107 protein-coding genes, 2 tRNA genes and 2 pseudogenes (2 of these 111 running past the window's edge) are annotated in these 115,343 nt (G+C 32.9%); 35 read left to right on the forward strand and 76 right to left on the reverse strand.

What is annotated here, in order from left to right; all coding sequences use genetic code 11:
• From H8R22_RS10020 to H8R22_RS10030, 3 genes are all read right to left on the reverse strand, one after another.
• Positions 1 to 434 carry the 5' portion of a PRTRC system protein E gene (locus H8R22_RS10020; RefSeq protein ID WP_099715393.1) on the reverse strand. The gene continues 103 nt to the left of window position 1, outside the view, so the window shows 434 of its 537 coding nt (coding positions 1-434); the start codon lies at positions 432 to 434; its stop codon lies beyond the left edge, outside the window.
• A 93-nt stretch (positions 435 to 527) separates the two neighbouring features.
• Positions 528 to 1,601 (reverse strand): DUF932 domain-containing protein, encoded by a 1,074-nt coding sequence (locus H8R22_RS10025; RefSeq protein ID WP_187010256.1) that lies wholly within the window; start codon positions 1,599 to 1,601, stop codon positions 528 to 530.
• Between the two features lie 45 nt (positions 1,602 to 1,646).
• Entirely contained in the window at positions 1,647 to 2,024 is a 378-nt protein-coding gene (locus tag H8R22_RS10030) for a single-stranded DNA-binding protein (protein ID WP_099715395.1), read from the reverse strand.
• Between the two features lie 835 nt (positions 2,025 to 2,859).
• Here H8R22_RS10030 and H8R22_RS10035 point away from each other — a divergent pair.
• The 7 genes from H8R22_RS10035 (at position 2,860) to H8R22_RS10065 (ending at position 12,359) form a co-directional block, all read left to right on the forward strand.
• On the forward strand, positions 2,860 to 4,452 hold the full coding sequence (locus H8R22_RS10035; protein WP_182651734.1) for a type I restriction-modification system subunit M: 1,593 nt from the start codon (positions 2,860 to 2,862) through the stop codon (positions 4,450 to 4,452).
• A gap of 1 nt (position 4,453) precedes the next feature.
• Positions 4,454 to 5,614 carry a restriction endonuclease subunit S gene (locus H8R22_RS10040; RefSeq protein ID WP_187010257.1) on the forward strand — a complete coding sequence of 387 codons (1,161 nt, stop codon included), beginning with the start codon at positions 4,454 to 4,456 and terminating at the stop codon, positions 5,612 to 5,614.
• Between the two features lie 11 nt (positions 5,615 to 5,625).
• A complete protein-coding gene (locus H8R22_RS10045) occupies positions 5,626 to 5,817 on the forward strand; it encodes a hypothetical protein (protein WP_099715398.1) in 192 nt (63 codons plus the stop codon).
• 158 nt (positions 5,818 to 5,975) lie between these two features.
• Entirely contained in the window at positions 5,976 to 7,280 is a 1,305-nt protein-coding gene (locus H8R22_RS10050) for a Fic family protein (RefSeq protein ID WP_099715399.1), read from the forward strand.
• A gap of 40 nt (positions 7,281 to 7,320) precedes the next feature.
• A complete protein-coding gene (locus tag H8R22_RS10055) occupies positions 7,321 to 10,158 on the forward strand; it encodes a type I restriction endonuclease subunit R (RefSeq protein ID WP_187010258.1) in 2,838 nt (945 codons plus the stop codon).
• A gap of 31 nt (positions 10,159 to 10,189) precedes the next feature.
• On the forward strand, positions 10,190 to 11,182 hold the full coding sequence (locus H8R22_RS10060) for a nucleoid-associated protein (protein ID WP_099715401.1): 993 nt from the start codon (positions 10,190 to 10,192) through the stop codon (positions 11,180 to 11,182).
• Positions 11,163 to 12,359, forward strand: a complete 1,197-nt coding sequence (locus H8R22_RS10065) for a hypothetical protein (protein WP_131910829.1) — start codon at positions 11,163 to 11,165, stop codon at positions 12,357 to 12,359. The genes H8R22_RS10060 and H8R22_RS10065 overlap by 20 nt, the downstream gene beginning before the upstream one ends.
• Positions 12,360 to 12,818: 459 nt before the next feature.
• On the opposite strand, the gene H8R22_RS10070 is transcribed toward H8R22_RS10065, so the two are convergent.
• Both H8R22_RS10070 and H8R22_RS10075 read right to left on the reverse strand, forming a co-directional pair.
• The gene (locus tag H8R22_RS10070; RefSeq protein WP_099715403.1) at positions 12,819 to 13,961 is read right to left on the reverse strand and encodes a site-specific integrase; all 1,143 of its coding nucleotides are present in this window, start codon (positions 13,959 to 13,961) and stop codon (positions 12,819 to 12,821) included.
• Positions 13,958 to 14,521 (reverse strand): helix-turn-helix domain-containing protein, encoded by a 564-nt coding sequence (locus H8R22_RS10075; protein ID WP_225872934.1) that lies wholly within the window; start codon positions 14,519 to 14,521, stop codon positions 13,958 to 13,960. The genes H8R22_RS10070 and H8R22_RS10075 overlap by 4 nt, the downstream gene beginning before the upstream one ends.
• A 563-nt stretch (positions 14,522 to 15,084) precedes the next feature.
• On the opposite strand from H8R22_RS10075, the gene H8R22_RS10080 reads away from it, so the two are divergent.
• The gene (locus tag H8R22_RS10080) at positions 15,085 to 15,363 is read left to right on the forward strand and encodes a MerR family transcriptional regulator (protein ID WP_113637347.1); all 279 of its coding nucleotides are present in this window, start codon (positions 15,085 to 15,087) and stop codon (positions 15,361 to 15,363) included.
• 348 nt (positions 15,364 to 15,711) lie between these two features.
• Here the strand turns inward: H8R22_RS10080 and H8R22_RS10085 are convergent, their stop codons facing one another.
• The 6 genes and pseudogenes from H8R22_RS10085 to H8R22_RS10110 all read right to left on the reverse strand — a co-directional run bounded on the left by H8R22_RS10085 (position 15,712) and on the right by H8R22_RS10110 (position 20,128).
• Positions 15,712 to 16,989: a site-specific integrase gene (locus H8R22_RS10085; protein WP_225876015.1), complete on the reverse strand. Its 1,278-nt coding sequence runs from the start codon at positions 16,987 to 16,989 to the stop codon at positions 15,712 to 15,714.
• 322 nt (positions 16,990 to 17,311) lie between these two features.
• Positions 17,312 to 17,396: transfer RNA gene (locus H8R22_RS10090), tRNA-Tyr, on the reverse strand.
• Between the two features lie 170 nt (positions 17,397 to 17,566).
• Positions 17,567 to 17,956 (reverse strand): annotated as a pseudogene (locus tag H8R22_RS10095) (TlpA family protein disulfide reductase); the annotation flags it as partial.
• Between the two features lie 18 nt (positions 17,957 to 17,974).
• Positions 17,975 to 18,736, reverse strand: coding sequence for a DUF4369 domain-containing protein (locus H8R22_RS10100; protein ID WP_187010259.1), 762 nt, complete (start codon positions 18,734 to 18,736; stop codon positions 17,975 to 17,977).
• Positions 18,737 to 19,277: 541 nt separating this feature from the next.
• Entirely contained in the window at positions 19,278 to 19,718 is a 441-nt protein-coding gene (locus tag H8R22_RS10105; protein WP_187010260.1) for a KTSC domain-containing protein, read from the reverse strand.
• 161 nt (positions 19,719 to 19,879) lie between these two features.
• The gene (locus H8R22_RS10110) at positions 19,880 to 20,128 is read right to left on the reverse strand and encodes a hypothetical protein (RefSeq protein WP_187010261.1); all 249 of its coding nucleotides are present in this window, start codon (positions 20,126 to 20,128) and stop codon (positions 19,880 to 19,882) included.
• 87 nt (positions 20,129 to 20,215) lie between these two features.
• On the opposite strand from H8R22_RS10110, the gene H8R22_RS10115 reads away from it, so the two are divergent.
• Positions 20,216 to 20,761 (forward strand): hypothetical protein, encoded by a 546-nt coding sequence (locus H8R22_RS10115; protein WP_187010262.1) that lies wholly within the window; start codon positions 20,216 to 20,218, stop codon positions 20,759 to 20,761.
• Positions 20,762 to 20,766: 5 nt separating this feature from the next.
• On the opposite strand, the gene H8R22_RS10120 is transcribed toward H8R22_RS10115, so the two are convergent.
• Both H8R22_RS10120 and H8R22_RS10125 read right to left on the reverse strand, forming a co-directional pair.
• Complete coding sequence (locus tag H8R22_RS10120) at positions 20,767 to 21,162, reverse strand: response regulator (protein WP_187010263.1); 396 nt, start codon at positions 21,160 to 21,162, stop codon at positions 20,767 to 20,769.
• Positions 21,159 to 23,516 (reverse strand): sensor histidine kinase, encoded by a 2,358-nt coding sequence (locus H8R22_RS10125; protein WP_187010264.1) that lies wholly within the window; start codon positions 23,514 to 23,516, stop codon positions 21,159 to 21,161. The genes H8R22_RS10120 and H8R22_RS10125 overlap by 4 nt, the downstream gene beginning before the upstream one ends.
• 327 nt (positions 23,517 to 23,843) lie before the next feature.
• Between H8R22_RS10125 and H8R22_RS10130 the strand changes: the two genes are divergently transcribed.
• The 6 genes from H8R22_RS10130 (at position 23,844) to H8R22_RS10155 (ending at position 28,296) form a co-directional block, all read left to right on the forward strand.
• A complete protein-coding gene (locus tag H8R22_RS10130; RefSeq protein WP_187010265.1) occupies positions 23,844 to 23,996 on the forward strand; it encodes a hypothetical protein in 153 nt (50 codons plus the stop codon).
• A 16-nt stretch (positions 23,997 to 24,012) separates the two neighbouring features.
• The gene (locus H8R22_RS10135) at positions 24,013 to 24,246 is read left to right on the forward strand and encodes a hypothetical protein (RefSeq protein WP_187010266.1); all 234 of its coding nucleotides are present in this window, start codon (positions 24,013 to 24,015) and stop codon (positions 24,244 to 24,246) included.
• 1 nt (position 24,247) lies between these two features.
• On the forward strand, positions 24,248 to 24,625 hold the full coding sequence (locus H8R22_RS10140) for a YchJ family protein (protein WP_187010267.1): 378 nt from the start codon (positions 24,248 to 24,250) through the stop codon (positions 24,623 to 24,625).
• Positions 24,626 to 24,881: 256 nt separating this feature from the next.
• Entirely contained in the window at positions 24,882 to 26,000 is a 1,119-nt protein-coding gene (locus tag H8R22_RS10145) for a vWA domain-containing protein (protein ID WP_187010268.1), read from the forward strand.
• Positions 26,001 to 26,078: 78 nt separating this feature from the next.
• Complete coding sequence (locus tag H8R22_RS10150; protein WP_187010269.1) at positions 26,079 to 27,542, forward strand: AAA family ATPase; 1,464 nt, start codon at positions 26,079 to 26,081, stop codon at positions 27,540 to 27,542.
• A 160-nt stretch (positions 27,543 to 27,702) separates the two neighbouring features.
• Positions 27,703 to 28,296, forward strand: a complete 594-nt coding sequence (locus H8R22_RS10155; RefSeq protein ID WP_187010270.1) for a 2OG-Fe(II) oxygenase — start codon at positions 27,703 to 27,705, stop codon at positions 28,294 to 28,296.
• Between the two features lie 21 nt (positions 28,297 to 28,317).
• Here the strand turns inward: H8R22_RS10155 and H8R22_RS10160 are convergent, their stop codons facing one another.
• From H8R22_RS10160 to mnmE, 41 genes and pseudogenes are all read right to left on the reverse strand, one after another.
• Positions 28,318 to 29,025 (reverse strand): DUF4339 domain-containing protein, encoded by a 708-nt coding sequence (locus H8R22_RS10160; RefSeq protein ID WP_187010271.1) that lies wholly within the window; start codon positions 29,023 to 29,025, stop codon positions 28,318 to 28,320.
• Between the two features lie 80 nt (positions 29,026 to 29,105).
• Positions 29,106 to 30,251 (reverse strand): saccharopine dehydrogenase family protein, encoded by a 1,146-nt coding sequence (locus H8R22_RS10165; protein ID WP_187010272.1) that lies wholly within the window; start codon positions 30,249 to 30,251, stop codon positions 29,106 to 29,108.
• 144 nt (positions 30,252 to 30,395) lie between these two features.
• Positions 30,396 to 30,956, reverse strand: a complete 561-nt coding sequence (locus tag H8R22_RS10170) for a DUF6642 family protein (RefSeq protein WP_187010273.1) — start codon at positions 30,954 to 30,956, stop codon at positions 30,396 to 30,398.
• A gap of 1,186 nt (positions 30,957 to 32,142) precedes the next feature.
• On the reverse strand, positions 32,143 to 33,477 hold the full coding sequence (locus tag H8R22_RS10175; RefSeq protein ID WP_187010274.1) for an OprD family outer membrane porin: 1,335 nt from the start codon (positions 33,475 to 33,477) through the stop codon (positions 32,143 to 32,145).
• A gap of 200 nt (positions 33,478 to 33,677) precedes the next feature.
• Complete coding sequence (locus H8R22_RS10180; protein WP_187010275.1) at positions 33,678 to 35,378, reverse strand: bifunctional metallophosphatase/5'-nucleotidase; 1,701 nt, start codon at positions 35,376 to 35,378, stop codon at positions 33,678 to 33,680.
• Between the two features lie 209 nt (positions 35,379 to 35,587).
• Positions 35,588 to 36,013 (reverse strand): DsrE family protein, encoded by a 426-nt coding sequence (locus H8R22_RS10185; protein ID WP_187010276.1) that lies wholly within the window; start codon positions 36,011 to 36,013, stop codon positions 35,588 to 35,590.
• A gap of 15 nt (positions 36,014 to 36,028) precedes the next feature.
• The gene (locus tag H8R22_RS10190) at positions 36,029 to 37,102 is read right to left on the reverse strand and encodes a c-type cytochrome (protein WP_187010277.1); all 1,074 of its coding nucleotides are present in this window, start codon (positions 37,100 to 37,102) and stop codon (positions 36,029 to 36,031) included.
• A gap of 6 nt (positions 37,103 to 37,108) precedes the next feature.
• Complete coding sequence (locus H8R22_RS10195) at positions 37,109 to 37,606, reverse strand: YeeE/YedE family protein (protein WP_187010278.1); 498 nt, start codon at positions 37,604 to 37,606, stop codon at positions 37,109 to 37,111.
• Positions 37,607 to 37,618: 12 nt separating this feature from the next.
• On the reverse strand, positions 37,619 to 38,188 hold the full coding sequence (locus H8R22_RS10200) for a YeeE/YedE family protein (protein WP_222616916.1): 570 nt from the start codon (positions 38,186 to 38,188) through the stop codon (positions 37,619 to 37,621).
• Between the two features lie 236 nt (positions 38,189 to 38,424).
• Positions 38,425 to 38,640, reverse strand: coding sequence for a hypothetical protein (locus tag H8R22_RS10205; protein ID WP_187010279.1), 216 nt, complete (start codon positions 38,638 to 38,640; stop codon positions 38,425 to 38,427).
• Between the two features lie 48 nt (positions 38,641 to 38,688).
• Positions 38,689 to 38,943, reverse strand: a complete 255-nt coding sequence (locus H8R22_RS10210) for a hypothetical protein (protein WP_187010280.1) — start codon at positions 38,941 to 38,943, stop codon at positions 38,689 to 38,691.
• Positions 38,944 to 39,119: 176 nt separating this feature from the next.
• Positions 39,120 to 39,728, reverse strand: coding sequence for a DUF2202 domain-containing protein (locus H8R22_RS10215; RefSeq protein ID WP_187010281.1), 609 nt, complete (start codon positions 39,726 to 39,728; stop codon positions 39,120 to 39,122).
• A 195-nt stretch (positions 39,729 to 39,923) separates the two neighbouring features.
• Positions 39,924 to 41,525, reverse strand: coding sequence for a hypothetical protein (locus tag H8R22_RS10220; RefSeq protein ID WP_187010282.1), 1,602 nt, complete (start codon positions 41,523 to 41,525; stop codon positions 39,924 to 39,926).
• Between the two features lies 1 nt (position 41,526).
• Positions 41,527 to 41,874 carry a hypothetical protein gene (locus H8R22_RS10225; protein WP_187010283.1) on the reverse strand — a complete coding sequence of 116 codons (348 nt, stop codon included), beginning with the start codon at positions 41,872 to 41,874 and terminating at the stop codon, positions 41,527 to 41,529.
• 670 nt (positions 41,875 to 42,544) lie between these two features.
• Positions 42,545 to 42,853 (reverse strand): DUF202 domain-containing protein, encoded by a 309-nt coding sequence (locus H8R22_RS10230; protein WP_187010284.1) that lies wholly within the window; start codon positions 42,851 to 42,853, stop codon positions 42,545 to 42,547.
• On the reverse strand, positions 42,850 to 43,050 hold the full coding sequence (locus H8R22_RS10235; RefSeq protein ID WP_187010285.1) for a YgaP family membrane protein: 201 nt from the start codon (positions 43,048 to 43,050) through the stop codon (positions 42,850 to 42,852). Before H8R22_RS10235 ends, H8R22_RS10230 begins: the two co-directional genes overlap by 4 nt.
• Positions 43,051 to 43,426: 376 nt before the next feature.
• Positions 43,427 to 44,401, reverse strand: a complete 975-nt coding sequence (locus H8R22_RS10240; protein ID WP_187010286.1) for a YeiH family protein — start codon at positions 44,399 to 44,401, stop codon at positions 43,427 to 43,429.
• 216 nt (positions 44,402 to 44,617) lie between these two features.
• Positions 44,618 to 44,949 (reverse strand): annotated as a pseudogene (locus tag H8R22_RS10245) (thioredoxin family protein).
• Positions 44,909 to 45,115, reverse strand: coding sequence for a hypothetical protein (locus tag H8R22_RS10250; protein ID WP_187010287.1), 207 nt, complete (start codon positions 45,113 to 45,115; stop codon positions 44,909 to 44,911). Before H8R22_RS10250 ends, H8R22_RS10245 begins: the two are co-directional and overlap by 41 nt.
• Positions 45,116 to 45,134: 19 nt before the next feature.
• Complete coding sequence (locus tag H8R22_RS10255; protein WP_187010288.1) at positions 45,135 to 45,590, reverse strand: DinB family protein; 456 nt, start codon at positions 45,588 to 45,590, stop codon at positions 45,135 to 45,137.
• Between the two features lie 86 nt (positions 45,591 to 45,676).
• On the reverse strand, positions 45,677 to 46,057 hold the full coding sequence (locus H8R22_RS10260) for a rhodanese-like domain-containing protein (RefSeq protein ID WP_187010289.1): 381 nt from the start codon (positions 46,055 to 46,057) through the stop codon (positions 45,677 to 45,679).
• Positions 46,054 to 46,374 (reverse strand): rhodanese-like domain-containing protein, encoded by a 321-nt coding sequence (locus H8R22_RS10265; protein ID WP_187010290.1) that lies wholly within the window; start codon positions 46,372 to 46,374, stop codon positions 46,054 to 46,056. Before H8R22_RS10265 ends, H8R22_RS10260 begins: the two co-directional genes overlap by 4 nt.
• 1,161 nt (positions 46,375 to 47,535) lie before the next feature.
• On the reverse strand, positions 47,536 to 48,927 hold the full coding sequence (locus H8R22_RS10270; RefSeq protein WP_187010291.1) for an MBL fold metallo-hydrolase: 1,392 nt from the start codon (positions 48,925 to 48,927) through the stop codon (positions 47,536 to 47,538).
• A gap of 287 nt (positions 48,928 to 49,214) precedes the next feature.
• Positions 49,215 to 50,630 carry an MBL fold metallo-hydrolase gene (locus tag H8R22_RS10275; RefSeq protein WP_187010292.1) on the reverse strand — a complete coding sequence of 472 codons (1,416 nt, stop codon included), beginning with the start codon at positions 50,628 to 50,630 and terminating at the stop codon, positions 49,215 to 49,217.
• A 249-nt stretch (positions 50,631 to 50,879) separates the two neighbouring features.
• Entirely contained in the window at positions 50,880 to 51,017 is a 138-nt protein-coding gene (locus tag H8R22_RS10280) for a hypothetical protein (RefSeq protein WP_222616917.1), read from the reverse strand.
• 238 nt (positions 51,018 to 51,255) lie between these two features.
• Positions 51,256 to 52,530 (reverse strand): NAD(P)/FAD-dependent oxidoreductase, encoded by a 1,275-nt coding sequence (locus H8R22_RS10285; RefSeq protein WP_187010293.1) that lies wholly within the window; start codon positions 52,528 to 52,530, stop codon positions 51,256 to 51,258.
• Positions 52,531 to 52,614: 84 nt separating this feature from the next.
• Complete coding sequence (locus tag H8R22_RS10290) at positions 52,615 to 53,412, reverse strand: sulfite exporter TauE/SafE family protein (protein ID WP_187010294.1); 798 nt, start codon at positions 53,410 to 53,412, stop codon at positions 52,615 to 52,617.
• 743 nt (positions 53,413 to 54,155) lie between these two features.
• Complete coding sequence (locus tag H8R22_RS10295; RefSeq protein WP_262891050.1) at positions 54,156 to 54,743, reverse strand: nucleotidyl transferase AbiEii/AbiGii toxin family protein; 588 nt, start codon at positions 54,741 to 54,743, stop codon at positions 54,156 to 54,158.
• 53 nt (positions 54,744 to 54,796) lie between these two features.
• Positions 54,797 to 55,294, reverse strand: a complete 498-nt coding sequence (locus H8R22_RS10300; RefSeq protein WP_187010296.1) for a helix-turn-helix transcriptional regulator — start codon at positions 55,292 to 55,294, stop codon at positions 54,797 to 54,799.
• 192 nt (positions 55,295 to 55,486) lie between these two features.
• Positions 55,487 to 55,843: a helix-turn-helix domain-containing protein gene (locus H8R22_RS10305; RefSeq protein ID WP_187010297.1), complete on the reverse strand. Its 357-nt coding sequence runs from the start codon at positions 55,841 to 55,843 to the stop codon at positions 55,487 to 55,489.
• A 48-nt stretch (positions 55,844 to 55,891) separates the two neighbouring features.
• The gene (locus H8R22_RS10310; protein WP_187010298.1) at positions 55,892 to 56,335 is read right to left on the reverse strand and encodes a hypothetical protein; all 444 of its coding nucleotides are present in this window, start codon (positions 56,333 to 56,335) and stop codon (positions 55,892 to 55,894) included.
• Positions 56,336 to 56,338: 3 nt separating this feature from the next.
• Entirely contained in the window at positions 56,339 to 56,731 is a 393-nt protein-coding gene (locus H8R22_RS10315; protein ID WP_187010299.1) for a helix-turn-helix domain-containing protein, read from the reverse strand.
• A gap of 6 nt (positions 56,732 to 56,737) precedes the next feature.
• Positions 56,738 to 57,262: a hypothetical protein gene (locus H8R22_RS10320; RefSeq protein WP_187010300.1), complete on the reverse strand. Its 525-nt coding sequence runs from the start codon at positions 57,260 to 57,262 to the stop codon at positions 56,738 to 56,740.
• A 139-nt stretch (positions 57,263 to 57,401) separates the two neighbouring features.
• Entirely contained in the window at positions 57,402 to 58,667 is a 1,266-nt protein-coding gene (locus tag H8R22_RS10325; protein WP_187010301.1) for a DUF6161 domain-containing protein, read from the reverse strand.
• A gap of 14 nt (positions 58,668 to 58,681) precedes the next feature.
• On the reverse strand, positions 58,682 to 60,022 hold the full coding sequence (locus H8R22_RS10330; protein ID WP_187010302.1) for a restriction endonuclease subunit S: 1,341 nt from the start codon (positions 60,020 to 60,022) through the stop codon (positions 58,682 to 58,684).
• Positions 60,019 to 61,455 (reverse strand): class I SAM-dependent DNA methyltransferase, encoded by a 1,437-nt coding sequence (locus H8R22_RS10335; protein ID WP_187010303.1) that lies wholly within the window; start codon positions 61,453 to 61,455, stop codon positions 60,019 to 60,021. The genes H8R22_RS10330 and H8R22_RS10335 overlap by 4 nt, the downstream gene beginning before the upstream one ends.
• Positions 61,456 to 61,464: 9 nt before the next feature.
• Positions 61,465 to 62,496, reverse strand: coding sequence for a PD-(D/E)XK nuclease family protein (locus tag H8R22_RS10340; RefSeq protein WP_187010304.1), 1,032 nt, complete (start codon positions 62,494 to 62,496; stop codon positions 61,465 to 61,467).
• 13 nt (positions 62,497 to 62,509) lie between these two features.
• A complete protein-coding gene (locus H8R22_RS10345) occupies positions 62,510 to 63,064 on the reverse strand; it encodes a hypothetical protein (RefSeq protein ID WP_187010305.1) in 555 nt (184 codons plus the stop codon).
• Between the two features lie 2 nt (positions 63,065 to 63,066).
• Positions 63,067 to 63,492, reverse strand: a complete 426-nt coding sequence (locus H8R22_RS10350) for a hypothetical protein (RefSeq protein WP_187010306.1) — start codon at positions 63,490 to 63,492, stop codon at positions 63,067 to 63,069.
• 2 nt (positions 63,493 to 63,494) lie between these two features.
• Complete coding sequence (gene hsdR / locus H8R22_RS10355; protein WP_394368137.1) at positions 63,495 to 65,945, reverse strand: EcoAI/FtnUII family type I restriction enzme subunit R; 2,451 nt, start codon at positions 65,943 to 65,945, stop codon at positions 63,495 to 63,497.
• A gap of 322 nt (positions 65,946 to 66,267) precedes the next feature.
• Complete coding sequence (gene mnmE, locus H8R22_RS10360) at positions 66,268 to 67,668, reverse strand: tRNA uridine-5-carboxymethylaminomethyl(34) synthesis GTPase MnmE (protein WP_187010308.1); 1,401 nt, start codon at positions 67,666 to 67,668, stop codon at positions 66,268 to 66,270.
• A gap of 288 nt (positions 67,669 to 67,956) precedes the next feature.
• Here mnmE and H8R22_RS10365 point away from each other — a divergent pair, with 288 nt between their 5' ends.
• A complete protein-coding gene (locus H8R22_RS10365; RefSeq protein WP_187010309.1) occupies positions 67,957 to 68,790 on the forward strand; it encodes a universal stress protein in 834 nt (277 codons plus the stop codon).
• Between the two features lie 105 nt (positions 68,791 to 68,895).
• Positions 68,896 to 70,668, forward strand: coding sequence for a MutS-related protein (locus H8R22_RS10370; RefSeq protein WP_187010310.1), 1,773 nt, complete (start codon positions 68,896 to 68,898; stop codon positions 70,666 to 70,668).
• A 244-nt stretch (positions 70,669 to 70,912) separates the two neighbouring features.
• Here H8R22_RS10370 and dnaN read toward each other — a convergent pair whose 3' ends face one another.
• The 5 genes from dnaN to H8R22_RS10395 form a co-directional block, all read right to left on the reverse strand.
• Positions 70,913 to 72,031 (reverse strand): DNA polymerase III subunit beta, encoded by a 1,119-nt coding sequence (gene dnaN, locus H8R22_RS10375; protein WP_187010311.1) that lies wholly within the window; start codon positions 72,029 to 72,031, stop codon positions 70,913 to 70,915.
• A gap of 110 nt (positions 72,032 to 72,141) precedes the next feature.
• A complete protein-coding gene (gene gldG, locus H8R22_RS10380; RefSeq protein WP_187010312.1) occupies positions 72,142 to 73,827 on the reverse strand; it encodes a gliding motility-associated ABC transporter substrate-binding protein GldG in 1,686 nt (561 codons plus the stop codon).
• Complete coding sequence (gene gldF, locus H8R22_RS10385) at positions 73,827 to 74,552, reverse strand: gliding motility-associated ABC transporter permease subunit GldF (RefSeq protein ID WP_187010313.1); 726 nt, start codon at positions 74,550 to 74,552, stop codon at positions 73,827 to 73,829. The genes gldG and gldF overlap by 1 nt, the downstream gene beginning before the upstream one ends.
• Before the next feature lie 19 nt (positions 74,553 to 74,571).
• The gene (locus H8R22_RS10390; protein WP_187010314.1) at positions 74,572 to 74,868 is read right to left on the reverse strand and encodes a putative quinol monooxygenase; all 297 of its coding nucleotides are present in this window, start codon (positions 74,866 to 74,868) and stop codon (positions 74,572 to 74,574) included.
• Positions 74,869 to 74,922: 54 nt separating this feature from the next.
• On the reverse strand, positions 74,923 to 75,759 hold the full coding sequence (locus tag H8R22_RS10395) for an SAM hydrolase/SAM-dependent halogenase family protein (protein WP_187010315.1): 837 nt from the start codon (positions 75,757 to 75,759) through the stop codon (positions 74,923 to 74,925).
• Positions 75,760 to 75,954: 195 nt separating this feature from the next.
• Here H8R22_RS10395 and H8R22_RS10400 point away from each other — a divergent pair, with 195 nt between their 5' ends.
• The 5 genes from H8R22_RS10400 to H8R22_RS10420 all read left to right on the forward strand — a co-directional run bounded on the left by H8R22_RS10400 (position 75,955) and on the right by H8R22_RS10420 (position 82,161).
• Positions 75,955 to 76,905: a PhoH family protein gene (locus tag H8R22_RS10400; RefSeq protein WP_187010316.1), complete on the forward strand. Its 951-nt coding sequence runs from the start codon at positions 75,955 to 75,957 to the stop codon at positions 76,903 to 76,905.
• A gap of 100 nt (positions 76,906 to 77,005) precedes the next feature.
• Positions 77,006 to 77,821, forward strand: coding sequence for an SDR family NAD(P)-dependent oxidoreductase (locus H8R22_RS10405; RefSeq protein WP_187010317.1), 816 nt, complete (start codon positions 77,006 to 77,008; stop codon positions 77,819 to 77,821).
• Between the two features lie 96 nt (positions 77,822 to 77,917).
• On the forward strand, positions 77,918 to 78,754 hold the full coding sequence (locus tag H8R22_RS10410; RefSeq protein WP_187010318.1) for a Cof-type HAD-IIB family hydrolase: 837 nt from the start codon (positions 77,918 to 77,920) through the stop codon (positions 78,752 to 78,754).
• A 23-nt stretch (positions 78,755 to 78,777) separates the two neighbouring features.
• On the forward strand, positions 78,778 to 81,126 hold the full coding sequence (locus H8R22_RS10415) for a S9 family peptidase (protein WP_187010319.1): 2,349 nt from the start codon (positions 78,778 to 78,780) through the stop codon (positions 81,124 to 81,126).
• Between the two features lie 84 nt (positions 81,127 to 81,210).
• Complete coding sequence (locus H8R22_RS10420) at positions 81,211 to 82,161, forward strand: phosphoribosylaminoimidazolesuccinocarboxamide synthase (RefSeq protein WP_187010320.1); 951 nt, start codon at positions 81,211 to 81,213, stop codon at positions 82,159 to 82,161.
• 78 nt (positions 82,162 to 82,239) lie between these two features.
• Here H8R22_RS10420 and H8R22_RS10425 read toward each other — a convergent pair whose 3' ends face one another.
• Positions 82,240 to 82,908: a spermidine synthase gene (locus tag H8R22_RS10425; protein WP_187010321.1), complete on the reverse strand. Its 669-nt coding sequence runs from the start codon at positions 82,906 to 82,908 to the stop codon at positions 82,240 to 82,242.
• 61 nt (positions 82,909 to 82,969) lie between these two features.
• Here H8R22_RS10425 and H8R22_RS10430 point away from each other — a divergent pair, with 61 nt between their 5' ends.
• Positions 82,970 to 83,527 carry a 1-acyl-sn-glycerol-3-phosphate acyltransferase gene (locus H8R22_RS10430; RefSeq protein ID WP_187010322.1) on the forward strand — a complete coding sequence of 186 codons (558 nt, stop codon included), beginning with the start codon at positions 82,970 to 82,972 and terminating at the stop codon, positions 83,525 to 83,527.
• A 110-nt stretch (positions 83,528 to 83,637) separates the two neighbouring features.
• Here the strand turns inward: H8R22_RS10430 and H8R22_RS10435 are convergent, their stop codons facing one another.
• Positions 83,638 to 84,093 (reverse strand): helix-turn-helix domain-containing protein, encoded by a 456-nt coding sequence (locus tag H8R22_RS10435; protein ID WP_187010323.1) that lies wholly within the window; start codon positions 84,091 to 84,093, stop codon positions 83,638 to 83,640.
• 310 nt (positions 84,094 to 84,403) lie between these two features.
• On the opposite strand from H8R22_RS10435, the gene H8R22_RS10440 reads away from it, so the two are divergent.
• From H8R22_RS10440 to H8R22_RS10455, 4 genes are all read left to right on the forward strand, one after another.
• Entirely contained in the window at positions 84,404 to 85,558 is a 1,155-nt protein-coding gene (locus H8R22_RS10440; RefSeq protein ID WP_187010324.1) for a M14 family metallopeptidase, read from the forward strand.
• A gap of 77 nt (positions 85,559 to 85,635) precedes the next feature.
• Complete coding sequence (locus H8R22_RS10445; protein ID WP_132109674.1) at positions 85,636 to 86,115, forward strand: Lrp/AsnC family transcriptional regulator; 480 nt, start codon at positions 85,636 to 85,638, stop codon at positions 86,113 to 86,115.
• A gap of 100 nt (positions 86,116 to 86,215) precedes the next feature.
• Positions 86,216 to 88,801: a phosphoenolpyruvate carboxylase gene (locus tag H8R22_RS10450; protein WP_187010325.1), complete on the forward strand. Its 2,586-nt coding sequence runs from the start codon at positions 86,216 to 86,218 to the stop codon at positions 88,799 to 88,801.
• Positions 88,802 to 88,810: 9 nt separating this feature from the next.
• On the forward strand, positions 88,811 to 89,326 hold the full coding sequence (locus H8R22_RS10455) for a DinB family protein (protein ID WP_187010326.1): 516 nt from the start codon (positions 88,811 to 88,813) through the stop codon (positions 89,324 to 89,326).
• 1 nt (position 89,327) lies between these two features.
• Here H8R22_RS10455 and H8R22_RS10460 read toward each other — a convergent pair whose 3' ends face one another.
• From H8R22_RS10460 to aroB, 6 genes are all read right to left on the reverse strand, one after another.
• Positions 89,328 to 89,804: a DNA-deoxyinosine glycosylase gene (locus H8R22_RS10460; RefSeq protein ID WP_187010327.1), complete on the reverse strand. Its 477-nt coding sequence runs from the start codon at positions 89,802 to 89,804 to the stop codon at positions 89,328 to 89,330.
• Positions 89,805 to 91,922: a DNA helicase RecQ gene (gene recQ, locus H8R22_RS10465; protein WP_187010328.1), complete on the reverse strand. Its 2,118-nt coding sequence runs from the start codon at positions 91,920 to 91,922 to the stop codon at positions 89,805 to 89,807. It abuts the gene before it with no gap.
• An 83-nt stretch (positions 91,923 to 92,005) separates the two neighbouring features.
• Entirely contained in the window at positions 92,006 to 92,398 is a 393-nt protein-coding gene (locus tag H8R22_RS10470) for a DNA primase (protein ID WP_187010329.1), read from the reverse strand.
• Between the two features lie 10 nt (positions 92,399 to 92,408).
• Positions 92,409 to 93,380, reverse strand: a complete 972-nt coding sequence (locus H8R22_RS10475) for a deoxyhypusine synthase family protein (protein ID WP_187010330.1) — start codon at positions 93,378 to 93,380, stop codon at positions 92,409 to 92,411.
• A gap of 96 nt (positions 93,381 to 93,476) precedes the next feature.
• Entirely contained in the window at positions 93,477 to 94,871 is a 1,395-nt protein-coding gene (locus tag H8R22_RS10480) for a type III PLP-dependent enzyme domain-containing protein (protein ID WP_187010331.1), read from the reverse strand.
• Positions 94,872 to 95,165: 294 nt separating this feature from the next.
• A complete protein-coding gene (gene aroB / locus H8R22_RS10485) occupies positions 95,166 to 96,245 on the reverse strand; it encodes a 3-dehydroquinate synthase (protein WP_187010332.1) in 1,080 nt (359 codons plus the stop codon).
• Between the two features lie 508 nt (positions 96,246 to 96,753).
• On the opposite strand from aroB, the gene H8R22_RS10490 reads away from it, so the two are divergent.
• Entirely contained in the window at positions 96,754 to 97,932 is a 1,179-nt protein-coding gene (locus H8R22_RS10490; RefSeq protein ID WP_187010333.1) for a proline dehydrogenase family protein, read from the forward strand.
• A gap of 113 nt (positions 97,933 to 98,045) precedes the next feature.
• Here the strand turns inward: H8R22_RS10490 and H8R22_RS10495 are convergent, their stop codons facing one another.
• Entirely contained in the window at positions 98,046 to 99,830 is a 1,785-nt protein-coding gene (locus tag H8R22_RS10495) for an ABC transporter ATP-binding protein (RefSeq protein ID WP_187010334.1), read from the reverse strand.
• A 187-nt stretch (positions 99,831 to 100,017) separates the two neighbouring features.
• On the opposite strand from H8R22_RS10495, the gene H8R22_RS10500 reads away from it, so the two are divergent.
• The 3 genes from H8R22_RS10500 (at position 100,018) to H8R22_RS10510 (ending at position 101,518) form a co-directional block, all read left to right on the forward strand.
• A tRNA-Val gene (locus H8R22_RS10500) sits at positions 100,018 to 100,092 on the forward strand.
• Between the two features lie 187 nt (positions 100,093 to 100,279).
• Positions 100,280 to 100,942: a 3,4-dihydroxy-2-butanone-4-phosphate synthase gene (gene ribB / locus H8R22_RS10505; protein WP_187010505.1), complete on the forward strand. Its 663-nt coding sequence runs from the start codon at positions 100,280 to 100,282 to the stop codon at positions 100,940 to 100,942.
• Positions 100,943 to 101,518 carry a Crp/Fnr family transcriptional regulator gene (locus H8R22_RS10510; protein WP_187010335.1) on the forward strand — a complete coding sequence of 192 codons (576 nt, stop codon included), beginning with the start codon at positions 100,943 to 100,945 and terminating at the stop codon, positions 101,516 to 101,518.
• A 269-nt stretch (positions 101,519 to 101,787) separates the two neighbouring features.
• Here the strand turns inward: H8R22_RS10510 and H8R22_RS10515 are convergent, their stop codons facing one another.
• Positions 101,788 to 103,956, reverse strand: a complete 2,169-nt coding sequence (locus H8R22_RS10515; protein WP_187010336.1) for a TonB-dependent receptor — start codon at positions 103,954 to 103,956, stop codon at positions 101,788 to 101,790.
• 78 nt (positions 103,957 to 104,034) lie between these two features.
• Positions 104,035 to 104,352 carry a DUF6660 family protein gene (locus H8R22_RS10520; RefSeq protein ID WP_222616918.1) on the reverse strand — a complete coding sequence of 106 codons (318 nt, stop codon included), beginning with the start codon at positions 104,350 to 104,352 and terminating at the stop codon, positions 104,035 to 104,037.
• A gap of 137 nt (positions 104,353 to 104,489) precedes the next feature.
• Between H8R22_RS10520 and H8R22_RS10525 the strand changes: the two genes are divergently transcribed.
• A complete protein-coding gene (locus H8R22_RS10525; RefSeq protein WP_187010337.1) occupies positions 104,490 to 105,494 on the forward strand; it encodes an LLM class flavin-dependent oxidoreductase in 1,005 nt (334 codons plus the stop codon).
• Here H8R22_RS10525 and H8R22_RS10530 read toward each other — a convergent pair.
• The 3 genes from H8R22_RS10530 to H8R22_RS10540 form a co-directional block, all read right to left on the reverse strand.
• Entirely contained in the window at positions 105,491 to 106,423 is a 933-nt protein-coding gene (locus H8R22_RS10530; protein ID WP_187010338.1) for a transglutaminase, read from the reverse strand. The genes H8R22_RS10525 and H8R22_RS10530 overlap by 4 nt on opposite strands.
• Before the next feature lie 22 nt (positions 106,424 to 106,445).
• Positions 106,446 to 107,297, reverse strand: a complete 852-nt coding sequence (locus H8R22_RS10535) for a substrate-binding domain-containing protein (protein WP_187010339.1) — start codon at positions 107,295 to 107,297, stop codon at positions 106,446 to 106,448.
• Between the two features lie 114 nt (positions 107,298 to 107,411).
• On the reverse strand, positions 107,412 to 108,929 hold the full coding sequence (locus tag H8R22_RS10540; protein WP_187010340.1) for a succinate CoA transferase: 1,518 nt from the start codon (positions 108,927 to 108,929) through the stop codon (positions 107,412 to 107,414).
• A 170-nt stretch (positions 108,930 to 109,099) separates the two neighbouring features.
• Here H8R22_RS10540 and H8R22_RS10545 point away from each other — a divergent pair, with 170 nt between their 5' ends.
• Positions 109,100 to 109,906 (forward strand): AraC family transcriptional regulator, encoded by an 807-nt coding sequence (locus tag H8R22_RS10545; RefSeq protein ID WP_187010341.1) that lies wholly within the window; start codon positions 109,100 to 109,102, stop codon positions 109,904 to 109,906.
• Positions 109,907 to 109,949: 43 nt separating this feature from the next.
• Here the strand turns inward: H8R22_RS10545 and H8R22_RS10550 are convergent, their stop codons facing one another.
• The 3 genes from H8R22_RS10550 to H8R22_RS10560 all read right to left on the reverse strand — a co-directional run bounded on the left by H8R22_RS10550 (position 109,950) and on the right by H8R22_RS10560 (position 112,301).
• Positions 109,950 to 110,816, reverse strand: a complete 867-nt coding sequence (locus H8R22_RS10550; protein WP_187010342.1) for a nucleoside phosphorylase — start codon at positions 110,814 to 110,816, stop codon at positions 109,950 to 109,952.
• Positions 110,817 to 110,868: 52 nt separating this feature from the next.
• Positions 110,869 to 111,198, reverse strand: coding sequence for a translation initiation factor (locus tag H8R22_RS10555; RefSeq protein WP_187010343.1), 330 nt, complete (start codon positions 111,196 to 111,198; stop codon positions 110,869 to 110,871).
• Between the two features lie 152 nt (positions 111,199 to 111,350).
• Positions 111,351 to 112,301, reverse strand: a complete 951-nt coding sequence (locus H8R22_RS10560) for an isopenicillin N synthase family dioxygenase (RefSeq protein ID WP_187010344.1) — start codon at positions 112,299 to 112,301, stop codon at positions 111,351 to 111,353.
• Positions 112,302 to 112,474: 173 nt separating this feature from the next.
• Between H8R22_RS10560 and H8R22_RS10565 the strand changes: the two genes are divergently transcribed.
• Both H8R22_RS10565 and H8R22_RS10570 read left to right on the forward strand, forming a co-directional pair.
• Positions 112,475 to 114,451: an alpha-ketoacid dehydrogenase subunit alpha/beta gene (locus H8R22_RS10565; protein ID WP_187010345.1), complete on the forward strand. Its 1,977-nt coding sequence runs from the start codon at positions 112,475 to 112,477 to the stop codon at positions 114,449 to 114,451.
• A 127-nt stretch (positions 114,452 to 114,578) separates the two neighbouring features.
• On the forward strand, positions 114,579 to 115,343 hold the start of the coding sequence (locus tag H8R22_RS10570) for a DUF885 domain-containing protein (RefSeq protein WP_187010346.1). It continues 990 nt past the right edge of the window; only the first 765 of its 1,755 coding nucleotides appear in the window; the start codon lies at positions 114,579 to 114,581; its stop codon lies beyond the right edge, outside the window.

The raw sequence follows: 115,343 nt of genomic DNA on the forward strand, positions 1-115,343 counted from the left end.
GTAATTTCGGGTACTTTCATCCACGCATCACGGAATTTGCCTTCTTTTTCCAATTCATCCGCTTTTGCCATTCCCTCTTTAAATTTCTTGTCTTTGGCTTCCTGTTCCTTTTTCTCTTTTTCGCCTTTTTCCTTTTCCATTGCCGATTGCTTTTTAGCTTCTTCCAACTGTTTCATAAAGGCTTCCATATTTACCATTAAACCCGAAGCGGTTTGTAAAGGTGTTGCTATCTGCTGAAAAAATCCCTCATCCAATTCATCTGCTGTTCCCCTTAAATTAAGCGGAGGTATCAGTTGTTTTGCAGTATCTCCGCATTGTTCGTTTTGGAGAATAACCGATACAATAAGGTTGTTTTCTGCTCCCTTTGCTATGGTTAGGTGCAAATCTCCTTGTATGTCCATTTGTGCTATCTGATTGAAAAAATTTGTGTTCATCGTTCTAAAATTTAATTGTCCATTTTTTTAATGTCTTCACATTATAAAGTTTTTTAAAGGCTACCACCATTTAAGACGGTAGCCTAAGGGTATTTAATTAAGGTTTAAGATTTCCGCTCCTTCTGTTGCAAAAGAGGTACACAGTTCAAAAGCCTTTTGGGTTTTTAGCTGTGCCGTACCACCCATTACAATACTCTGTAGCTTGGCTTCATTATCTTTGTAATTGCGTACATTCTGATAGTATCCTGTCACGGCGTTATACGCTCCAAACAAAGTACCTTTGGTTGTTTCCATCTGCTGTGTATCACTAAGCATAGCGTAGGTAAAAGCATCTTCTACTGTGTTTTTGAACAAGGTGGAAACTTCATCTTCCGCACCTTTTTTCAATAAATCAAATGTTTCCTTATTTGGACAAAGCGATAATTGGATTAGCTTTTTTACCTCTTGGTCAGTTACCTTTACTTTAGCCCATTGGTTGAATATGCCCTCTAATTGGTTGCTCAGTGTATTTGCCAATCCCATAACCTTGTGAGCATCATCCAAACGCTGTTTTGCTCCCGAAGTATGTTTGATGCGTACCACGTTACTCATCGAACGAAGCGAAGCATTAAGGGTGTTTTGGCATACGATTCGGATAGGTGTAAATGCTGCGGTAATGCTTCCGCTGCCATCGTGCGAAGTAGTCAAAAAAATGTACTTTTCGATAACATCGTCTCCATTGCCTACTCGGATGTAGTCGGGCAGTTTTGCGGTGATAAAAATGCGCTCCCCGTTGCCCAATGCTCCTGCGGTTTCATATAATATGCCTTCGTCACCGCCTACAATGGCATCGAAGAAATTGAACGCTTCAGGGTTTTGTACAATGTGGTAATCCTTGCCGACTACTCCCAATACCGCATTGTTATCGGTGCGTATGTTGGCGAAATAGTTAGGTACTTCCAATTCGCTGTTGCCTATCTCTATGCCGTTAGCCGTTTCGATAATGCCGGAACCTTTTGTAAATAGGGGGCTTTTAGCTACTTCATAGTCTAATCCTGCATGTTTTATCGCTTCTCCGCTTGTTGGGTATTGCTCCACAATCTGCCCCAATCCGTGCCATGCTTTTTCTTTTACGCTAAAGAATGAATAACGTCCTGTTTCGCTGTTAAAATTGATATTATGTGCCATGATTTTAAAATTTTAAATTGTTAAAAATTATTTAGATGCTCGTTGTTAAAACGGGAGATCGTCCTTTGTATCGTCATTGTTGTTTCCTGTAGAAGCCTGTTCCGCTTCGGTTTTCTTACCGCCCCCGTGAAGCTTGATTTGCGAGGTGTTGAAGTTCAGTCCTGCGTGTGGTTGTCCGTCACTGCCTGTCCACGCTCTTGCACTCACTTTGCCTGTCAGTTCTACCACCGTGCCTTTTGTGAGTATCTGCGCTACTTTTGGACTAAGCCAATAGGCGCAGTCGAAATACGTTGTCTGCTCTATGCGCTCACCCGCTTTGTTTTTGTAGCTGTCGTTGATGGCTACCGAAAAGTTTACTACTGTTTTGCTGTTGGACACGTTGCGTACCTGCGCATCCGCTGTCACTCTTCCTGTGATGTTCATAATTTCTACGATTTTTAGTGATTAATTTTTTTTGAAATTTTATTCGGCAATGTGAGGAGGTGCTGTTTTGTTTCATCAAATCCATTTGTAATATTTTATTTCTCATTGCTGACATTTTTTTTATTCGTCTAAAGAGCCGGAGTATGCTATGTTTTGTTTCATGAGCATAAAAAGGTGAGTGTTTAGCAATAGCAAGGCTTTGATAAAAAATACAACCTGGATGGGTGGAGATTTTTTGGCAAATCTGAAGGACCAGGCCTTGCTATTGCGTAAAGAACACGGAGTTACCTTTGCTCTTGAAATAAGACAAAAGCATACTGGTTTTTGAATATAAAAATGAAGGGGAAGTAATGATGATTTGTATTACTCAAATGCAAATGAGATTAAAATTTGACAAAGGATTAAATATCCTAACTCAATTACAGACCCATCCATTGGATTCAGTATATTCAATCTATAAGCCGCATTAATTATTTTACCATTATGGCTGAGCTTTGAAATAATAAGGTATTCATAAAATGATCTAAGGTGACGTGGGAAAAGATTGTAATTGATTTGGAATAGGAGCGGTAGCGCAACGAGGACATGGAAGATTTAATATGAGGGATTGAAAGAGTGTTTATCAAGCCCTATTTTTATGAATTTTCCATCGTTACCTGTCTAAAAATAAGTTTGATTCTTGGGTAGAAAACCGGTTAAATTGACCAGCATTTTTTGGCATAAAATCGTATGAAATTGTATGCAGGATTTTATAAGAAAATTGAAAAATAAGTTTTTACCGTATATAAGTTTATAACTACTTTAGCCAATATTCAAAAAAAGTCAAAAAAACACAATGTCAGACGAACAAAAGAAACTCTTAGAAACCCAATTATGGGCGATTGCCAATATCCTAAGAGGTAAAATATCAGCCAATCAATTTCAAGACTACATATTAGGTTTTATTTTCTACAAATACCTTTCGGAAAAATTAGAAAAAAAAGCCAATGAGTTCCTAAAGCCAGATGGAATCGTGTTTAATACTATTGACGAAAATAGTAGTGATGGTAAAGCTGTTTTAGAAGCGTTAAAAGAAGCCATTGTTGAAGCACTAGGATATTTTCTAAAACCATCCGAACTGTTTACAAATCTTGCAAAAAAAGGAAATGCAAAGGTTATTAATCAAGACGATGAAGAGCAAATTCAAAGCACTTTTATTCTCGAAGATTTAGCCAACGTTTTGAACTCTATCGAAAAAAGTACCATGGGTTCTGATAGTCAAGACGATTTTGACAACCTATTCTATGATATCGATTTAAACTCTACTAAAATAGGTCGTACCACCAAAGACCGTAACGATGTCATTGTAAAAATACTTACAGCATTGGACGAAATTGATTTCGATTTAGACAATACCGAAGGTGATGTTTTGGGTGATGCTTATGAGTATTTGATTGCACAATTTGCAGCAGGTGCCGGACAAAAAGCAGGAGAATTTTACACACCGCAACAAGTATCGAGTATCTTGGCCAAAATTGTGACTACTCGCAAAAGCAAGTTAAAATCAGTTTATGACCCAACATGTGGATCCGGTTCGCTTTTACTTCGTGTGGCACGAGAGGTAGAAGAAGTAGGACATTTTTACGGTCAAGAACAAAACCGTACCACCTACAACTTAGCGCGAATGAACATGATTTTGCACGATGTGAATTATCATAAGTTCGATATTAAAAACGAAGACACGCTCGAAAAACCGCAACACTTGGATTTTAAGTTTGATGCCATTGTAGCCAATCCACCATTCTCAGCAAAGTGGTCTGCAAATCCTATTTTTACAAATGACGAGCGATTTTCGCAATACGGCAGACTGGCACCTGGAACCAAAGCTGATTTTGCTTTTATCCAACACATGGTGCATCAGTTAGACGATAGCGGTATTATGGCCTGTATTGCGCCGCATGGCGTATTGTTTCGAGGTGCTGCCGAAGGACATATTAGGAAGTATTTAATTGAAGATTGCAACTACATTGATGCCATTATTGGTTTACCGTCTAACTTGTTTTATGGCACGAGTATTCCAACCTGTATTTTGGTCTTGAAGAAATGCAAAGAAACGCCAGAAAACATTTTATTCATTGATGCCAGTAATGATTTTGAAAAAGTAAAAAATCAAAACGTACTACGTGAATTTGACATTGATAAAATTATTGAAACCTACCAAAACAGGACCGTAATAGACAAATATTCTAACGTAGCAACTCTCGAAGAAGTAAAAGCCAACGATTACAACCTGAACATTCCTCGATATGTAAATACTTTTGAAGAAGCCATCTCAATTGATGTAAATGCAGTGGCGGATCAATTGCAAAGCATTGATTTAAAAATGAATGAAGTGGATAAAACCATTGTTTCGTTTTGTAGTGAATTAAATATCAAAACTCCTTTTTAATATGGAAACACTTCAACCAAAATTAAGGTTTCCAGAGTTTGAGGGTACTTGGGAGTTTAAAAATTTAAGAGAAATTACCTCACTAATAACTAAAGGTACTACACCAAAGACTTTTTCTGAAAACGGTGTAAATTTTATAAAAATAGAATGTTTGAATGGTCATAATATAGACACCAGTAAATGTTTGTTTATTGATGAAAAAACACATAACAAAGAGTTAAAAAGATCTATACTACAGGAAAATGATTTACTATTTGCTATAGCCGGTGCAACAATAGGTAAATGTACAACTGTAAAAAAAGAAGCTTTACCAGCAAATACAAATCAAGCTCTTGCCATTATTAGACTAAAAGAAAAAGAAAATAAAGATTATATTTTTCAAATTCTTACATCTGAATGTATGAGTAAATATATTAAAGATAATATTTCTGTTGGTGCCCAACCAAATTTAAATTTAGAGCAAATTAATTCTTTTTCATTCAGTTATCCATCCCACGAAGAACAAACCCGCATAGCCAATTTCCTCTCATTAGTAGATGAAAAACTAAATCTTTTAAAAGAAAAAAAATCCCTTTTAGAAGAGTACAAAAAAGGCATCATGCAAAAAATTTTCAACCAAGAAATCAGGTTTAAAGATGATAAAGGTAATGATTTTGAGGAGTGGGAAAATTTCAAATTAGGAGTATTTGCGAAAATAACTACAGGTTCTTCAAATAGAGAAGATAGTAATTTAGATGGGGAATATACTTTTTTTGATAGATCGCAAGATATCAGGTCAAGTGACAGATTTTTGTTTGATGCTGAGGCGATAATTGTTCCAGGTGAAGGTCAAGAGTTTATTCCTAAATATTTTAAAGGTAAATTTGATTTACACCAACGTACTTATGCAATTATGAATTTTGGAAATAATGATGGTGTGTTTTTGTTTTACTCAATAACTCATAATAAAAACCATTTGAATTCTCACGCAGTTGGCTCTACTGTGAAATCATTAAGACTTCCAATGTTTGAAAGTATGCCAATTAATTTACCTTCATTACGGGAACAAACCAAAATCGCTAATTTCCTTTCGGCAATTGATGAAAAAATAGCATTAGTTTCCAATCAAATACAAGATACCCAAGAATATAAAAAAGGATTGTTACAGCAAATGTTTGTGTAAATAAAAACACTATGGAAAATAAAAAAATTATCGATTACATTATTTTAGAAATGGAATCAAAAGAGTTTCTAGTAATTGAGGTTTTAAACAAGATTAAAGAGGGATATCTTCCATTAGGAGGAATTTCATTGGCTGTAGATTCTGGAAAATTGACAGTATTTAAATATTTTGCTCAGGCTATGGTTAAATACGATGATAAATAAATGATATCCTAATCCGAAATACTATTAGAATAAAATCTAATTGAAAAATTGGATGATAAAAATGTATTGTTGCAGCAAATGTTTGTGTAAATACTTCGAGATTTATCAATAATCTCGAAGTATTTACTATATTTGAACTCTTTAATAATACTGTTAAGATGGAAGATGCACCGAAAATGATTTTTAATCAAAAAATATTTGCACTGGCAAATAAACCAGATGTGGTTGTTAAGATAAAAGAAATTAATAACGAGTATTTATATTGGGATAAAGTAAAATATAAAAAAATATTAGATTTAGATCCTATACAACTTTGGTCTGCCGTAAAAATGGCAAGAGCGGTAAATTACAAAAATATCTCTTTTGGTAGTTATCAATTTAATTATGTGACTACTGATTATATTCAAAAAATACTTCACTATTTTGATATGAATATCGGTGGTTATATGGGAGCAAATAATGTTGTTCCAGATGCTGATAAAACTAGATATTTGGTAAGTGCTATTATGGAAGAAGCTATCTCTAGTAGCCAGATAGAAGGAGCCAATACTACCCGTAAAAAAGCTAAAGAAATGCTTCGTAAAGAAGTAAAACCAAAGACCAAGTCAGAACAAATGATTGTAAATAATTATGTTACAATCAAACACATCACACAAAATCGCAATGACGATTTAACCCCTGAAAAATTGTTATACGTTCACGGACTAATTGCTTGTGATACATTAGACGATAAAAAAGAGGAAGGCGCATTTAGAATATCTGATGATGTACAAGTTGTCAATCATATTGATGGCGAAGTCGTGCATACACCTCCTAGCCATAAAGAACTGGAAATATTAATTAAAGACTTATGTGACTTTTTTAATGCTGATAGTAAAGAAACTTTTATGCACCCTATCCTTAAAGCAACTACTATTCATTTTATGATTGGTTACATTCACCCTTTTACAGATGGAAATGGTAGAACGGCGCGTGCCTTGTTTTACTGGTATTTATTAAAAAAAGGATATTGGCTTACAGAGTATTTATCTATTTCAAAGATTATTCAGGATACTAAAAATCAGTACGAGAAAGCCTATTTATATACCGAAGCAGATGCCAATGATTTGACTTACTTTATGACCTATCATTTAAAGGTGATGGACAAATCGTTCGAAGCATTAAAAGAATATATTCAACTGAAACAAAAAGAAAATTTACAAATTGCAAGTTTTGTTAGAATTCCAAATGTTAATGAACGTCAAGCGCAATTATTAAAAATACTATACGATGAACCAGAAAGTATTTTTACTGTAAAAGAAGTAGAGAATAGATTTTTAATATCAAATTTTACAGCACGAACTGATTTGTTAGGTCTCGTAAATCTTGACTTTTTAGATATAATTCAAGTCAATAAAGTGAAACAAAACTTTGTGCGTTCTGAAAAATTCTTAGTATTATTAACCAAATATAAAATTAAATAAACTTCGAGATTTGTAAAGAATCTCGAACTATTAATATAACATGACATCACAATCCGAATTAATTTTAGAGCAAAATCTAGTAAACCAATTAGCTTCAAATGGATACGATAAAGTAACTATTAAAGATGAAAATAATTTACTAGTCAATCTTAAAAAGCAATTAGAAAAACACAACAACAAAGTGTTTTCTAATTCGGATTTTAAGCAAATACTAAACCACTTAACCAAGTCTAACAATGTTTTTGAAAAGGCGTTATTGCTACGCGATAAGTTTGCTTTCAAAAATGACAATAACGAATTGGTTTATGTGGAGTTCTTAAATATGGATTTCTGGTGTCAAAATCAATATCAAGTAACCAATCAAATCACGGTTGAAGGGACGTATAAAAACCGTTATGACGTAACCATTTTAATTAACGGTTTGCCCTTAGTGCAAATAGAATTAAAGAAGACGGGCTTAGAATTAAAAGAAGCCTACAATCAAATCAACCGCTACCAAAAACACTCTTTCTCAGCCAATACTCGGTTGTTTAATTATGTGCAATTATTTGTAATTAGTACCGGCGTAAATACTAAATACTTCAGCAATTTCGGAAACAAAAAACCCGATTTCAAACAAACCTTCTTTTGGACAGACGAAAACAACAAACGTATTTCTAAATTAGAGGATTTTGCCAATACCTTTTTAGAGAAATGTCATTTATCTAAAATGATTACGAAATACACCGTATTGCATGATTCTGATAAAATGTTGATGGTATTGCGTCCGTATCAATTTAATGCCGTAGAACGTATTATTGACAAGGTAAAAAACAGCAACCACAACGGTTATATATGGCACACTACAGGTTCAGGTAAAACATTAACTTCGTTCAAAGCCAGTCAAATTTTGTCACAATTACCAAAGGTGGATAAAGTAGTTTTTTGTGTAGACAGACAAGATTTAGATTACCAAACGGCTAAAGAATTCAATGCCTTCAAACCAGATTGTATTGACCCAACTAATAATACTGCCAACTTAGTACGACAGTTCAAAGACAGCAATAGCAAGCTTATTGTAACAACGATTCAAAAATTGTACAATGCTATTACGAGAGAACACCATCTTAAAACAATGGACGATCTAAAAGACAAAAAAATTGTCTTTATTTTTGATGAATGCCACCGCTCTCAATTTGGAGATACGCATAAAAAGATAACCCAATATTTTGAAAACTATCAAATGTTTGGGTTTACCGGTACACCTATTTTTGCAGAAAATGCCTCGTCTAAAAACAAGCAAAACCAAACCACGGCAAGCTTATTTGGTGAGCAATTGCATAGTTACGTTATTACCGATGCGATAAAAGATGACAATGTATTGCGTTTCTCTGTGGAGTATGTAGGGAAGTATAAAGAGCGTGAGAATTCGCAAAATGAAATTGACATTGAAGTAGAAGCAATTGATACCCAAGAATTATTACAAAGCAAAGACCGCATTGAAAAGATTACCAATTATATCATTCAGCAACATCCCATTAAAACGCAAAACAAAACGTTTACGGCTATGTTTTGCGTGAGTAGCGTAGACATGCTGATTAAATATTATGATCTATTCCTTAAATTAAAAGAAGAGGGTAAACATGATTTAAAGATGGCTACAATTTTTAGTTTCGGTGCCAATGACGAAATGATTAGCGATACAGACGATTATGATAGTAAAGATTTTAATGAGGTAGCAGAAAAGGAAGAAGTTTATAATGCCTATCATAAAAGAGATAAGCTAGAAAGTTATATAGAAAATTACAACAAAACCTTTAAAACCAATTGGACTACAAAAGACAGTCAATCCTTTTACAATTATTACAAAGACATAGCACAACGAGTACGTTCTAAACAAGTAGATATTTTATTTGTGGTTAATATGTTCCTAACAGGATTTGATAGTAAATCATTGAATACCCTATTTGTAGATAAAAATTTAAAATACCACGGTTTAATTCAAGCCTATTCCAGAACCAATAGAATTCTTGGTGATAAAAAATCACAAGGAAATATTGTCGTATTTAGGAATCTTAAAAAAGCCACTGATGATGCCATTGCCTTATTTTCAGATAAAAAGGCTAAAGAAATTATCATCTTAAAACCATACGAAACCTACGTTAAAGAAATTAATGAAGCTTACGATAATTTAACAGCAATTACTCCAACTTTTGAATCAGTTGATGATTTATATACCGAAGACGAAGAGCTAGAATTTGTAAAAGCGTTTCGTGAAATTATCCGGTTAAAAAACATAATTGCATCATTTGTAGATTTTACTTTTGACGATATTGTTTTAGGAGAACAAGAATTTGATAACTATAAATCGAAATACTTGGAGTTATCTGATAAAGGTAAAAAAGAAAAAACCTCCATACTTAACGAAGTCGATTTTGAACTAGAATTGATTCATCGTGATGATATTACAGTAACCTATATTTTAGGATTATTAGCCAAGTTAAAAGCAACAAACCCAGAGGAAAAAGAACGCAGACAAAAAGAAATACTAGATATCGTTGCAGGAGATGTCAAACTGCGCAGCAAACGCGAATTGATAGAACGTTTCATTGAAGAAAACTTGCCATTACTTGAAGATGCTTCAATAGAGGAAGGTTATGCAGCATTTATGATCGAAGAACAGCAAAAAGCCTTCAATCAATTTGTACAAGATGAAAAGATAAATGCGGACAAGCTAAAAAAACTAACAGAAGATTATTTATTCACCCAAAGAATCCCCACCAAACAAGAAGTAGTGGAAGTATTAGAACATCAACCCTCTATTTTACAAAGATCAAAAGTAGGTGATACTATTCTAAATAAATTTCTTACTTTTATCGACACGTTTTTTAATGATTAATATTTAATTTGATTGTGTAAAATAAAAATTTATGACAGTAGTAAATATAGTATTTCACCATATAATAAAAGAACTAAAAGGAAAAGCATCTTTAAAATGCTCTGATAAGTTGTTACCCATTAATGCAACTGTCAATGAATTTGTAACAAAATTAATTAAAAACTACAGTTCAAAAAATCCAACTCAAGGAACTTTTCAAGACGATCCTGATAATTATCCATTTCAAAAAAAGGTTGAATCTTATCTAAATGATGGAGATTTCTTGGCTTTTACTCAAGAATCAATGAAAATTCTGGAAAGAGCGATAGATATACCAACAACAACAGGAGGATATGTCGTTTTTGTGCATTATACTGAGAAAAATGTTGATTTTTTGATTACAGCAATGCTTGATAAAGCTGCACAATTCACAGTGGATGACGAAAATTTAGATATTGAAAAATTGATGACTCTTGATGTTGAAAAATTAGCCAGAGCTAATAGATTAAATATTAAAAGATGGCAAGATAAAGATATTTTATACCTATCGTTTATTAAAGGAACAAGAGCAGTTTCCAATTACTTTATTAAATTTATTGGCTCTACTGACATTACTTCTTCAAAAGAAAATTTTGATAAGCTAAAGGATGCTACAAATAGATATTTTATTGAAAAAAATATAAAAGCATTAGAAAAAGATAAAATTAAAGACAAATTTAAAGCCTATTTCGATGTTTGTTTTGATCAAAAAAAAGATGCTGAATTAGAGTCTATTTCCTCTCTTATTAATGACCAAGAACCAAAGGCTTTTTTAGATTTCATAAAAGAAAAAGAACTAGAAGTTAGTGGTAAAATTGCTATTCATAGAAAAACTGATTTTGATTCTTTTGTTAGAACTAAAATTGTTGAAAAAGGATATACGTTGTTTTTTGATAAATCATTGATTAAAACAAATAAAATAACACACATAGGTAATCAAATTATTATCAACGATGTTCCAGATGAATTGATAAAATTAGCTTTTGATGATGAAAAAACTTCTTGATAGTGTAGTTCAGGTTAGAAGACTTATAGATTTACAAAGTGCTGATTCAATTTCTACAATAGGTTTCCTTGTTATTACTGAAACAAATATTGAATATTTTGATTCATTGCTTGATAGTGAAATAATCGATATACTAAGCGTTGGTGAACCAAATGAAATGAAGAGTATAATGAAGGAGGACATTCCTAATTTTATCAACCAACAAGTTTATTTGGACATAAGAACAGGGAATATTAATTGCTATTTTGAAACGGTAAATGATTTTCTAAATGGTAATAAGTTTAAATTAAAAAGTGAGTTATTCTACATTGCTGAAAATGATTATTATTCAGAAGAATCAGCAGTTGTAAATGAAATAGTTAATAACTACAATAAAAACATCGAACTTATTGATTTTTTAAATTCATTATCTCATACTCATCATCTAATAGGAAATCAGCTGAAATATTATTTTTACAGGATTTCAAATAGTATTGTTGAAATTGATATAAAATATTCAATTCAAGATTTAGATTTTTTTTCTGAATTAGAAGGATTTCAGGAATTAAAAAAGGAATTTTTAGACCCGATAAGTCATAAAGACAAAAAGGAATTATTTGTAAATGAATTGGTGAATTTTATAGAGTGCAATTCAAGTGATTATTTGACAATTGTTAAAAATTGGAAAACTATTCTAAATTCTTATAATAAAAGCTATAAATTATATCTGGCTGGTTTTTCATTTGAGAAAATTAAAACATCTTCAAATGAACATTTTCAGAAATTATTAGATCGTATCTATGATTCAATAAGTAAAGTATCAGGATATATTTTTGGAATCCCAATAGGCTTTATTTTATTATTGAATTACTTTGACTATAGCGGTTTGTTAATATTCAAAAACGTCATAATTCTAATATTATCAATTCTTTTTTTTGTTTTGATATGGTACATTTTACTAAAAAATATTAAAGAATCAATAGATGCAATTGAAGAAGATATTGACGAATTTATTAATCTGATTAGTACAGTTATTGTGCTTAAGCCTATTAAAGAAAAATTAGAAAGTCTTAAAAAGGTTTCTATAAAAAAACAACGAAATAAATTACTGATAGTGAAAGGAGTTACAATATCAATATTTGCCCTAACAGTTATTGTGTTTTCTTATATATTCTTAGATATAAGTATTTATTTGTAAAAGGTTTTTATTAGATACAAAGTGCTAATGACTATAGCACTCATATTTTGCTTCGTTGAATGGTATTATAGTTTCTATCATAATTTAATTTTTTAAATTATAAATATATAATTATGACGTTCTTCAGTTAAGTCGTTGGTCTAGTTTATATATTTTAAATCAGTGGTTTAATTTATTTTGTAAGAAAATTTAGATATTTTTTTGTTTAAATGGTAAAATGCTACGATACTGCCATTTAAATTTTGAGCACTTTTAAAAATTTTGATAGTTGCGGGAAAAATAAAAAAGCCTGCAAGAAAAAAAATGTAGTCTTTAAATCCTCGCTCGCAGCATTTTGTCCGTTTTTATAAAAAATCTGCAATATAAACCATTTGCCTTCGACTTTAAAGTGGCTTTCAAAGCCACTTTAAAGTAAAAGCTAAGAATTCATTTTCTTTTTTTAACCAGTTTTAAAAAAAATTATTTAAATGAAATTTTATTAGTTGTTTCTCTTTTTTTCTCATCGATGATTTTTGTATATATCTGCGTTGTCTTTATGTTTTTGTGCCCCAGCATTTTCGATACCGTAAAAATGTCGGTACCTGCTGCCATCTGCAATGTTGCATACGTATGACGAAAGCAATGAAATGTAATATGTTTCTCAATTGATGCGTCGTTAACCCATATAGGCAGCAACCGGTCAACATCCCATTTTTTTAAATCATAAAAGACTCTCTTATATTGATCCACTTTTTCACCTAAAAACTCGAATGCTTCGGGGGATATAGGAAGGGTTACTGGTCGATCAGTTTTTTGCTGCTTAAATCTTATGTAATATCCTTCACTTTTACTGTATTGTACTTCTTCCCATGTAAGTTTTGATATATCGGAATAGCGCATGCCTGTGAGCAGAGAAAAAAGACTGACACGTTTTACAATTTCCTTTTTACAAGGGGTTTTAAATAGCCTTACAGCTTCTTCCATGGTTAGAAAATTCCTTTGAGACTCTTGTTCCTTTATGCTTTCAACCGCAGCATTAACATCCGTTTGAAGTAATCCTTTTTTGTAAGCTTTTCGAAGAGTAGCTTTGATCTTATTGAAATAAGTTAAAGCTGTATTCTGAGCTAAAAACTTACCCTTTTTCCTGATACATTTTGCCTTTAAGAGATACTCCCTAAAATCTTCTATAACAGTCACATCGATATCCTGTATCAGTAAATCCTCATTTTTAAGAAAATTTTCAAAGTGGATAATGGCATAAGTCCAGATATCACCGTTATTACCCGTTTTATGCTCTGCAACAAGCTTGAGATACTGCAGAAATGATTTTTCGCCAATCTCTTTAAGACGAAGTTGCTCTAACTCAAAAGGATTGTAGATCTGTGACTTATTTACTTCATTAAACCTATTTGCACAGATAATTTCAGCTTTATAGAGATTCTCAGAATTCATAGTCTTGTCAACATTATTTTTTGGTTTAGGAACGAGGTATAAACTTAAATACTCCCTACGGTAAAGTTTATGAGTCTTAGGATTGTAAACCGGAGGGAAAAAATCAAGATATAGTGTAATCTTACCACTTGGCAGCATCCTTTTTCTTAGCGTAACATTTATATTTTTCATCTTCCCGCAGCATTAAAAATTATATCAATATCCTGTTTGGATACACAGGTGAATTTTCCAACGGAATATTTTACTATACCCTGCCGTTGAATCAATAGATAGAGCGCTCCTGAAGAAATATTATACTTCTGTTGAATTTCCGTTATAGTATAGCAATTGTCAAAACCAGGAAATTGCTGTCCAGTTTTCAAGGTCACATCCTGTATAGGAATTGCAAAAAAAGCTTCAAGATCGCATCTGCGGATAACAGTTCGTTTGCCAAACTTTGCAATGTCCAGCTGTCCATTGTTAACTAACCTGTAAAGCGTACTTCTGCTGATTCCAAAAAGAAGGGTTGCCTGAGTAATTTTTAAAAACTCAAGAGGCTTTATTTTTTCCAAATCTGTGTTTAAAAGCTGAACGATCTCGTTATTGCTTTTTTCTACTTTTCCTTTGCGTACCAGTGATTTATAACCACGGCTGTTGCAAATGTGCGAACAATACCGTGTGCGCGTTGTTCTGGCTGTGAACTGTTTTTTGCAGTGCTCACAAATTCTGATAACCTCAATGTTAGAACTCATAATGTGACTAATTTTGTGTCCCATTGTGTCTATGTGTCTCTCTGTGTGTCATAATTTCGCCAAAAAAAAATCCAACAAGGAAAATTATTTTCGTGGTACAATAATGGTACAAAAAGGAACAAACTATCTGCAAATAAAGCTAAATAAACAGAAAGAAGAATCCCAGTTAAAATGCCGTTTTATGACATTTTAACTGGGATTCTTTGTTTTATTTTGTGATGTTTTGTGAAACCTATTTTCCGATACAGAAAATTGCAAAAAAACTCTCGGCAAAAATTACAAAATACTATCGCTGAAGGTTTTCTTCAACCCGAGGATGATTCGTTTGCTTAAGGCTCGTTTTTGAAAGTATTTTTGAAGTAGCCTTTACTATAGATTAATTGCCAAGAGTTGATGAACAGACAATCATAGCCAAGAATCTCCTTTTAAAGCCGAAGATTGATTATTTCTGTATCATTCTAATAATTTAGTAGTTGTACCGATTAAAAAAAAGAAATCAAAAAAGCAGAATTTATTTTTTGGTAAATGAAAATATGCAACAGTCAAATTTTTAAAAAAATGTTATGGAAGAAATTATAACAAAAGAAGATTTAAGGCAGTTTGGTCTGCAATTATTAGATAAAATGCGCATTATAGTTCAAGAGACCACTCCTACGCAAACGGAATTAGTACAGCCAGAATGGCTCAAAAGTAAGGCTGTCAAAAAGCTGCTGGATATCTCTGCAGGTTCAGTGCAGAATCTCAGAGTGACACAGAAAGTCCGATTTAAAAAAGTTCTGGGCTCGTATTATTACAATAAAGAAGATCTTCAGAAACTTTTTAATGATGAATCAGACAAATAAACCAAGTGAAGACCAAATCATGAACTATTTATCCATTTGTATGGACGATCCAAGGCTTAATGTTTGGCATCTGGCCATTTTAGCGGCAATTCTAAATTTAGGTTACAGGCAGAGACAATGGCAGAGAATCAAAGTTAGTCGTAGTAAAATAATGGCATTGTCGCACATAAATACACTGCCAACATACCATAAATACTTTAAACAGCTTCAAGATTTTGGATATTTCAAGTACAGCCCCTCATACCATCCAGACTATAGGAGTGAAGTTGAATTACATGAAAAAAGGTTATCTCATAACTAGTGAGATAACCTCTTTGTTTTACTATTTATTTTTTTTCCAAATATGAATTAAGATGAGGGTATATTGTATTTTTCCTTAATTGTTTTTATATCTTTTTCTAATCTTGAAAGTACAGCCAGATCTACTTTGGACATCTTAAAGGACGTTTTAGACAGTCTTTTATTGAGCAGTGACATTTCGCGTCCAATGGTTGCCTGTTCTGTAATGGCATAGGCTTCCGTCTGTTTAACAGACGCATGGCCTAGCATTTCTTTAACTACATTAATGGGGACATTATTGTTTAATGTAACTGTACTTCCAAAGGTTCGACGTGCCATATGTGTATTTAATGTGAAGGGAAAACCGCATAGAGTCGCAATCTCTTTAAGATACTCGTTCATTTTCTGGTTGGAAGAAACTGGTAAAACTGTGCCACGCTGTAAGCACAGAGGGTGTTCTTTATATTTTTTAATTATTTTGAGTGCTTGAGGCAATAGTGGGACATTGGTAGGAGAACCCGTTTTTTGTCTTTCAGACATTATCCAAGAATTCCCGTCAATACCATCTTTGATATCGGTTTTTTTTAATTGATATGCGTCGATATAAGCCAATCCCGTGTAACATTGGAATACAAATACATCTCTGACAACATTAAGTCTTTCTGTGGTAAAATAATGCCGTTCCAATTCATACAGTTCTTGTGTGGAAAGAGGTTTCTTAACTATTTTGGTTTTTCGGCTTTTAAAGTTTTTAAAAGGGTCTTTTAGGATGACTTCCTTATCGATTGCACGAATGACAATTTTTTTGAAATTAGCAATGTATTTAAGCGTGGTATTGTTGCTGCAATTTCGAACTGTTCTCAGGTAAAACTCAAAGTCCTTAATAAATTCAAGATTTAGATCTGTAAATTCAATATCATCAGCATTAAATTTAAATCTAATAAATGACCTTAAATGATTTATCGTAATAGTAAAACGATCAAGAGTTCCTTTAGCATATCCTTTTCCCAGTAAGGCAGTCATTTCATCATTATGTTTTTGAAATTCTTCCAGTACTTTAACCCTTGGAGTAACGTTTCCTAATATGTAATCCATGATCTTTTGGGAAGTTATTGGTTTTCCGCTGTACATGATGTCGGTCTTGTATTCATTGATTTTTAAAATCAGTGAATCCAGAAAAAAGTTAAGGGATCTCGCATCTTCTTTGGTGCCGATAGCCCTTTCGGTTTTCTGGTCCCAGCGGGCGCTGTCCCATTTTCGTTTGGTGGATGTTTCCTTAGGGATTCCATCTACAGTTATTCTAAGATAAACTGTTCTAATTTTACTTTCATTGCGGGGGATTTTCAAAAAGAAAACCAACCCAAAGCTGCTCTCTAACATAATTCAACTTTTTAGATTAATAAATGTAGAATTATAGCATCAAAAAAACAAGTCGTTAACCTCGTTAACCTCTGTATTTACTAGTGTTTAAGTGGTATTCTGTGGCACATTTTGTGAACACGGTAATGTGCCACGATTTTGCCATAGAAACTTTGAGCGTTTTTATAAATATTGAAAAGTGCTTTAAAATAAAAAAACCTGCGAATCCTTGGATTTGCAGGTTTTACCACGTTTTTTGCGGGTTTTTGAAAAGATTGAAAAAGTTGCCTTTTTGCTTCTTTTACCCTTTTGGTGGGGAGAGTAGGATTCGAACCTACGAAGACGTAGTCAGCAGATTTACAGTCTGCCCTCGTTGGCCGCTTGAGTATCTCCCCTTGGCCTTTGTTAACAACGTTTGTTGTTGTTAGCGGTGGCAAATATAGGAACAGTTTTCGTTTCTGCAAACAAATTTTGCACTTAATTTTATATTATTTTTTAATGTATTGGTATTGAATAAAATAAAAAAATCTCCACTAGGGAGATTTTTTTATTTGTTATCAAACAACTATTTTTTTGCAAGTAATTCAAGAACTTTAGCTTTTAATTCAGCCCCTCTTAAGTCTCGTGCTACTACCTTTCCTGATGCATCTAAAATAAAAGTAGCAGGTATAGCTTCAACCTTGTATTGTGCAGCAATTGGCTCGTCCCAGAATTTTAAGTTGGAAACTTGATTCCACGTTAAATTATCTTTTGCAATCGCCTCTTTCCATTTGGCTTTGTCCTTATCTAAGGATACACCTATTATGTTAAGACCTTTTGAATGTAGTTCTTTGTAAAGCGCAACCACATTTGGGTTTTCTTGTCTACAAGGAGCGCACCAAGATGCCCAAAAATCTACGATTGTAACTTTTCCTAAGCTTTCCTTTAAGGAAATAACTTTTCCATCAGGATTAGGAGCAGAGAATTCTGTAGTTCAGTTGGCGTCACCGGCAGCAGGAGCAGTGGCTCCAACTGTAGGTGCTTTGATTTCGGCAAGTTTAGTCTTTACGGCTTTACCAGGTTTTGTATTTTTTATTGATTCATCTAAACCATTATAGATCGATTCCATTTTCTTTAAATCAGTAGAAGGATCCATTAATAATCCTTGAACAATTAAAGCTGTGATAAAAGATTTTGGATGGCTTTCAGCATAAGATAAGTATTTTGCTTTTGAAGCTGTTCCTACTTCTTCTTGAATAGAAGTATACTCTTTCATTAATTTATTAATAACTACTGTGTCATTAGTTTGCTGAGCAGTATTCATTGCTTGCATGTTATTTTTTTGAAATGTCATTAGTTTCTTTTGAACTACTTTAATTTCATCATTAAATTTAACATACTCATCATTATTATATGTACCTGAAACTTTTGTGTTTTGAATGCTATCTTTATCTAATACAATTGCGATTTCACCTGTTTCAAGAATGAATGGTACTTTTGAAGCTGCAGCTTCTAATTGGATAGTATAAAAAGCAGGTTCTGTAACCTTACCTTTAATTTCAAATTTACCGTTTTCTACTTTTACAGTGTCAACCGCGACAAAACCCATACCAGATTCATCTTGTTTCTCTAGAATTATTGTTTTACCGTTTTCAACACCTTTTGCTGTTCCAGAAATGATGTATTCATCTTTCCCAACTTTGCTGCAAGAAATTAGAACAACAGCCGCAGAAAGTAATAAAATTATTTTTTTCATTATAAATGAGTTAATTGAGTTAAGTCGCAAAAGTATTTAAAATATTATTGCTTTAATAATTTTAAGACCTAAATTTTTGTTATTATTTGCTTTTTTTTTTGGATTTTTTTATCGAAAACCATGTGCATTTTAGAGATAGATATTGAATACTCTTTAATGGCGTTAATTTAGTACTAATATCTTTGTTTCTATCATAACCATTAATTTCTAGGATGGTCAAAATGGTAGATAAACAGTGGTATAGCAGTTGGTGTGGTAGCAGTCTTAATATCAGCAAGTTGCTTATTTTACTCTCGTTAATACAAAAAACTTTAGCTATAATAAAGCACAATAATTATCCTTTTATTTACAATTTTGTTTTGTATGATTTGAATAATGATGTGTTAGCTCTTTCTAAATTAGATTGATGTTTGGCTTATGAGAACAATGAAACTGTTCAGTTGTAATTATAAATAAACTCCCAAAAGTAAGTAGTAATTCGCTAAATAAATAATGGGTATAAAAAAAGCACTCTGTTAGGAGTGCTTTTGTATTTTTGAATCTAGTCTTGGTTTATTGTTTTTCTCCAAGTAAAAGAATTTAATATGTGTCTTTTAGCAAAACGACCTGGTGAATCAGCATTGACCATTTTGACGTAAGTAGCTTTAGGTACACTAATGTACTCGTATACGCTTCCATTAGAAAAATTTATAATTAATCTACCTTCAACAAATTTATAATCAGTAATTGTTGCAGAGCTAATTGTCTCTGTATATTCAGGTAAATTTTGTTTGATAGTTTCAGGATTGATACTAACTAAAAAGTGGTATGCCTCAATAATTTTCTTACTGTTTTCTTCAGCTGCTTTTAAACCAGCTTCATCGCCTTGAAATTTATCAGGATGTGATTCTTTCATCGCATTTCTGTAAATGGTTTTTAAGTCTTTCAATTCTGCAGTTTTGTCTACGTTCAGCAGTTTGCGGTATTCAACTATTTTTTTCATAAATATGGTAACTACTTGTCTTTTAATATAAACTTAATGTGATTTAAATTTAGAATCGACAATTTTTTGCAAAGGTACACTTTTTTTTAATTTAATACTTTACGACAAATAAAAAATAAGAGAAAAGTATATTTTTTGCTCTAATTATAATCGTAAAAGTATTATTGTTCAGGCTTTAAATTTGCTTTATCGAAATTTTTAGACTTTTTAGGATATTTGTTATGGCTAATATCACTTGGATTTTCAATAATTGATTTGATTGTAATCATGTCACCTACTTTGTGTTTAGTCTGAACCATTTTATAATCTAAAAGGTAGATACCACAAAAAAAGTTATTGTTTTCATCTTTTTCAATGATGCCAGTAAAAATTCCTTTTTGTAACATTCTTTCTTCTGCCGCTTTACTCATACTTGTTTTTGTTATTATAATAAAGTGCAAATATAATCAATTATTTACTCCTTACGGCATTACTATCTTTCTCATTATATTTGCAGCATGGGAAAACAATTTAAGCCACATCCTAATGCATTTAAAAATACTTTTTGCGTTTTTGAGGAGCGACCACTAGTAGCTATCGAAGGGCTAAGAGTTCAGTTCGAAAGTAAGGCAGGTAGTAGTTATTTTTACACTACTGAAGGAATGTTTCGGTTGTCTAATCATTGGGGAAGGTTAGCAAATAGTAAATGGAGATTAATTGCTTCAGAAATCGAAACGGATTCAAAGTTTAAGTTGGGTTTTGCTCCTTGGGATACTTTTTATCCTGACAATACTATTGATAAACTATATTATTTGTCGGCAAATTATGAAAAGCAAACTATAACGTATGAGCATAAAAATAATCCCACTTATGATGGTACTGCTATAGTAAGAACTAGTTTAGAGACTAAAAAGAGAATTAAACAAGCTCGAAATATCCTTGAATTATCGTCTTGGGCAAATTATTTTGAATATACTGACTTAGAGTTACTTCGCAAAAAAATTATAGATGCTCTTATTTTTACCGATCATTCTTTAGAAGATATCAAAAGAGCAAATAGATAATTGAATCATTCCTTGTTTGCAATTAATAGTAAGTCCTCAACGCTAATGGGTTTGGACATATAACCTAGGATGTCGGGGTTGTTTTTGGCTTTTGTTTTATCTTCTATAGCTATGGAGGAGCTCGAAATGTAAATTTGAATGTTGGCAGGTAATTGTTGCTTTAAGATAAGCCATTCACTCATGAAACCCCAGCCGTCTAGAATGGGCATCTCGATATCTAACAAAATTAAATCTGGAAAGGCTAAGTTTTCATTGATGCTATTTACTAATGACGATATAGCATCTTTCCCGTTTTGGAAAGAAGTTACATCTGAAGTTAATCCCGATTTATTGATTACTTTCTTCATTATTATGTGATAAATAGGATCATCATCGATGAGCCATATAATTTTGTTTGTCATATTATAATTATTTTAAAAGTAGTACCTTGGTTTAACTCGCTTTCGATCATAACGGTACCTCCCATGGCTTCAATTTGATTTTTAGTTATGAATAAGCCAATACCTTTGGAATCCTTGTGGTTTGTAAACGTTTTATACATTCCAAATATTTTATTTCCATTTTGTTCTAGATCAATTCCTATACCATTGTCAGTGATTTGTAAAATTTTATTTTCCCCATCTTGTAATAAACTAATGGAAAACATTGGTTTTCGCTCAGGACTGCTATATCGTATTGCATTGGAAAACAAGTTATATAAGATGCTTTCTAAATACGCCGGGTTGTAATTGATTATCGTATTTGCATCGATATTATTTTGTACTATTATTTCTTTTTCTTTGATCTGCTGAGATAGCACTTGCAAAGTGTTTTTGATAATTTCATTTAGATTTAATTTTTCCTGAATAAGACCAACGTTGGTTTGAATATTTACAACTTCATTTAAGTTTAGCATTGTTTCGTTCAAAGAAGTAGACACCGTTTTTAACAACTGAATCATGTGATCTACTTCTTCTTTAGAGTCTGATGTTTCAATTAAATTGATTAGGGAAGTTATATTACTCGTGTGAGAACGTAAATTATGAGAGACGATATAAGAAAAATTAAGCAAGCGCTTATTTTGTTCTGTTACTAAAGAAAGTGATTTATTAAGCTCATATTCAATTTCCTTTGGTTTAGTGATATCAATCATGATTCCTCTCATATTGATAAGTTTACCATTAAAATCCATTCCGAGGTTTACAATATCTCTAAGCCAAATAACATCTCCGTTTTTTGCAATCATTCGATATTCGAAATCATGATCCAATTTTGCTGCAGTTTGAGTTGAGCAGTACTTTAAAACAAATTCACTGTCGTCTGGATGAATGTGTTTTAACCAAAAGTCCTTTGACGAAATCCATTCATCACTAGTATATCCTAAAATAGATTCTACTTTCTTAGATATAAAAGTAAAGTTTACTTCAGCATCTGTTTCCCAAACAATTCCATCGATTGTATTTATTAAAGATTCGATTCTTTTTTGAGAACTAGCAATAAGTGCTTCGTTAGATTTACGAGCCGTGATGTTTTGTGCGAAAGCAATATTACTAATGTGTTTTTTTTCTTCATTCCACAAAGGAGAAACGGTTAAGGCCACCCATACAATCTCACCTTTTTTAGTTAGATACCTTTTCTCTAAACTGTAGCTATCGATAATACCACTATTAACTTTTTTTAGCTGTTTTAAGTCATTTTGTAAATCATCCTGAAAGGTTACTTCTTTAAAAGTCATTCCTTTAAGCTCGTTTTCAGTATAGCCTAAGATAGCACAAAAATGGTTGTTGATCTCGAGAAAGCGTCCTGTTTCAATTTCGACTACAGCTATACCTATTTCTGCTTGTTCAAAAATTGTTTTAAATTGTAGTTCACTCTTGAATAATTTAGTTGCTTGTTGTTTAATGAAAATTTCTAGTTCGGCTGGCTTTTTTACTAAAATATAGGTTAGATACGCAAACCAAAGAGACAGTAATAAACCGAGAAGCCATGGGATAACTAGGGGAGGGAATAGGCTATTTGGATGCTTATCTATAAGATACAATTTCCAATCACCATCAGTAATAATAGTGCTAACAAAATCATTATCAATTAATTCTTTTCTTTGTTTTAAGAAGAAGACTTCTTCATTGGTAAGCGGATCAATTTTAGAAAGTTGAAAATAGTATGCACTACCATTACGTGAATTAATGATTGAGTTTTCTAATAATGTATCTAGTTTCAATATTACAGCTGAGAATCCCCAAAATCGATTGTTATTGTAAACGGGAAGTCGACCTACAATACCTTGTCCACCTTGTATCAATTCTATCGGTCCAGCAAAATACATTTTTCTTTTAAGGATAGAGGCGAGAGCTTCATCTCTTAGTAATTCTGATTTTAAAATATCAAGACCTATTGCTTTTTCATTTCCTTTCAGAGGATAGGTATACTTTATAATACCGTCAGGAACTAATTGAACTGCTACTATATCATTGTTAGAGGCTAATAATTGTGCTCCGATAGTTTCAAAGTCACGAGGAACACCGTTATCATCAATAGTTAATGCAAGTGAAAGTGTAGTAGTGTAACAGTTCTTTAGCGTTTGTTCAATGTTTTCTTGAATCGCATTAAGATCAGTATTCATTATATTTCGCTTGGTTTCCTTAGCGAATTCATATCGCTGTACAAGGATGTACAAAGTAATAATTTGTAATACAACAAAAACGATGTAAGCAGTCGTTTTGGGTTTCACCGAAAGCCATCTACTAAGTTTTTTCCAACTAATTTGAGTTCTCATTTACTTACAATTCATTTTTACACTCTAGTGGCAACATTGATTTAATAAAGTATGATGTATACTATTATAAGTAAACCTTTTATATTTATTGATTCTTGGTAATAATTTTAATATCAGCTAATATTTGATAACGAAAATAAACTTTTAATTACTATTTAACAAGTTTTTACTATGTTTTTATTGTTTGGTTTGATGTAATAAATTTAAAATTTTGGACAATATCAAATGGACGATGTTACCATTAAATAATAAATGCCGAACTTTGCTTTTTTAAAATTTATCGGCATCACTATGCTTACATTAAGATAAAAACAAATACTACGTTTCATGGGAAGAAATAACGACAGAAATATCAAGATTCACAACGACAAATTACACAAAGCACAGGATAAAGCAAAGCAGGCTGAAAGAATCCGTAAGGAAAAATTGAAACAGATTGTGAAGCAATTTAATGAGAATACTAATTCTGAAGAGAAATAACAGCAAAACACTAATCATGAAAGACGATAACTATTTGTTACTTAAAAATAACGTTCAAGAAATTATTGATTTAATCGCCGCTAAAAATGCCACGGAAGCTACTAATAGATTAGTTGAAGTTAGTGATAAATTAGATGAAATACTTGACCATTCTGATGACGATGACGATCTAAGAGAACTTAGTAAATACCAAGTTTTGTTAAATCAATTGCATCAAAAAATAATTGCTTTGAACGGGCAAGCACAATAATATGACTACAAATTGCTTTTGTGGGGCATCTACTCCCTTCGATTTATGTTGCGAACCTTTTATTAGTGGTAAGAATAATGCCCCCACTGCCGAAAAGTTGATGCGTTCGCGTTATAGCGCTTTTGCTACACATCATGCAGCTTATTTAGTTGCTACTACCCACAAATCAGAGCGAACTTCTACTCTAAAGGAAGAGGTGTTACAATGGGCGATTGCTAACCAATGGCAAAAATTAGAAATAGTACAAGCAACTGCAACCACTGTTACTTTCAAGGCCTATTATATGGATTTTAATAGACAGCCACAAATTCACCACGAGTTATCTACTTTTGTTCAAGAAGATGGATTGTGGTATTATGTAGATGGTTCTTTTTTCTGATTTTATTGTTTCTAAATTCTTAGTTTGAATTTCCATAATTATGTTGCGTGAGTGATAGTAGCGGAAATCCCGTGCTTTTTTTTAGCACGGATTGAGAGTGTATAGCACGACCTCGTTTAGCATTAATTTCGTTCTGGAATAAAAATGATGTAAAACGAGGGCACGCCCAAATTATAGATTTTAAAGTAACTTGTTTTAACTAAAAATTAATAATCGTTTTTTGAGAACCGTTTTAAAAAGGTGTAATTTTATCTGTATGAAAAATGATATTAAAAAAGGATTCTATTTTAAGCAATATGAGGCTCCCTTTCAGTCTCCTTTTGATCGACTCTTTGGAATATTCAAGGAGCTAATTACCCATACTTCAGGGGATTTTGACGAAGCAATTGATTGGTTACGTGAACTAGACAAGGAATATAAATTGACCGATTCCAGCTATACTATCGAAGACTTTATCGAAGATTTAAAGAAAAAAGGATATATCAAGGATGAAGTAAGAGAGGACGGAAGTGGCGGTCTAGGAATAACTGCCAAAACAGAAAGAGCGATACGCCAAACTGCCTTAGATCAAATTTTTGGAAATTTAAAACGATCAGGAACTGGTAGCCACAAAACGAAACATGCGGGTAACGGAGATGAGCATACAGGAGAATTTAGGGAATTTCATTTTGGTGATGGACTAGAACGTATTTCCTTGACGGAGAGTTTACGAAACGCACAAATCAATAATGGAGTATCTGATTTTATGTTGACCGAGAATGATTTGGTTGTCGAAGATACGCAATACAAGGCACAAATGAGCACCGTGTTAATGATTGACATTAGCCACAGTATGATTTTGTATGGAGAAGACCGCATCACTCCTGCTAAGAAAGTGGCAATGGCGCTTGCAGAACTCATCACGACTCGCTACCCCAAAGATACGCTTGATATCTTAGTTTTTGGAAATGATGCATGGCCCATTGCCATCAAAGATTTACCCTATTTAAAAGTAGGGCCTTTTCATACTAATACTGTAGCAGGACTACAACTGGCCATGGATTTGTTACGAAGAAAGCGAAATACGAATAAGCAAATTTTCATGATAACCGATGGGAAGCCAAGTTGTGTTAAGGAAAAAGACGGTTCGTACTACATGAACAGTAATGGACTAGACGACTATATTGTGGATAAATGCTACACCCAAGCGCAGCAGGCTAGAAAATTACATATTCCTATCACTACATTTATGATTGCGAATGATCCCTATTTGCAAAAATTTGTCAATAAATTCACCGAGGCCAATCAAGGCAAAGCCTTCTACACTGGATTAAAAGGCTTAGGCGAAATGATTTTTGAAGATTATGAAACCAATCGTAAAAAAAGAATCAAGTAATAAAGTGCAACTCTTAAATATTAAAGTTAGCGAGCAACAGTCAATACTGATTTAGCTCGAAACTACTAAAACAAAAAGATGAAAATAGAAAACATAAAAACATTAGGCGAATTAAAAGCGGCAGGTTACCAATCTAAAAGTATTAAAGAAGAATTACGTTCAAATTTACGCGATAAAATTAAATCAGGTAAACCCACATTTGAAGGGGTACATGGTTTTGAAAACACAGTAATTCCAGAACTGGAACGTGCAATATTATCACGTCATAATATTAACCTATTGGGATTACGTGGTCAAGCCAAAACGAGACTAGCGCGTAAAATGGTCGATTTACTGGACGAATACATACCTTTTGTAACAGGATCAGAAATTAATGACGATCCTTTTAATCCGATCTCTCGATTTGCAAAAGACACGATTGAAAGCCAAGGTGATGTAACTCCTATATCTTGGTTGCATCGTTCGGATCGCTTTTTTGAAAAGTTAGCGACTCCAGATGTAACCGTAGCCGATTTGATAGGAGATATTGATCCTATTAAAGCGGCAAACTTAAAGTTATCCTACGCTGACGACCGTGTTATTCACTTTGGGATGATACCGCGAGCCAATCGCTCGATCTTTGTAATCAATGAACTTCCTGATTTACAAGCAAGAATTCAAGTAGCCTTGTTTAATATTTTGCAAGAAGGTGATATCCAAATTCGTGGATTTAAATTACGCATGCCTTTAGACATGCAATTTGTATTTACGGCAAATCCTGAGGATTATACCAATCGTGGTAGTATTGTGACTCCATTGAAGGATCGAATTGGATCTCAAATTCTGACGCATTATCCAGAGACGATAGCTGTTGCTAGAACCATTACCTCGCAAGAAGCAAAATTAGATCCTGACCAAAGTGATACAGTTTATGTGCCATCACTTGCCAAAGATTTAGTAGAGCAAATAAGTTTTGAGGCACGTGATAGCGAGTATATTGATAATAAAAGTGGTGTGAGTGCTCGTATGAGTATTACCGCTTATGAAAATTTATTGAGTACTGCAGAACGTCGTGCTTTAAAAGCAGGAGTAGACAAAACAACGGTTCGCTTATCTGACTTTATGGGAATTATACCTGCAATTACAGGTAAAGTGGAGTTGGTTTACGAAGGAGAGCAGGAGGGAGCTGCATTTGTGGCGCAAAATCTAATTGGATCTGCAATTCATACGTTTTTTCCAGGTTATTTTCCAAAAATTGAAAAATTAGAAAAGCCAAATGAAAAAACAGCTTACTCAGATTTAATCGAATGGTTTTTTGCAGAAAGTGGTTTTGAATTATTAGATGATAGCTCTGATGAAGAATACGAGCGCATTATAGGAGCCATTGTTCCTCTCGAAATTTTAATCAAAAAATACCAACCTGAATTGCCTAAAGAAGATAAGTTCTTTATGAAAGAATTTATTTTATGGGCATTAGTAGAGTACAATAAACTAAGTAAAGACAGAATAGCCGAAGGATACCAATTTAAGGATATTTACGGTAGTTATATAAGTAAATTGTAACCGTTTAAAATTTCTTTTTTAAAAGGATTCAGATTCATTTCTGAATCCTTTTTTTATTAAAATCAAGTAGCACGTATAAGTTTAGTTCTTAAATTGTTATTTCTATTTTTTTTTAATTTACCTTGCCTTGTTGGCATCACTTTAGGTCAACGTAATTCCCATGGAAAACAGCTTTGAAGCTTTGATTGCCTCTTATATAGAGAATAGAGTAGGTGTTTGTGAACATTTTTTAAGCGACAAGTTAGCTAATAATTTAAAGAAAAATTTAATAGCCCTTAAAAAGCAAGATTTATTAGTAGAAGCCGGAACAGGTAACTCTAATGTTATTGCTTACGATAGCGCAGTGAGAAGCGATTCAATTTATTGGTTAGATAAAAAACACAATAATGAGTTCGAAAATGAATTTTTTATTCAAATTGAAGCTTTTATTGCTTATCTAAACGAGAGTTGTTATACCGGAATCACAGGCTATGAATTTCATTATTCGTTGTATGAAGAAGGTGATTTTTACCTACAGCATTTAGATCAATTTCAAAGTAATTCGAGCAGAAAATATTCGATGATTAGTTATTTAAATGAGAATTGGAAACCGGAACATGGTGGAGAGTTACTTATTCATCAAATAGATAATAACCAGCTGATTACACCTATACAGGGGAAAACCGTTTTTTTTAAAAGTGATGAATTGCTACACGAAGTATTAGTAACTCAAGCTACTAGAATGAGTATCACCGGCTGGTTAAAATCGGACTAATATTTTATAAAACTCTTATTATTAGTTAATAGTTTCTAATTGCAAGTACAGTCTATTCAATTCATTTTCTAAGATATCAATCTCTTTTTTCAAAGTCCTTATAGCATTTTGAGAGGAATTAATTTGCTCAGATTTATCCTCCTCAGATCGTAATATTTTGAACTTTTTGGTAGCAATCAAATCAGCATCCGCTTCATCGAGTAGATTCTTTTTATCAATTAGCAAGGCTTTGACTTCAACTAATCGATTGTTAATCGAATCTTTTCGGTATTTGTTGGTGTTTTCTGATGCAATTCTTTTTGCTATTTCTTCTTGTATGAGTTCCTCAGAAGAAATTTTTCGTTCTAGTTTAGCTCTCTCGTTGTTTAATTCTGTTGTTCTGTTTCTTTCATCTAATTCTGCTTTCTTTGTACTTCGAAGCACATTAAGAACAATAACAAAAATTAAACCAACCACCAATAACAAAATCAACAAGAAATGACTTTTTTTTAATCCTAAAATGGTAGTGGGTTTTTTAGCTGTTGGTTTGCTAATTCGTTGACTAGCTTGTATTGGAGGTGGTACTACTTTAAAAAGGAATGCCAGCTCCTCAATTTCACCAGCATATTTCCATTCATCCATTCCATTGTACCATACTAAAGTAGCAGTGCTAATGTCCTGAAGTTTCAATTCTTCAATTGTAAACGGACCGCCATTTTCGTTTCCGTTATTAATATAGTAGGTTTTCATTCGCTTTGCTGTTACACTAAAATTTTATAGTGTAAAATTACAACAAAAATATATTTTTTAACAGCTTACATGATTTCGTTTTAGATAGTTTTACCGTAAACTCTCGTTATGAAATTTCCATTCAAAAATAGAGAGGTATCGATTTGGCTCTGTAAAATGACTCCATTTAAATTGCCCTCTAATAACAGTTGTGCTGCTTGCGCTAAAGGAGCTGCTGTTGTTACTTGAATAGCTCGCAAGGTATGGCTGCCCACTTTTTGTGGTAAAATTGTTTTAGCAATTTCATTTCGCCTTAAAACTCCTGTGTGGTCTTTGCCTTCAACAGCAGCGTAAAGTACAATTTGGTCCTCTTCCATCTGTGGAATGCATTCTTGCATTTTTTGCTGCAATTCCTTACTATTTGCCGTTTTGCCAGATGTATTTTGTATTTGTTGATCTATCCAATCATAATGTCCAGGAAAACGTAATGTTTTATAATCTAAGTGTTTTACTTTTCCGGCCAAGGCATAAGGCAAATCGGCAGCGCCACCAGAAGTTAGATCTTCTTCATACGTCAAACCATCAATTATTATAGTTGCTCTTTCTGATAAGGAGGGAAGTATAGTTGTAATGAAATCCCGAATGACAATAGTTTCCTCTACATACTCAGTTGCAACACCAATAGGGCTCCAAGTAAAACCATAAAAATGAGGTGCTACTGCATTTTTAGTTAAGGCACCTACTTTAAATTCTAAAGTTTGAACTTCCTTAACTCTATAATTTAAGCAAAACTTTTGAAAGAGTTCGTGGGCTACTAAATTGATATAACCGGGAGCTAATCCGGTTTGTAATAGAAAACCTGTAGTTGCATTTTTAGCTATAGTAATGATTTCGTTTGTTTCAGCTACATATTCAGTTAGGTTAACGTAATGTAGATTGTATTTTTTTGCAAAATATGCAATTCTTGGGGCAGCATTTCCAGGTAAACAATCTAAGATGATAGCACCTTTTTCAAAAACAGCAATCATTTCATCTGTTTCAATAGTTTCATTAATTTTAAAATCAATGACGGTACATGGTTTACTGCAGCCTTCTTTTACCCACTTAGCTACTTTATTCGCTTTTAGGGGATTTCTATCCCCAATAAAAAGGGTAGGTGTGACCGTACTCCATTCCCCTAGAATTAAGGCAACTGCTTCAGCAATTCCGCCAGCTCCGGCAATTATGATATTGAAATGTTTTTCCATTTACTAAAGTTAATCATTTTTAGGTAAACAGCTGATTTGTATGTCTTTATTTTTAAAGTAAGTAATTATAATTGCCAATTGATTTACTCAAGTTTCGTGAAGTATTTAGAGTAGACAAATAACTATTGATTGAGTTTAGAAATTTTAATAATACAATCTAAAATCGAGTAACTTGCATAAAGCATAATGCTTTTGATGTAATTCTTCGACAATCGCTACAAGGTCATCATCCTCTTCGCATAAACTAAAAAATGCCTTGTCCAAATGTATACTACTCAAAGTTTGCAAGGATTCGCCATAACCAGAGATCGCTTTGGCATTAGTCACATCAATAAAATATTGTGCTTCCTCTTGGCTTAAATCCAATACTTTTTTGTTCGAAAAATGAACAATTTTACCTCTTAGTTTGCCTTCAAATAATTCGGCTATTTCTTCTAAACTATAGTAATAATCATGTAGGCAAATGTTATTTTCTTGACCAGGCATAACTAAATAAATAATGACATAATCTTTAAAACTATGATCATCATATAGCAAGGCACCCAGACCTTCCTCGAGCCCCTCGATTGTGTCACAATTTTTATAAATACTTGCAATATTGTGTTCTATGGCAAGCTTCTCTAAATTTTTAACAGTTTCGGTTGCAGTGGTAACCTCTATATCAGGAACTCCTTCTAGACAGAAAATAAAATTTTCTTCTTCCATTCAATTGTATTTTTCTCTTTGGTTTAGATAAACAAAAATAAAATATTTTGGTGAGAACGGACCTTTAACGAACTAAAGAAGTATGTTAAATTATTGAACCAAATAATTAGAGGCTTGAAGTTGTATTAATTAAAGTAACGGATGATCTTTACTTTTAAAAGTTAATTGAAAAAGTCATTTAAAGTTCTGTTAGATGAAACTATTCTTGGTTCAACTTAAGAGTTTTGTTTTCTGTTTCCATAACAGTTCTGCTATTACTGGTGGTCCTAATCTAAATATGGTTCGAACTAACAATCAACAATATAGTAATGTATTCTTCGCAGGCATGGAAATGGCCGTAACGACAAAGGCACTCTTCCCAGAGTGCCTTATCGTCTATGATTTCTATTAACCATTCAATTCTTAAAAAACTTATATGAAATAAAACTGACAAATGGTTTTGCACAATCTATTTTGAAACAAAAGATAATAGTACCAGCTTCAAAACCTGCATTTCATTAGTTAATTGAAATCAATACTTAAATGTACAAATAAATTACGAATAAAACAATTTAACACTACTATTAGTCTATTTATTATGCAAAATTTAACACTTATAGCATGTTAATCATAAAATAGGTAAAATTTTCATCCTTTGATTACTTTTAGTAGCTGTGATTCAACAATTACCATTGCTATCCGATTCACCTAATGGCTGCCGGTACAACTGATCGATTTACATCTAATTTACTTTAGGACTATAATCACTCTCAAGACACAATATTAAGAATTATCAATTCGGTGTTTGATTATTTGTTAAAGCCTATTTATTTTCAACGTTTTTTAAAATCTATCTAGTACTTTTTTTAGCTTACGCTAATGAAAAACTCAAGATAATGAACCCAAGTTTTTCAGTCAAAATTGAAGGATACCTATATGATTTCAATGTAAATGATATTCATTTTGCAAAAAGTTGTGGAAATTACCTCAAAATTTTTTATTCAAAAAAGTATTTCTTTCCTCAGTAACTTCTAATGAACTGTAAGAAAGTCTTTTTTTTGAACTTTTCATGGCGGTTCATCAATCTTGCATAGAAGCAAGTGATAGAATTAAGAATACGGTTATTATCACAATCGAAAAAAATTAGATGGGCATTACTTACATAAGGGCATTGACAGAGTTATTAAACTTAAAATTGCATTAACAATCAAAAATTGAAATTGAGTATAAAGTTGATATTACTCATGTTGGTTTTATTGAAAACATAATTTTTACTCCCGTAGGTCTCCCCTAAATTGAACTTGTGCACGTACAATATTTGTGCGTCAAAACCTTTTAAAATTCCTTGAAATTGGTAGCGAACATCTGCATTAGTCTGTATATAAGCAGGTAATGCGTATTTATTTAATGTAGCGTTTTTTACATCAGGTAAATCAAAATAACCCACTGCCAGATGCGATTTGAATATCTTTTTTGGATTCGTATATTCTATTTTGGTCATTACCGCATGTACATCTCCAAGACCTTCATTTCGTTCTCTGGCCATAAAGGTGTAAAACGGGTCTCGACCCCATTCTCGAGGCATTAAATACCTTCCTTTGGCTGTTATTCGGTTGTAATTTAAAGTTATTTCTATTTTTTTATTTTGCCAACCTAATCTTCCTCCAAAAGTTTGAGAATTTCCATTTTTTTCAAAATAGGTTTTGCTAGGATCTTCATTCCCGCCAAAATTCAAGGCGTTTTGATAAATCGTCTGAAAACCAAAAAGTAGCTTTGAGTTTGAATTTAAGTCGTATTTATAGTCCATTTGGAACAATGCCGAATTGAATATATTCTCAGCATATTGGTTCCATAAAAGTGTTTTTAAATTCTTTATGGATTCATTTTGCACACCTACAATATAAATTCCGTCACTGTCTAAATTCCCTGCATAACCGGATTTTGTTCCGTCAGGATTCACGCCAGTAGGATAGATACCTATTGATTCTCCAACCCTAAAATATTTCATGGTACTTCGTGGCGAAATTCCGTATAGGTAACCCACATTAATTTTAGTTTTTTTGAGTTCATTAAAATCGATCCAAATTCCATCCACTTCTGTGGGGCGCATTCTGCCGTCTTGTAAGTTTATAAACGAGGTGTTCAATAGCTGCTTTCCTATTGTTATGTCTGAATTTTTGAAGTTGTATTTGATATATAATTCTTCTAAGCGACTTAAATTGTTCTTGTTTGTTGGGTTTTGGAGATCAAAAAGCCCCACTTCATACCTATTGGAAGAATTTGTTATTGGATCCTTTTCTGATAAATCCGATGATCCAACATTATGAATGTAATATCCACTGACACCAAATTGAAAATTATGAAATTTAGCTGTTTCAAATTTCACGCCACCGCCCAGTGCATTAGCATAATAATCAGATAGACCACTTTCATTATCGGTAGCCATGAAGAAGTAGCGGAAATGGCCGCTAAAGTTTCCGTTCTTAAAAACACTCAAAATCGATGTGGAATCAATTTTTTCATCACTTTTTTCTTTCCACATCTTTGGCTTTTCTGAGATTTCCTGATGTTGGGCCACCGAATGTATACCTAAGAGGAGAAAAAAGGTTAAAATTATTTTAGATAAAAAATAGTTCATTTACAAGTCTTTAATTCTTGACAAAAATAAGCCCAACAGTACTAAAATTAAGTAACATTTATCACAGTTGGGCAAATAATATCATAAATTAAATAGGCAGAATACTATCTAAAAGTATAATCAACTCCACTGACTTGGGTTAGTAGTGTTTCTGGAGCATCTAGAATTATAGCGTTTTTTTGCGGTGTAGGGGTAACGGGAGAATTTTTCTTTAAGTATTCTTTCAACACAGAATGCAAAGTTGATGTCGTGTTTTTAGGATCTATAACTCCTTTCATTCTACAAAGCATGTCCTCAGGATCGCCGTCACGTTCACAGGCCATTATCGAATACATTTTTTCAGGATCTATCGGCACATTTTTTACGGTAATACTTTGTACTCTTGTTCCCATTTCTGCAAAAGCGTTGAATTGCACTTCCATTCCTTTGAACTTTACGACCCAGCCCCCAAAACGTTTTGAGGCGTCTGTAGCAAAAACATTGTTTAATTCTTTCTCTAACCAGTTTATCAATTGTTTCCCGCTAACTTTAGCGGTTCGTACGGTACTGTCTACAGGTAGCATATCAAAAACGAATCCGTTCGTGATTGGTATATTTCCAGTTTCGTCTGGGGTGGTTTTCGGTGGGCAAAAGCGGAATCCGTTTGAAAGGTTGATGTCAATTTCTGGAAATTTCCAGTGTAGGGCACTCAATATCATCGTATCAATGGGGTTTTCCACCACAAAATAACGGTACAAAGGAATCGTGCTATACCCAACAACGGTATTAATTTGCTCTTGATAAACACTTTCTTTTTCCTTCAGTAAATTTGCAATTTTAGGATCGGGTTTTATTTTTGGCGAAGCCACTTCTATTAATTCATAGCTATCGCTTATCACTTTCCCATCAAGAATGGTCAAATCAAGTTTTCCTATAAAAGAACCAAATGCACCTGGCTCTACCACTTTTGAATACTTACAAACAATAGGTTTACGTACTCTTTCATGCGTATCACCGCCTAAGATATAATTTACACCTTCACATTCGGGTTTATTTGCCAAAGCTATCTGCTGCGACAAACCGAGATGCGCAATTATAATGACATAGCTGCACTGCTCTTGATTTCTAAGCACATCGACGTAATGGGGCAGATTGTCTTCAGGTGGGGTATAAATGATTCCTTTACTGTAATTTGGACTTTGTCTTATGGGAACCAGAGGATCCGTGTATCCTAAAAAACCGATTTTTGCGCCTGCTACATGCCAAATATCATAGGGTTGAAAAATAAGTTCCCCACGTTTCCCTTCGCCTAAATCGTGGTACATATTGGTACAGATTTTTGGTGCATCAAGTGAACCTAATAGTGTTTGCATTCTTTTTTTTCCGTAAATCACTTCCCAATTTCCAGGTAAGTACAAGTCATAACTTAATGCATTTAAAATGGGTACAAAAGCGGCCCCAGTGGTTTCCACGCTCAATTCGCTTCCTTGAAACATATCACCGGTATCGATGGTATAGGTATTTGGGTTTTTCTTTTTCAACTCTTTCAGCAGGGTTGCTATATAGGCATAACCCCCGGTTTTTCGAAACACCGCTTTTTCATTTTCCCAAAACAACTCGTCATGGGGATGGATTTGGCAATGAACGTCAGTGGTCTGAAGTATCGAAATGGTTTGAGGTTTGCTAGTGTCAATATCTTTTGCTAGATCAGATTCTCCAGTTAGTTTTGTATTTGGAAGAGCAGAAAGGGGTGAAATAATCGCCGCTCCCAGACTCAGTGTTCCCACTGATTTCAAGAAATTTCTTCGATTGTTATTTGATTCCATTTTATTTATTTAAAAGGATTAATATTAAATCTATATTTTGTACGAAATACCTAGTATTTACGTATAATCTCTTCAAATGGGAAAACTTCACTTACTAGTACAAAATACTATACTAATTTGCAACAAAATAGAAGCGTCCCTTTTGATTACGCTGATATTAGTTACAATACCAAAGATCATTGAGTAAGTAAATCTCTAATGAGAACTATCTAAAAGCCTCCTTTTATATAACTCCAGCCTTGTTCTTGTTTCTCAACAACTTCGGCAATGCCGGCGGGAACAAATTCCACCTCAGACATAAGTTGCTCCTTGGTTATTTTTCGACTTTTCATTGTGTTTTCACAAACTACAAAACGAACCCCCTTTGCATGAAGCGCTTTAATAGCTGCGATATGTTTTGATTTTGTAAGCATCAAATACTCTAATCCCATATTGTAAACCACAACTTCGTATTTTGCTTTTGGCCAGTGAGCAGTCAAATTATTCAGCTGGTTAGTAAATGCTTTCTGTTGTATTGTATCATTGGCATTGGTAAACTGAAACACTAATTTGTGTTTATCCTGTCTTTTTTGGGCAAATGTGCCAATAGAAAAGAGGCTAAACATCAGAACAAATAAAATCGTTATATTTTTCATAATTGATGATTTAAATTACTTTTTCTCGTCCTTCTTTTTTTGCTCTTTTATTGGTTTAAAAGGACCAAATTTGTGCTGTGTTTCAGTAAAATCATCTGAGAACGGACCAAAAGGATGATCTACCGCTTTTTTAGAAATATTTGGCCAATCCTTACTCAAATCTTTTGATGGACGAGGCAGGTTATCAACATAAGCCGCAAGATCCCAAGACTCTTCATCGGATAACTGCGGATTTTCGTATGTAGCGCCAAGAGGCATATTGTATTTTACATATCCTGCAAAACGACTTATTCTGTATAGTCCTGCGCCACTATTATAAGAATTGGTTCCCCAAAGTGGTGGATAGGTATATTCTTTTTTGTCCTCTGCTAAAATTCCCTGACCGTCCACTTGGTGACAGCTTGCACATTTAGCATCGTATATTAATTTTCCTTTTACAGGATCAGCAGCCCTATCTAAAAACTCTAAATCATAAATTCCAGAACCTTTGGCATCTTCACCCTTAGGGACATCTTTACCAATGTATTCAATATAAGCAATCATGGCCTTCATTTCTTTATCCTCTTCATTTAGATGCTCGCCATTTAAGCTTCGTTCTAGACAATCATTGATTCGTTTGTAAATCCCTTCAATTTGTCCACTTCGACCTCTCATTTTTGGATATGTAGAAAACACTGACCCATAATTATTACCCCAGGGCTTTGTTCCAGCATCAAGGTGGCAATTGCTACAACTCATCCCGTTAGTTATTTTTTTGACACTACCATTTGGACCTAAGTATTTAGCGGTATGGGAAATCAAATCTTTTCCATATTCCAACTGTTCTTTTAAAACATCATCGGTAACCAGGCTAATATCAGGAGCTTTCCAGAAGCCAGCGATTTCGTTTTGCAAAATCACTTTTTTCTTTGCATCGACATATAGTGAATCCATTTCTTTACTGTCATTTTCAAACCAAGAGCTGATAGAGGAGTGAAAAAACAGGAATGAAAACAAGAATATTACCAAGAAGATAGCAGTCGTAAAGAGCATAGTCAGCCTCTTTGCAAGGAATATGAAACGTTTAGTATTATTTGTGTCCTTATCCATAAGTTTTTAATGAACTAATTTTTCTCTGAAATATCCATATACCCAAGTTCCTGCTATCGCTGCTAAAAGAGCAACAATCATTACCGTCGCACCCGTCCCGATTTGTGCGAATAAAGGACCAGGGCAAGCTCCAGTCATTGCCCAGCCAAAACCAAATATCAGTCCACCAAAAATTTGACCTTTATTAAAGGTTTTGTCATGAAATTCAATCTTTTCGCCATAAATGGTCTTAACATTTAATTTTTTAATTAGAAAAACAGATATAGCCCCAACCACAACTGCACTTCCTATAAGTCCATACATATGAAAAGACTGGAAATGGAACATTTCTTGTATACGGTACCAACTGATAACTTCGGCTTTAATAAAAAGAATACCAAATAAGACACCCACGATTAAGTACTTTATATTATGATACCATTTGTGATCCAATGCACTCTCGTTTACACATATAGTGTCGAGAGAACGAGTTTCGAAATCTGTATTTTGATCTTTAATTTGCATATCGAATAATTTTTAAAGTGAAAGAATATAAGGTAAAATAAAATTTGCCATAATCAATCCGCCAATGAAGAAACAACAAGTCGCAACAAGCGACGGCCATTGTAAATTAGACAAACCTGAAATGGAGTGACCACTGGTACAACCTCCAGCATAACGAGAGCCAAAACCAACTAAGAAACCACCTATAACGATCATAATGAATCCCTTGAGAGTCAATAGATTTTCCCAAGAGAAAATTTGTTCAGGTAACATACCGTTGATGTTTGTAATTCCGTAAGTTGCTAAATCTGTTCTCAGGCCAGCGTCAATAATAATTGGATCGGGGTTTGACAGAAAACTAAATGCAACAATACCACCAATTAAAATTCCCATCACGAAAAACATATTCCAAATTTCTTTTTTCCAATCATAAGTGAAAAATGGAATACTTGCTGGCATACACATCGCACATGTGTGTCGTAAAGTTCCACTTATTCCAAAGGATTTGTTTCCTAGGATTAATAGTGCTGGGACAGTAAGTCCAACTAATGGTCCGGCTATATACCAAGGCCAAGGTTGTCTAATAAGTTCTAAAATTTCCATATTTTTTTTTTAGTCTTGTAAAATTCACTTTTAAAAAAGAAAATTTGTGTAACTTATGTCACACAAGAAAAAAAAATATGTAATAAATGACATATGGAAGAGAAATTATCCTATATAATTGTTAATTAATTAGTTATTAATCTTGATGCATAATAAAAATTAGTGTTTGATGAAATGCTGCTAAATAAAAAAGTGCTTGATTTCTCAAACACTTTTTAACAAATTAAAACTAGAATTTATGATTTTTTTTCTACTTTTTTAGATGAACAGCATGCGTCTTTCTTGCCTTTACCTTGCTCTTTTGTATCACTACCACAAGACTTCTTTTCTTGAGTAGAACATGATTTTTCAGTTCTTACTTTTTTCTTTTGTTTAGGTTCTTGTTCTTGAGCATTTATGTTTATTGAGAACAAGACTGCCACTAATACTAATGATGAAACTATTTTTTTCATTTTATTATGTTTTTATTTATTGAATATGTAAAATTTTATTTTATGCAATTAAGAGTTGGTCTCTGGAGGCTGCCAAATAGTATTATAGTAATTCGAAATCAGTTCTTTTTCGAAAAATAATTTTTGTTCACTTATGGACTCAAAATTATGGTCTTTTTTAAATACAAATTCTATTTGGTTGATTATAAATTGCCCTATATTAAAATTTAAAATACATTTCTCTTTTTGACAGCCATATGGCATACTGTTATGAACAGCAATATTCTTTTGACAAGCCGATTCAGATTTTAGAGCATAATGCATTTTTACAATTCTAACCGTGGGCAACACTGTTAGCATTATAATATAAACGCATAATGTAGTTATCAAAAATTTCATCGTTATATAAATGTATAAAATATTCTTTTGTATTATTTTTTGAATTGATTTAAAAATTTATATCGGCTTATCTTCGGATTAAAGCAGCTTTTCTATTCTAATTAATTATTTCCGCAGCCCCCGCTTGGAGCACTTATAATACTATTATATTCTTCTAAAGAAATAAATTGTGGTTCATAGCTTACCTCATTATTGATCAGTTCAGTTGTAAAAGAACGAATGTGATTTTTTGAGCCACAGGCTAGATTACTATAAACAGTTAATAAATCTGATTTTGAAGTATTTATTATAAAGTCATCAATATCATTTATATCTAAATCTTCAATAGTCGCACCAACTTTTAATGCTTCAACCAATGAAATATTAGATTGTATAATTAAATTATTATACAACACTTGCAGGTCCTGATTTACAAAAATCCCCACTTGAACAGAGGCAGGATCTAGAATTCTGTATTTATTTAATAATGATAAAACGCTATTCATATGTGTTTGCTCACTTTGAGAAATGCTATTAAAAATAGCCAATTTGTATTTATTATAGGAATAAATATAAACATCATGAGCTAGTTTTTCTTCCTCTCTTAAAAATTTAAGATCGTTTATTTCATTTTGTGTCAATGGAACTACAGTATCGGTGTTAACATTTTCATTCGTACAGTTGCTAAACAGTAATCCTGTTAAAAAAGCAACAAATATTTTTATTTTCATAATTATATTTTTTGAATTAATATGAAGTAAATTTAGTAAAAGAACTCTTTTTTAGATGTAACATTAGTCACTTATAGAATTTAAAAAAGAGTCTTAAGCAAATATTAATTTTAATTAGAATCAAACCTATGGTAAAAATAAGTAGGAGAGTAGGAGAGCTTTCTTTTCCTTTTTGTTTTTTTTATTATTGAGAAATTACTTGACATATACTTTTTGTGATACATAAAATTTGTGATCGAAAATAAATGTAAGTATTATCATTTCCGTATTGGCATTTTCTAAACTAAAGTTCATGGTATTATTCCCAATATTCAATCCTTCAATTTCTCCATCATTCACTATTTTACCGTCTATCGATGAAATGAAATAATCTAAAGTTGATACGTAAGGTAAATTAAATTGAATTTTAATGATTTTATTAGCAATAGGAATTGGTGAAACAGTAAAAGTAAATGGGTTTTTCCCATCAATTGATGCCACGCTTAAGTTATTGTTTTTAATTAGTTTAACTTCATAAACAGTAGGGTCGGCAGAAGTAGCAGTATTTTTGTTGTCTGTAAAACTGCTAATAGTTGGACTTTGAATTCCCCCATAGATATGACCAATTATGAATTCATTTTCCAATATTTGACTAAGCTTAATTACATCATTGTCATAATGTGGCAGATTAGTGTTTGGAATAAATTCTGCACCAGCACCTTTGAGATTAGGCATTTCTACAGGTAGATTGTATTCTTTTAGAGTACCATCTGCCAGTCGTGTTACTCTACTTATTGTTTTTACAAATGGGACATTATTATCTTGAATTAAAGTTGTTCCATTATAATAATACTGGCTAATTCCTCCAAAAAAAACAGTATGCATTTGGTTTTCTGTTTGGTCGTATAAACCAACTTTCCCGGAGTGATAGTTACTTAAATATTGGTTAAATTGTGTTTGTGGAAAATAACCGCTGCTTTTAATGTCTACAGGATAAAGAAAAGGTAAATCTTCATTGATTTGAAAAACACCTGAAGAAATAGTATAGCCTTCTTCTCCGTTTGGAAAGACCTGAGGAACTAAATTATAATCTCTTCGATGTAAGTTAATAGCATCGGTAACTGTTGAATAGTTACCATAACTTAATTGCATTCCAGAATTATCAATGGTAAATTTTTGAATTTGACTTGTATAGGATTGTACAAAAGAACCTCCGTTATTTGGATTATACCTACCTGTAAAAACTTGCCCACCAATTAAGTAAAAATCAGTGCCAATTTTACCTAATTGCCCGCCAGTATTCTGAAAAATAGCATCAGAAATTTGTTTAAAATAGGTTGTAATTGGCGTTCCTGCAATTACTGCTGTAATTAGGTTAGGAACATCGACCGAAGTTAGTTTGTCAAATGTAATATGATTATTTGCAGTTGCTGAAAAAGCATAACCACCTATAATATACAATGTATTTTCATCTTGGTAAAAATTCATATTAGTAGACTGTAATTGTTCTGCAATTCCAGATGAAAGTAAATTTAAAGAAGCAGACCACAATTGTTTCGTATTTATATCAATCACATATATATCTGTATTGTTTTGTGCTTGAGGAAATGCATTGAAAGGTTGTCTGGCATGGATGCCATCTTTTCGTCCTCCAATTACGAGCCATTTACCATTATGTTGTGCAAAAACATAAGAATGTAATCCAGGTAGGTTAGCTATAGCAATGGGTGTAAGTTGCACATCGTAAGAAAACGAATCTTGTGCTACTGCTGTTTTGAAGGAAAGTATCAGTATGATTATAAAAATGTATTTTTTCATTTTACCTACGTTTTAAATTATTAGTACTTTCAACATCGGTCGAAATAGTATTCTCTTTGTTGACTTTTTTAGTTTTAGATTTTAAGACTTTAAATGATTTTTCTTTAAAATTTATAGAATCATCTTGTTCAATAATTCTGATACTATCTTGAATAATCGGATTGTCGTTTTGGCAATCGTGACACTTTGCACAACTCACCATTGCTTGTGAAAAATGAGATTTAGGCTTTTTTAAATCACTTTCATTGATTTTCATGACACTCATATACTTTTGACTGATATCTGTAACTTTAAAGCTTGAAAAAGCAAATAAGGCTATCATACTTGTAATTATTATTTTAATTTTCATTTAGGTACATGGTATAGTATTGCCTCATAACTAGGAAAATGTTACGGGCTTAATTCTTTTTTATTTTGAGGATTATTAAACTAAAGGAATAAACTTTGGCGGTTGCCAAATGGAGCTGATATATTGAGAAATAAAAATCTTTTCGTAATTGGATTTCTCTTTTTTAATCGGTTCAAATAATGGTATAACTAAAATAAATGGTATGAATTGCGCATTAATACATTGAGAGGGACTAAAGTTTAAATTCATTATAACATTTCCTCTTTCACAACTTGATTGGGAGTCATTATTTGTTTTACATGATGATTGATTTTTTTCAAAAAATTCCATCTTCATCACTCTAACAGATGGGAGTGCAGTTAGAATAGTTAAATAAAAACATAATAGATACGCAAAAAATTTCATGGTATAAATTTATTGTTTTAAACAATTAAATCATTTTTTTTAATTAGCTAGAAATCAAAAAGAGCGCCATTAAAATCAGAACTAGATCTTCAATACTAGTTACGATTCTCATAGGTGAAATTAAAATGTAACGCTATTAAGCACATTTTACGTCACGTTTATAATAGTATTTTTTATACCTCCCATTCTAGGCCAAAAGAATATTGCCTATAATCATCTAGTTCCCAGATTGTGTATTTATCAAAATAAAAGGAAACGGTATCTGTTACAGTTTGTAATATTCTAATTGGTAGTCGCCTATGTGTTTTTTATTTTCTTCAATGGATTTTTTATGTTTAATATAGTTCACTGTTCCAAAAACAAAAATGATAAATGAAGTGAAGAAAAGTGCGATTTCAATCAGTAAACTATTTTCAATTTTCAGTAGATTTCTCAAACTCAAGCCTGCAATCAAAAAATACATGGAGGTTCTTAAAAAGGCAAAAAAAGTAGATTGATTTGCCAATGTTGTTCGTTGCAATGCTAACTTCTCTCTTAAAATTAAGTCTTTATTACGTGCGTTATCTGTTTTCATTTTTTTCGTGTGTTTATTCCAAATGGCAAATACAAAGGGCAAAAACTGGCAAACGATGTTAGAATGAAAATACTCGCAAAAGCACTTAGTACAATTGCTAATATGCCATTGATTAAGTTGGTATAGTACAGTATTCCAACAAGAACAGCGAATGCAAAACGAATGATTTTATCAACAGTACCCATATTTTTTTTCATAGGAATCTATTTTACATCTACGAAAGTAGTTCGTAAAAATGGAAATCTATGTAACAAAAGTCACATCGTTTCAAATTATACTATTTTGGTTGTTACATTATGAAGAGATCTTCAATAATATTAGATAAAGGTATAGCCTTTTGAGTTTTTTTGATAATCTGTATTTATCCTTTATAAATTGTTAATAGTCAGCGATTAGTATTCCCTCAATATAATTATGGACTTCTAGGTGTAGAAAAATAATTTTAAATCAGCGTCTTAATTACCTCTCGTCATAAACCAATTTGTATTTTATGTATTAGTTATATTCCTTAGGTATTGTTTTTACATTCAGATTTGAATTTCAAAAACAACTAGTTGTTGATTAATACCTAACTTAAATAAATTGTAACCCAACTAAAACCAATACAATTTGTGCTAAAAATATAATTAATCCAAAAAACAATCCTTTTTTACCGGATTGAATTAGTGACGTAATACTAACATTAAGGCCAATTGCAGTCATAGCTATTGTTAAGACAATCTTTACCATCGTATTCATAATCTCAAGTAAAAATTTATCAAAGTCTATTAACGAAACTAAAATGGTAATTACTAAAAAGCTCCATAAATACCACGGCAATTGTAAGTGTTGCTTCCAATTTTTTGTTGTTTTTTGTTCTGATATATAATTGAAAAGTATCAATGCAGGCGATAATAATGCAATTCTTGCTAATTTTATGGTTATTGCATCTTCACCAATTAGTTGTGACATTGAGAAACCAGCACCAGCTACGTTACCCACAGAATGAAGGGATCCACCGATAAGGATGCTACTATCAAATGAGGATATTTTTAAGGTTGTTAAAACAAATGGTAAAAGTAACATGCCTATCGTTCCATATAAATTAACTACAGCCAAGGCAATACCTACATCTTCTTTATTTTTTTGTAGGGAGGGCGATAATGCAGCAATTGCACTTGATCCACAAATGGCAGTTCCAAAACCTACTAACAAACCTGCTGAACTAGGGCATTTTATTTTTTTTGAGAGATATACGGTAAGTAATAATACAAGCAAAACCACAACAGTTATTAATATAAAACTTTGCAAACCTAACTTTGCAATATGTGTATAATTGATGCCAAATGCTAAAAAAATTACTGAATATTCCAACATTTTTGAACTTGTAAAGTTTATTCCTGAATGAAATTCTGATGGAATTTTAACAAGATTACCAATTATCAGCCCAACTAATAAACCCAACAGAATACTATTGAAAAAAGTAAAAAAATTAGAAACTACTAATACAAATAGTCCTAAAACTATTGCGAAAATTATTCCTTTGTGATTTTTTTTTATTGTATCCATCATTTTTGTTTGCCTAAACTATTTAAAGTTTTTCAAATTTTTAAAGTCCTATCTAACAATAGGTGTTCTACTAATTCAGTATTTAAATTTAAATTTGTAACTTATTCTTAATGAATAAGTTACAGTAATTCAATCTATATCTTGCAAGAATAAATATTTGAATTAATTTTGATTATCATTTCAATTTCTCTTATTATGACTGCTATTTATATTCATTTAATTACTCTTTTCTAAAATAATATTTATTATTTCGTCTGCTGACAAGACACCGGATTGTTTCCACAATTGTTTCCCATTTTGAAATAATAGTAATGAAGGAACTCCAAGAGCTTGATAGCTTTGTGCTAATTTTTGTTCTTTGTCTACATCTATTTAATAATAGTAATACGGTCTTGAAGACTGTCCTTTACTTGATTTAGAACTGGTAAAAGCATTTGGCAAGGTCCACACGAAGTGGTAAAGAAATCTACCAAAACTGGTTTTTCAGAATTTATAATGTCATTGAAATTACTCATTTTCTTCTTTTTTTGAAGGAATAGCACAAGCATTATTGCCGCAACAACCTACGCTAAACAATGCCATTACAGTAAAAACAACACCTAGAATTATCATTAAATATTGCTGTGTTTGAAAAGATTGAATTATAATATAAACTCCCAGAATTAATCGAATGGCTCGCATAAAGTTCCAGTTGGTAAAAAGTATTTTTAACATTGTTTTGTAATTATAGTTATTATACAAATTTTCTAATATTGATCATAAAACCAAGATGAATTCCTTCGTGATAATTATTGAAATTTATGGCTTCTTCAAATGTTGCTAAATGAAAACCGATATGGGTTTCGTACGGCATAAACGAAACAAACTTTCCTGTATCGTAGTCATCTTTGGTTTGTTGGATCAATGAAATCAACAATTCTTTTATTTCGTCAACTTCTTCTTGTGTTGTAGTTTGGGTTGGTACCGAACCGTATTTGTATTTGTTATGAAATTCTTTGGAGATTGCAACTGGTAAACCCGATAGTCTGTAAACTAAACCTTGTTGAGTAGTAATGATATGACCAATGTTCCAAATCAAATTGTTTTTAAATCCTTCAGGTATTTTGTTGAGTTGCTCTAAAGTAAGTTGTTCTAAAAACGCTAAATGTAATTTTCGGTTAGTTTCCCAAATTTTGAATGTTGATTGCATCTTTTATAATTTTTATAAAAATAGTCCAATTCAAAACAGGCATCAAGCTGTTTCAAACTGAACTATTATTGCGTGATTTATGAATTTTATTTTTTCAGTTTTGCGTTAACATCTTCCCAACGGCCACCATTGATAACATTTGTAATGTGATTTTGTTCTAAAATAGCTTTGGCTTGGCTGCTTCTACTACCGCTTTGACAAAAAACAACAATGCTTTTTTTACCTTTGAATCTTATCAATTGCTTCTCAACTTGGTCTAAAGGTATATTTACTGCTCCTTTTACACTTCCTTGAGCAAACTCTGCTGCTGTTCTAACATCTACATATAATGTCTCCTTTTTTATAATTGGTCTTGCCTTTTGACTTGTCGGGTTTTTTATTGTTGCTTTTGTGTTTTGCGCACTGATTGTGTTGCTCGAAAAAGATGTGATTAACAATAGTAAACCAATTTTTATTAAATTCCTCATGCTTTATTTAGTGCTGCATTTACATCTTGCCAAGTTCCGCCGTTAGTAACATTAGTAAATCCATTTTGTTCTAAAATTGATTTTGCTTGTCCGCTGCGGTTACCGCTTCTACAAAAAACTACAATATTTTCTTTGTCTTTAAATTTTTCCAATTGATTTTGTACTTGATCTAACGGAATATTTACAGAACCTTTGACATTGCCTTCAGCGAATTCTCCAGGAGAACGAACGTCTACTAAAAATGCTCCCTTATTAATTACTATTTCTAAATTCTCATCGTTGCTACTGCCACCAAATATATTTCCAAAAATTCCCATAATTATTTTTATTTAACGGTTGATTTATTATTCTTTTACTACTGTGTTCTGACGCATAAGATTGGATTTAAGAGCAGTTATTTTTGCAATTGCGTTGCAACCAACTCTATCTTCGCTAAAGTTCCTATACCCTATATGTGTAACTATTTCTATATCAAATCCTGTTTCAGTAACTAAGACAATCGGTTCTTTTACGTCGACAATTAAAGCACCTACCTAAAGAGCTCGATCACCATTAATACCAATTTTTATTGATTGAGGGATATATCCTTTTGCAAAATCACTATTGTCTCTTGTCTTTAAAATTTAAGTTCCGTTTTATTAACCTACATTTTCAAATGCTACAGCATTACTATCTTTAATGCCATTATTGAATACTTTCTTCCAAACTTCTATTTCCGTCTTATCCATAGCTACTTTCATATTAAAGGAGGCAAGGGGAGGGCAAAAACTTTCGCCAACTTATTGAACAAGTTCTGTTTACGTACTATTGCCGCGTGGAGCACAATTGGCAGCTTTATGTTGACCAATTTTCAGAATAGTTTTTTTACTCCTGTTTTTTCAACACGGAGAAACTACACCGCGAGCATGGTGTACAAGTACAATATCATCTAACTTCATTACCTTGTCTCTTACCTAATGAAATGATACTGCAACCAACTCTTCTTACTTCATTATTCCACTTTTTGAGCTAAATCAGGACAGCGTATATTACCAATACATGAAGTATGCTGCGAGAAAATAATATGCTCTTTTCCGTATTTATCAATCAGTAAGTAAGTAGAGCGTAGTCTCCATAGCGTGACCGGGCCTATGCATTACTTATATTTTGATAGTGTGATTTGTAAAACCCTGATTGTCTTTGGCCGAAATGAATTCAACTTCTGACTTTGCATTGGGGCCATTCACAATTTTTGCATCTATTTTTTTAATCCAATCAAAATGTCAAGAAACAAAATCCGCATGAAAATGGGTTGCAAAAATATACTTTAATTCTACTCCTTCTTGTATTAACCTTTCCATATCAAGTTCTGTTTCCAGTAGCAAATCTAGAATCGCTAGTTCGCTATTTTAGGTCACGTATGATGCTCCTTGTATTAGTCACTCCGTATATATTTGCTCTATTTTATTTTATTACGAATTTGAATGTATTGCTATCAATTAAGCTATTACGGGATTGCCTTCACTAACCCATTCATTCATTCCTGGGGAATAGTTTACAACATTGGTATACCCATTTTTTATTAATAGAGAATAACCAATTGAAGCTCTATCACCGCCTTGACAATGGATTACAACTTTTTTATCTTTGCTTATCTTATCTAAATTATTTACCATAGTCCCTACAAATACATTGTCAGCTCCTTCTATATGACCAGCATTAAATTCAGCAGCGCCACGAAGATCTACGATCTGAACATTTGGTTCTCCTTTTAAAGCTTTTAGTTCTTCAAGAGAAATGAAGTGGGATTGATCCAAATTTCCTGCGAACGTTTCAGTTGAAGGAATGTAACCATAAATGTTGTCAAGACCAATTCGCATTAGTTTTCTGGTGAGATCATCTAACTGGGAATCCGGAGCAAGTACCATAAAAGGTTCCTCGTAAGTTAAAAACCATCCTGCCCAAGTGGCAAAAGAGTTATTGCCTTGAATGTTAATACTTCCAGGTATAAATCCTTTTGAAAACTCTGATTTGTCTCTGGCGTCAATCAATTTGATTCCTTTTGCTAAAGCTTCTGTTAATTCTATTTGATTTAACTTTTTTAATTTAGGAACCGCTGTTAAAAGTGGACGATCAACTTTATTTAAGTGCTTCATCATCGCAAAATATTTTGGTGGTTCGGGCTGATCCGTCAATAAATATTTTACAAAACCTTTTTCATCATGCTTGTATTGAAATGCCCAATTTCTCAATTTCTCGTATCCTACTGTTGTGCTTGGAACTGATCCTAACGATTTGCCACAAGCTGATCCCGCACCGTGTCCAGGCCATACTTGAATGAAATCTGGAAGATTATTGAATTTTTGAACAGATTGGTACATTTGTAAAGCACCAGCATCAGCTGTGCCAACAACACCAGCTGCTTTCTCTAGCAAATCGGGTCTTCCAACATCACCCACAAATACAAAATCCCCAGTGAACAGCATTACTGGCTCATCGCTGGCAGGAGTATCTGTAAGAAGGAAACTGATACTTTCAGGAGTATGTCCTGGTGTATGTATAACTTCTAATATAAGATTTCCAAGTTTTATTTTTTGACCATCTTTTAATCCAATATGTGGGAATTCATATTCCCAACCTTCACCACCTTCATCTGAAAGATACATATCAGCACCAGTTAAAGCGGCTAATTCTCTTGATCCAGCGAGAAAATCTGCATGAATGTGCGTTTCAAGAATATGAGTAATTTTCATATTATTTTGCTTTGCAATTTCGAGGTAAGTATCTACATCTCTTTTTGCATCAATTACAGCTGCTACTCCCGCTTTTTGGCAGCCAATAAAATAACTGGCTTGCGCTAAACTTTTATCGTAAATGTGTTGAAAAAACATACCTTTTATTTTTAGGTTACTTTACTAAATAGAAATCGAAATTACGGATTACATTTATTAAGAACTGTGACATAAGTTACACAAGCTTTTTTTATCACTATAAGTGCTATTTTATTAGTGGGATTATCATAAGCGAGAGCTACATTTTTTTGATACTTCTCTTTTGCAATTGGATTTTTTTTGATGAAATTTATTGAATGGGTAATGGTAGCATTTATTGAGACCTAGCAAAAAAAAAAGATTGCATTTTTTAGACAATCTTTTTAAAATAGAAAACAATATATTATTTACAATAGTGTTGTTGGACAAACATAATCTGACTTTAAAAGTTTGGTGTTTTTGATTTCGGCAAAGCCTCCAATAACATCAACAAAATTATCCCAACCCCTTTGTTTTAAAATTGATGCAGCAATCATGCTGCGATATCCACCGGCGCAATGCAAAATGAATTTTTTCTCTTTTGGAAATTCTGCTAAGTGATTATTGATTTCGTTTAGCGGAACATTAATTGCCCCAATTAGATGTTCGGATAAAAATTCGCTTTTCTTTCTAACATCAAAAATAAGTGTTTCATCAAAGTCAACAGCGTCTTCTAATTGTTTTGCTGTAATTCTGTTTATGGTATCCAATTCAAAACCTACTTTTTTCCAGGCATTTATTCCTCCATTCAAATAACCAATAGTGTGATCATATCCAATACGGGAGAGACGTATCATACTTTCTTCTTCCTTGCCAGTTGCAGTGACTAATAAGATTTCTTGTTTAATATCCGCAATCATTTCGCCCACCCACATTGCAAAACTTCCATCTAAACCAATGTTAACACTATTAGGTATAAAACCTTCTGCAAATTCAGATGCGTCACGAGTGTCAAGTATTAAAGCTCTAGTTTCGTTTGCTACTACTTCAAATTCGGTTGGATTTAAAGGTGTTTTAGCTTTTTTTAGTATCGCATCTAAACTGTCATAGCCATTAATATTCAGTAATACGTTGGCTGGAAAATAGGCGGGAGGATTTGTTAAACCGGTTAATACAGCGGTAACGAATTCATCTTCGGTCATTTTTGGATTCAGGGCATAATTTGTTTTCTTTTGGTTGCCCAAAGTATCTGTAGTTTCTTTACTCATCATTTTCCCGCATGCCGAACCCGCACCATGATTTGGATATACAATTAAATCGTCTGACAACGGCATAATTTTAGTTCGCAAAGAATTATACAAATGACGCGCTAATTTGTCTTGAGTTAAATCAGCAACGACATGTTGAGCTAAATCTGGACGGCCAACATCACCAATAAAAAGGGTGTCTCCGGTAATAATTCCGTGCTCTTTTCCGTTTTCATCAATTAATAAAAAAGTAGTACTTTCCATGGTGTGTCCAGGAGTATGAATCACTTTTACTTTGTAGTTGCCAATTTCAAAAATTTGTCCGTCTTGGGCAGAAATAATTTCGTAAGCTGGTTTTGCAGTCGGTCCATATACTATTTTCGCATTAGTTTTTTTGGCTAAATCCAAATGTCCTGAAACGAAATCAGCGTGAAAATGAGTAAGAAAAACATATTTTATTTTGGCATTGTCTTTAAGCGCTCTATCAATATAGGGCTGCACTTCTCTTAAAGGATCAAAAATTGCGGCTTCACCATTATTTTCAATATAATAAGCTGCGTGAGCAATACAACCTGTGTAAATTTGTTCTATTTTCATAATTGAATTTTTTTGAATTAATGCTGTTTTAGATTTATAAGATTAGAGCAAATGTATAAGACACTTTTAAAATCCAAAGTGATAATTATCATGAAAAAATAACTATAATATCAGTAAATATAGTATGTGACAAAAGTCACAGAGAAAAATCAAGCCGTGCGTTTTTATTTACTATGTACAAAAAAGACCATCACAAGGATGGCCTTAATTTAAAATTTACTAGAATTTTTTATATGATTTTTGTGCCAATTACCAGACAATCATTTCTAAATTACTTTTCTTTCTTTCGGCTGATCCTTCAACAGTTTTAAGAGCAGGAACAATTGCTTTATCTCCCGGCTGCCAGTCCACAGGCATTGCTGCTTTATACTCGTCAGAAGTATGCAAGGCTAGAGGAGAACGTTTAATCTCAGCCCTATTTCTACCGAGATTTAAAGGGTATGCACTTCTTTCGCTGAAACTTCCATTTTATATTAATTTTAAAATACGTAAGTGAGTGTTTAGGCTGCAAATAGGAGGGAGTTAACTGGTTTTAATGGTAATATATATCACGTAAGGAAAAAAAATCCCTTTCAATTTTACTCAAAAGGGATAACAAACAAATAAAATATATCGGTACTAAGTATTACGCAGTTCCTTTTAGAATTTTATTCCAATATAACCAAGGTAAAACTTTTGTTTTTAGGATCCACATGGCCCAATTAGGTTTTGCCTGATTTATTGGAAAAGTCATTTTTGGTGTATTTGTATAATCAAACTCGGCTAACATTAATTTTCCGTATTGAGTAGGAATCGGGCAGGCGCTGTACCCATCATATTGTGCTGTGCCTTTCTCATTATCCATAAATGCCAGAAGATTGGTAACAACCACCGGAGCTTGTTTGCGTATAGCGGCTCCAGTTTTACTGCACGGTGCATTGGTGCAATCTCCTAGAGCAAACACATTTGCAAAACGAGTATGCTGCATGGTGTTTTTATCAATTTCCACATATCCAAATGGATTTGCAGAGTCACTTAATGGACTGCTTTTTATAAAATCAGGAGCTGATTGTGGTGGAACTGTATGGCATAAATCGAAATTCAATAGTACTTTTTTAAATTCCTTATCAGGGCTGTTTTCTACTATACCGTAGCAGCCAGCATTTTCAGAAGATAATTTCTGATTTAGGTTTTCATCAATTTCTTTAGTTTCAAATTCAACTGTTTTCTTTTCGCCATCTATCGCTGTAACATTAGCACCATAGTGGACGTGAATATTATATTTAGCTACAACTTTTTTTAGTGTTTCAGCATATTCTTTAACACCAAATATTACGCTTGCTCCAGAAATATAATGGATATCGCACTTGTCCAAAATTCCTTTTTTACGCCAATAATCGCAAGCCAAATACATGATTTTGTGAGGTGCTCCTCCACATTTAATAGGTGTTGTTGGGTTTGTGAAAATTGCCGTACCACCTTTAAAATTTTCAATCATTTCCCATGTGTAGGGTGCGTGTTGAAAAGAGTAGTTACTGCTGACACTATTTTTGCCTAATGTATCTTTTAATCCTTTAATTTTATTCCAATCCAGTTGGATACCAGGGCAAACAATCAAGTAATTATAGGTGAATTCTTTACCCGAAGAACATCTTATTTTATTTTCGTTTGGCATAAATTCGTTTACCGCTTCTTTGATCCAAGTAGTATTATTTGGAATTACATCTTTTTCATTTCGAACGGTCTTTTTGATGTCAAATATACCAGCACCAACAAGTGTCCATGCGGGCTGATAATAATGTTTTTCAGATGGATCAATTATTCCAATGTTTAGATTACTTCTTTTAATAAGTAACTGTGAAGCGACAGAAAGTCCTGCATTTCCACCTCCTATAATTAATATTTGATAATGATTGGCCATTTTTTTTCGATTTGATTTTAAAATAACAATATAAATTTATATAATTTACACCTGTATTCTTGTGACTTATGTCACATAAGGATATTATTTTAGGAATAACTCTTTCGTAATAATATAAATACCCATTACCAAAACGAACCAACCAAAAGCAGGTTTTAATTTTGCACCGTCAATCTTTTTCGATAGTGCAGTACCAATGAAAATTCCAACAATTGCAAAACCAGAAATGGTAAATAGAAACTGCCAATCAATTATACTTTCTCCACCTTCTCCAAAAAAGCCTATTAATGATTTGGCGGCAATGATTACAAGCGATGTTCCCACCGCTTCTTTCATGGGTAATTTACTCAGAATAACTAACGCTGGAATTATTAAAAATCCTCCACCGGCACCAACTAAACCTGTAATAATTCCAACAATTGCACCTTCAATAAGTATTAAAGGATAATTAAATTTTTGTTCTCCGGCTTCTTCTATGGTGATTTTTTTGTCTTTTTTAATCATAGTGTAAGATGCTATAACCATGATTAAAGCAAAAAATAACATTAAAAAAAGATCTTTTGTGAGTGTGAAACTTCCTGTTGAAAAGATTTCTTTAGGTATCGCAGGAACAATATAAGCTCTTGTGCTAAAAACGGCAATTATGGATGGAATACCAAAAACAATGGCTGTTTTTATGTTTACCAACCCTTTTTTAAAATAACCAACAGTTCCTACTGCGCTGGTTAAACCAACAATAAACAAAGAATAAGCTGTTGCTAATACCGGTTCAACTGCAAATAAATAAACTAAAACAGGTACAGTAAGAATAGAACCACCGCCACCTATCAGCCCTAGAGCAACGCCTATTAGAATTGACGCAAAATAACCTATATATTCCATAATTATAAATTTTATACTGCAAATATTGTTTGTTAAAACTTTATAATCTGTAACATTTATCACATAAGGAAATTTATTTTAAAAGTTTGCTAGTACTACGATGCATTTTTAGTATCCTTTGTTGCTCTAGTTTTTTGAATAATCTTGAAATAACTTCAATAGAAGTTTGTAGGTCATTTGTAAATTCTTTATACCACAATTTAAATTATCACAATAACAAGCAACTCTCGGCCCTTTTAAGTAAACATCTAAGCATTCCTCCATTTCTTTAACAGCTATACTGTCAATTACATCACGTACTTCCTTAAATCTACATTGATACATATCAATTACAAATTCATATCCATTATGATGTTGCAACATCTATTTATCCATCAATCGCAATGGCACCATAATTAATTCTTCACTCTCAGCTACCTTTGCTATAATTTGGCTTTTTAAATTTTTTGTTGCACGTACCATTGAAATAGCATAGGTTTGACTTGGCTGTAAATACTACTAATGGAAATAACTATCTGCAAATAAAGCTAAATAAACAGAAAGAAGAATCCCAGTTGAAATGCTGTTTTATGACATTTTAACTGGGATTCTTTGTTTTATTTTATGATGTTTTGTGAAATCTATTTCCCGATACAATATCTAATTTATCAGTATTTGTAAGGCTTTAGTAGGGTAGAGGTGTACAAAAAGAGTACTTAATATAGTAGAATACTCATTTGTAAAGACAGTAAAAGAAATAATAGCTATTTAAATTGGAGAATAATTTCTTCAAAATCCTCCTTTATAAACTCCCAATATTTCCCTTTGCAACAAATAGGATTAAAATCTTCATCAGCTTGTTCAAAGGATGTAAAGTTTTTAATTATTAAATCTTTGTCATGTGAATAAGGATATCTTTGCTTGTGCAAATCTAACATTTGACTAATATCGTAAGACTCAAGTAAATCATGTAAATCCCAAAAGTCTTTTTTTCTTCCCCCTCGTTGTACAACATCTATTTTCATAGCAATAATTTCCTCAATAGTTGCCATTCTAATACCGTCAACTTCAACGTAGTGTTGAATATAAGTGTCTGTGTAATATATATCTAGCTTTACTGTGTTTTCTTTATTTTCTCCAATAAAATAAGATTTTCCCATTGCTGGAATTGTATTCAAAAAGTCTACATATTGAAAGTTTTCTTGTAGATAGTTTTCAATCGAATTAAAATCTAATGCTCCATATTCTGAATCACTGAATAAATCAATGTCAATGGATTCTCTGTGGCCTATTTGTAAACTCAATGCTGTACCGCCTACGAGTCTAAAATTATTAAATACATCGGATTTCATTAATTTTAGTAAGCTATTTTTCAATAAATCGTTTACAGTACTATAATGTAGCATTATGTAGTTTCTTTATTTTTGTAAATAGTGTATGGCTTTCGGATTGTTTGTGCAAGTGCATCTTTAATTCTAACACTTTTATAGAAACGATTAATTTCTTTTTTTTCTATATCATTACCACGTTCAAATATCCGTTTAATAACTGCTACACTTTGTTTTTGCCAGTCAATTTTAGAAATATCGGTATCCCAAAATAAAGATTTTCTTAAAAGAGTTAAGTCTGGAGTATTTTGTTTTGCTTTACTTTTTTCTTCCTTAATATCAAAATAGGTTTGTAGAAGGGCAAGAGATCCTTCTTCTAAACTTAGTTTTTCTTCAATTTTTAAAGCTAGAGCTATATTGAGTTTCCTTCTGCCTTTAGTAATTGCATTTATTGTTTGTGGATGCTCACCAATTGAAAGGGCAAAAGGACGCTGTGAAATCGCTTTTTTGTCAAGTAAGCGTTCCAATATTATCCCAGGGTGTATGCCTTTATATTTTTCGACCAATGTTTTCATACTACAAATGTAAACAATTTTGTTTACACTATTGTAAAGACTATACTAAAATTAGTATTTTGGCAAAATTGATTTAGAAAAAATATTTAAATAGGTATAAAATAAAAAACAACCTATTCTCCGCAAAAATGCGGTGAATAAGTTGTTTATTTGCCGCATTATTAGAGCGTATCTTTATTAATTTCAATTTTTTTACGCACTATGTAAAAAGACTTCTGCTGGAATACCAAAAAAGTTTTTAAGCTTTTGAGCCATCTTTAGGGTGATTTCACGCTTGCCAGATAGTATTGCTGATACGTGTCCTTTACTCCCAATAATAGGTTCTAAATCTTTATTTTTTATACCCATTTCTTCCATTTTTATTTTGATAACTTCTAAGGCATCGAGTTGGGGCATAGGATAGTTTTTATCTTCAAAATCTTTTATCAAAATAAGTAAAACACCTAGTTCGTCATCTTCTGGCGTGTCGGGTTCTGCGTGAAATATTTCCATTGCACGCTTTACGGCTATTTTATGTTCGGCTTCGGTTTTTATTACTTTCCAATTCATAGTATAAAAATTAATTGTTTACCGTTTTTAAAATCTGTAAAGTATGTGTTATCGTTTACTTTTTAATAATTCAGCAGCATTAATAACTGGCAAGATAACTGATTGTAAGTAAGTGTTTTTCCATTGTGAGAACATCATTCCTCTCAATGTAGAAAAGGAAATAGCTAAAAGCGTGGTCACAAAAACACCTTCAAACAAAGGTTTTTCATTGTGAATTTGGTAATGGCTGTTTAGATCTTCTATTTTAAAGAAAAAATCAAATTCATAGTTGCCACCTTGATTTATAGATTTACCATCTATAACCGCAACAACATCAAGGAAAAGTCTAATTTTAACCAATTCTTTTTCTAGATTGTGCATCATGTTATGTGCTACTTTTATGTCATAAGTAGGTTTTACATTTAATTTTTCATCCAGTAGAGAAGTATCTTCTTTTACTGTTTTGATCTTTGTTAAATGAATTTTGGATGGTATTATTTGCGTATTGTCCATTACTTAAGATACTTTTTTATCCAAACTGCTTTCAGTTACAAATACTTCTGAGTTTTCAAAAGCGGTTTCTTCTAAATCATCTTCTTGGTTTACATAGACTTTTAAGTACACAAATTCTTTTTGTGGTTCAATGTGAATAATATCATCGCCCAGAACGGTTTCTATTTTAGTAATTGTTTTTGTGGTAAAAGTATGGGTACCCGTGAGCCATTTACTAATTTCAGATGGTTTTTTGTCTAACATGCGTGCTAGATCCGCAGGTTTTAAACCACGCTCTTTTAGCATTTCATGAATTTTATGGGCTATGACAAGATTTTTTTCTACTAATCGTGCTATTTCAGGACTTCCATTATCGGTGAGCCAAGTGTTAATTATATTGTTTTCTGGGAATTTCATAATTTCTTAGAATTGTAGCATAAAATCATCCTCACAAGTAGTGGTCGTTAAATCATCGTTCCAAAGGATTTCTTTATTTGCAAAAGCACTGTCAATGGCTTTTGTAAGTTGATTAGCTAGTTTAAAATGTTTCTTTACATTCGGGCAATCTTGCGCTTTTTTGGCAGTTTTGATATCTCCGTTGAATAAAAATACTACTGATTCATTTGCTCGTAAACAATACAGCCGAATGTTATTTGCTTTTTTTATACCTAATTCTGCATATTGAGGTTTTCTTTCTACTACTTTGGGAGGCAGTGCAGATGCGTCTGCAGTTTCTCCTTCGGGTCTAAACAAATGGGTTTGTGCACCGTATTTATTTCCAATAATTTTGATCCACTCTAAAACATGATTTAATTTTTCTTTGTTTGCTACAGTGTGATATCCCATAAACTCCTCAAATAGCGAAATTGGATTATCCCCTATACAAATAGAATAATAAGAAACCTTATCGTATTGTGCTATCGGTTTTATATGTGCAAAAGTATTCACTTATAAGTAGTTTTCCAAATTATTATTCACTTTTAAGTTAATATTAATATTAACTTATTTCACTATTAATTTTCTGTTACTGTAACACCTCTCTCAAAACCTGTTGTAACTCTTTTTTGGTAGTTTTAATTAGATTGCTTTATCGTCCTCCCGCAAACTTCTCAATTATACTTGTGGGCATCGTGGGTGATGAATCATCTTTTAATAATCCTGTATCAGCACGACTAAAAAGAGATTGCAAAATCAACTGTCGTTCTTCGGGCTCTATTGTTGTGTCTTTTTTTAATGCTAAATAAAAATGAGTTAATTGTTCTCTTTCTTCTGCATCTCTTGATAAATGAAAAGAACTAAAAGTCATTTTAGATAATATTTTTATGGTGAAAGCTAAAAGTGAAACAATTGTAATCAAAATAATTGACCATTTGATTCCTTTTATTCTGTCATTAAAAGCAGTTTCGTAGAAATCAGTACCTAATGTCATCAATAGAATAAATAATAGAATTGCTGCAATAACTGACGTTTTAATTAGCCAATTTAAATATTTATCGCCTTCCGATTTTAATAATATAGCACGATCTTTCCAGTATTTAGCAGGCGCTTCTAAACGAAGTTTTTCTCTATATAAGTCTTCGTTGTTCTTTATTGAATCACTTGAATTTTTAAAAAAGCTATCAAAACCTACTTGAACAGTGGTAAACCAATCATCAAAATTTTTGTTTTTTTCTTGTTTCAGGGCATCAACTGTTTCAAAATGACTAGTTAAGTTTTCTTTTGCATCAGAGAGATTTCCGTTCAATTGTTTCTCTGCTTCAACAATATAGTTGTTGTACTTTTCTCTTATCTGACGTAAACTTATCTTTTCATTATTTCTTCTCTGTAAGATTTCAGATTCATTTTGGTTTTTAAATTCATAAGCAAATAATACACCTGTAAAGTATCCTATTCCTTTATTAAAGTTAATAGTAACACCAGTAATAAAATCTATAGCTCCTTGTGTATGATTTATATTTTTGGTGTTTACTTTCAACAGAAAATCAGTTTCTGGAGAATCAATTAAAAAAACATAATATTCATTTTGAAATCTTGGATTTTGAATCACACTTATTAATTGACTCCATTGATAATCAAATTGACTTACGTTGTTTTCTTTGAAATACTCTATTAAACCAGTTATTCTTGATTTAAGAGTTTCAAAGTGTCTTTTTGAATGTGCTAAATACTCCGGAATGTTTTCAATATGATTCCAACCAATAACTTGATCGTAAATAAACTTATAAATGGATTGAATTCCGTCTAATTCAAGTTTCGATTCTAAATGTGGATAATTTAAAACGATCTTTAAATTATTCAATTTATCCTTAATCGGACTATCGTTTATTAATTTTCTAAAATTCGTAATATCCATATTTAGTACTTTTATTATTTCTTCTTTTCTCCCTGCAACGCCTCTCTCAAAACCTGTTGCAACAACATTTCATTATATCCTTGACTTTCCTTAATGCTTTGCTCTAAACCATCACAAAAAGCCATTAATTCTTCTAGCTTGGATACGATTTGTTCTTGTTCGTGGAGTGGTGGGAGTGGGATAATAAATTGTTCTAAATTATATTTTGGCAACCCTTCCCTTCCTGCACCAGTCGTTGAACTAAATATTAACTTTTGAAAATAAGGAGACAATACAAGTTTGTGTAAAAATATATTATCTGACAATAAAGGTCTTATTATACAAACGTGTTGACTAACGTTTCCTTCTTCAAAATCAGTAGGCACTAAAGCACATCTACCCATCGAACCACCAGTTATATTCAATAAAATATCATCAGCTAACACAATTGTTCCATTCATTTGTTTTTGAACTTCATCAGAAACAAATTTTATATCATTATAGACTAAACCGTTGTCATGGATATTTTGTGATCGAAAAAAAGGTTTTCCTTTTTCTGCATAGTTACTTCCTTTTGGAGTACTTCCAGAACCTACTTTAGTACAAATTTCCCCCAATTTACACCAAGCCCAATGTTCTGGAATTTCAAAAGGAATTTCTTCTGCGGAAATAGCTGGTAACGGTTTTTCTTTTTTGAGTTTTTTCTCGGCAATGAGTTGTGCTTTTTCGGCTTTTATTTTTGCTAGAAGTTGTTGCCCTGTTTGTTGCGTTTCGACTCCGCTTGACCTGACAGCCGTAGCTAACTTTCCTTGCATCGCTTCACGCAAAAAGGATTGACGTAATTGTTTGATTAGATCTAGTTGATGGGTGAGTTCTGATGTTAACACGCCAGAAGAAATCTTTTGAAGTTTTATCTTTTCAATTTGAATCAATTGCTCTTCAACTGTAGGTAGCATTATTTCATAATTCAAAAAGAAAGATTCGTTCAAGTATTTTCTATGAGTTATACCTGCACTAGCTCTTTCACATAAATCATAAAAATCTGGGGAATTGGTAAATTGATTAAACCATTCAATATTCAGTTTGCTGAAATCTACGTTATAAGCCCAAAAATTCCCTGTAATTATTGCATTATCAACTTCATTTGGAGCAATACCAAATGCCCCATACCGAGCATCAATTTTGGAAACAATAAACTGTCCAGCTTTAAGAATAAATTGTTTTTTTGTACCAATTTTCAAACCAATTGCAGTGTCTCTTAACGAAACACCATTGTGATTAATTCTAATTGTTACACGATTATATTCTTCATTATCTATAATGTCTACGGGAAATTTACTTCTTTTTAAAAAATCACCAATTTTAGTTAACTTCATTTTATCGCTTTTTTTAATTGGTTCAATAAAGTATTGCTTTTATCAAAGGAGTTATGCAATAAATCCATCAGTTCACTGCTGTTGTATTCGTGGGCTTCCTCTGCTTTGGTTGGGTTTTTTATATCAAGGTCGTAGTTGCGGTCTATGATGGTTTGTATATCTACTTTCCAAGCAATATCAGATTCCTTGCGGTCTTTCCACCATGTTTTTATAGGGTCAAATTCCTTGGCTTGAATGGGTCTGGTTTTGTTGTAGGCTTTTTGTCCTTCTGGTAATTTGTGTTCGTAATACCACACTTCTTTAGTAGGCGTGCCTTTGGTAAAAAATAATAAATTGGTCGCTACCGTGGCATACGGCTGGAACACGGAGTTAGGCAAGCGTATAATGGTGTGCAGGTTGCAATCTTCTAAGAGTTTTTGACGCACGCGTTGTTTTACACCATCGCCCGTGAGCGAACCGTCAGGCAATACAATACCAGCACGACCTTTGTCTTTTAATAAATGGATCATTAAAATCAAGAACAAGTCGGCACTTTCTTTGGTTCTAAAGTTTTGCGGGAAGTTGGTTTCGTTACCATTAGCCACAATTCCGCCAAAAGGCGGGTTGGCCAAAATAGCATGTACACGATCTTTTTCGGTATAACTGCTTAAGGGTTGGTCTAATGAATCGCGATAGGTAATATTAGGCACTTCAATATCATGTAGAATCAAATTGGTAGTAGCCAATAAATAGGGCAACGGTTTGTATTCCCAACCAATTATATTTTTGGCAATGCTTTGGCGTTCTTCAATGCTGTTGGCTTGTTGTTTTAAATGTTCGATAGCAGTAGTCAAGTAACCACCCGTTCCACAAGAAGGATCTAATATTTTTTCGCCCAGTTGTGGGTTGATCATATTAGTAATAAACGATGTAATGGCACGAGGGGTATAGAACTCTCCACTATTTCCTGCACTTTGCAAGCCTTTCAGGATGCTTTCGTACAATTCACCAAAAGCCTGACGGTCTTTGGCAATGTTAAAGTCCATTTCGTTCAGCTTGTTCAACACCTTACGAATGTTGATACCGCTTTTCATGTAATTGTTGTTTCCTTCAAAAACCTCACGTACGATAAGCGCGCGACGGTTGCCTGTGCTCACATCAATGTTACGCAAGGCAGGAAACAATTGGCGATCTACAAACTCCAGTAGTTCATCGCCTGTCATTCCTTCATCATCACCCGCCCAATTGTCTTTTTGGTTTACCCAATGAAACAAATCAGGAATAGGAGATACATAATTATCGTCGAGTAATTCTAGTTCTTTGTCTTTATCGGAGAATATTTTAAGGAAAAGCATCCAACCAAGTTGTTCTATTCGTTGTGCATCACCGTTTAGACCATTGTCTTGACGCATGATGTTTTGTATGCTTTTGAGTATGCTTGATATGTTTGACATTATGTTTGTTTATTTTTTTATTTGAATTAAAAGATTGTAGATTTCTCTCGATAATTCTTCTTGATTTATTTCGTAAAAATTGATGTTTCTATTTAATAATTCGTAACCTCTTATCGATTTAGGGAATTTATTATTTTTAATCAAATCCAGTTGATTTAAATTATCATAAGTATCAATATTTTTTCTCACGAAAAGGTCCACGTTTACTGATTGATACTGTATCGTTACATCAACCGAAATAGTAATAACGTCAAAACTGAAATCAAAAACAATGGTGTTTTTTTCATATATCCACTTTTCAACATTTGGTAGTTCAAGGTTGATGCTATCGCTTATCTGACCCACCAATATTTTTAATTGAGTATCTAAAATATTTTTTTGTTGATTGATTGCAACAATAGCATCGTCATTACTGATGATAAAATCAAACATTTCTTTATTAGTATCTTCCATTTTATAGTGGTTTTCGATTGTTTTAATGAAGTCTAAGAGGTAAGTAACATATTGATTATTTGCATTGACGGCATAACTTCCTAAATTTTGTTTTAATCTCTTAAAAAATGCTTCATAAGTAATACTTACAAAGGATCCCGTAGTGACTTCTTTTTTGATAGATAATACTATGAAAATCTTATTGTTACATTGTGAGAAATTGCTAACTATAGTTTGTTCATAGATTCCTAAGTCATTGTTTAACCAATGAAAGATTTTGTTTTCTATGGCAACAACTACATCTTCTCCTTCAATTACCAAATCTATTCTTTTATTATCTAGAGTGCAATATTCCCTATGACAATTTTTGGTAACAATCGGTGGGTAATTCTCGAATTGAAAAGAGGTACACTCTAATAATGATTTTAAAACTAAATCGTTTAATTTATGTGATTGTGTAGTATCAAAATAGAAGTTTAAAATGTTGCTGCACACATTCTCAAAATGCGGATATCTTGAAATCTCCATAAATGTGGGTAATCTTTCCTCTATCTTATGAATTCTATTGAAATCAGAAATTAATTTTACAAACGGGGTAGTATCGCTCATTATTTTATTTTTGTTAATGTCCACTTCGACCTAAAAATGGTTGGTGTTCTAGGTGTAAGGCCGTTTCTAAAAGTTCTAATAAATCATTTGTATTGTGATTCTTTGCAGTGTTAAAGTCAACTTGCGTGTAATATAAATCAATTTTCATTGTTTTTAGTTTATCGGTCCAACTCGAAAATTGTAAAGAATAAGTTGAATGAGAATAACCTCCCAAATGCTGCTTAAGTCTTGTTTTGAAATTACCAGTTGACTTACCCAAGTATAATATGTTTTTTCCCTGAGGTGTATTTACCTTGGGTAATTTAGGGTTGCTTTTATCTGCCTTTAGTATTGATATCGCAGAACATAATTCGGCTCCATTTTTAACATCTCCCCAATCCCTTATAACAAATAAATAAAGAACATTTTTTAATTCGAATACAGATAAATCAGTAGTATTAATTTCTTTAAGATTAATTTCTTGTTTTTTAAACTCTAAGTTTTGCTCGCCTAAAAGTGTAATTATATCTAGCTGCTCTATAGTTTTTTTTCTATAATTAACTATGTTGTTTTTTAAATCGATTGTCATAGTTAATTATTGTTTTTACTATTTCTTTTTAAAGCATTTTTTATTTTACCGCACTGTTCTTCATCAAAACGATTCATTAGATCAAATGGATCAGTTTCTACTGATGTCCATTTCCCCTTGTAATATTTAAAAGAATAGGTGAAAGCGTCGTAAAAATTGGGTCTGTTATTAATAACAATTTCTAATTGGTCTTTTGGTTTAAATTCAATTGGCATATCAAATGCATCCGGTTCATTTAATCGTTTTAGTAAAACGGCTTGATTCTCAACAAAATTCAAATCCGACATAGATGTTGGCATCATTGGTAAACCCATACAAATCTCCCTTTTTTCATTTGCGTAGCGATGCAATATCCAATAATGTTTTAGCTTTTCAACAGTGTCATTTGCACAACTACAAAATTGTATTTTATTTGATATTATGCACATAATTAAGCCTGTTTGTATAATTCGTTTTCTAATTCTTTGATTGCTTCTAGGTACTTTGTTCTATTCCCAAATATACCATTCACAATTTCAGAAATAGAACCAAAAGTATCAAAAGGTTTTACCCTCAACACATCCATACTTTCAATGTTTTCTATCCCTTCATCGGCATATTTATCTAACAATGTTTCCAGCACTTTTCTGGCTTGGTCGCCGTATTTGGTAAAATAATTACGTTTCTTCACATTTTCTGCTCTGTCTTTTCGAGATAATGGCGGTTGATCATACGCCACATGACAAATCAAATCAAACAAATCTACAGGCTTGTCTACGGCTGCATAAAGTGCTTCGACCATAACGCCTTGTTCTTCTAATTCTTTGATAATCGCTTCTTTTTTATCGGCTTTATTCCAAGTGATTAAGAAATCATCCAGTGAAGCGTACTTGCCATTTATAATTCCTTTTGTATGGTCTTGCAGGCTAATTGTGATTGGTTTTCCGTTTGAATCAAAAAACAATTCTCTGCTTATTAATACCGAAACATCTACACCGTTGATGTACTGCTTAGGTCTCTTTTTGTATTCGGGATTAGGTTCGTTTACAGGTGTTCTAATTTCAGGTTTTTCAATTACAATTTCTTCTCCTGTTACAACGTCAATTATTGGAGTTTCCTCTTTATATTCTTCATCGATTATCGTTGTTAAATCGGTTTCTTCGGTTATTGGTTTCACACGTAAAGGATCACCATCAAACGCTGGGTCGGCAAAATTATCAGTTGCGTTTCTAAAATCCAAAATGGTAAAATAGAGTTTGTCAAACTCTTCATTTATTCTCGTTCCTCGTCCTACAATTTGCTTGAACTTGGTCATGGAATTTATATTAGCGTCTAATACAATTAATTTGCAAGTCTGTGCATCAACTCCAGTAGTCATTAACTCAGAAGTAGTAGCAATAACGGGGTATTTTTCTTCGGGATTGATAAAGTTGTCTAATTCCCGTTTTCCTTCGTCATTATCACCTGTAATTTGCATTACGTATTTGTGATTTTCAGAAACCAAGTCGGCATTGTGTTTAGCAATTGCATTTCGCATTCTTTCAGCATGATCAATATCCACACAAAAAATGATGGTTTTGGCATAGCGATCTAGTCCTTTGAGGTATTCGGTTACTTTTTGAGCAATAATATCTGTACGCTCGTCGATAACTAATTTTTTATCAAAATCTTTACGATTGTAGATGCGATCTTCAATTTCGTTTCCTTCCTTATCGGTTTTGCCTTGTTGCGGTCTGTAGCCTTCTGTATCTACGTTTAGCGCCACACGAATTACTTTGTATGGTGCCAAAAATCCATCATCTATTCCTTGTTTTAAAGAATAGGTATAAACAGGCTCTCCAAAATATTCGGTATTGCTAGTTTCCTTAGTCTCTCTTGGTGTTGCCGTCAAACCAATATGAGTTGCTTGATTGAAATAGGTTAAGATTTCTCTCCAAGCACTATCCTCATTGGCGCTTCCACGGTGGCACTCGTCAATGATAATTAGGTCAAAAAAGTCAGGAGAAAAATCTTTGTAGGCGTCTTCAATCCCTGGTTCGTTATTGGTTAAGCCTTGATATAATCCTAGGAATACTTCATATGCCTTGTCAGCAGTATCAATTCCTCTTTTTTTAGTACTTACCAGTTCGTCTTTTCCTTGTCCATTAGTAGTGACCTTCTTTTTTATAATGGTCATTTTATCTCTAAAATGCTTGAAATCTCCTTTACGAGTTTGATCCACAAGTGCTGTTCTATCTGCTAGAAAAAGAATCCTTTTTTTAGTTCTCGATTTCCACAAACGATAAATGATTTGAAAAGCCGTATATGTTTTACCTGTACCCGTTGCCATCACAAGAATGATTCTGTTTTGTCCATTAGAAATGGCTTCAACGGTTCTGTTTACAGCAATTTGCTGATAGTAACGAGGTTTTCGACCTGAACCATCAGAAAAGTATTTTTGTAGAGCTACTTTTTCGCCAGTAGGCGTAGCAATATTTTTATATTTTTTATATTTCTCCCATAAAGCTTCAGGGGACGGAAATTCATCTAGGGCAAGTTCTGTTTCAATAGTAGCATCATTTACGGTTCTATCGTGAAATAAAAAACCGTCTCCATTGCTACTAAAAACGCAAGGAATATCTAATGTTGTTGCATAACCTAATGCTTGTTGAATACCAGATCGAATAGAATGTTTATTGTCTTTGGCTTCAATTACTGCAACAGGATTGTCTTGATAATAAAGAATATAATCAGCTCGTTTACGATCTCCTCTAGCAGTAAGTTTCCCTCTTACATAGATTTTACCATCGGTAAAGAAGACCTCCTCTAGGACTTGCTTGTCAATATCCCAACCTGCATTTTTTAAAGCAGGGGTAATAAATTTGGTACAGATGTCTCGTTCAGAGAGTGATTTTTTATTGATCATAGCTGTAAAACTAAGCGTTATTTTTTGCTAAGATAAATAAAAAGGAAAGTAAAATAGTACGGAAAACCGTAACAGATCTAAAAAAAAACTTTAGGTCTAAAGATAATTATAACCTAAATAGACTCCCTGTCAAGGATAGCAACGAAAAGCCCGCAAGGGAGGAAGCCCATTATAAAACAAAACCCGAAACAGCGACCAGAGGGAGCTCGTTTCAGGTTTATAGTTTTATGGGCTGCATACCGCGGACTTGTAGTGGATAGCCTGCCCGGACAGCCAACTTATTTTATTAAAAATTTTACTTATTTAACGAACTATTGTTTTACTTCCCGATACAGAAATTAGCAAAAATATTACCTAGCAATTCATCGTTAGTAACCTGCCCAGTAATCATCCCGAAATGGTATAAGGCCTCGCGAATGTCTAGTGCCATAAGGTCGCTAGAGAGGTTGGTTTCTAGTCCGTATTTGACTTTGGTAACCTCATCTAATGCTTTTAATAAAGAGTCATAATGCCTTGTATTAGTTACAATTGTTTCATTGTTACGTAATGCACCTGTGTTTACAAATGAAAGTAATTGGTTCTTAAGTTCGTCAACACCAATCTTTTGTTTTGCGCTCAGAAAAATTAGTTTAATATTTAGGCTTGCCAGCTCTTGTCGAATGTTTGTAATTTCATTTTCTGAAAGTAAATCTAATTTATTGATAACAACAACTAGCGGTTTCAAAGGAAATTGATTTTTGATTTTTTCTATTTCGAGAATGTATTCTGAACTTTGAACTTTAAACTTTAAACTATCAAACAGATATAAAACGACTTGTGCTTGTTCGATTTTTTCGAATGTTTTTTTGATTCCGATGCTTTCTACAACATCCACGGTTTCACGAATACCAGCCGTATCGATGAAACGGAAACCGATTCCGCCAATAACTAATTCATCTTCGATGGTGTCACGAGTAGTTCCAGCGATTTCAGAAACGATAGCGCGTTCCTCGTTTAGTAAAGCGTTCAAAAGTGTTGATTTACCCACATTTGGTTCTCCTACAATGGCTACAGGGATTCCATTTTTGATAACGTTTCCTACAGCGAAAGAGTCGATTAAGCGTTTCAAGACAAATTCGATTCGGTTTAAGAGTTCGTGAAACTGCGTTCTATCGGCAAATTCTACATCTTCCTCGGCAAAATCTAATTCGAGTTCGATTAGCGAAGCGAAATTCAATAGCTCTTCACGCAATTTGGCAATTTCATTAGAGAAACCACCACGCATTTGCTGCATTGCTATTTGGTGACTAGCTTCATTATCTGACGAAATTAAATCGGCAACGGCTTCGGCTTGCGAAAGGTCTAGTTTTCCGTTTAGAAAAGCGCGCAACGTGAATTCTCCAGGATCAGCCATACGGCAACCTTTGCGAAGTAGCAATTGAATAATTTGTTGCTGAATGTATGTAGAACCGTGACAAGAGATTTCGATGGTGTTTTCACCGGTGTAGGAGTTAGGTCCTTTGAAAATGGAAACCAGTACTTCATCTAAAGTTTTACTGCCATCAACAATATGACCTAAGTGTAAGGTGTGTGTTTTTTGTTGGAGTAAATCTTTGTCTTTGATGGATTTGAAAACCGAATTTCCAATAGTAATAGCTTCTTGTCCTGAGATTCTTATGATGGCGATAGCTCCAGCTCCTGATGGAGTTGCTAGTGCTACTATGGCGTCGTTGTTTAGCATTATTTAGTGTATTGACTGCAAAGGTACTAAAACAATAGAAGCGATGAAAAGGATTTAAGTTGATTGTTTATTGGGTTAGATTAGGGAGTAGAGCGTTATGCCAAGGTAGATGATTATTAGCTAATAGCAGCTAGAAGAAAGAGTTGCTAGCAGCAAAGAGCGGAACTCTTTTTTTGAGGTAGGTAGAGCCATTAAATTCTTAAAAATAATGTAAGTTACTGATCTTTATCATAATATTAATGTAACTTTAGTGTTACTTTTGATTTACTAACCACTAAAACTGATAAGATGAAACGTATTCTTTTTCCAACTGATTTTTCTGAAACAGCTACTAATGCTTTTTTGCATGCCTTAGAATTTGCAAAAGTGGTAAACGGAGAGCTGATTTTATTGCATACCTTTGAACTTCCTATTTTAGATACGCAGTTTTTTCCGCAGAATTATATGGAAATTTATGAGTCTTTGGAACTTTCAAAATTTGAGATGTTTAAAGAGGAAATACCTAAATTACGTGGCATTGCGCTTGAACATAATTTACATCATATAAAAATGACGCACCGCCTTATGGATGGCGAATTATTATATAATATAGATAAGGCTGTTAAGGATGATAAAATAGATTATGTGGTAATGGGAACAGAAGGAGCTTCGAGCTGGTCTGCTTTTTTTATTGGGACTAATGCAGGAAGTGTTTTAGTTGATATAGAAGTACCTACTTATTGCATTCCTAACGGAGCTAAATTCAAAAAAATTAAAACAATAGGTTTTACTACTCGTTTTAGAGACAAAGATAAAAAAGCACTTAAAAATGTATTGAAACTAGCTAATAAAGCCAACGCTCAGGTGCAATGCTTGTACGTTAAAACCGCTGATTCTGATGTGTCTAAAGAAACGATCAAGGAATGGGAAAATGAATTTGAAGAAGAAGGAGTTGTATTTTGGGTAATGCTAAGTGATGATGTTAAAGAATCTATTGCCGACTTTATCTTGAATAGAGATATCGATGTTTTGACGATGCTTACCTACAAAAGAAGTTTTTTTGAAGGAATATTCAATCCTAGTTTTACTAAAAAATTAGCTCAAAATCTTAGTATTCCTATTCTAGCTATGCCTATTCGATAAAATATTTAATTAGATACTTTATATTGGTATTAGCGAGAGATTAGGGGTACTTTAAGTAGTTAATTCAGTAGCTACACTTATATTTGTATCTCATTTATACTAGCTATGAAAATATACTCCGATAAGATTGCTCAGTTTACCGTTGCCTTAAGTGCGATAAATAAAAAATACAATACCATAAGTGTCATTAGGCTTATTGTAATAGTGTTATTGTTTATCTCGATCTATTTTTACATCGAGAAACAAACACCAGCTATTTTAGTAATGGCTATTGCCTTTTTTGTGGTTTTCCTTTTTTTAATGCGACTTCATTCTAAATTAGTATTTGACAAAAGCATAACTAAAGCACTTATAGCTATCAACGAGGACGAGCGTTTATTTATTGAAAATAAAGGTTTACCATTTGAAAACGGACAAGAGTTTAACGACTTTCACCATCCGTATGCTTATGATCTAGATATTTTTGGATCACATTCCCTTTTCCAAAATATAAATAGAACAGCGACTTATATTGGCAAAAAGACCTTGGCTAAAAGAGTACTAACGTTAGCTCCAAATGATGAAATAATTCAAAATCAAGAAGGGATAAAAGAGCTTACTACTAAAATAGACTGGCGTCAAGATTTTATGGCTTTCGCCAAAGTAAGCCAGGATAGCAAAGCAAGTTACGAATCATTACTACGATGGAGTACTTTTGAAAGTACGGGCCTATCTCCCTTAATTATTGTTTGCTCTTATTTATTTCCAGCGCTTTTCATAGGAAGTGCAGCAGGGTATTTTATAAGTTCCAATTCTATTTTCGTTTCTTTCATGTCTTATTTGTTTATTATCAATTTGGCGATATTAGGAAAGTATTTTAAACGTATTCAAATAGAAATTGCAAGTTCAGATAATATTGATAAAATACTGAAACAATACAGTAAATTACTAGAAAAGGTAGAAGAGGAGCATTTCATAGCACCAAAATTAATAGCCTTACAACAAAAACTAAAGTTTAAAGAACAAAATGCAAGTGTTCACCTTAAAACAATTGCTGAATTGTTTTCTAAAATGGACAGCATTAATAATTTAATTACTGCTTCGCTCTTTAACGGGTCTGTTTTGTATAACCTTCACGCTTTAAAAGATTTATTAAAGTGGAAAAAGGAGCATGCAAGTGCATTAGAAGATTGGCTAACTGTTATAGGCGAATTTGAAATGTTGAATAGTTTAGCTAATTTATCCTATAATAATCCTGAATTTGTATTTCCAGTTTTGAATACAGATTTCAAAATAAGTTTTGACAATCTGAGTCATCCTTTACTTAATGCTACTACAAGGGTAGGGAACGAGGTACAATTTTATCCTGAGTCTTTTATGATTCTTACAGGCTCAAATATGTCAGGTAAAAGTACTTTTTTACGTAGTTTGGGCATCAATATGGTTTTGTCAGGAACTGGCTCTGTCGTTTGTGCTAGTGCAGCTAACGTTCATCCGTTGCCTGTTTTAGTGTCTATGCGATTATCAGATTCCTTGTCGGATAGTGAGTCTTATTTCTTTGCCGAGATCAAACGCTTAAAGCAAATTATGGATGAGCTAGCAGTGCAGCCTGCATTTGTATTGTTAGATGAGATTTTACGAGGAACTAACTCAGATGATAAGCGAAATGGTACGATCGAAGTAGTCAAAAAAGTAATAGCACAGAAAGCTATTGGCGCAATTGCAACCCATGACATCGAGGTTTGTTTAACTACTAATGCGTATCCCGCTATTCTAACCAATAAATGTTTTGAAGTCGAAATAGTGAACGATGATTTGTATTTTGACTACAAATTGCGAGATGGCATTTGTAAAAACAAAAGTGCTACTTTTTTGATGACTAAAATGGGTGTCATTTAATTGGAATTTTGTTTTGCTAATACAGATTACTAAATAGTTATGATTGATACATTGGCTAAATAAAACTAGATTTCTGATAGGCTATTGTAGTCGACCTTTGATAAACAAAAAAAACCGTCTAGTGTAAAACAAGACGGTTTTTTTAAATATAAAAATGGTTTGGTTAATAGCGGAAGTGTTTTACAATGATACCTATTATAATTCAATAATCAAAAAACTATTTTAACAAAAAGGTAATTTTTTGTTAACTATTAAGCATTACTGGCATCACTAGCATTGTTACCGTTTCACCTTCTTCTAATCCATCTACTGGTGTTAAAATTCCAGCGCGATTAGGCAATGACATCTCTAACATAATCATATCTGATTGTAGGTTAGTCAACATTTCAGTTAAAAAACGAGAGTTATAACCAATTTGCATATCATCTCCTTGATAATCACAAGTCAATCTTTCTTCTGCTTTGTTTGAATAATCAATATCTTCTGCTGAAACATTCAATTCAGCACCAGCAATTTTTAAACGAATTTGGTGCGTTGTTTTGTTTGAGAAAATAGCAACACGACGAACAGAGCTCAAAAATTGAGAACGATCAATCATTAATTTGTTTGGATTCTCTTTTGGGATAACCGCTTCGTAGTTTGGATATTTCCCATCTATTAAACGACACATTAAAATATAATTGTCAAAAGAAAAGGTTGCGTTTGAATCGTTATACTCGATTTTAACTTCGGCATCAGAAGTAGCAAGAATACTCTTCAAGATCGTTAAAGGCTTTTTAGGCATAATAAAATCAGCTACCTGAGAAGCGGTAACATCGGTACGTGCATATTTTACAAGCTTGTGCGCATCAGTAGCTACAAAGGTTAAACCCTCTGGAGAAAATTGAAAAAACACACCTGACATTACAGGACGCAAATCGTCATTACCTGCAGCAAAAATTGTTTTGCTTATAGCAGTTGCTAGTACATCAGCAGGTACTAAAGTAACCGATGGCTCCTCTAAATTAACAGCTTTAGGGAATTCTTCACCTGGAGCGTACGCTAGCGCATATTTTCCAGAATTTGAACTTATTTCAATCGTACTATTTTCCTCAACTGTAAAGGTTAGGGGTTGTTCTGGAAAAGTTTTAAGGATTTCCAAAAGTAACTTTGCAGGAACAGCAACACTACCTTTGCTAGTAGAATCGATTGCAAGAGTTGCAGACATCGTTGTCTCTAAATCGGATGCAGAAACGGTTAACTCGTTATGGTCCAATTCAAATAAGAAGTTATCTAAAATTGGTAAAGTATTACTACTATTAATGACACTACCTAAAACTTGCAATTGTTTTAATAAGTAAGAACTCGATACTATAAATTTCATCTGTTTTATTTTATTTTTTGGGTATCTATTTTAGTTTTATTTTCTAAAAGACAATACATTTTACAAATATATCGTAAACTACGCTACTATTTTAAATTTTTTATTAACATCTATCGGGTATATCTTCTTTTTCTAAAGAAGGTAAATAGGAAACCAAAAACAGTTAAAACTAGAATTGGTAGTCCGATAGTTAGGATCTGTGTAAAGGTATAGTTCTCGTACACTTTTTCCTTGTCTAAAAGTGGTACATCCAGATCTTTAGAGCGAATGTTGATAAGTCCGGTGTCGTCTAGCAAGTAATTAACGCAGTTTAATAAGAAATCCTTATTGTCGTACAATGTTCCTGATCGTTGATCATAACCTAGTTCAACAGGTTGAAAATCTTTGTCAACTTGATTCTTAATCACGTCTCCGTCAGAAATTACAATCATTTTGTTTAGAACTCCTGCCGTACTATATTTTTTTTGCTCAAAGGCTAATACTCTGTTTTCAAACATGGATTTGAAGTTTCCTTCTAATAAAACAGCTGTAGGAATATTGCCTGTATTGATATAATGGTTTGGACTTGTTTCTTCCGTTACGATATTCAAATTGACTTCAACGGGTGTTCCTACTTTTTTTGAATATTTAGACGATTGCAGTAAAATTGTTTTCTTAATACCGTTTTTTAATGTGTCGATAGGATTAGCAAAATCGAACTTGATACCACCTAAATTTTTGACTATTGGATGCGTGCTTTCTGGATATATTTGAGGTGCAAATTTCCAGTTGAATTCTTGGTATTGAGTCGCGCTGCCTTGTTCACCACTAGCTAATTTAATAGGACTGCCTTTTTCGTCTTTTATGATGTCAGGGTTAATGCGGAAACCATACTTAAAAAACATATCATTAAGATTCAGATCTCTAGGAAAAGCTAATGTAGCGCCACTTGCATTGTACAAGCTATCCATTTCTACAGCCACTTGATCTACTAGCCACATGGTTTTCCCTCCATTCATTATGTACTGGTCTAATACTTGTTTTTCGGCTTCAGAGAAACCTTCGGTAGGTTTAGCAATAATTGCCAAATCATAATTTTTTAATGCATTTAAACTTCCTTCGGGATCTTTAGCAACTGAGTCTAAAGTGAATGGACCTAGGTGATAGCTCTCTCTTACCTGTAATAAAAATTTTGCTATATAGATGTCTTTAAGTTCGCCATTTCCTTTAATAATGGCAACCGTTTTTTGTTTTTCCTTTGTTATTTTATTTAGAGCATCAGCAATAGAATATTCGAGATGCTGTATAGATCCTATCACTTTATCAGTTGTAGATGCACCCATTATGTTTTTTAGTAACGGTATTGTAACTTCTTTGTTATCGTACACGGCAATAGCCCAAGGAAAAACCATAGCTTGTGACTGCTTTCCTTTATCGTCAACAGTAATATTTATAGGCGTCATTCCTTTCATGTATAACGCTTTTACATTGTCTGTGCTGTGTTCCTCATCTTCTAAAGGATCAACAAATTCAAAAGCAATATCAGAATTGTAGGCTTGAAACTCTTCTAGTAATTGTCGCGTTTCTTGCTGTAAACGTTTAAATTCTGGTGGTAAATCTCCTTGCATATAAATTTTTACAGCAAGAGGCTCTTTTATTTGTTTGATTATTGCCAATGAAGTAGGGGATAGTGTGTATCTTTTATCCTTAGTAAGATCAAAACGATAGAAAAGAGAATTTCCAATAGCGTTTACCAATAATAAGACGGCAACAACTATTAAAATATTTTTTAAATTATTATTTTTAGTAGGCACCATTACAATTTAAAGGTTTTAAGTTTATAAACAGTAAGCGAAAGGAATAATACAGCTATACTTATAAAGTAAATAAGGTCTCTTGTATCAAGCACTCCTCGTCCCATACTTTTAAAATGATTTTGCATTCCAAGAGCACTAATAGGCATAGATAGGGATGGAACAATAGCTGATAAGCCTTCAAACCCAAAATAGAAAATAAAACAAATAAATACAGATAGTATGAAGGCTACGATTTGGTTTTCTGATAGTGTGGAAGTAAAAATACCAATGGCAGAATAAGCAGCAATTAAAAATAAAAGTCCAAAATAAGATCCTATAGTGCTACCCATGTCAATGTTACCTTCGGGTGCTCCCAGACTTGAAATTACATAAACGTAGATAAGAGTAGGAATGATTGCTAGCACAATTAGTAGCATAGCACCAAAAAATTTACCATTGACTATTTCCCAAATACTTAAGGGTTTAGTAAGAAGTAATTCAAGAGTTCCTTGCTTTTTTTCATCTGAGAAACTTCGCATGGTAACGGCAGGAATTAAGAACAATAGGATCCAAGGTGCCAATGTGAAAAAGGGCGACAAGTCAGCAAAACCTGAATTTAGAATATTATAATCTCCTTCAAAAACCCAAAGGAATAAGCCATTAATAATCAAAAAAATGGCGATGACTAAATAACCAATAGGTGAACCAAAAAAAGATTTGATTTCTCGTAAAATGATTGCTTTCATTTAAAATTTGTTTGATTTGTTAAGCTAAAGAAGCTAATTTGTCCACGCTCCAAGCCTCGGGCTTATCATTAAATAATTTTTTAGTAAACGACCATACCTCATTAAAGAAATCAGAAGTTCTATAATTCTCTAAATCTTGTTCGGTTTCCCAATAGCTGTACGTAAAGAAAATATTTTTATCGTTTTTGTCTTGGTACAATTCAAGTAATCGATTTCCCGGAGCAGCACGAATACGATCTTTGACAACTTCAAAATTCTCTAAGAATGCGGGTATGTTTTCTTCGTGAAAACTTAATTTTACTATTCGTATAAACATATTTAATTCTATCTATGGTTTAGTTCATTACCAGTAATGATTATTAGGTACTGCTTATTCTTTGTTTTTGAATTCTATCGTAACCTGATCGCTATAATTCAGGCCAAGTAAGCTACTTGCTGAACCTACCTTAGAAGGATTGCTTCTAAAAATAGCTATTTCGAGAAATCCAGCTTCATTAAAAATAGCTAATTTTTCGCCCTCATAATTCTTTATAGGGTACTTTTCAGCTATGGCAATAGCAGAATAGTTGGGTAAAATTGTTTTGATGTTTTTTGTTCGCATTAAGATTTCATAGGGTCTTCCCTTTGCGACTTCTAGAAACTGATTTTTAGAGATATTGGTTACCGCATTACCAAAATGATCAATGTATACCACATGTCCTTTGAGCATATTATTATCCCCGGATGCAGCCGCTTTCAGCTCTGTGATTTCTTTGATATTTTGTATTTCTTTACCTATTACATTTAGTAAACCTCCTTTTGCTAAATGGCAGGCTACTTTTACAAAAACATCTAGTCCTGACGCATCAGTTGGTAAGCGGTCATGAATATTGATCGAAACTACTTTTTGAGGAACAATCTTTTGTGAAAGCATGCTCAAAATACCATTGTCTGCGGCAATAAAATAGGAGTCATTCCATTGCATGGCAATGTGTTGATTCTCTTTATTTAATTCCATGTCTACCCCAATTAAGTGTACGGTTCCCTTGGGAAAACTCGCATAAGCTGCACTAATTATATAACTAGCTTCGACCGTATTAAAGGGATCGATATGATGAGAAAGATCAATAATTGTCGCGTCTGAATATTCAGATAGGATTTTCCCCTTCAACGCACCTACAAAGTGATCTTTCAAGCCATAATCGGTGGTGAGGGTAATTATTGACATAATTTTGTTTATAACTATTGGTGTTATCTAAAACTAATTTTTCTTAAATTTGAGAAATGCAAAGCTAATAATAGTAAATTCAAAAAAGCAAAAAAGCAAAAACAAATTCGATTTAAAAAGTAAAATAACCAAATTAAAAAATTCCAGATTTTTTAGATTTATTGATTCATTAATTTTAATATAAAACTACAACTTTTGAACGAAAGAATTATCGAGCTCATAGACATCGCGCCAAAAGAGTTTTGGGGTGCTCAAGACACTCATCTTGAAATGATTAAAAAATATTATCCAAAATTAAAAATAGTTGCCAGAGGGACAACTTTAAAAGCTTTTGGAGAAAAAGAAATTTTAGACGAGTTCGAAAAACGTTTTCAAAGATTAATGCTTCATTTTACACGTTACAATAACATTGATAATAATGTGATTGAGCGTGTTATATTAGGAGATGTGCAAGACGACAAGAGAAATACGCCTAATGATAAAATTTTAGTACACGGTGTAGGTGGGAAGATTATTAAAGCCATGACTCCTAATCAACAATTATTAGTCGATACTATTAATAAGAACGATATGGTTTTTGCAGTAGGTCCTGCAGGAACAGGTAAAACTTACACGGGAGTAGCTATGGCTGTTAAAGCTTTAAAAGAGAAACAGGTAAAGCGTATTATTTTAACTAGGCCCGCTGTCGAGGCAGGAGAGAATTTAGGTTTTCTTCCCGGAGATATGAAGGAAAAATTAGATCCGTACATGCAGCCTCTATACGATGCATTGCGTGACATGTTACCTAACGAAAAGTTAGAGGATTATATTTTAAAAGGAATCATTCAAATCGCTCCTTTGGCATTTATGCGTGGTAGAACATTAGATAATGCATTTGTTATTTTAGATGAAGCGCAGAACACCACACATTCACAAATGAAAATGTTTTTGACCCGTATGGGGAAAAGTGCTAAATTTATGGTCACGGGAGATCCAGGACAAGTCGATTTACCACGTAGAACAATTTCAGGCCTAAAAGAAGCGTTATTAGTTTTGAAGGATGTGGAGGGTATAGGCATTATTTATCTCGATGATAAAGATATTGTTCGTCACCGATTAGTGAAAAAAGTAATTGATGCATACAAACAAATCGAAAATCAAGATTAATAATGTTGAATTTAAAACAAGCACGTAAATAATCAAAATTATGCGACCCCATATGGGGTCGTATTTATTACATATAATAATCAAAATTAAACTAAAAGTATTGAAGAATGTAGTTATAACAGGTGCTTCAGGTGGAATAGGTAAAGAGCTAGCTATTCATTTTGCAAAAAATAATTGGAATGTAATTGCTACCATGATTTGCTTAGAACAAGGAAAAGAACTTAAAGAGATTGAGAATATAAAATGTTTCGAATTAGATGTTACCTCTACTAAAAGTATAACTGATGCCAAAAATAAAATTATGGATCAGTACAAATCAATCGATTTGGTTGTAAACAATGCAGGTGTAGGCTATCGTAGCTTTGTAGAACTATCAGAAGATGAGGAGATTGATAAAATCGTTAATGTAAATTGGTTGGGAGTTGTAAAAATGTGCAGGGCTTTTATTCCTGTATTTCGATTGCAAAAAAGAGGACATTTTATCAATATTTCATCGATTGCAGGTCTCGTCAATTTGCCTTTAGGCAGTTTTTATCACGCTACCAAGCATGGTGTAGAAAGCTTTTCTGAGTGTATGGCTTACGAATTACTGGATTTTAATATTAGTGTATCAACTGTTCAATTTGGAAACACACCGTCTAATTTTCAAACAAACGTAACTAGATCAGAAAAATCTACGATCGCTTCTTACAATAAATTAATGGAAACAATTAATGAGGTTGTGGAGAGAAAAACAAAGAAAAATACAGATTTGAAACCAACAATTGTTGAAGAAATATTAAAAATAGCCGAAAACCCCGCAAAGAATTTCAAGCGCTATACCATAGGTTTCGATGCGAACTGTCTGAGTTTTTTAAGAGAAAGGGTAGGTTACCGTTTATTTGGACGAATGATAAGAAGGTCAGTATTTAAGTAAGTATCTCATTAATAAAATATTAGATTTTGCAATTTCTTTGCTTTCTGCGAAGAATTAAAATAAATTTGAGGAAATAAATAAAAGTAAAATAGCATAATGAACAAACATATAAAGGTTATCATAAGCGATTTAGATGGAACTTTATTAAATGAACACCACACAATAGGAGCATATACAAAAACTGTTTTGCAAGAAATGCACGAACAAGGATATCTTATAATTATTGCTACGGGGAGACACCATCTTGATGCAATACCAATAGTTGATACACTGGGCTTTCCTACTTATTTAGTAACTTCTAACGGAGCTAGAATTCATTCTCCAGATCGTGAACTACTGTATGCTACGAATATAGAAAGTGAGGCTGTAAAATCCATACTCTCCTTAGAGCGCAGTCCAGAGATAACAACGGTGCTTTTTAAAGAAACGGTTTGGCAAACAAGTAAAGACAACCCTAAGGTCAATAGCTTTCAAACCAAAATGAATTACATTCCTGAAATTGTAGACTTTGACACACTTCAAGATTATACGGCCATAAAAGTATTTTTTACGCATGAAAAACACAGTACATTGATAGCGCTTCGTGACCGTATTGTGGCAACTCATTCTGATTTATTTAATCATGCTTTTAGCTTACCTCACTGTTTGGAATTTATGGATAAATCAGTTGATAAGAGTGTAGCAATTTCAAAAATTTTAGAAATTGAAAATTTAAATTTCAATCAAGCTATTTCGTTTGGGGATGGATATAATGATGAAGAAATGCTAAAATCTACAGCTAAGGGACTATTAATGAATAATGCGCCTGATAGTTTAAAAATGAAATTATCGCACTTAGAGACTATTCAATCTAATAGTGAAGATGGAGTAGCTAAGTATTTGTATAGTAATTTCTTAAAAACTAAAAATAAATTAAAACTAACCAATATTTAATATCGAAAAACTTTACTAACGTTATGAAAAAAAATATTATTATTCTGTTCTTATTGACTTTCAGTGTGGCTGTACAAAGTCAAAAATTGCAACTTGAGGAAATTATGAAAGGGGATGGATTCATAGGGAATCAACCCTCGAATCAGAGATGGTCTATTGATGGCCAAAAAATTTACTTTGATTGGAATCCAAAAAACGAAATTGGATCGAGCACTTACTTTGTAGATAAAAACAATAAAAAACCCCAAATAGTTTCGTCTCAAGAAGCTGCTTTTTCAAGATTAAATTTTACCATGAAGCCTGGTTCTAATATAGCCTATTATATTGTCAAAGGTGCTTTGTACAGCTATGCGATTAAAGAGAAAATATCTAAAAAACTCATTCAACAAAGTAGTTCAGTATCCAACTTACAATTAGCTCAGGAAGATGGTATTCTATTTTTTGAGCAAAATAGTAATATGATGAAGTTCAATACTAAAAACGGAACTTTGGTGCAACTGTCAAATTTCAAAAGTGGTAAAGCATCCAAGGAGGAAGTTGAAGCTGAATCATTTTTAAAAACACAGCAAAAAGAACTTTTTCTTTTTGTTAGAGATCAAGAAGCGAGTAGAAAATGGTATAAAGAAAAATCAGATGAATTAAAATCAGATTTTCCAAAAGAATACTTTTATGGTAAAAACAATATTCAGGGATTAAAAGCAAATCCGAATGGTAATTATTTGACATTTAATGCCGCAGAGCCAACCGATTTGAAAAGTGAGAAAATGGAAGTTTTTATAACCGCAGATGGTTACAATAAATCACCCGATACTAAGAGAAAAGTTTCTGAAGCTAATTTGACACCAATTAAGTTTGGTGTTTACTCAATACTAAAGGATTCTGTTTACTACATTAATTTTTCTAAATTAAGTCATATAAAAGACACTCCAGAGTACTACAAATTGTATGATAATCTAAAGGACAAAGAAAAGACTGAAAGATTAATTTACGTTCAAGAACCAACTTATAACGAAAACGGTTCAGTTACAGTTACTGAAATAAGAAGCCAAGATAATAAAGATCGTTGGATTGTAAAATTGAATTTAGCGGAAGGAACGTTTGAAGAAATTGATTATCAGCATGATGAAGCTTGGATAGGTGGCCCAGGTATACCGTCTTACACCTACAGTTCAGGAACTTTAGGCTTTTTAGGAGATAATACTACTATTTATTTTCAATCTGAGGCATCAGGATACTCTCATTTATACACGTACAATGTTACTAGCAAGAAAAAACAACAACTTACAAGCGGAAAGTGGGAAGTACGTGATGTTATTTTAGCGAAAGATAAAAAAACATTTTACTTGACTACAACCACCACTCATCCTGGAAATAGGAATTTATACAAATTGGCTGTAGCCGATGCTAAATTACAGCCTTTATTGACTAATGATGGTGCTTATGAAACAAGCTTGTCTCCAGATGAAACTAGATTACTGATTCGCTATTCGTATAAAAATAAACCTTGGGAATTATTTGTGGCCGATAATAAGAAGAATCCTATTCAGGAGCAAATCACTTTTTCGACAACACCAGAATTTAATGCTTACGCTTGGCGAACGCCAGAAGTAATCAGTTTCAAAGCGCAAGATGGAACAATGGTTAATGCAAGATTGTATAAGCCAGAAAATAGCAATGCAAACAAAGCGGCGATTATCTTTGTACATGGTGCGGGTTATTTACAAAATGCGCATAATTACTGGAGTACGTACCATAGAGAGTACATGTTTCATAATTTATTGACAGATGCAGGTTATACGGTATTAGATATAGATTACAGAGGAAGTGATGGTTACGGAAGAGATTTTAGAACGGGTATTTACCGTTTTATGGGAGGAAAAGATTTGTCAGATCAAATCGATGGAAAAAAATACTTGGTAGATAATTTTAATGTTGACGCCAATAGAGTAGGGATTTATGGTGGCTCGTATGGTGGTTTTATCACTTTAATGGGGATGCTAACTACACCTGGTGAGTTTAAAGCTGGTGCCGCTTTACGTTCTGTAACGGATTGGGCACATTACAACCACGGATATACAGGAAATATTCTTAATTTCCCGGAGACAGATCCTTTGGCATACAAGAAAAGTTCACCTATTTATTTTGCTGACAATTTAAAAGGGGAATTACTAATGTTACACGGTATGGTGGATAATAATGTAGAGTACAAAGACATTATCAGACTTTCGCAACGATTCATTGAACTTGGAAAGAAAAACTGGACGTTAGCCTCTTTCCCGGTTGAAGCGCATGGATTTAAGGAAACTTATTCATGGGTAGATGAATATAGCCGAATTTTAAATTTATTCAATAATTCACTTTTAGAAAAATAGTATAAACGGGTGCTGAAAAGTGGGGACACTATTTTGTGTATACCTTCTAAAAACCTATTTTTGCCAAAACAATAACACACAACAATGAATACAATTACTACAACTAACTTTACTTTTCCAGAACAAAAATCGGTCTACAGAGGCAAGGTGAGAGAAGTATACAATATCAATGACGATTTATTGGTTATGGTGGCCACAGACAGGCTTTCGGCATTTGATGTAGTTTTACCAAAAGGAATTCCGTATAAAGGTCAAATTCTGAATCAAATCGCAACTAAATTCATGGAATTAACTGCAGATATTGTTCCTAATTGGTTAATTGCAACGCCTGACCCAAACGTTGCTGTAGGTCATTTGTGTGATCCTTTTAAAGTAGAAATGGTCATTCGTGGCTATTTGTCAGGTCATGCGGCTAGAGAGTATGCTACTGGTAAACGAACCATTTGCGGTGTAGCAATGGCTGAAGGTTTAAAAGAAAACGATCAATTTCCAGAACCAATTATTACGCCTACTACTAAAGCAGAGAATGGCGAACATGATGCCGATATTTCGAGAGAAGCGATCCTTTCGAACGGGATTGTAAGTGAGGAAGATTATGTAGTTTTAGAAAAATATACTAGAGCACTGTTTCAAAGAGGAACAGAAATCGCTGCAAGTAGAGGATTGATTTTAGTAGATACTAAGTATGAGTTTGGAAAAACGAAAGATGGAAAGATTGTTTTAATTGACGAAATTCACACTCCGGATTCTTCTCGTTACTTTTATGCGGAAGGATACCAAGAGCGACAAGACAAAGGCGAAGAGCAAAAGCAATTGTCTAAAGAATTTGTTCGTCGTTGGTTAATTGAAAATGGCTTTCAAGGACAAGAAGGGCAAACAATACCTGAAATGAATGAGGCATATATCGAATCAGTATCCGAAAGATATATTGAATTATATGAGAAAATCTTGGGTGAAAAGTTTATAAAAGCTAACATAGACAATATAGACGACCGCATCAACACTAATGTTGTATCGTACTTAAGCTCTAAATAGATTTAGTTGTAACACCATAAAAAAAGCCGCAATTGTAGAATTGCGGCTTTTTATTTTATAGTCAAAGTTAATAAAAAATCAATAGTTCAAGTTTTCGATGATAAGGAGTTCATTATGTTGCTCAACTCTAGGAAGTGCACGAATACTAAAATCAGCCTCATTAAAATCAGATAGGTATTTTTTATTTCGTTCATTGCTTTTATTATCTAAAATCATGGTATTAAAAAGAACGAATCCTTTATTTCTCAATAAAAAACAAATTCGTTTGGTGAAAAATGATTCAAACAGAAAGTTAGGCATATTCGTGTCTTGAAAAATATCGATTACAATTAAATCATATTTTGCAGTAGTTTTTAAAACATACTCAAAAGCATCATCAATTATAATTTCAAGGTTTGGCACTTCATTTAATTTAAAATATTGATTGGCAATTTCGATTGTAGCAGAATCAATCTCTACACCAGTCAATTTTCCGGAAAATTTAATATCATCTACCAAAGTTTTAAAAATGCTACCACCAGCCACACCTAGAAGCAGTACATGATCCATTTTCCTGATCTTTTCAAATCCAATAGCTTGTAAGCCATGTTTTAAAATTTGTTGTAAACTGCCGTAGGAATAATTGGTGTTTTCTGAATCTAATACTAATTCACCATTTACCCATGTCACTTCAAGCGATTTGCTAACGGCTGATTTTACAGTGTATATCTTTAAAGGGAAAAGGAAGCTTACTATTTTTTTTAGCATCAACTACAGTTTTAATCAAAAATAAGTTTAAAATTATATATTTTGCGTAAAAATTGGAACAATGAAGAAACTTATTTACAAATTTATTTTTTTTAGATTGATGGGATGGAAAATAGTTGGTTCTATTGACCCTAATCTAAAAAAATGTGTTCTAATGGTTATGCCACATACAAGTGCACATGATTTTTACTTAGGTATCTTTACGAGAGGTATCACAGGTTTAGAAATGAATTTTGTAGGCAAAAAAGAACTATTTCGTTTCCCTTTAGGTCCTTACTTTAAATATATGGGAGGAGCACCATTGGATCGCGCAGGCGGATTAAATAAAGTAGATGCTATTGCTGCTATTTTTGACAAAAAAGACACCTTTAGACTAGCAGTTGCTCCAGAAGGCACAAGAAACAAAGTAACAACTCTTAAAACGGGTTTCTATTATATCGCTTTAAAGGCAAATGTTCCTATTGTACCCGTTGCTTTTGATTTTGGAAAAAAAGAGGTAAACTTAGGGAATCCATTATTACCTACAGGAAATATTGATGAGGAAATCAAAATACTTTTGCAACATTATAAAGGGGTAAAGGGAAAAAATCCAGAAAAAGGATATTCTGTTCCGAATTAAATGATATCTCGCTATTTACAAATTACAGAACAACATATTTAAACAAATGAGTACTTCATTAAGAAATGAAGGTAAACTGCTGAATCCAAAAAATTAGGATTTTTCATCAATCAAGGATTATAACTTTTAAACGTACCGTTTTTATAAAAAATCACAATTTTGTCAATTTCGCTCTCATTGTTTTTTTGAAGTGGAGAAGCTGCACCTTTTTCGGTCTTTTCGAAATTAGTCCTAGTAGTATTTTCTTTTTTATCATCCGAGAATAAATTGCCAATCTCATTTTCAGTATTAGAAACAGTGGGAGGAGTATTTAAATTCTTTTCTACAATTACTTCATTATTTTTCGGAAAACTACCTTTCCCGTTTAAAATCCAGTAGAGGTCAACCTCAGGAAATACATCAAGAATTTTAAGTAAAAAGTCAAGACTAGGTTTATTTCGGCCTGATAAAAGGTGTGATAGACTAGAACGTTGCACACCAATTTTATCTGCAAATCCAGAGGCATTTAGACTGTAATAATCCAAGATAATTTCTAAGCGTTTAATGAAATCCTCAGTGTTTACCATTGTAAATAATTGATTTATGAAGTTAATTACAAATGTAACAAAAAAAGCGTTCCCATCATCATTTACAAATGTAAATCATCTTTAATAAAGTAAATTAACAAAAGTAATTGATTATATGAGTATCTTTAATATATTGATAATAAATAATATAAACTAAATAATATAAAATAGTAACAATTGTTAATTAGGAGTAGGTAACGATTCCAATTCCCGTTCCTGTATTTGTTTACATTATTAAAAAAGAAGATAAATATACTGTTTACAATTGTAAAAATAAAGATGTTTACTTTTGTAAATCAATAATAAGCTTATGAATTTAGAAGAATTATTCTACGATAATAAAGAAAAGTCTATCAAAGGGAGATACTTAAATTTAGACTTAATAGAACCTATTTTACAAAGATTAAATACAGATAATCAACTTTCAATTATAGGAAGTTCTGTTTTAGGAAAACCAATTTATAAATACGTTATAGGTACAGGAAAAATCAAAATCTACCTTTGGTCTCAAATGCATGGAAACGAAAGCACGACAACAAAAGGCTTGTTCGATTTTTTAAAACTATTACACGGTAAATCTGATCTTGCAACTAAACTGCTAGAGCATTTTACTTTTTGCTGTATTCCTATGCTTAATCCTGATGGGGCTGAAGCGTACACACGAGTAAACGCCAATGAGGTTGATTTAAATAGAGATTCTCAAGATCTTACACAACCGGAAAGCAAGACTTTACGAGCTGCTTACGAGTCTTTTATGCCTGATTATTGCTATAACTTACATGATCAGCGCACTATTTTTGGTGTTGATGAGAGTGGAAAGCCAGCTACAATGTCTTTTTTGGCGCCTTCCTATAATGTGGAGCGCGAAGTAAATGAATCAAGGACTAAAGCAATTAACGTTATAGCCGCAATAAATGATAGTTTACAAGAGTTTATTCCCGGTCAAGTAGGCCGGTTTGATGATTCCTTCAATATTAATTGCATCGGAGATACCTTTCAGTCTTTAGGCACTCCAACTATTTTATTTGAGGCAGGTCATTTTCAAGATGATTACGAGAGAGAAGAAACAAGAAAATTTGTATTTATTTCGTTATTATCGAGTTTTATTGCGCTGTACGAAAACGATATAGTTGTTAATAGAATTGATGATTATTTGAATATTCCTCAAAATAAAGTTGTTTTTTATGATTTAATGTATAAAAAGGTCAGAATTAATTATGATGGTATTGAAAAAATAACGAATTTTGCATTTCAGTATAAGGAAGAGTTAGTTGAGAATAATATTACTTTTAACGCTTACTTAGTAGAAATGGGAGAACTGGAAGGTTACTTTGGTCATTATGAATACGATGCTAATGAAGGCTCTTACTCGGATGATGATGGTGGAATTCCGAAATTAAGTCAAAAAGCTAATTTTTATTTAAATAAAAGCATAAAAATTGTTAATGGTTTAATAAAAAAGTAATTTTTTTAATAACTTTGTTCTTTTTATGTATATTTTTATACTGAAACACAACTTTTAATAATGTTAATTAATGAAATATGAGTAAGTTCCGTTTAGATGAAGTAGATCACCAGATTTTGGATATGTTGATTGATAATACGAGAGTGCCTTTTACGGATATAGCAAAAAAACTGCTTATATCTGCTGGTACCGTTCATGTTAGGGTAAAAAAGATGGAGGATGCTGGAATTATCATGGGATCATCGTTAGTCCTTGATTATGATAAGTTAGGCTATTCTTTTATTGCTTATGTAGGTGTTTTTTTAAACAACACTTCTCAAACTAAATTTGTTTTGCAACGAATCAATGAGATTCCGTTTGTGACTGTTGCTTCAGTTACTACAGGGAAATTCAACATCTTTTGCAAAATTAGAGCAAAAGACACGAAGCATGCTAAAGATGTAATCTTTATGATTGATGATATCGAAGGTGTTTATAGAACAGAAACTATGATTTCTTTAGAAGAAAGCATTAACGACAAAAAGCGTTTAATGCACACTATCTTTAAAAATATGTAATGCACTTGAATGCTATATTTTACTATATAACCTCAAGTTAGTTCTTGGGGTTATTTTTTTATAACTATTTTAAGCTAAACCTAACCAACTGTAACAAAATATGTATACTCTTCCTAAAATAGAACGTTTTAATGAAAATGTTCTTTCTAAATATAATATCTACAACAGCGTTTTTATAACCTTACCGTTTGATTCTATAGACAATACAGGTGTTTTGTTGCCTTTATTTACAGAAGTTTGCGAGAAAGGTTTTAAAAAATCAGAAACTCCAAAAGAGATAATGGACTTTTTCTCGATTAAGTACTTACAAACTAGCGATGAAAAAGATAAAATAGATTTGATGTTTCGTTTTATTCAGTACATAGAAAGACAAATCGTTTTGTTTGATGCTGTTGAAGATGCTGCTTTTTCGATTGTGAATAATATGGAGGGTCGAGGATCACTGCGTGACATAAAAGAAAAAGCAGAGGCAAAAGGTAAAAAGGCAGAACTTATTGAGTTCCTTGAAGATTTTAATGTACGTACCGTGCTTACAGCGCATCCTACACAGTTTTATCCAGGATCAGTGCTCGGAATCATAAATGATTTAACAGATGCTATTCGTCAAAACAATTTATTAAATATAAAAGAGCTACTGGCTCAGTTAGGAAAAACACCATTTATTCAAAATGAAAAGCCAAATCCCTTTGATGAAGCCGTTAGCTTAATATGGTATTTGGAAAATGTTTTCTACAGAACTTCGGGGGATATGGTTCATTACCTTCAAAAAAATCTGTTCCAAGGAGAGTCTATTCAAAACGCATTACTTAAACTTGGTTTTTGGCCTGGGGGGGATCGCGATGGTAATCCTTTCGTAACAACAGAGATTACTCTAAAGGTAGCAGAGCGACTTCGAACTTCTATTTTGAAGTGTTATTATATTGAAATTAGAAACCTTAAAAGAAAGCTAACGTTTTATAACGTAGACACTTTGATATCAGAACTTGAATATAAACTTTATAGATCTGTTTTCTATTCTAAAGGAGAGATCTTTATCACTTTAGAGGAGTTTAAAGCCCAATTAAACAAGATTAAAACAATTGTAGTTGATCAACATCAGTCATTGTACTTGGATCAGTTAGATGCTTTAATAATCAAAGTAAACTTATTTGGATTCCATTTTGCTTCGCTAGATATTCGTCAAAATAGTAGAATTCACGATGATGTTTTTAAGGATATTGTTGATTTTTATGTTAATTCAAGTTCAAGTGTTTTTCCTTCTAATTATTACGATCTAAGTGAGGAAGAAAAAATTGCGGTACTTTCTAATGTAAAAGGTAGTTTGAATTCAACTGACTTTTCAAACGAAATTACAAAATCAACTATTGAATCAATTCAAGCAATTAAAGTTATTCAAGAAAATAATGGAGAACTAGGAGCTAACAGGTACATCATTAGTAATAATGAAAGTGCATTGAATGTAATGGAAACTTTTGCCATGATCCGTTTAAATGATTGGGAAAAACCAACGGTTGATGTAATTCCTTTATTTGAATCTGTAGATGATTTATTGAATGCGCACGCGATTATGGAGCAACTGTATACTAATCCCATTTATAGTAAACATTTAGCCCAAAGAGAAATGAAGCAAACTATCATGCTAGGTTTCTCTGACGGAACAAAAGATGGCGGTTATTTAATGGCAAATTGGAGTATTTATAAGGCTAAAGAGGAACTTACTGCTATTTCAAGAAAATATGGCGTAAAAGTGATCTTTTTTGACGGTCGTGGTGGTCCGCCAGCGCGTGGTGGTGGTAAAACGCACAAGTTTTATGCCTCTTTAGGTCCAAAAATTGAAAATAATGAGATTCAAATCACGGTGCAAGGGCAAACTATCAGTTCTAATTTTGGAACTTTAGAGTCTTGCAGATATAATTTGGAAAACCTTTTAAGTGCAGGAGTTACAAATCATGTATTCAGTAAGGAACAAAACAAATTGTCTGTTGCTAATAAGGAAGTACTAGATCAATTGGCAAATTTAGGATACACTAAATATTTAAGTTTCAAGAATCATCCAAAATTCATTCCTTATTTAGAGCAAATGAGCACGTTAAAATATTATGCTAAGACAAATATTGGAAGTCGACCCTCTAAAAGGAGTAAATCTGCTCAACTCGATTTTAAAGATTTAAGAGCTATTCCTTTTGTAGGTTCTTGGAGTCAATTAAAACAAAATGTACCTGGGTTTTTTGGAGTAGGATCGGCATTGAAACATTTTGAAGAAACGGATCAGTGGCATAAAGTACAAGATTTGTATAACGATTCCATGTTCTTTAAAACACTTTTAGAGAACAGTATGATGTCGATGGCAAAATCTTTTTTTCCGCTTACAGCTTACATGAAAAACGATCCCGAATTTGGAGAATTTTGGCAAATTATTTATGACGAGTTCTTAGAAACCAAACGACTTTTATTAAAAATAGCAGGTCACAAAGAGTTAATGGAAAACTATCCAGATGGTATAGCATCTATTCAAATAAGAGAACGTATCGTGTTGCCATTGTTAACAATACAGCAATATGCTTTGTTGCGAATTAATGAATTAAATAAAGAATCAGTTGTTAATGAAGAGTTGATCAAGGTGTACGAAAAAATTGTAACGCGATCTCTTTTTGGTAACACAAACGCTAGTAGAAATTCAGCTTAATATAAAATTATGACTTCAATAGAATTAAATAATACCGAATATGCGCCTTATTATGCTGCTTATATTCAGATGGCAGACAATGCAAATATGATTGAGGAATTAGAAATTTGTCTTCATGAATTTATAAAATTTGTTCAAAATATTCCAATGGATAAATTTGATTACCGTTATGCGGAAGGGAAATGGACCATCAAAGAAATCATTCAGCATATTATAGACACAGAGCGTATTTTTAGCTACCGAGCTCTACGCATCTCAAGAAATGACAAGACTAGTTTGCCTGGTTATGATGAAAACGACTATGTAGCGAACACAAATGCTGCTGATAGACACTTGCAAAGTTTGCTGACTGAATTATCTATTGTTCGTCAAAGTACATTAGCACTGTTTAAAAGTTTCTCAATCGATCAACTCAAGAATGTAGGAACGGCATCTAATTGCCCAGTTTCGGTACGTGCGATTGGATTTATTTTGATTGGACATCAAAAACATCATCAAAAAATATTTGAAGAGCGCTATTTATAAATTAACGCAATGCTGTTGACCATAGATTTAGTTTATTTATAAAAGTCATCGTGTTTGCAGGACTTGTAGAAGGCATTATGTGATACGTAATGCCTTGCATTTGTCCATATTTTTTAAAGAAAAATCGGTGACTTTCTTTACCGTTAAAAATAATAGCTTCAATATTTTTGTGTTTTTTAAAAAAGGATTCAAAATCATTTTCGGTTTGATTTTTTATTGCAACATCTAAACTTCCCCTTCGTTCGCAATTTTTTAAAACATCCCAAAGTCCGAGGTTGTGAGATAACAAAAATTCGATTTTATCTTTAAAAGTAATTGTACTATAGTCTTCATTATAAGAAGAGTAAATTAACTGCCAAAAATGGTTTCTTGGATTTCCATAATACTCCCGATTTTTTAATGAGGCTAGTCCGGGAATAGTTCCCAGTATCAAAATTTTTGTATTTTCATTTACAATAGGTTCAAATGACTTTATCATTTAGGATACTGTATTTTTTTCTTTTTCTAAATAAGCGAGTGCTAATCTTATTTTATCATAGCTTATTTTTTCCCCTAAATAGTCGAAATAGGGTTTTAGTGTTGTAGGATGCTCTAATTTGACTTGGCTATTTTTAATTGTAGTGATTTCAGCGTCAGAAACAAATGCAGAAAGATCGTCTATGGCTCCATCTATGTACAGTTTTGCGATATGCGAAATAACAGTGCTCAAACCTAATTTTCGTTTACTAGCAATTTTATCAACTGTAAAGCCGCTGTTGTATAATTGTAATGTTTCTTTGTAGGTACTAGCTTCTTTCTTTTGTTTTAGTCCCTTATTTTTTTGGAAATCGATTATTGCTTTTATAAAAGGCTGTCCGTATTTTTCGAGTTTGGCTTTTCCAACACCATCTATAGCTATGAGTTCGTCTTCGCTCATCGGTCTATTAGTTTCCATTTGTCGCAAAGCCGCATCACTAAATATAACGTATGCAGGAACTTCTTCCTCTTTAGAGATAGCATACCTGAGTTTTCGTAAGGTTTCAAACAGGGAATTGGCTGTTGTTTTACCTTTTTTAGTTTTGCTTTCGATTTTCTCTAATGTAGGTTTTTGGACTGTTGTTAATTGTACTTTTTCACCTTCAAATAATACTTTTCTAGCAAAAGGAGTTAGTCTGATTTTATTTTGTTGATGAAAAGCAATTTCACAATATCCCAAATTAATCAACTGAATAAGATATTGATTCCAATCATACCAAGATAAATCCTGACCTACGCCATACGTTTTTAGATTTTGATACTCTTTTTCATAAATGTAAGCGTTTTTAGAACCTCTCAAAAAATCGACAATAACAGGTAAGGGCTCTGACTCCTGCAGCCTACTAATTGCTGATAATGCTTTTTGAGTTAGAATCGTACCATCGAAAAAAGCAGGCGGATTTTTGCAAATATCACAATTACCACAATTCTCTATAATTAATTCCCCAAAGTAAGATAGTAGTATTTTTCGGCGGCAACTTAAGGCATCAGCATATTGCTTCATTCTCTCCAATTTGGCGAGTTGCACTTCGGCATTTAATCCTTGTGACGCAAATTTTTGCAATTGAATCAAATCTCCGTAACTCTCAAATAAAATGGTTTCTGATGGTAGACCATCTCTTCCGGCACGTCCAATTTCTTGGTAATAACCTTCAATATTTTTAGGTAAATTATAATGAATAACCCAGCGCACATTAGACTTGTCTATACCCATTCCAAAAGCAATAGTAGCACAGACCACTTTGCAATCGTCATGAATAAAATCATCTTGCGTAGATGATCTTAAACTAATGTCTAGACCAGCATGATATGCTTTAGCATTTACGCCAGCTTTTTGAAGCTTTTCAGCAAGTTCCTCGGTTGTTTTTCTACTAAGGCAATAAATAATTCCTGATTCAGACGGTTTGTCGTTAATAAATTCTAAAATTTGCTTCACACGATCAAGTGCAGGTCGAACCTCCAAGCTTAAATTCTTTCTATCAAAAGAAGAAATAAATGCTTGCGGTGTGTCTAAATTTAATTGTTTTGCAATGTCCTTACGTGTCGCTTTATCAGCCGTGGCGGTCAAAGCCAATATTGGAGTAGAAGGGAAGCGGTTTTTAAGGTATCCTAAATTCGTGTAAGCAGGTCTAAAATCATGTCCCCAAGAGGAAATACAGTGTGCTTCATCAATAGCAATAAGACTTACGGTGATAGAATTAAAAATAGTATCGAGATAGGATAAACTCTCTGGGGCAACGTAAACTATTTTAGTTGTACCATTTATCAGATCCTGAATATGTGCTTGCTGTTCTGCGTCGGTTTGACTACTGTTAATGTAACATGCCGCAATTCCATTTGCTTTCAAACTATCGACTTGATCCTTCATCAATGCTATTAATGGCGATATAACAATGGTGATACCATTAAATAAAAGTGCTGGTAACTGGAAACAGATTGATTTTCCCCCACCAGTTGGCATAATTGCAAGCGTATCTTTTCCGTCTAAAAGGGATTGAATGATTTCTTCTTGATTAGTTCTGAATTTTTCAAAACCAAAGTTTTCTTTTAATGAGGCGTGTAGGGTAGTAGTTGTAATCATTTCGAGTTGCTTATCTAATGTAAAAGGGAATTTAAATCACTAATAAAAAAGGAACTCTATTAGGAGTTCCTTTTTTATATCAATTAGTCTTCGTCTTCATCTTCTTCATCATCCGAAAAGTCAGCTTCGTCTGAATCTTCGTCATCATCAGTTTCAGGCTTATCTATATTGTCGTCATCGTCGTCGTCATCCATGTCATCATCAAGGCCTAATTCTTTTACAGGAATTATTGGTTCGATAACATCATCAATTTCGTCATCTTCATCGTAGTTTTCGATTCGATCAGCAAGTTTAGTACTCACTTTCACTAGGTACATTGTGTCTTCCGTACGTACTTCTACAGCTTCAATTAGTTCGTTTTTGGCATTTCTAAAACGGATAATATCTTCATCGTCATATCCGTCAGGAAATCTTTCCACTAATAAGTTTAAAATTTCGTTTGTCAATTTGGCGTACTCAACAATAACTCTTCTCATAAAAATCGTATTATAAATCTAATAAATAAGCAAAAATTAATGGTGCTACAATTGTAGCATCAGACTCAATAATAAACTTAGGGGTTTTCATATCTAATTTACCCCAAGTAATTTTTTCGTTAGGAACTGCTCCAGAATACGAACCATAACTGGTTGTTGAATCTGAAATTTGGCAGAAATAACTCCAAAAAGGAATATCATGCATTTCCATATCTTGGTACAACATAGGAACCACACAAATTGGGAAATCTCCTGCGATACCTCCACCAATTTGGAAGAAACCAATTCCTTTTGAACTGTTTTCTGGATACCAACCTGCTAGAAAAGTCATGTATTCTATACCTGATTTCATTGTAGAGGCTTTCAACTCTCCTTTTATTACGTATGATGCAAAGATGTTACCCATCGTACTATCTTCCCATCCTGGTACAATAATAGGTAAATTTTTCTCAGCTGCAGCATACATCCAACTGTCTTTTAAATCAATTTCATAGTATTCCTCTAATACTCCAGAAAGTAACATTTTGTACATGAATTCATGCGGAAAATAACGTTCTCCTTTATCATCTGCGTCTTTCCATATTTTAAAAATATGTTTTTGTAAACGACGGAATGCTTCATGCTCTGGAATACAAGTATCGGTAACTCTATTTAGTCCTCTTTCTAATAAATCCCACTCGTCTTGTGGAGTTAAATCTCTATAGTTAGGAACTCTCTCGTAGTGAGAATGCGCCACTAAATTCATGATGTCTTCTTCAAGATTGGCTCCTGTACAAGAAATGATATGCACTTTATCTTGACGAATGATTTCAGAGAAAATCTTCCCTATCTCAGCAGTACTCATCGCGCCAGCCATACTTACCATCATTTTAGCTCCGTTTGCTAATTGATCTTCGTAGGCTTTTGCAGCATCGACTAAAGAGGCTGAATTAAAATGTAAATAATGCTTTTCAATAAACTGGCTAATAGGTCCTTTACTCATTTTGTTGTATTTAAATATTTAAAAATCACTACTTTGAATACGTTGGTTTTCAAATGTAATGATTTTTAGATTTACTGATTATCTATTTTTGTTATTTTATTTGTATCCTAATATTTTTAGAACATCGTCTGACGTTTGTTGTTCAGAAAACACTTCAGTGGCTAAAATTCCGTTTTCATCCCTGTCAATTAATATATGTTTGGGTTGCGGAATTAAACAGTGGTGTAAACCTCCGTAACCACCTATTGTTTCTTGGTAAGCACCAGTATTAAAGAAACCAATATACAACGGTTTCTCTTTATTATATTTAGGTAGATAAATAGCGTTCATGTTTTGCTCTGAATTGTAATAATCATCGCTATCACAAGTCAACCCACCTAGCAATACCCGCTCATAGGTCTCATTCCATCTATTTACGGCTAGCATAATAAAGCGTTTATTGATAGCCCAGGTATCGGGTAAAGTTGTAATGAAAGAAGAATCAATCATATTCCATTTTTCTCTATCATTTTGTTGTTTTTGATACAAAATCTGATAGATCGCTCCACCACTTTCACCAACAGTAAACGAACCAAATTCAGTAAAGATGTTAGGAACATCTACTTCTGCTTCATCACAAGCAATTTTAATCTGATTGATAATTTCGTCAATCATATATTGGTAATCGTATTCGAAAGCTAGAGAATTTTTAATTGGGAAGCCTCCACCAATATTTAACCCGTCTAATGTAGGACACTCCTTTTTAAGTGCAATATAAACCTTAATACATTTCACTAATTCATTCCAGTAATAGGCAGTATCATTGATCCCCGTATTAATGAAAAAGTGAAGCATTTTTAGCTCTAACCTAGTGTTTTCTTGTATTTGCTTTTTGTAAAAACTTACGATGTTTTTGTACCCAATTCCTAAACGAGAAGTGTAGAACTCAAATTTTGGTTCTTCCTCAGCAGCAATACGAATTCCAATTTTGAATTTTCCTTTAATCTCGGCTTGAAGTAAATCTAATTCTTCGTAGTTGTCAATAATAGGAATAGTGTTTTTATGTCCATTGTTAATCAATCGACCAATATTTTCAATATATTGATCTCTCTTGAAACCATTACATATAACATAGGTACTTTTGTTGATTTTCCCGTTAGCCATTAAGTTTTCGACAATATTAATATCAAAAGCCGAAGAAGTTTCTACATGAATATTGTTCTTGAAAGCTTCATTCATGATAAATTCAAAATGAGAACTTTTTGTGCAATAACAATAGTAATATTTAGCTTCGTATTTATTTTTCTCCATCGATTTTCTAAACCAACCCTTTGCTTTGTTGATATTATTAGAAATTTGAGGGAGATAAGTGAATTTTAATGGAGTACCATACTTTTCTACTAATTTCATCAAATCAATATTGTGAAATTGTAGGTTGTCTTTTTCCAGTTTAAATTCTTCTTGAGGGAAATAGTATGTTTGATTTATTAAGTCAGAGTATTTAGTATTCATTTAGCTTTGAGTATTTTAGACAGATTAAATTAAAAAATAAATAAATTATGCTAAAATTCAAACCCTAATGTTTGCATAAATAATCTGAAGTTTTTCGTGTTCTACTTTTAAGAAATGAAAAATGCCAAAATCAAAATTATCTTTTAGCGCATTAAAGCGCTTCATTATTCTTGATAAAGATTTATTATTTTGATTTTCGGGAGTAGTAAATACTGCTCTTTTGTGCTTTCTTTTCATTACCGCAAATGTAAAAAATATTATGTACGCAATCCAATCCTTTTTTGTAAAAAAAAATTAAGATTTATAATCCTCAAAAGCTTCAAGAATTAATTCATTTTCAACTAATTGATTAATTTTTATTTTACCGATGGTTTCAATTAATGCGAACTGAATAGCTCCGTACTCATTTTTCTTGTCGTGAACGAGTAAATCAATAATAGGATTCATGTCAGTTTCATTGAAAATAATGTCTTCATAAATACTTTTTAGTGTTGCTTTGATTTGGTGGTATTCGGAGGGTGAAATAAGCTGTTTCTTCAATGAAATATAGCTTTCTAAGATCATTCCTACAGCAATTGCTTCACCATGCAATAGTGTTTCTTTAGCATCACTTTCTAGAAAATAGCTCTCTATTGCATGTCCTAAAGTATGTCCAAAATTAAGTGCTTTTCGTAATCCTTTTTCTTTAGGATCGATAGTCACAATTTCATTTTTAATTTCGACTGAACGATAAATTAATTGATCAAAATCAGCATAATCTATCTCTTTTAAGTTTAGGAATTGCTCCCAATATTTTTGATCATAAATTAACCCATGTTTAAGCATTTCGGCTAGACCCGATCTCATTTCATTTTGAGGCATCGTTTCAAGATATTCCGTATCGACAATCACCATTAAGGGTAAATTAAAAACTCCGATTTGATTTTTTAAATTCCCTAAATCTACACCGTTTTTACCTCCAACAGAAGCATCCACCATAGAAAGTAGGGTAGTGGGGATATTGATAAAGTCTATTCCTCTTTTGAAAGTAGAGGCAACAAACCCTCCTAGATCGGTAACAACTCCTCCGCCTAAATTTATGATTAGACTTTTTCTATCTGCACCTAGCTCAGTTAGAACATTCCAAATCTGGATGCAGGTGTCAATATTCTTATTTATTTCTCCAGCTTCAAATTCAATAATCTCAATTACAGAATCCGTTTCTATTAATGGTAATAATTTAGGCAAACAAAATTCATTTGTATTTGTATCGACTATAATAAAAATAGTGGAGTATTTGTTTTGACTTAAATGAAGGTTTAATGCAGGATAACCATTTTCGTTAAAATAGATAGGATGATTACTCGCTTGGATGGTTTTTAATTCTTGTGACATAGTATCTTGTTTAATCCCTAGGTAATTTACACTACTATAACTAGGATGATTTTTATGATGGAGCATAATTTATGTCCAATTTAACTCTCAGCTTTTTGATATTTATTGCTTGCGACTAAATTCAATAAGGGAATCCTGCAAGCTTTGGCGAATTTAAGGTATTTTATAAAAAGGTTATTCTACATTAATGATGTTTTATTATAAAATAACAAAATCTTAAAATCTGTGTAATTATTTTTGAATATATTTATTCGATTGGTTTACTGCTCCTAAGTGATGAAGTGCAATACTATACATCAAGGTCACGACTTTTAAAATTAGAAGGACAAGGAATAATTAATATTTAATTTACTTTTTAATTATTTCTAAACTTGTTTTTATAGGAACAGAAAAGGGGGCTAATTGATCTTTATTTAAAACAAATATAAAATAGGAAGGAGGGTTTTTTTCTGAGGAATAAGCATTATTCAAATATAAAGTATAGTTATATTTGCTTAAAATTCACAATATGGAAAAAATATTCAATAATACGCAAGTTGCCTTTTCATTAAAGAGTGATACAGAATTAGATCGCGCTTATTTTCTGTTCAAAATGATTTCTATTCAACCTTTGGTAAGAATTGGGACAGCAGTTACAAATTTCGCATTAAATGCTAACTTACCAGTTGAGGGTTTAATTCGTGCTACTGTTTTTGATCATTTTTGTGGAGGAGTAAATGAAAATGACTGTTTGACTGTTGTCGACAAGATGTTTACTACTGGTGTTTCTTCGGTTTTAGATTATTCGGTAGAGGGCAAGGAAGAAGAGGAGCAGTTTGATGCAGCGTTGAAAATGACCTTAAAAACAATCGACTTTGCTAAAGAACGTTTAGCGATACCATTTGCAGTTTTTAAACCAACTGGATTAGGACGTTTAGCTTTATATGAAAAAGTAGGTAATAAGGAAACTTTAACTGCTTTAGAACAGGAAGAATGGAATAGAGTAGTAGCTCGCTTTGATACTGTATGCAGAGAAGGTCATAAGAAGGAGGTATCACTACTAATTGATGGTGAAGAAAGTTGGATGCAAGACGCAGCTGATGATTTAGTAACTAGCATGATGCGCAAATACAATAAGGATAAACCAATTGTTTTTAATACTTTACAAATGTACCGTTGGGATCGTTTGGATTATTTAAAAGGTTTGCATCTAATTGCAAAAGAGGAAGGGTTTCATATTGGTATGAAATTGGTTCGTGGTGCTTACATGGAAAAAGAAAATAAACGAGCAGAAGAAAAAGGGTATCCTACACCAATATGTGCATCTAAGGAAGCGACAGATCTTAATTATGATGCTGCAGTCCTTTATATGCTGGATCATTTAGATATTATGGCGATATTTGCTGGAACACATAATGAGCAAAGTACCTACGACTTGATGAAAATGATGAAGGACAAAGGGATTGCTAGTAATGATAACCGAATTTGGTTTGGTCAATTATATGGTATGAGTGATAATATTAGCTACAACTTAGCTAGAAATGGATATAATGTTGCTAAGTACCTACCTTTTGGTCCAGTTAAAGATGTGATGCCGTACTTAATACGTCGCGCTGAAGAAAATACTTCGGTAGCAGGACAAACTAGTCGAGAACTTACATTGATTAAAAAAGAAAGAAAAAGAAGAAAAGCAGCTTCTAAAGCATAAATTGAAAAGGGTCTAACAGTGTTAGACCCTTTTTTTGTGGTATTTTAAAAATTGTTACGTATCGCTTTTGCAAAAGCGAATCTCTCTCTAAATTTGTCTCTCTTATTGTTCCGTTAAGTAGTGCTAAATTGTAGATTACTTAAATTCTTATAAATTCCGTTTTCTAAATTAATAAGTTCTAAATGTGTTCCTTGCTCCGTAATCTTCCCATTATCCAAAACTAAGATTTGATCGGCGCTTCTAATGGTAGAAAGTCTGTGAGCGATAATAATACTTGTACGACCTTCCATCAATATCTCTAAAGCTTCCTGAACTAATTTTTCGCTTTCGCTATCTAATGACGAAGTGGCTTCGTCTAGAATTAAAATGCTTGGATTTTTAAGTAAAGCCCTAGCTATCGCAATACGTTGTCGCTGTCCTCCTGAAAGCTTAACACCTCGTTCTCCCACCACTGTTTCAAATTGTTCTGGAAAACCTTCGATAAAATTAAAGGCGTTCGCTTGTTTAGCGGCTAGAATAATTTCATCGTGAGTTGCATCTGGTTTTCCATAAGCGATATTTTCTTTTATAGTTCCACCAAAAAGGATAACATCTTGAGGCACGATACTCATATTGCCACGTAAATTTTCTAAATCAAAATCATAGATGCTTTTTCCATCAATTAGTATTTCTCCGCTCTCAATATCGTAGAAACGAAGTAATAAAGAAGCGATCGTCGATTTCCCTGTTCCGCTAGGTCCAACAATAGCGATTTTTTGACCAAAATTAGCCGTGAAACTCACATCTTTCAACACATTAATTTCTCTTCGAGAAGGATAACTAAATGCAACATTTTTAAAAGTAACATTACCTTTTATCTTCTCAGGACTCAAATTGTTAGTACCTTTTATGTTTTCGGGAGTTTCGTCTAGTAATTCAAAAACACGTTCTGTTGCACCAATGGCTTTTTGCATTTGAGCATACAATTCAGCAATTCCTCCAGAGGAAGCTCCTACATAACTAGAATATAGAATAAAAGTAAATAGCTCACCAACCGAAATCTCACCACCAATACTTAATTGAACTCCGTACCAAACCACAGCTACAATGGTACCAAATAAACATATAATTATAAAAGAGGCAAAATAACCTCGAAGTTGACCACCTTTAATAGCGATTTTGACTACTTCATTTATTCTTCCTTTGTAACGGGCAATTTCATACCATTCATTTGCAAATGCTTTTACAATACTAATTCCTTGCATGGTTTCTTCAACAACAACTTGACTTTCGGCAACTTGATCTTGAACTTTTTTAGAATACTTTCTAATATATCTACCAAAAAGGACTGCGGCAACACCCACTAGTGGGACCACTGAAACCATCATAATAGTTAATTTGATATTGATGCTAGCTAACATTATGAAACTACCTATTATCAATATAAACTGACGTAAAAATTCGGCAATAGTCGTCGTTAAAGTATCTTGTATTTGAGTAATGTCGTTACTAATGCGACTATTTAACTCTCCAACACGTTTTTGCGAAAAAAACGACATCGGTAATTTTACTAGATTAGTGTACAAAGCTAAACGAACATTTGCAAGCGTGTTTTCAGTAAAATTCACGAATAATGAAAGTCTGAAAAAAGAAAATATAGACTGCAATATCAATACTAAACCTAGTCCTAGAGCGATTTGGTTCGCTAGCTCACTGTCTTTTTTATTCACACAATCTACTAACATTCCCATGAACTTAGGAAAAGCTAAAGCGGTTACACTTGTTAGTAGTAAAAAAACTAAACCAACATAAAACTTCCAACTGTTGTTACCTGCATACTTGAAAATAATCTTTGCTTTATTAAGAGAACTAGCAGTAATTTTTGATTTAGGTAAATCGTTTTCTTTGAACCTTCCCATTATTTATATTTTGTGTCGACAAAGGTACCACTATACAAGTTCATTCCCAAAAAAATAAGATCAGCAGTTGGTTTTACTAATGATTTGGTATTGAGTATGTAACAACTTATTATGAATTTTTTCTATAAATATTTTAAAATTTTACTTGTAAATGTAAAATCTAGTCTTATATTTGCACCCACAATTAGGGCGATTAGCTCAGCTGGTTCAGAGCACCTCGTTTACACCGAGGGGGTCGGGGGTTCGAACCCCTCATCGCCCACAAAACTTCTCAAGAAATTGAGGAGTTTTTTTTTTGGTTTATATTTTCCCATAAATTTTAGTACGGATTCGCTTTTATCTTCAAATAAATTTTTTCCCAAACTTTCATTAATTGACTTAAGTCAAATTTTTTGATAAAAAACAGCTTTAGATTTGCATCAAGTAAAATTTAAATCGATTAAATCATGATGGTAGCTATAGAATCAAATCCTTTAGAAAAATTTGGAAGTACAAGTCAAGAACGTTTAGAAAACGCATTCAGACAGCTACAAAACGGAAAAGGAGTAATTTTAACGGATGATGAAGACAGAGAAAATGAGGGAGATTTAATTTTTTCGGCCCATAATTTGTCTACTGAGAACATGGCGTTAATGATTAGAGAATGCAGTGGCATTGTTTGCCTTTGTATGTCTAATGAAAAAGCGGATAAACTGGACTTACCCTATATGGTAAAGGAAAATACAAGTAGTTTTCAAACTCCATTTACAATTTCGATAGAAGCCAAAGTAGGTGTTACCACTGGTGTTTCAGCGGCAGATAGATTGAAAACTATTCAGGTTGCTTGTACTGAAAATGCAAGTAGTTCTGATTTAGCTAAACCGGGTCACATTTTTCCATTGCGAGGAAGAAATAATGGCGTATTAGAAAGGAAAGGGCATACAGAAGGGAGTATGGATTTAATGAAATTAGCGGGATTACAGCCAGAAGCGGTACTATGTGAATTAATGAATGCTGATGGAACAATGGCAGACATTGCTACTATCATAAAATTTGCGGACATACATGATTTAGTTGTCTTATCGATAGAAGATATTGTTCATTATCGTAAATTTGTGAGAGACTATAATTAAATGAACGAATTCGACGAGCTTGCAGCTTACTTAAAAAAAAGCATTGATTTTGACGAGGAAGATTTAAAGATAATCTTGTCTTATTTTAAAATTGTAAAGAAGAATAAGAATGAAATTTTACTTGCACATGGAAAAGTTAGCGAGTTTAGTTATTTTGTAAAGAAGGGATGTCTCAGAATTTATTTTATAAATGATGAAGGAAAAGATAGCACTCGATATATTGCCTTCGAAAATCAATTTGCTACAGCTCTAGTTAGTTTTATAACAAAGGAACCAGCTGAGGAAATTATTCAGGCGATTGAAAATTCAGAACTTCTCTGCATTAGTCACAACGACTTTAGACATCTAATAAAAATTGTTCCCAAATGGAAGGACTTTTATACTATTTATTTGGAAAAAGCATATGTTAATAATTCGAAAAGATTAATGTCATTTACCACTTTGAGCGCGGCAGAAAGGTATGATCAGTTATTTAAAATAAATCCAAATATTGTCAAACGACTTCCTAATAAAATCGTAGCTTCTTATATTAATGTCTCTAATGAAACATTAAGCCGATTAAAATCTAAAATTTAAGAATATATTTGAGTTAAATAGTGTGTGCAACTATGTTTTCTTGAATACTAATTTCGCGATCTCTTGTTATAGCGGTAATTAAAAAATAGTAGTAGATTCTCGTTTAGAAAAATGCATATAACCTCCAAATTCATTGATTTTGGAGGTTTTTTAACTTTATTTTTTAACTTAAAAAAACCTCCCAAATTGATAATCAGCAAGGGAGGTTTTTGGGTAGTAGGAAATAATAATTTATTGGAACTAAATTAGAGACAATACGTCAAACATAATTAAAGTTTTATTTTTAATCCAGCATTTACTACAAATCCATCTAAAGGTGCATAGATGTCTTTAAAAACGGGATTAGTAAGTGGTCCTGTGTATATATTTCCAAATTTTGTTTGTCTCGTATCAGTAAAGTTTTCGAAATTAGCATAGATTGAAAAGTTTTCCCAAAGCTTTTCAATCATTACTCCAAAAATCCAATAATCTCGTCCTATTGTGTTGTCATTTAATGTTTGTTTACTGTAATAATAAGCTTCTAGACCTATTTTCCATTTTTCTTCGACTTCATACATTAAAACATTGTTTAAACGATGTTTAGCTGTTAATGGATTTGTGAAATTCATTCCGTCTTTTTCTATTGAAGCATCTGTAAAAGTATAGCCTATAAACAACTTGAAATCTTTATATTCTAACTTTAAATTTGTTTCTGCTCCTTTTGTGTCTAAAAAACCGTCAATATTAATGAATTGAGAGTCAGTACTAGATATTGGAGTTAAAATTAACGGCTTATTGACATTGGTATAAAAGAACAACTGATTTATTGATAAGGACAATTCATCCGTTAGATTGGTTTTATAATTAACATCAAAATTAAAACCATAACTTTTTTCAAGAGAGTTACTATCGCTATCAATTGGCCTAACATTACGGTACTGAATACGCTCACTTTCCTCTGTAAATATAGTTGGTGTTTTGTATCCTAATCCACCGCCAAATCTAGAATTCAACTTATCTGATAATTTAAACAAAGCGGAGATTCTTGGTAGAAATGAGAAGCCGTAATCTAGAACATAATCGGTACGGAATCCCGTTTCTACATCAAGCCATTCAGTAGCTTTTACAGTATTTTGGATAAAAGCACCGTAGGTAATCTGATTGTAATTCCTTAACGGAAAAGTCGTCGTGCTACTTTCAGTAAAACTATCTGTGTATAAGTTAGCACCTGTTACCCATTGTGATAAATCTCCGTTGTAGGAGTAGGTTATTTCAGAAAAAGTACTATTCTGTAAACCATCAAACAGATAGTCTGGAATAGTGACGATACGACTAAAATTATTAAAACTGTTTTTTAGTGTTATATTTTCTCTTTCGTTAAAGGCATGGTTAAGGGTAAATTGCGTACTAATTCGTCGTGTTTTATTTTTTTCAAAATAACTATTAGGATTCTCGCTTTCGTTTTTTATGTAGTCGATGTCTCCGCCAATTCTATTCTCAAAAACGGTGTTAATTCCAATATTCAAATTTGTTTTATCGTTCAAGTATAAAAATAATTTAGGATTAAAATTAAAGCGCTCAAATTTAGGTATGGCTGTCAATTTGATGTCTGCAGGATCATAAGGCGCATTGCGGTCATGCGAAGCAAAAACAGTTACACCAACTTTTTCGAAACGCTGAGAATAAAATCCATTAACATCTAATCCAAGCGCCGAGGTTCCGTTTAAAATAAAACGAAGTTCTCGCTCGTCAGTGGGTGTTTTAGAAATAAGATTTACTAAACCAGCAATAGCACCACCTCCAAAAAGAGTTGATGCAGATCCTTTTATAATTTCTACTTGCTTTAAATCTAAAGGCGGTGTTTGCAATAAACCTAATCCGCTTGAGGCACCAGAGAAAACAGGAAAACCATCTTTTAAAATTTGAGTATATCTTCCATCTAATCCTTGGATTCTAATAGACGAATTTCCTGAAGTTGCTGATGTTTGCTGTGTTTGAATACCTGTACTTTCATTGAGCATCATTCGGATATCGCCGGGTTTCATGTTTGCTTTTTCCTCTAATTCTTCTCCAGCAATAAATTCAACTCTTGTTGGATTGTTTTTGATCGTTCTCGTTCCTCTAGTAGAAGTGATAATAATCTCCTCCATTTCCTCGGCTTCCCTTTCTAAAAAGATAGCAATAAACTCTTTAGAGTATGGAATTGTAATGATTTGATTAATTGAATTATATCCTTCAATACTGAAAGTAAAATTATAAGTTCCATCCGCTAAATTTTCGAAAACTACGATACCTTGGGTATCAGTTAGACCGACTAAATTAACTTCTTTAATTAGTACTTTAGCGCCTGTTAAAGGTTGGTTAGTTACCAAATCGCTTATTACAATTTTGGTTTTATTTTGTGCTTGCGCCATGCCGATAAATGCTATCGCCATGATCAAATAAATGTTTTTAAACATGTAAAAATTTCTTAAAATTAGTTTAATAATTATATGCAAGATGTTACTATCGTGCATAAGAGATAGAGCTAAACTATTTTATTGTGGCGGTTGCCAAATGGTGTCATTGAAAGAAGAACTACCATCAAATTGGTAATAATAATTTTGAGATTTACATTTAGATACTATTTTACTTCTAAAATTAGTTGTTTGAACTTGCAATTGTATAGGAAAACACAAGCAGTTCCCACAAGAATAAAAAGGAGAGCATTTACTATCACAGTCAGCATCACAATTAGAATCTTTGTGATCACCAATAATCTTTTCTGTATCGCAATCATCATTAGTAGTAAACAAATTAGGTGCGATAGAGAAAGTTAAAATAAAAAAAGATAATAAAGTGACCATTATTTTCATACTACAAATTTAAAGACAAAATTTATCATAATAAGTTTTCCAGAGTTTCTTTTTTAATTTAACTATCAATTAGTACTCCTATTTTCTTTATGAGTTTAGCAATGCTTATTTTTGCAGTCAGATAAATTAAAAATATCATGAATACAAATAAGCTTTCAAATACCAATATATCAATCTTAGATTTAGCCATAGTGCGTGACGGAGGTACCGCATCCCAAACCTTCAGAAACAGTTTGAATCTTGCTCAAGAAGCAGAAAAGTGGGGATACAAGAGATATTGGTTAGCAGAACATCATAATATGCCTGGAATTGCAAGCAGTGCAACTGTTATACTTATAGGTCATATCGCCTCTGGAACAAAAACAATACGTGTAGGATCAGGAGGAATTATGCTCCCTAATCACGCACCTCTTGTAGTAGCAGAGCAGTTTGGAACTTTAGCAACTCTCTTTCCGAATCGTATTGATTTAGGATTAGGTCGCGCGCCTGGAACGGATCAATTTACCGCTGCTGCTTTAAAAAGAGACGATCATGCCGCTATGGAATTCCCAAGTAATATTGAAGAATTACAACTTTATTTTTCACAAGAAAATAAAAAGGGTCGTGTGCGTGCTATACCCGGAGAAGGGCTGGATATCCCTATTTATATTTTAGGTTCTAGCACCGATAGTGCTTATCTGGCTGCTGCCAAGGGTTTGCCTTATGCTTTTGCTAGTCATTTTGCACCTGCTCAATTAAAAACGGCTTTATCGATTTACAGAAATAATTTTAAACCTTCTGCTAAATTAAGCGAGCCGCGTGTTATAGCATGCGTTAATATTATTGCAGCAGATACTGATCATGAAGCCGCCCGATTAGCCACTTCATTTAAGAAACTTTTTTTAGGAATTATTACGGGTAACAGAGAGCAATTGCAACCTCCTTTTGACTCGGATGCTGATTTTATGGGACCAATTGAGGAAGGTGCTCTACAGCAAATGATTGCTTACACTTTTATTGGTGGACCTGATAAAGTACAGAAAGAATTAAATTTATTTTTAGAAGAAACTCAAGTTGATGAACTAATGGTTGCTACGGCTGTATATGATCATGAGGCTCGACTAAATTCCTACCGAATCCTCTCTGAAATAAAAAAATCCTAGTTTAAGGTCAAAGCTCCAAGTATCTCTTCGGACATAAAAGGTCCACCGGGATATTTGGCTGTATAATCTAAATTCAGCCAAATTTGATTGCGTTCATCTATGTGGTAATGCAGTTGTTTTCCAGTACTTTCTTTGACAAACAAAATATTTTTTATTAAAAAATTCACAGTTTCTAGATCATTTCTGCTTCCTATTAATATTTCAGGATAAATGTGTCCTTTTGTATGAATTAGTCTAGGAGTTCCGCCTATAGCACGAACGGCCGCTGCCATTAAAATGGAATGATCATCACAATCACCAGAGAAATAATCTAGGGATTCGCTAGCCGTAGCTATATAATCACCATCTTTAGGATCACTAACGTAGTTCCATCGCTCATTAATTTCCTTAAATACAGCAAAGCATTGAATAATAGTTCTGTAATCGGCGTAGCCTTTAACATTTTTAAAATTTTGCGTAGTTGCCATAACAGCAAAATTTCTGACCTTGGGGTTTTTGTATTCAATAGCTCGAAGGATCTTTGATTTATTAGGAAAAGGAAGTAATTTAGAAATAATTATATCCTGAGGATTAGGATTGTCAGACATAGTGTATATCATAGAGTCATAATCTTCGTAGACACTATTGAAGCCGTAATTACCAATGACTGTTCCGTAAAATAAAACTAAAAGATAAACGACCATGCAAATGATTATGATAGTTCTTAAGAGTCTCAATACAAGCTGAATAACTATTATTAAAACAATAAAAAGTATAATCCTATCTAAATTGAAAGGCCAGTTTAGTTCAATTAAATTTTGATGTGCAATAATAATGAGCGGAATAGCAATTAAAATATTCAAAACAAAAATAATCACATCGTCCCAAGGTTTTTTAACCTGTAGCGTTTGTTTTATTTTCTGAAAAGAAAGGGTTTTAATGTCTATCATACTAATTTAAAAATCGCACCGATTAGATCGTTTTTACAATTTCTTCAAAAGTACCTATTTTATCAATGATTTTAAGTTGAAATAACTGATTTTGGACATTGTTTAACAAATTTTTAGACATAGGATTCTCAGACCAAGTCGTTAATTCTAGCCATTCTTGTATATCAGTTATTTTTTGATTGTATTTTTTAGCTAAAGTTTCGTCAATATTACGAATGTTTTTGAATGATTTTGTCTGTTTATTAATAGTCTCTAAAATTATCGTAATCACTTCTGGATACTGATCTAAAGTTTCATCTCTTACAGCAATTACAAAACAAGGCCATGGGGTAGGGCAGTCTGCAATTCGTCTAAAAATTCCTTTATCTACTAATGGTTTAGTCATAAAACGTTCCCACATGAAGTAATCAGCAGTACCAGCGGTCAAAGCTTCAACAGCTCCTTCAATAGTATTGATGATTTCAAATTTAAGATTGTCTGTATTCCAACCTTGATTTCCGGCATTTACGTAGGCCATTAATTGAGAACCAGAGCCTAGTCTTGAAATAGCACATTTAGTATTTTCTAAATCGGAAAGGGTATTGTAATTGGAGTTGGCAGCCACGTGAATTCCCCAAATCAAAGGGCTTTCTACATAAACCTGAACAATTTTAGAAGGATTTCCGGCAACGATATCTTTTACAATTCCTTCTGTTAATATTACCGCAATATCAGCTTCTCCATTGCGGAGCATCTGACACATTTTGCCAGTTCCTTCAGGTACATCAGTCCATTGTAAATCGATATTCTGAGCTTCAAAATCTTTATTTTCTAAAGCTAAGTGCCAAGGTAAATTGAAATGTTCTGGCACTCCAGCAATTTTAATTGTTTTCATTTTACAAATTTAATGCTAAGGTACTAAGAGAAACGAGGATTTCAAATAAAAAAATTCCCTAAACATAGAAAAATGAATAGGGAATCAACAAAATAAAAACTGAAAAATATAGAATTAGTTAGATAATTCAATCGCTTTCTTTTGCTTCATACTTCCAGTTTTTGCAAATCGGGTATAGAAAGAAAAAGCTTCTTGAAGTAAGTGAGGAGTTTGTCCACCACCTAAACATGCCCGATTGTAATAATCAGATAGTTCCTCTTTGTAATCTGGATGAGCACAATTTTCAATTATCACTTTTACACGTTCTCTAGGTGCTAAACCTCTTAAATCAGCTAAACCTTGTTCAGTAACTAGAATATCTACATCATGTTCTGTATGATCTATATGAGGAACCATAGGTACTACATGAGATATTGCATTGAATTCTTTAGAAGCAGACTGCGTGACAAAAATGCTTAAAAAACTATTTCGGGCAAAATCTCCAGACCCACCAATGCCATTCATCATATTAGTCCCTGAAATATGTGTTGAATTTACATTACCATAAATATCAAATTCGATAGCGGTATTAATAGCTATAATTCCTAATCTTCGTATTACTTCGGCCGAATTACTAATGTTTTGAGGACGGAGAACCATTTTGTCTTTATACTGATCAAAATTTTCTAGCACTTGTTTGTAACAGGCTTCAGAAACGGTAATTGATGATGCCGAGGCAAAATCCATTTTTCCAGAATCGAATAATTCAAAGGTGCTGTCTTGCAATACTTCAGAATACATGACTAAATTTTCAAAATTCCCTCTTGAAAATCCTGACATCACTGCATTGGCAACTTTTCCAATACCTACTTGTAAAGGCATTAATGATTTTGTTAGTCTCCCAACTTCGATTTCATTTTTAAAAAATGCTAAAAGATGATCAGCAATCGCAGTTGTTTTTTCGTCTAGGGCACTAAATAAGGCAGCGCTATCCGGAAGTTCTGTAAACACAATTCCCACTACTTTTTTAGGATCAATAGTTATATAATCGACTCCAATTCGATCGTCTGCAGATTTGATATTGACAACATCTCTATTCGGATATTTATCATGAATAAAAACATCATGCAATCCTTTAAAATTTAAAGGTATAGAGGCGTTTATTTCAATAATAATTTTATCTGCTAAGTGTGCAAAAGTGGCTGAATTTCCCACAGAGGTTGTGGGTACAATATTTCCCTGTTCGTCAACGTAAGTAGCTTCCAGAATTGCAAAATCAAGTTTTGGTAAATGTTTATTTTCCAATAATTCTGCAGTCTCACTTAGATGTTGGTCTATGAATAATACCTCACCTTCGTTAATTTTATTTCTAAGTGAACTATCAGCCTGGAAAGGCATTCTTTTATATAATGCATTATTTTTGGCTAGATCAGCATCCGTATTGTGTCCTAAAGAGGCGCCGGTAATAAGTGTAATAGCTACATTTTCAAATTCTGCTTTTTTTGCAAATGCTGGAAGCACCGCTTTGCTATCGCCAGCTTTTGTAAATCCGCTAGTGCCTACTACCATTTTATCTTTTAAAAAACTGGCAGCTTCTTGTGCAGAAATTATTATGTCTTTGTAACTTTGAAATCGAATTCGCTCTAAGTGCATAATTGTTATTTTAAGTAAGGATTTTAATAATAATAGGTATGTTTTATTGATGAATTAAAAATATTAGATATTTTAATTTATCAATATTACAATATTACAGAAATTTACAACTGACGAAATATCTTAAAAAGACAAATATTTGTCCATTTCGGACACCATAAACACAATAAATGATTGAAGAAAAGTATTATATAAATAAAGTTGACATCGATAAAAAAAGTATTTATTGTCATCATGATTTAATGGGTGAATTACTTATTCCGACTCATAAACATGAAAAAGCTCAAATGTTATATACTGAAGGTGGTATTGTTTATGTAATTACGCAAACAAATACTTATTTCTTGCCTGCCCGCCATTTTATGTGGATTCCAGCGGGAGTGGAGCACAGTATTCATACCAATTCTGAAAACGTAATCATGAGAAATTTATATTTTCCGGTTAAGAAGCATGAGCATGCTTTTTATGAAAGTGAGGGGATCTATCCAGTCAATGATTTGTTGCTTCAAATGATGCTTTTTACCAATAGATGGGATGGTAATTTAATTAAAGGAAGCAGAAAATATGATATAACAAAAGCAATAAAAGCAATTTTGCCAACTATTTGTTTGAATAATTTGCCCTTATCATTACCTTTTTCAAAAGATGTCCGACTAATAAAAATAGTTAATTACTTAGATGAAAATTTAGGAGAAACCATTTTGTTTTCTAAGCTAGCGATTCAATTTGGATTTAGTGAACGTTCTTTATATCGATTATTTCAAAAAGATTTAGGAATGTCATTTATACAATATCTCACGATTCGAAGAATTTTGAAAGCGATTGAATTGTTATTAGAAAAAAACCTTGCGGTCAATGAAGTGGCTCTAGCTGTAGGTTATAATAGTGTACCGAGTTTTAGTAATACTTTTTACAAAATCCTTAGACAACGACCATCAGATTATATTAAAGGAGAGCATATTTTAAAAAAAAGTTAGCAAATTGATTTGCTAACTTTTTTAATTTATTACAATATTTATATTACTGTGCCAGTTTATCCAATGTATAAGCAATCAATTCATCTACTGCTTTGTATGGATCTTCACTGAAAGTTCCCGAAGCGCGATTAGCGATAATAGCATTTAGGGACAAGGCGTTATGTCCTAAAAGTGCCGAAAGACCATATATTGCAGCAGTTTCCATTTCAAGATTAGTTATTCTATTATCTTCAAATTTAAAATTATCCATTTTAGAATTTAGTTTTTCATCTTGAATATTCAAACGCAGCACGCGACCTTGAGGTCCGTAAAAACCACCAGCTGTAGCAGTTATTCCTTTATGCATTTTGTCACTTTCGATGATTTTTTCAAGTTTCTCTGAACAGGCTATAACGTATGGTTTTCCTTTGCGCACATCCCAATTTGTATGTTTTACAAAGGCATCTTCCATTGCTAGTTTCGAAACTTCATCAATAAGATAGGAACGAAGCATATTATCAAGTCCTAATCCAAATTTAGACATCACAAAACTATCTACGGGAATATCAGCGTGCAAAGAGCCTGATGTTCCGATGCGGATAATATTTAACGAGGTAAGTTTTTCTTTTGGTTTGCGGGTTTCTAAATCTATATTTACTAGTGCATCTAGTTCGTTGATTACAATATCAATATTGTCAGGACCTATCCCGGTTGACATCACAGTGATTCTTTTACCTTTGAATATTCCTGTTTGCGTTTTGAATTCTCTTTTTTGAGTCGAAAATTCGACGCTATCAAAGAATTGTGTGATTTTTTCCACACGATTTTGATCGCCTACGAAGATAATGTCATTGGCAATGTTTTCTGGTTTCAGATTCAAGTGATATACACTTCCGTCTGGGTTTAATATTAATTCTGATGATTGTATCATGTGTTTTTTTTGTTTAAAGTTTAAGGTTTCAAGCTAGTTTAAAGCAGTGTATTTATCCGCCCACACGTTTTACTTTGAATCCCTTTAGTTTCAGAATCTCCATTATTTTATCCCGGTAATCTCCTTGAATGATAATAGAATCATCTTTAAAAGTGCCTCCAACACTTAGTTTAGTTTTAATTTCTTTGGCTAAGATTTTAAAATCTTCGTCACTTCCTTCATAACCTTCAATAATGGTGGTTGCTTTGCCTTTTCTTTTTTCGAATTTACAAATCATAGGTTCTTTTTGAACGTATAATTCATGTGGAACTTCTTCCGTTGCTTCTACAGGAGCCGGCTCGTGATCTGGGAAAAGGTTTTTTAATTGGTCTTGTAAGTCCATAATTTATTTTCTTAATTATGATGTGGTTATGTTTAAATCTGCTTTCAATATCTTCGTACCAAACAACATTTGAAATTTAGCAATAGAGAGCAAAAAGAAAAAAGACATTAAGTAAACTCAATGTCTTTTAATACTAGAAGTAAAATTAGGGATTATTTTTTTATTAAACCTAAATCTACTAAACGTTCGTACAAGTAATCACCGGCAGTAATATCATCAAATTGTTTTGGATGTTCTGCATCGATGCAATTTTCTAAACAATTTAGTGGCATGTCGCTCACTGGGTGCATAAAAAACGGTACCGAATATCTTGAAGTTCCCCATAATTCTCTTGGTGGGTTTACCACTTGGTGAATTGTAGATTTCAATTTGTTGTTCGTATAACGTGATAACATATCACCTACATTAATAACTAACTCATCAGGTTCAGCAATGGCATCAATCCAGTCTCCGTTGTGGTTTTGAACCTGTAGTCCTTTTCCTTGCGCACCCATTAATAAGGTAATCAAGTTGATGTCCCCATGAGCAGCAGCGCGAATTGCATTTGCTGGTTCTGAAGTAATAGGTGGGTAATGTATTGGTCTCAGAATAGAATTTCCGTCTTTGGCAAAATCGTCAAAATGGAATTCATCTAAACCTAAACGCAATGCCAATGCCCTAAGAACATAAACACCGGTTTTTTCTAACATTTGGTAGGCTTCTTTACCAACTGCGTTGAATTTGGGTAACTCATTTACAGTTACATTTTCAGGATACTCTGAAGCGTATTTTGAATTTTCGCTCACATACTGACCGAAATGCCAAAATTCTTTCAAATCTCCTTCTTTTCTTCCTTTTGCATGTTCTGTACCAAAAGAAACGTAACCACGCTGACCCCCAATGCCTGGAATCTCATAACTGCGTTTTGTTTCTAAAGGTAAAGCGAAAAAATTTCTTATTTCACCATACAATTCTTCTACCAATTGATCATTTAAAAAATGACCTTTTAGTGCTACGAAGCCAATATCTTCAAATGCACTTCCGATTTCATTTACAAATTTTTGTTTACGTGCCGGGTCATCCGACAGGAAATCACGCAAGTCAACACTAGGAATGTTTTGCATACTTTAAAATATTATTTTATAAGATACAAAGCCTTTAAACTTTGCTTTAACAAAGGTATTGATTATTTTTAAATCATTTTTTCAAAAGTTATAAACAAAATAAAATAATATAACATTATAATCCTAAAGTGTTATATTTTTTTATCTTTGAGATAAGAATAAAACCATCAACAATGATATTTGATAAACGTAATCTGGGTAATGAAACCCTTTTAGATTTATATAAAAGACTTTTAACTCCTAGGCTTATCGAAGAGAAAATGTTAATTTTAATTCGCCAAGGTAAAGTCTCTAAATGGTTCTCAGGAATTGGACAAGAAGCCATTTCAGTTGGAGTTACAGCGGTTTTAGATCCTGACGAATATATACTTCCCATGCATCGCAATTTAGGTGTCTTTACTGGACGAAATATTCCTTTACATCGCTTATTCTCCCAATGGCAAGGAAAAGGAAACGGCTTTACTAAAGGTAGAGATCGTAGTTTTCACTTTGGAACACAAGAATACAAGATAATAGGTATGATTTCGCATCTAGGACCACAACTAGGTGTTGCTGATGGGATAGCTTTAGCAAATAAATTAAAGAAAAACGGAAAAGTAACAGCAGTATTCACTGGAGAAGGTGCAACATCCGAAGGAGATTTTCATGAAGCTTTGAATATTGCTTCGGTTTGGGAATTACCAGTATTATTTATTATCGAAAACAATGGATACGGACTTTCGACTCCTACAAATGAACAATACCGTTGTGAAAACCTTGCCGACAAAGGAAAGGGATACGGAATGGAAAGTCATATAGTCGATGGAAACAACATATTAGAGGTTTATAATTTGTTATCTGATTTGAAAGCTTCCATGAAGATTAATCCGCGTCCTGTTTTATTAGAATTTAAAACCTTTCGAATGCGTGGGCATGAAGAGGCGAGTGGTACAAAATATGTTCCGCAAGAATTAATGGATCAGTGGGCAATTAAAGATCCTGTTGAAAATTACAGAAAGTTTCTAAAGGAAAATAAAATATTAACAGACAAATTTGACGAAAGTTTGCGCTCGGAAATCAAGAAGGATATAGATGAAAGTTTGGCTATAGCCAATGCTGAACCTGAACTTGAAGCATCGTTAAGTGAGGAATTAAATGATGTGTACAAACCGTATACATTTGAACAAGTTAATCCCTTAGAACAAAAAGAAAAAATACGTTTTATAGATGCTATTTCGGGTAGTTTAAAACAATCAATGGAGCGTCATGATAACTTGGTTATTATGGGACAAGATATTGCTGAATATGGAGGCGCTTTTAAAATCACCGATGGTTTTGTAGCACAATTTGGCAAAGAACGTGTTATTAATACACCTATTTGTGAGAGTGCTGTAGTTTCGGCTGGAATGGGATTATCGATCAACGGTTACAAAGCTATTGTCGAAATGCAGTTTGCTGATTTTGTCTCAACAGGATTTAATCCAATTGTCAATTTACTAGCTAAATCACACTATCGCTGGTTAGAAAAAGCCGACGTTGTGGTGCGTATGCCTTGCGGTGGAGGCACTCAAGCAGGGCCTTTTCATTCACAAACTAATGAAGCTTGGTTTACTAAAACTCCAGGACTAAAGGTTGTTTACCCTGCATTCCCTTTTGATGCAAAAGGATTATTAAATGCATCAATCAACGATCCCAATCCTGTGCTATTTTTTGAGCACAAGCAATTGTATCGTTCTGTTTACCAAGATGTACCTACGGATTATTATACCTTACCAATTGGTAAAGCAGCTTTATTGAGGGAAGGTACTGATGTTACTGTAATTTCGTTTGGAGCAGCAGTACATTGGGCATTAGAAACTTTAGATAAAAAAACAACTATTTCCGCAGATGTATTGGATTTGAGAACATTACAACCTTTAGACACTGAAGCTATTTTTAAATCGGTAATGAAAACAGGAAAAGTTGTTATTTATCAAGAAGACTCGCTTTTTGGTGGTGTTGCTAGTGACATATCAGCAATGATTATGGAAGAATGTTTCAAATATTTGGACGCTCCCATAAAACGTGTGGCAAGTTTAGATACGCCAATACCGTTTACGAAAGCCTTAGAAGATCAGTATTTACCCAAAGGCCGTTTTGAAAGTGTGTTATTAGACCTAATAGCATACTAACAGCTACACATAAAACTAACTCTTAAAAGTCGTAACGCTATGTTGCGACTTTTTATTTTGTTTAAAAGTAGTTGTTTGCTGATTATTCAAACAGTTTTTTTACCTTTAAAATCTTAAAATAATACCAATGAAAAAAATAGTTTTAGCATTCCTACTTATCACTTTATTAGTATCGTGTAATAAAAAAGCAGAAAAATCAACAGTTATTGACTCTAATATTGCCTTTGAAAAATATAAAGAAGGTTTTATAAATGGTCTTTGGGATATTTATCCTGATTGGGCGTCTAGTCAAGGGTTTCATAAAGGAGATAGTATTTTGGTAGTAAATGACTCTGTTTTCAAAAAGAAACAACTTGATTTTGCACATTCGCAACTTGATTCTTTACAGCGTTATCCCATAAAAAGTCTGTCAGACAATAATATAATCGATTTTCATATTATCCAAAATCAATTAAAAGATGTAATTTTTAATATAGATAAATTAAAATCAAACGAATGGAATCCTGCTGAATACAATGTTAGTGGTGCATTTGCTGAAATATTAAACGGCAAATATGATACACTAGAAGTACGCCTACGCAGTATAAACACAAAATTAAAAGCAGTTCCCGCTTATTATGAAGCAGCAAAAAAGAACATTAAAAATCCAACTCTTGAGCACACAGCACTTGCTATAGATCAAAATTTAGGTGGTATTGCAGTATTTGAGCAGGACTTAAATTCTGCTGTAAACAAAAGTAAATTAGCTCTCAATGAGAAGGAAGAAATTAGAGTTAAAGCTAAAGCGGCAGTCCTTGCCATAAAGAACTATGTAAGCTGGTTAAAAGAGTTAGAAAACACAACGCCTCGTTCTTTTAGATTAGGTAAAGAATTGTATGATGCTAAATTTAAT

Source organism: Flavobacterium kayseriense, from assembly GCF_014305095.1.
In the GTDB taxonomy this organism is placed as follows: domain Bacteria; phylum Bacteroidota; class Bacteroidia; order Flavobacteriales; family Flavobacteriaceae; genus Flavobacterium; species Flavobacterium kayseriense.

Bases quoted from the DNA above. Each gene is read 5' to 3' on its own strand.
- H8R22_RS10315 (WP_187010299.1), bottom strand. From the start codon at position 56,731: ATGAAATTCCCAGAAAACAATATAATTAACACTTGGCTCACCGATAAT.
- H8R22_RS10535 (WP_187010339.1), bottom strand. From the start codon at position 107,297: ATGAAAACAATTAAAATTGCTGGAGTGCCAGAACATTTCAATTTACCT.
- H8R22_RS10100 (WP_187010259.1), bottom strand. From the start codon at position 18,736: ATGAAAAAAATAATTTTATTACTTTCTGCGGCTGTTGTTCTAATTTCT.
- H8R22_RS10235 (WP_187010285.1), bottom strand. From the start codon at position 43,050: ATGAAAAAAAATATGGGTACTGTTGATAAAATCATTCGTTTTGCATTC.
- H8R22_RS10295 (WP_262891050.1), bottom strand. From the start codon at position 54,743: ATGAAATCCGATGTATTTAATAATTTTAGACTCGTAGGCGGTACAGCA.
- H8R22_RS10425 (WP_187010321.1), bottom strand. From the start codon at position 82,908: ATGCTAAAAAAAATAGTAAGCTTCCTTTTCCCTTTAAAGATATACACT.
- recQ (WP_187010328.1), bottom strand. From the start codon at position 91,922: ATGATTACAACTACTACCCTACACGCCTCATTAAAAGAAAACTTTGGT.
- H8R22_RS10040 (WP_187010257.1), top strand. From the start codon at position 4,454: ATGGAAACACTTCAACCAAAATTAAGGTTTCCAGAGTTTGAGGGTACT.
- H8R22_RS10565 (WP_187010345.1), top strand. From the start codon at position 112,475: ATGATATTTGATAAACGTAATCTGGGTAATGAAACCCTTTTAGATTTA.
- H8R22_RS10070 (WP_099715403.1), bottom strand. From the start codon at position 13,961: ATGAAAAATATAAATGTTACGCTAAGAAAAAGGATGCTGCCAAGTGGT.
- H8R22_RS10175 (WP_187010274.1), bottom strand. From the start codon at position 33,477: ATGTGGAAAGAAAAAAGTGATGAAAAAATTGATTCCACATCGATTTTG.
- H8R22_RS10460 (WP_187010327.1), bottom strand. From the start codon at position 89,804: ATGATAAAGTCATTTGAACCTATTGTAAATGAAAATACAAAAATTTTG.
- ribB (WP_187010505.1), top strand. From the start codon at position 100,280: ATGGTAGCTATAGAATCAAATCCTTTAGAAAAATTTGGAAGTACAAGT.
- H8R22_RS10135 (WP_187010266.1), top strand. From the start codon at position 24,013: ATGAAAGACGATAACTATTTGTTACTTAAAAATAACGTTCAAGAAATT.
- H8R22_RS10265 (WP_187010290.1), bottom strand. From the start codon at position 46,374: ATGGGAATTTTTGGAAATATATTTGGTGGCAGTAGCAACGATGAGAAT.
- H8R22_RS10180 (WP_187010275.1), bottom strand. From the start codon at position 35,378: ATGGAATCAAATAACAATCGAAGAAATTTCTTGAAATCAGTGGGAACA.
- H8R22_RS10120 (WP_187010263.1), bottom strand. From the start codon at position 21,162: ATGACAAACAAAATTATATGGCTCATCGATGATGATCCTATTTATCAC.
- H8R22_RS10035 (WP_182651734.1), top strand. From the start codon at position 2,860: ATGTCAGACGAACAAAAGAAACTCTTAGAAACCCAATTATGGGCGATT.
- H8R22_RS10470 (WP_187010329.1), bottom strand. From the start codon at position 92,398: ATGAGAAGAGTTATTGTTGAGTACGCCAAATTGACAAACGAAATTTTA.
- H8R22_RS10225 (WP_187010283.1), bottom strand. From the start codon at position 41,874: ATGAAAATTAAAATAATAATTACAAGTATGATAGCCTTATTTGCTTTT.
- H8R22_RS10110 (WP_187010261.1), bottom strand. From the start codon at position 20,128: ATGAGTAAAGCGGCAGAAGAAAGAATGTTACAAAAAGGAATTTTTACT.
- H8R22_RS10050 (WP_099715399.1), top strand. From the start codon at position 5,976: ATGGAAGATGCACCGAAAATGATTTTTAATCAAAAAATATTTGCACTG.
- H8R22_RS10305 (WP_187010297.1), bottom strand. From the start codon at position 55,843: ATGAATTGGAAAGTAATAAAAACCGAAGCCGAACATAAAATAGCCGTA.
- H8R22_RS10420 (WP_187010320.1), top strand. From the start codon at position 81,211: ATGAATACAATTACTACAACTAACTTTACTTTTCCAGAACAAAAATCG.
- H8R22_RS10075 (WP_225872934.1), bottom strand. From the start codon at position 14,521: ATGAGTTCTAACATTGAGGTTATCAGAATTTGTGAGCACTGCAAAAAA.
- H8R22_RS10140 (WP_187010267.1), top strand. From the start codon at position 24,248: ATGACTACAAATTGCTTTTGTGGGGCATCTACTCCCTTCGATTTATGT.
- gldG (WP_187010312.1), bottom strand. From the start codon at position 73,827: ATGGTGCCTACTAAAAATAATAATTTAAAAAATATTTTAATAGTTGTT.
- H8R22_RS10170 (WP_187010273.1), bottom strand. From the start codon at position 30,956: ATGGAAGAAGAAAATTTTATTTTCTGTCTAGAAGGAGTTCCTGATATA.
- H8R22_RS10555 (WP_187010343.1), bottom strand. From the start codon at position 111,198: ATGGACTTACAAGACCAATTAAAAAACCTTTTCCCAGATCACGAGCCG.
- H8R22_RS10340 (WP_187010304.1), bottom strand. From the start codon at position 62,496: ATGAGCGATACTACCCCGTTTGTAAAATTAATTTCTGATTTCAATAGA.
- H8R22_RS10210 (WP_187010280.1), bottom strand. From the start codon at position 38,943: ATGCATTATGCTCTAAAATCTGAATCGGCTTGTCAAAAGAATATTGCT.
- H8R22_RS10030 (WP_099715395.1), bottom strand. From the start codon at position 2,024: ATGAACATCACAGGAAGAGTGACAGCGGATGCGCAGGTACGCAACGTG.
- H8R22_RS10065 (WP_131910829.1), top strand. From the start codon at position 11,163: ATGATGAAAAAACTTCTTGATAGTGTAGTTCAGGTTAGAAGACTTATA.
- H8R22_RS10125 (WP_187010264.1), bottom strand. From the start codon at position 23,516: ATGAGAACTCAAATTAGTTGGAAAAAACTTAGTAGATGGCTTTCGGTG.
- H8R22_RS10480 (WP_187010331.1), bottom strand. From the start codon at position 94,871: ATGAATACTAAATACTCTGACTTAATAAATCAAACATACTATTTCCCT.
- H8R22_RS10255 (WP_187010288.1), bottom strand. From the start codon at position 45,590: ATGCAATCAACATTCAAAATTTGGGAAACTAACCGAAAATTACATTTA.
- H8R22_RS10080 (WP_113637347.1), top strand. From the start codon at position 15,085: ATGGAAGAAATTATAACAAAAGAAGATTTAAGGCAGTTTGGTCTGCAA.
- H8R22_RS10190 (WP_187010277.1), bottom strand. From the start codon at position 37,102: ATGGATAAGGACACAAATAATACTAAACGTTTCATATTCCTTGCAAAG.
- H8R22_RS10260 (WP_187010289.1), bottom strand. From the start codon at position 46,057: ATGAGGAATTTAATAAAAATTGGTTTACTATTGTTAATCACATCTTTT.
- H8R22_RS10310 (WP_187010298.1), bottom strand. From the start codon at position 56,335: ATGGACAATACGCAAATAATACCATCCAAAATTCATTTAACAAAGATC.
- mnmE (WP_187010308.1), bottom strand. From the start codon at position 67,668: ATGCTAAACAACGACGCCATAGTAGCACTAGCAACTCCATCAGGAGCT.
- H8R22_RS10115 (WP_187010262.1), top strand. From the start codon at position 20,216: ATGGGAAAACAATTTAAGCCACATCCTAATGCATTTAAAAATACTTTT.
- H8R22_RS10195 (WP_187010278.1), bottom strand. From the start codon at position 37,606: ATGCAAATTAAAGATCAAAATACAGATTTCGAAACTCGTTCTCTCGAC.
- H8R22_RS10440 (WP_187010324.1), top strand. From the start codon at position 84,404: ATGAATTTAGAAGAATTATTCTACGATAATAAAGAAAAGTCTATCAAA.
- H8R22_RS10165 (WP_187010272.1), bottom strand. From the start codon at position 30,251: ATGGAAAAACATTTCAATATCATAATTGCCGGAGCTGGCGGAATTGCT.
- H8R22_RS10200 (WP_222616916.1), bottom strand. From the start codon at position 38,188: ATGGAAATTTTAGAACTTATTAGACAACCTTGGCCTTGGTATATAGCC.
- H8R22_RS10300 (WP_187010296.1), bottom strand. From the start codon at position 55,294: ATGAAAACATTGGTCGAAAAATATAAAGGCATACACCCTGGGATAATA.
- H8R22_RS10105 (WP_187010260.1), bottom strand. From the start codon at position 19,718: ATGAAAAAAATAGTTGAATACCGCAAACTGCTGAACGTAGACAAAACT.
- H8R22_RS10560 (WP_187010344.1), bottom strand. From the start codon at position 112,301: ATGCAAAACATTCCTAGTGTTGACTTGCGTGATTTCCTGTCGGATGAC.
- H8R22_RS10250 (WP_187010287.1), bottom strand. From the start codon at position 45,115: ATGTTAAAAATACTTTTTACCAACTGGAACTTTATGCGAGCCATTCGA.
- H8R22_RS10545 (WP_187010341.1), top strand. From the start codon at position 109,100: ATGATTGAAGAAAAGTATTATATAAATAAAGTTGACATCGATAAAAAA.
- H8R22_RS10145 (WP_187010268.1), top strand. From the start codon at position 24,882: ATGAAAAATGATATTAAAAAAGGATTCTATTTTAAGCAATATGAGGCT.
- H8R22_RS10205 (WP_187010279.1), bottom strand. From the start codon at position 38,640: ATGAAAAAAATAGTTTCATCATTAGTATTAGTGGCAGTCTTGTTCTCA.
- H8R22_RS10365 (WP_187010309.1), top strand. From the start codon at position 67,957: ATGAAACGTATTCTTTTTCCAACTGATTTTTCTGAAACAGCTACTAAT.
- H8R22_RS10285 (WP_187010293.1), bottom strand. From the start codon at position 52,530: ATGGCCAATCATTATCAAATATTAATTATAGGAGGTGGAAATGCAGGA.
- H8R22_RS10415 (WP_187010319.1), top strand. From the start codon at position 78,778: ATGAAAAAAAATATTATTATTCTGTTCTTATTGACTTTCAGTGTGGCT.
- H8R22_RS10185 (WP_187010276.1), bottom strand. From the start codon at position 36,013: ATGAAAAATATAACGATTTTATTTGTTCTGATGTTTAGCCTCTTTTCT.
- H8R22_RS10275 (WP_187010292.1), bottom strand. From the start codon at position 50,630: ATGAAAATAGAACAAATTTACACAGGTTGTATTGCTCACGCAGCTTAT.
- H8R22_RS10240 (WP_187010286.1), bottom strand. From the start codon at position 44,401: ATGGATACAATAAAAAAAAATCACAAAGGAATAATTTTCGCAATAGTT.
- H8R22_RS10325 (WP_187010301.1), bottom strand. From the start codon at position 58,667: ATGGATATTACGAATTTTAGAAAATTAATAAACGATAGTCCGATTAAG.
- H8R22_RS10395 (WP_187010315.1), bottom strand. From the start codon at position 75,759: ATGTCAATAATTACCCTCACCACCGATTATGGCTTGAAAGATCACTTT.
- H8R22_RS10290 (WP_187010294.1), bottom strand. From the start codon at position 53,412: ATGGAATATATAGGTTATTTTGCGTCAATTCTAATAGGCGTTGCTCTA.
- H8R22_RS10495 (WP_187010334.1), bottom strand. From the start codon at position 99,830: ATGGGAAGGTTCAAAGAAAACGATTTACCTAAATCAAAAATTACTGCT.
- H8R22_RS10525 (WP_187010337.1), top strand. From the start codon at position 104,490: ATGAATACAAATAAGCTTTCAAATACCAATATATCAATCTTAGATTTA.
- H8R22_RS10270 (WP_187010291.1), bottom strand. From the start codon at position 48,927: ATGTTTTTTCAACACATTTACGATAAAAGTTTAGCGCAAGCCAGTTAT.
- H8R22_RS10475 (WP_187010330.1), bottom strand. From the start codon at position 93,380: ATGAGTAAAGGACCTATTAGCCAGTTTATTGAAAAGCATTATTTACAT.
- H8R22_RS10530 (WP_187010338.1), bottom strand. From the start codon at position 106,423: ATGATAGACATTAAAACCCTTTCTTTTCAGAAAATAAAACAAACGCTA.
- H8R22_RS10350 (WP_187010306.1), bottom strand. From the start codon at position 63,492: ATGTGCATAATATCAAATAAAATACAATTTTGTAGTTGTGCAAATGAC.
- H8R22_RS10045 (WP_099715398.1), top strand. From the start codon at position 5,626: ATGGAAAATAAAAAAATTATCGATTACATTATTTTAGAAATGGAATCA.
- H8R22_RS10060 (WP_099715401.1), top strand. From the start codon at position 10,190: ATGACAGTAGTAAATATAGTATTTCACCATATAATAAAAGAACTAAAA.
- H8R22_RS10345 (WP_187010305.1), bottom strand. From the start codon at position 63,064: ATGACAATCGATTTAAAAAACAACATAGTTAATTATAGAAAAAAAACT.
- H8R22_RS10390 (WP_187010314.1), bottom strand. From the start codon at position 74,868: ATGTTTATACGAATAGTAAAATTAAGTTTTCACGAAGAAAACATACCC.
- H8R22_RS10055 (WP_187010258.1), top strand. From the start codon at position 7,321: ATGACATCACAATCCGAATTAATTTTAGAGCAAAATCTAGTAAACCAA.
- H8R22_RS10155 (WP_187010270.1), top strand. From the start codon at position 27,703: ATGGAAAACAGCTTTGAAGCTTTGATTGCCTCTTATATAGAGAATAGA.
- H8R22_RS10410 (WP_187010318.1), top strand. From the start codon at position 77,918: ATGAACAAACATATAAAGGTTATCATAAGCGATTTAGATGGAACTTTA.
- aroB (WP_187010332.1), bottom strand. From the start codon at position 96,245: ATGTCACAAGAATTAAAAACCATCCAAGCGAGTAATCATCCTATCTAT.
- gldF (WP_187010313.1), bottom strand. From the start codon at position 74,552: ATGAAAGCAATCATTTTACGAGAAATCAAATCTTTTTTTGGTTCACCT.
- H8R22_RS10540 (WP_187010340.1), bottom strand. From the start codon at position 108,929: ATGCACTTAGAGCGAATTCGATTTCAAAGTTACAAAGACATAATAATT.
- H8R22_RS10550 (WP_187010342.1), bottom strand. From the start codon at position 110,816: ATGATACAATCATCAGAATTAATATTAAACCCAGACGGAAGTGTATAT.
- H8R22_RS10150 (WP_187010269.1), top strand. From the start codon at position 26,079: ATGAAAATAGAAAACATAAAAACATTAGGCGAATTAAAAGCGGCAGGT.
- H8R22_RS10160 (WP_187010271.1), bottom strand. From the start codon at position 29,025: ATGAAAACCTACTATATTAATAACGGAAACGAAAATGGCGGTCCGTTT.
- H8R22_RS10370 (WP_187010310.1), top strand. From the start codon at position 68,896: ATGAAAATATACTCCGATAAGATTGCTCAGTTTACCGTTGCCTTAAGT.
- H8R22_RS10230 (WP_187010284.1), bottom strand. From the start codon at position 42,853: ATGAAAACAGATAACGCACGTAATAAAGACTTAATTTTAAGAGAGAAG.
- H8R22_RS10490 (WP_187010333.1), top strand. From the start codon at position 96,754: ATGGAAAAAATATTCAATAATACGCAAGTTGCCTTTTCATTAAAGAGT.
- H8R22_RS10435 (WP_187010323.1), bottom strand. From the start codon at position 84,093: ATGGTAAACACTGAGGATTTCATTAAACGCTTAGAAATTATCTTGGAT.
- H8R22_RS10130 (WP_187010265.1), top strand. From the start codon at position 23,844: ATGGGAAGAAATAACGACAGAAATATCAAGATTCACAACGACAAATTA.
- H8R22_RS10520 (WP_222616918.1), bottom strand. From the start codon at position 104,352: ATGAAAATAATGGTCACTTTATTATCTTTTTTTATTTTAACTTTCTCT.
- H8R22_RS10220 (WP_187010282.1), bottom strand. From the start codon at position 41,525: ATGAAAAAATACATTTTTATAATCATACTGATACTTTCCTTCAAAACA.
- H8R22_RS10450 (WP_187010325.1), top strand. From the start codon at position 86,216: ATGTATACTCTTCCTAAAATAGAACGTTTTAATGAAAATGTTCTTTCT.
- dnaN (WP_187010311.1), bottom strand. From the start codon at position 72,031: ATGAAATTTATAGTATCGAGTTCTTACTTATTAAAACAATTGCAAGTT.
- H8R22_RS10510 (WP_187010335.1), top strand. From the start codon at position 100,943: ATGAACGAATTCGACGAGCTTGCAGCTTACTTAAAAAAAAGCATTGAT.
- H8R22_RS10430 (WP_187010322.1), top strand. From the start codon at position 82,970: ATGAAGAAACTTATTTACAAATTTATTTTTTTTAGATTGATGGGATGG.
- H8R22_RS10445 (WP_132109674.1), top strand. From the start codon at position 85,636: ATGAGTAAGTTCCGTTTAGATGAAGTAGATCACCAGATTTTGGATATG.
- H8R22_RS10515 (WP_187010336.1), bottom strand. From the start codon at position 103,956: ATGTTTAAAAACATTTATTTGATCATGGCGATAGCATTTATCGGCATG.
- H8R22_RS10330 (WP_187010302.1), bottom strand. From the start codon at position 60,022: ATGAAGTTAACTAAAATTGGTGATTTTTTAAAAAGAAGTAAATTTCCC.
- H8R22_RS10215 (WP_187010281.1), bottom strand. From the start codon at position 39,728: ATGAAAATAAAAATATTTGTTGCTTTTTTAACAGGATTACTGTTTAGC.
- H8R22_RS10455 (WP_187010326.1), top strand. From the start codon at position 88,811: ATGACTTCAATAGAATTAAATAATACCGAATATGCGCCTTATTATGCT.
- H8R22_RS10335 (WP_187010303.1), bottom strand. From the start codon at position 61,455: ATGTCAAACATATCAAGCATACTCAAAAGCATACAAAACATCATGCGT.
- H8R22_RS10025 (WP_187010256.1), bottom strand. From the start codon at position 1,601: ATGGCACATAATATCAATTTTAACAGCGAAACAGGACGTTATTCATTC.